The organism is Duganella sp. AC237, from assembly GCF_979254035.1.
On sequence record NZ_CEEDEW010000003.1, the window covers coordinates 5,951,964 to 6,066,485 of the forward strand.

The following is a 114,522-nucleotide window of genomic DNA, read 5'->3' on the forward strand; positions in this document are numbered from 1 at the left end:
GCGAACTGCTGTCGCCGGCGGCGCTGTACGCGCGCGAGCCGCAGCTGCGCGCCGGGCTGGCGGGCGGCCTGCTGGTCAAGGGCGACGGCCTGGTTTATCCGCCCAAAAGCGCGCGCATCCTGCTCGACCGCGCGATGCGGCGCGGCGCCACCACCAAGCGCGCCGCCGTCAGCGCCATCGAGGACCACGGCGTGGTGCTTGCCGACGGCACGCGCCACCAGGCGCAGCACATCGTGCTGGCCGCCGGCTCGCGCTCGTCGGTGCTGCTGCCCGAGCTGCCGGTGCAGCCGAAAAAAGGACACATCGCCATCACCGACCGCTATCCCGGCTTTGTCCGGCATCAGCTGGTGGAGCTGGGTTATATCAAGAGCGCCCATGCCGCCAGCGGCGATTCGGTCGCGTTCAATTTGCAGCCCCGTCCCACCGGACAAGTCTTGATCGGCTCCTCCCGCCAGTTCGACACGATCGATACGGCGGTGGAGCCGGCCATGCTGCAACGGATGCTCAGGCACGCCACCACTTTCACACCGGCGCTGGCGCAGCTCAATGTATTGCGTTGCTGGACCGGCCTGCGCGCGGCTACCCCCGACGGCCTGCCGCTGATCGGGCCGCACCCGGCGCGGCGCGGCCTGTGGCTCGCCACCGGCCACGAAGGCCTTGGCATCACCACCTCGCTGGCGACGGCGCAGCTGCTGGCCGGCCAGATGCAGGGCGAGAGCACGCGCATTCCCATCAATCCCTACCTGCCCCGCCGCTTCCATGTTTGAATTCGCCGCCCACACCTTTGCCAACAACCGCGCCAACGGCGACAAGGGCGATAGCATCACCCTCAGCATCGACGCCCGCGCCCTCAGCGTGGCGCCCGGGGTCAGCGTGGCCGCCGCCATCGCGATGGCCGGCAGCATCGTCACGCGGCGCTCGGTCGGCGGCGCCGTGCGCGCGCCGTTATGCGGCATGGGCGTCTGCCAGGAATGCCGGGTGACCATCGACGGCCGGCCGCATCAGCTCTCGTGCCAGACCTTGTGCGCCGACGGCATGCATGTGCAGACCGGCGCGCTGGAGCGCGCGGCATGAACCACTACAACGTCCTGGTCATCGGCGCCGGCCCGGCCGGGCTGGCGGCCGCGCATGCCGCTGGCGCCAGCGGCTTAAAGGTCGGCATCGTCGACGACAATCCGCTGGCCGGTGGCCAGATCTGGCGTGGCGGCCCCGAACAGCAAGCCGACCGGCGCGCACAGTCCTTGTGGAACGCGTTGCGCGACGCCCCCAACGTCACCTTCCTGCAGCAAACGCGGGTACTGTATTCGCCGGAACCCGGACAGCTGCGGGTGCAGACGGCGGCGGCGGCCGACACGCTGCGCTTTGGCCACCTGATCCTGGCGACCGGCGCGCGCGAACGGCTGCTACCCTTCCCCGGCTGGACCCTGCCCGGCGTGACCGGCGCCGGCGGCCTGCAGGCGCTGGCCAAGGGCGGCTATCCGCTGCAAGGCAAGCGGGTGGTGGTGGCCGGCAGCGGCCCGCTGCTACTGGCGGTGGCCGCCACGCTCAAACTCAAGGGCGCGCATATCGTCGCCATCATCGAACAGGCGCCGACGGCGGCGATGGCGCGCTTCGCCCTCGGCCTGTTGGCGACGCCTTCCAAGATCGCGCAGGCGCTGCGGCTGGCCGCGCAGCTCAAGGACGTGCCGTATCTGCACGACAGCTATGTGCGCTCGGCGCATGGCGACAGTACGCTGCAATCGGTGATGGTCCAGCGCGGCAAAGGCCGCGAGCTGGAAACGCTGCAATGCGACTACCTGGCCTGCGGCTACGGTCTGATACCTAACGTGGAACTGGCGCAGGCGCTCGGCTGCGCCACCGCCAGCGACGGCGCGCAGACGGTGGTCGAAGCTGACCACTGGCAGCAAACCTCGGTGCCGGGCATCTACTGCGCGGGCGAAGGCACGGGCGTGGGCGGGGTGGACCTGGCGCTGGTGGAAGGCCGCATCGCCGGGCTGTCGGCCACCGGCCAGATCGTGCCGGCGCAGGCCGAGTTCGGCCAACGCACGCGCTGGAAGAAATTTGCGGACAAGCTGGCGCGCACCTTCGCGCTGCGGCCGGAGCTAGCCACCCTGGCCGGCGACGACACCATCGTCTGCCGCTGCGAGGACGTCTGCCACGGCGAACTGCGCACGCACACCACCTGGCGCTGCGCCAAGCTGCAAACGCGCTGCGGCATGGGACCGTGCCAGGGCCGCATCTGCGGCGGCGCCACCGAAGTGCTGTACGGCTGGCGTCCCGACGCGGTACGCATGCCGATCTCGCCGGCGCGCATCGACACCATCATCGCCTGAAGCAATTCCGGCAACTCCGGGGTCAGGTCCACCATTTCTACACGAGTTCAACCGTAAACACGCCTAAACCGCCTGTAGCGCTGAGGCCGTGTAGCATTGGTGGACCTGACCCTAATGCCGCGGCGCTCGGTCGGCGGCGCCGCGCGCGCGCCATTGTGCGGCATGGGCGTCTGCCAGGAATGCCGGGTGACCATCGACGGCCGGCCGCATCAGCTCTCGTGCCAGACCTTGTGCGCCGACGGCATGCATGTGCAGACCGGCGCGCTGGAGCGCGCGGCATGAACCACTACAACGTCCTGGTCATCGGCGCCGGCCCGGCCGGGCTGGCGGCCGCGCATGCCGCGGGCGCCAGCGGCTTAAAGGTCGGCATCGTCGACGACAATCCGCTAGCCGGTGGCCAGATCTGGCGTGGCGGCCCCGAACAGCAAGCCGACCGGCGCGCACAGTCCTTGTGGAACGCGTTGCGCGACGCCCCCAACGTCACCTTCCTGCAGCAAACGCGGGTACTGTATTCGCCCGAACCCGGACAGCTGCGGGTGCAGACGGCGGCGACGGCCGACACGTTGCGCTTTGGCCACCTGATCCTGGCGACCGGCGCGCGCGAACGGCTGCTGCCCTTCCCCGGCTGGACCCTGCCCGGCGTGACCGGCGCCGGCGGCCTGCAGGCGCTGGCCAAGGGCGGCTATCCGCTGCAAGGCAAGCGGGTGGTGGTGGCCGGCAGCGGCCCGCTGCTGCTGGCGGTGGCCGCCACGCTCAAACTCAAGGGCGCGCATATCGTCGCCATCATCGAACAGGCGCCGACGGCGGCGATGGCGCGCTTCGCCCTCGGCCTGTTGGCGACGCCGTCCAAGATCGCGCAAGCGCTGCGGCTGGCCGCGCAGCTCAAGGACGTGCCGTATCTGCACGACAGCTATGTGCGCTCGGCGCATGGCGACGGTACGCTGCAATCGGTGATGGTCCAGCGCGGCAAAGGCCGCGAGCTGGAAACGCTGCAATGCGACTATCTGGCCTGCGGCTACGGTCTGATACCGAACGTGGAACTGGCGCAGGCGCTCGGCTGCGCCACCGCCAGCGACGGCGCGCAGACGGTGGTCGAAGCTGACCACTGGCAGCAAACCTCGGTGCCGGGCATCTACTGCGCGGGCGAAGGCACGGGCGTGGGCGGGGTGGACCTGGCGCTGGTGGAAGGCAGCATCGCCGGGCTGTCGGCCACCGGCCAGATCGTGCCGGCGCAGGCCGAGTTCGGCCAACGCACGCGCTGGAAGAAATTTGCGGACAAGCTGGCGAGCACCTTCGCGCTGCGGCCGGAGCTGGCCACCCTGGCCGGCGACGACACCATCGTCTGCCGCTGCGAGGACGTCTGCCACGGCGAACTGCGCACGCACACCACCTGGCGCTGCGCCAAGCTGCAAACGCGCTGCGGCATGGGACCGTGCCAGGGCCGCATCTGCGGCGGCGCCACCGAAGTGCTGTACGGCTGGCGTCCCGACGCGGTACGCATGCCGATCTCGCCGGCGCGCATCGACACCATCATCGCCTGAAGCAATTCCGGCAACTCCGGGGTCAGGTCCACCATTTCTACACGAGTTCAACCGTAGGCACGCCAAAACCGCCTGTAGCGCTGAGGCCGTGTAGCATTGGTGGACCTGACCCCGGAGTTTATGGAAATTAATTGCGCCGGGCGATCGAGGTGCGCAGCACCAGTTGCGGTTCGATCATCGCGGTGTCCGACAGCGGCTTGCCGTCGATGGCGGCGATCAGCTTTTCCATCGCGGCGACGCCCATGCGCTCGCTCTGCAGGTCGACCGTCGTCAGCGCCGGCGACGTGTACTGGCCGTACTGGATGTTGTCGAAGCCGGCCACCGAGATGTCGGCCGGCAGGCTGAAACCGAGGGTTTGCGCCGCCTTCATGAAGCCGAGCGCGATCAGGTCGTTGTAGCAGATCAAGGCGTCCGGGTGCGCTTCGCCCAGCATGATGGCCGAGCACAGGCGCTCGCCTTCGGCCGATGTCGGCGCGCTGCCTTCGTAGACCGTCAATGCCTGCCCGTAGCCCTTCAGGCACTCGCGGATCGCGCCCAGCCGGTCCTCGTCGCGGCGCGAGCGCGGAAAACTCAGGTAGGCGATGCGCTTGTGCCCCTGCGAGACCAGGTGCCGCACCAGCATGCCGGCGCCGCGCTGGTCGTCGCTGCCGACCCACGGCAGGTTCAGCCGCGCCGGCCGGCCGAAATACACCAGCGGCTTGCCCAGGTCCATGACCCAGTCCATTTCCGATTCGAGCATGCGGGAGAAGATGATCAAGCCGTCGACCCGCCGGCTCAGCGCCTCGAGCAGCGGCCGCTCGCGGTCGGGATTTTCCTCGGTGTCGACCAGCAGCAAGGTGTAGCCGTGCGCCAGCGCGACCCGGTTGGCGCCCTTGACGATGCTGGTGAAATGGGGATTGCCGACGTCGAGCACCGACAGGCCGATGCTCTTGGTGCGGCCGGTGATCATCGACTGCGCCAGCGGATTGGAGCGGTAGCCCAGCCGCGCGATGACTTCCTTGATGGTCGCCTCCACCGCCGGCGAGAAGCGCTGCGCGCCGTTGACGAACTTGGAGACGGTGGCGGTCGAGACACCGGCCGCCGCCGCGACGTCGCGTATGGTTGCTACATTTTTTTTCATGATCGGGCTGTGGGGTTGGCGCGCCGCCAAAGCGGGGATATTAGCACGCGCCCCCGACGCCCAACCCCGCCCGCTTACAGGTCGGTGATTTCCTTGTGGCGCGGCACCAGCGCCTTCATCACGCACCACGCCACCAGGTAGGCCAGCGCGCAGATGCCGAACATGATCATGTAGCCGGTGCGGATGTCGTTGACCGATTTGTAGTAATCGAACACCCAGCCGCCCAGCTTGGTCAGCGCGACGCCGCCGATGCCGCCGGCCATGCCGCCGATGCCGATCACCGAGGCCACCGATTTTTGCGGGAACATGTCCGACACGGTGGTGAAGATGTTGGCCGACCAGGCCTGGTGCGCCGACGCGCCCACGCCGATCAGCAGCACCGGCACCCAGAAGCTGATCGCGCCCAGCGGTTGCGCCAGCAGCACCACCAGCGGGAAGAAGGCGATCACCAGCATGGCTTTCATGCGGCCGTCGTACGGCGCGTAGCCGCGCGACATGAAGTAGCTGGGGAACCAGCCGCCGCCGATCGAGCCGATCATCGTCATGCTGTACAACACGGCCAGCGGCACGATGATGGCGTCGCCCTTCATGCCGTATTGCGCCGACAAATAGGTCGGCAGCCAGAACAGGAAGAACCACCAGACGCCGTCGGTCATGAATTTGCCGAAGGCGAAGGCCCAGGTCTGGCGGTATTTGAGCAGCTGGAACCACGATACTTTCCTGGCGGCGGCGGCCGACGCTTCTTCCGTTTTCTCGACCGGCTGCACCGAGTCGCTGCGGATATAGGCCAGCTCGGCCTTGGACAGGCGCTTTTGCTGTTCCGGCTTTTCGTACAGCCACAGCCACAGTGCCATCCACAGGAAGCCGATCAGGCCGATGATGACGAAGGCCGATTGCCAGCCCCACGTGGCGGCGATGAGCGGCACCGTGATCGGCGCCAGGATGGCGCCGACATTGGCGCCGGAGTTGAAGATGCCGGTGGCGAAGGAGCGTTCCTTCTTCGGGAAATATTCCGCGGTGGCCTTGATCGCGGCCGGGAAGTTGCCGGCCTCGCCGACCGCCAGCACCGCGCGCGAAATCATGAAGCCGACGATCGACGGCACCAGCACCACGCCAAAGGCAGCGCCGATGACGGCCACGCCCTCGCCCATCGGCACCGAGAACGCGTGCAGGATGGCCCCCAGCGACCAGATGACGATGGCCACCACGTAGGCGGCCTTGGTGCCGATCTTGTCGACCACGCGGCCGGCGAACAGCATCGACACCGCATACACGAACTGGAAGGCGGCGGCGATGTTGGCGTAGTCGGTGTTGGTCCAGCCGAATTCCTTGGACAGGTCCGGCGCCAGCAGGCTCAATACCTGGCGGTCCAGGTAGTTGACGGTGGTGGCAAAAAACAACAGTGCACAGATGGTCCATCGGTATTTACCGACGGCTTGGCCCACCACGTGCGGAGTTACTGGCTCGCTCAGGTTCATGGCATCACTTATGTTTTGGTTTTGGTGATGATCTCTCGGTCTCCACGAGATCACTTTAGTCGTATGTCATCGTACAACTATAAAACTTGATAAGCAAGCACAAAAACCGGAAACGCGCACACCATGGACCGGGGTCGTACCCCGAACGGGGTTCGACCCCATGGGGCCGCTTTGCGGGTTGGCGGTCGCGCCCCGCAAAGTTGTAGGATGACTTTAGGCCGGCCGCGCCGTGCGCGCGTCGCCGCTCTTGACCAGCAACAGCGCGACCAGGCTGATGACCGCCGCGCCCGACAAGTAGTAGCCGACGTACTGCAGGCCGTAGTTGGTCGCCAGCCAGGTGGCGATGTACGGCGCCAGCGAGGCGCCGAGGATGCCGGCCAGGTTGAACGTCAGCGAGGCGCCGGTGTAGCGCACCTCCGGCGGGAACAGTTCCGACAGGATGGTGCCCAGCGGGCCGTAGGTCATGCCCATCAGCCCCAGCCCGACCGACAGGAACACGGTGACCTGGACCAGGCTGCCGGAGCCGAACAGCGGCGCCAGCGCCAGCCCGAACACGGCGATCGCCGCCGAGACCCAGATCAGGGTGGTGCGGCGGCCGAAGCGGTCGGCCCACAGCGCGGCGACCGGAATCGTCAGGCCAAAGAACAGCACGGCGATCAATTGCTGGATCAGGAAGTCCTTGCGGGTGAACTTGAGCGCCGTGGTGCCCCAGCTGAGCGCGAACACCGTCATCAGGTAGAACAGCACGAAGGTGGCCAGCGCGATCAAGGTGCCCAGCACCAGCACGCGGCCATGGTCGCGGAACACGGTGACGACCGGCACCTTGACGCGCTCGTTCTTGTCGAGCACCTTCTGGAAGTCCGGCGTCTCGTGGATTTTGAGGCGGATGTACAGGCCGACGATCACCAGCAGCGAGCTGGCCAGGAACGGGATGCGCCAACCGTAGCTGAAGAACTCGGCGTCGGTCAGCACTTCGCTCAGCAGCAGGAAGATGCCGCCCGACAGGAAGAAGCCGATCGGCGCGCCCAGCTGCGGGAACATGCCGTACCAGGCGCGTTTGCCCGGCGGCGCGTTCTCGGTTGCCAGCAGCACCGCGCCGCCCCACTCGCCGCCCAGGCCGAGGCCCTGGCCGAAGCGGCACAGCGCCAGCAGCGCCGGCGCCAGCGTGCCGATCTGTGCGTAGGTCGGCAGCATGCCGATCACCACGGTCGAGATACCCATCATCAACAACGCCGCCACCAGGGTGGCCTTGCGGCCGACGCGGTCGCCGAAGTGGCCGAACACGGCCGAGCCGACCGGGCGCGCGAAGAAGGCGATGGCGAACGTGGCCAGCGACTGCAAGGTGGCGGCGGCCGGATCGCTGGCGGGGAAGAACAGTTTGGGGAACACCAGCACGGCGGCGGTGGCGTAGATATAGAAATCGAAGAATTCGATGGTGGTGCCGATCAAGCTGGCAAACAGCACCGTGGACGGTTTGTTGGTCTTGGACGATCCCGGTTGAGACTTGCTCATGCGTGAAGCTCCTGCGGATGGGTGGTGCGCCTCATCATACACACCCGGTCCGCAGCTTGCCAAGCAGATATGATTGCTCCCGATAACAGCTTAGTGATCGATTTGCGACAGTCCGGCGGCGATCTCGTCGGCCTTGAGCGGACGCACCACGCGCGCCACTTCCCGGCCGTCGCGCAGGAAGACCAGGGTCGGCCACAGCTTGACCTTGTACGAGCGGCCCAGCGGACGGCCCGGCCCGTCCTCGACCTTGTAGTGGCTGACGGCGTCGTGGCCGGCCATCGCCTGTTGCAGCGGCGGCTGGGCGGCCATGCAGTGGCCGCACCAGTTGGCGCCGAACTCCAGCAGCGTGGCGCCCGGCATGGCGTCGATCTCGGCGCGCTGGGGCGCCTCGGCTATATAGACAGTTTTCATTTGGTTTTGAACTTGGCACATGGATCGGCGCGCTTCTCGGGTGTGAGCTTGTGCACCACGTCGTACAGGCCGCCATCCTTGTCGCCGCCCTCGACGAAGCCCTCGCTGCGCACGGTCAGTATAGGCTCAATCCGATTGAGCCAGCGCGCGACTCCGATGTCCTTGCGCACGTGGCCATTGCCGGCGATCAGCACGACATCGCGCGGCCGCTGGTCGCGCACGATCTTGGCCATCCAGATGTCGCGCGCAACCTGCGCGTTGACCATGCCCTCGAGCATCATCTCCGGCGTCATACCGCAGTGGCCGACGGCGATTTCCTGTTGCTGGGTGGCGCGCACGTCGGCCGGCAGCGGCTGGTCCAGCCGGTAGTCCTTGATGCTTTGCGGGTCGAACGTGGCGGTCACGCCGTCGCGCACCACGCGTGAGGCGTCGGCGCGCGACAAATTGCCGGCCACCAGCGGCAGGTGGTAGGTCAGCGCCAGCTGGATCACCGGGTAGTACAGTTGCCAGTCCCAACGGGCGCCATTGACGACGCGGATCACACATTGCGCGTCGAGACAGCCTTTTTGCGCCTTGTCCAGCAAATCCTGGTCTTCGCGGTCGAACTGTTCCATGACGATGGCCGGCCGCCAGCCACCCTCGACCCGTTGGCGCAGCAATTCGTAGCGTAGCCGGTGTCCCCGTGCGTTGTCGTGCACCTCGCCCAGCAGCAACACCTGCGGGTTGGGGCCGAGCGGCGCGACGGCGGCCTCCCCGGCATCCGCCGCCGGCCCTGTTCGGGCGCCGCCGGCGCAACCGGTGAGCGCCAGCGCCCCGGTCAACATTGCTGTAAATCCAATTGTCCGCCAGCTTTTTTTATAAATGGATATCATCCTGCACCTCACGTCTGGGTTCGCAAAAAAACCTGCGGCGCAAGCCCAGGGAACCAGTCTGTTGTTGCATCGCAATAATAAATTTCTCTGAAATAAACACAGATAGCAATATGTTATGAATTGTGGTTTAATAGTCTTTGTGCAATAAACGTCAAATGCATTGCGGCCGCAAGTCTAAGGTGTCTGCATTAAATTGCAGTTAACGCCCGGACCCGCAGTATTGCCATAGGAGAAAATTATGAAAAAAACACCACTTTTAACCTGCCTGCTGTTCTCGCTGAGCCTGACCGGCGCGGCGCAAGCGAAGGTCGATGCCACCCCGGCGGCGCCTATCGCACCTGCAACAATTGAAGTTGAAAAATGCGTGCCGAACGCCGCCTCGCCATGCCTGACCGCCGACGACTCGGCCGCCAGGGACGACGACAGTATCGATCTCGCCACACTGCCGACAGCCAACCCGGCGCAGCAGGTCGACGCCGCCGCCTCGCCGGTGCCGGAACCGCAAACCTTTGCCATGATGGCGTTCGGTCTGGCGCTGCTGGGTTTCTCCTCGCGCCGCCGCCAGCCGTCGGACAAGTTCGAGAACTAGGCGTTGCCCGGTAAGCGGCACGACAGAAATCCCGCCTGGTGCGGGATTTTTTTTGGTCTGCGGCGTTTAATAGCAGAGCGACCGTATGTTGCTGATGGCGACGCCCTGGGCGACGGCGCGGAACGCGCAGCCCAGCTTGCGCCAGCCGTCGTCGGTCAACATCACCGCGCCCAGCCCCAGCGCCACGGCGATGGCCAGCACGATCAGCAAACCTTTGATGGCGTCTTTATTCATGCTGGCGGACCCGGTCGGCGTGGCGTGAACGGCGGTAGCGGTATTGGGCGGTATTGGGCGGTATTAGGCGTTGCTAGGCGCTGTGAGGCGTTATGCGGCGTTATGCGGCGTCCGCCAGCATGTAGTCGAAATCGTAGTAGTGCTTGCCGCCTTCGATGCGGATGTTCAGGGTGCCGCTGAGCCCCTCAAGTTCTTCCCGGCCCGAATCGGGCACCACCGCCACAGCCAGGCTGGGCGCGCCGCGCTCCATGATGCCGCGGTGGTGCAGCAGAAAGTTGCCGCGTTTGCCGTCGAGCGTGCCCTCGACCCGCTCGATCGCCACATACACGCCCGAGCCCAGCGCGCTGTCCATATAGGCCAGCATCTCGCCCTTGCCGGTGGCGGCCAGCGCGCCGTGGTATTGCTTGTCGAGCGACATGCGGCCGACGCCGGTGTCGGCCGCCACCGCCGAGGTTGATTCCGGCTGCATCTTGACGCTGAATTCCCCTGTGATCCTGTTCATCGCTGCTCCTCGTTCTACGCGGGCAGGCGGATGTCCGTCTGCCCGCTGGTGTCGTCGACCGGCGTCACGCACGGCATGCGCAGCGTGAACGTGGCGCCATGGCCCAGCACGCTGGCGACCGTGACCGTGCCGCCGAACTGTTTGGCCATCAGGTTGAACACGATGTTCAGCCCGAGCCCGGTGCCGCCCTGGCCGCGCCGCGTGGTCACGAACGGGTCGAACACCTTGTCCAGCATTTCCGGCGCGATGCCCTTGCCGTTGTCGCTCACCCGCATCTCGATCCAGTCGCCCTGGCGCGCCACGTCGATGGTGATCCGGCCCTCGTCGTCCGGCTCGAACGCGTGGTCGACGCAGTTGAGCGTCAAATTGGTGATCACCTGCGCCAGCGCGCCCGGGTAACTGTCGAGCATGATATCGGGCGGGCAATCGATGCCGACCGCGATGTGCGTCTTCTTCAGCTTGGGCTGCAGGCTGGATACCACTTCGTTTATATAATCGCGCAATTCGAAGCGGCGGCGCGCCTCGCTGACCTGGTCGACGGCGATCTGCTTGAAGCTGTGGATCAGGTGGGCGGCGCGGTAGGCGTTGTTCATGATCAGGCGCGTGCTCTCGGCCGCCGTGTCCAGGTAGCGCATGATGTCGGACTTCTTGATGTTGCCGCCTTCGACGGCCAGCTGCACCTTTTCGGTCGCCTCCATCAGCACCGACGCGCTGGTCAGGGCGATGCCGACCGGCGTGTTGATTTCGTGGGCGACGCCGGCCACCAGGCCGCCCAGCGAGGCCAGCCGTTCGGCCTGCAACAGCGATTCCTGCGTGCGGCGCAGGTCGGCCATGGCGCGGGCGGTGGCCTGGGCCGATTTGCGGGCCTCGTCCTCGGCCTCGCGGATGCGCTGGATGTTCGATTTGACCTTGCGCTGGATGGCGTTGAAGCCGCGGATCACCTCGCCGAGCTCGTCGCGGCGGCTGTCGGGCAATTCCTCGACCTCGTCGCTGCCGCGCGTGGCCAGGTCGAACAGGCCGTCGCGCAGGCGCTTGAGCGGGTCGAACACGATGCGCAGCGACAACGCCAGCGCCGCCACCAGGATGAGGTCCAGCAGCAACACTTCGATCACCTTGCGGCGCACCTCGGCGGCCAGCGTGGCGTCGATCTGGGCGCGGCTGAAGTTGACCACCACGCGGCCGACGATGACCGGCTTGAGCGCGGCCCCGGCGGCGCCGGAGTCGCGGTAGGCCAGGTCGGCCACCACCGGCGTGCCGGCCACGGCCGCGTCGTTTTCGATGGTGCTGATTTTGCCGTCCTCGTGGCGCAGGCGGCCGGAAAACAGGCCGACCGAGGTGTCGTAGACGCGGATCGACACCAGTTCGGGCGGCATCATCTCGGCGGCGACGATGTTGTCGACCTTGGCCTTGTCGAGGTCCCACAACGCCGACGGCAGGCTGGTTTGCAGCCGGGTCAGCACGCCCTGGCGCAGGCGCTGGCTGCTCACTTCGAGTTCGTGCCCGAGGCTGTATTGCGCGTAGGTGCCGGAAATGCCCAGCACCAGGGTCACGATGACCACGAAGAGCAGCGTCAAACGGCCTTGAATACCAGACATCGAACAACCTCCCCCGAGCACGTATTTGACGGCAACATCCCAATGTACGGTATGGGCTGCATCTTGGCAAGAATAAGGACTATCAAGGGGCCATCGCCGGCCAACGGCGCCTTCCGCAGGCAGACTTCGATCGCGCGCAATGGTAATATCGTGCAACATGTGGGCTGGCTAATCCGCCAGCGGACAACCCGACATCACCGGAGGCACCATGACGGGCAATTATCATCAACTGGCGACGGCCGAGGTGCGGCCGGGCATGGTCCTGTCGGACGTGCTGCTCGACGTCCAGGGCCACGTGCTGCTGCCGCAGGGCACCGTGCTGACCGAGGCCATGCTGGCGCTGATGCCGCGCCACGGCATCGCCGTGCTGCCCATCGTGCGCGAGGAAGTGGCGCCGGAGGTGGCGCAGGCCGCGCTGACCCACCATCAGGCGCGCATCGATCATCTGTTCCGCAAAAACGACGCCGACAGCGACAAGGACTGGGCCACGGCGCTGCTGCGTCGCTTCGTCACCGATTTCCGGCTGGGCAAGCCGGAGCAGGAACACACCACGGAGCATCCCGGCCATGAGTAACACCCTCAGCTACGACGACGTGGTGCGCAACCTCGACGACCTGCCGTCGCTGCCGGCGGTGGTGATGGAATTGCTCAACAGCATAGACCAGGACGATGTCGATATCTCGGTACTCGCCAAGAAGGTGTCATACGACCAGGCGCTGACCGCCAAGACGCTGCGCCTGGCCAACTCCTCGCTGTACGGGCTGCAAGTCAAGGTCACCACCATCCAGCAGGCGATCACCTACCTGGGTTTCCAGACCACGCGCAACCTGATCACGGCGGCGGCCGTCACCGGCTGCTTCGCCGAGGGCCACTGCCCCGGCTTCGACCACAAGGCGTTCTGGCGCCACTCGATCGCCACCGCCGCCTGCGCCAAGGTGCTGGCGCGGCAGATGCGCTTCAATCAGGATTACGCCTTCACGGCCGGCTTGCTGCACGATATCGGCAGGCTGGTGCTGGTGTCGTGCTTCCCCAACCAGTATTCGATCACCTTGGCCTACCGCGAGGAGCACGACTGTTATCTGCTGGAGGCCGAACGCAAGGTGCTGGGCGTCGATCACGTCGACGCCGGCATGGCGCTGGCGGAACACTGGAATTTTTCAGACACGATGCGGCTCGCCATCGGCGGCCACCACGATCCGGAAGCGCAGGGCGCGGGCTTCCTGGCGGCCATCATTCATGTGGCCGACGCCATCGTGCACGCGCTCGATCTGGCGCAGGTACGGGACGATCTGGTGCCGCCGGTGTCCACGGTGGCGTGGACAGCGCTGGGCCTCGATGAGGAAATCTATCTGCAACTGTTCCGGGAAACCGAGCTGCAGTATGAAGAAATTTCGATGGTGCTGCTGAGCTAACAGACTACCTTGACGGACTGCCTACCTGCATAAGACGCACGAAAAACAAGGAAGCGTCACCTGCCGGCCGGGTTGGACGAGACATCGACTGGACGTCACGTCAGCCACGGCGCGGCAGGTGCGGAAGCTGCGGGCGCATTAATGACGCGCGTAGTTTCCGGCCTCGGCCTTTTCTGGACGCTCTTCAGGCTTTGGACGGCCCTGGGCGTCGGACAGGCGGTATTTGGTGCGGCGGTCGCCCATCAAATCGCGCAGGTCGCGGATGCTCATGCCGGTCACTTCGTGCATGCGGATCAGCAGCGAAGCGCCGACCGGCAGACGGTGGTGACGGATCTTGCTGATCACCGGCGGTGCCACTTCCAGCAGGCGCGACAGCGCGGCGTCGTTTTTCAATTGCATCTTGCCGAGCAGGATGTCGAGCAGATGGTTGGGGTTGTAGCTTTCTTGGGAAGCAAGAGCGTGGTGTGCCATGATTTTCCTCGTTGGTTGGGTGAAGAGATAGTGCTGGTCGGAACTTAAGGACAACTTAGAATTTATCAATTAACTGCCCCGTTGGATAAGCAGCTAACAGAGCGGTTAAATCCATCCATAAATTCATCCGTAAATTCATCCATAAGCCGACTTGCCTCAATTGCCTTTCGTGCAAGAGAATTCTATGCTTAAAGGGACTGCTCCAGTCGGCGCACGATGCGTGAAGATTGTTTGACATCAACCGCCGGCTAGAAAACTTAACAACTAAGCTATTTCATCACATGGGGCTGGAGGGTGTCGCACGCAAGAACCTGTAGGAAATTGTTACATGAAGCAAGCTCATGTAGAGTGGCAGCGGGTTTGCTACCCCTCAGCAACTGTGTCGTGGCCAGGGCAACATTCGTTGGATCCGGGACGCCGCCGGCCGGGTCCGACAGGGTCGCGGCACCTCGCTTCAAAATGCGGCGCCCGCGCGGTTTGCATCGGCAAATTACGCTAAACTAACGCCTGTGCGCAGCAGTGCGCCCCATCCCGCCTCATCTCTTAAAAGCATTCCATTGAAAACCAAAACACCCGTTCAACCGCATTACTTTGTTCCAGAGCCGCTCGATAACTCGCGCCTGGCCCATTTGTGCGGTCCCCTCGACGAAAACCTGCGGCAGATTTCCGCCGCGCTGGACGTCACCATTTTTCGTCGCGGCGAGAAATTCATCGTCAGCGGCCACAATGCCGAACGCGCGGTGCAGATCCTGGAACAGTTCTACGCCGTCGCCAACAAGGTGGTGCCTATTGAAGAAGTGCAACTTGCACTGGTAGAGCAACGCGCCGGCCTGGCCGCCGCGGCCACCGCCGCCGGCACCACCTCCGGCGCGGGCGCCGAAGGCAAGCCGCACGCGGTGGCCGAGGCGCCGTTTGTCGAACCGGACATCAACAGCCCGGTGCTGAAGACGCGCCGGACCGACCTGCGCGGCCGTACGCCGCACCAGATCCGTTACCTGCGCAACATTCTCGAACACGACATCAGCTTTGGCGTCGGCCCGGCCGGCACCGGCAAGACCTACCTGGCCGTGGCCTGCGCGGTCGACGCGCTCGAGCGCGACGCCGTCAAGCGCATCATCCTGACCCGTCCGGCCGTCGAGGCCGGCGAGCGGCTCGGCTTCCTGCCGGGCGACCTGGCGCAAAAGGTCGATCCGTATCTGCGTCCGCTGTACGACGCGCTGTACGACCTGCTGGGCTTCGACCGCACGCAGAAAATGTTCGAGAAGCAAGTCATCGAAATCGCGCCGCTGGCTTACATGCGCGGACGCACCCTGAACCACGCGTTCGTGATCCTCGACGAGGCGCAGAACACCACCGTCGAGCAGATGAAAATGTTCCTGACGCGCATAGGTTTCGGCAGCAAGGCCGTCATCACCGGCGACGTCACCCAGGTGGACTTGCACAAGAGCCAGAAAAGCGGCCTGGTCGACGCCGTCCAAGTGTTGAAGGATGTGCGCGGCATCGCCTTCAGCCACTTCAACAGCGAGGACGTGGTGCGCCATCCGCTGGTGGCGCGCATCGTCGACGCCTACGAGACGGCCCACAACCATGAAGCCGAGATCGCTCCCCTCCTCAAAGCCACCGCTCTGAAAAATGTCCGTAAAAAATAAATTGACGTTGTCGGTGCAATATCCCGACGCCCGCCTGAAAGAAGTGATCACCCGCGCGGCCATCCGCAAGTGGATACAGGCGGCGCTGTTCGCGCCGGCCGAGCTGACCATCCGCTTTGTCGATGCCGAGGAAGGCCGCGAGCTCAACAAGCAATACCGGGGCAAGGACTACGCCACCAATGTGTTGACGTTCGCCTACAACGAGGGCGAGCAGCTGGACGAGGACGCGCCGACGCAAGCCGACATCATCCTGTGCACCGACGTGCTGGAGAAGGAAGCGGCCGAGCAAAAGAAATCGGTGGAGGAGCACACCGCCCACCTGATCGTGCACGGCGTGCTGCACGCGCAAGGCTACGACCACGAGGACGACGAGGAAGCGGCCGAGATGGAAGGCATCGAAACGGAGTTGCTGGCCGAACTCGGTTACGCCGACCCGTACGCCGCCGAGAAAGCCGCCTAAGCGCCGATCGTCGGTTAAAACGCATGGTTTTTTTGACAAAAGCGGCCCTGTTCGACCTTTTGGTGTATCCTATACCCCTTCAAAACAATGGCTCACGCCTACTATGCAAGAGCACTCTAGTGGCGTCAAGACTGACGCCAAACCCCATCGGTCACTGTTTGAACGCCTGACCGCACTGATTTCCCCCGAGCCAGAGAATCGCGCGGAACTGCTCGAAGTTCTGCACGACGCCCACGAACGCAACCTGATCGACGCCGACGCCTTGTCGATGATCGAAGGCGTGTTCCAGGTCTCCGACTTGTCCGCCCGCGACATCATGATTCCCCGTTCGCAGATGGATGTCATCGACATCTCCAAGCCGATCGAGGAATGGATGCCGCAGGTGCTGGCGACCGCCCACTCGCGCTTCCCCGCCATTGAGGGCGAGCGCGACAAGGTGATCGGCATCCTGCTGGCCAAGGACCTGCTGCGCTACTACGCCGAAGAATCCTTCGACGTGCGCGACATGCTGCGCCCGGCCATCTTCATCCCCGAGTCCAAACGCCTCAACGTGCTGCTGCGGGATTTCCGCGCCAATCACAATCACATGGCGATCGTGGTCGACGAGTACAGCGGCGTGGCCGGTCTGATCACCATCGAGGACGTGCTCGAACAGATCGTCGGCGACATCGAGGACGAATACGACTTCGACGAGGAAGAGGACAACATCCTCTCGATCAAGGAAGGCGTGCACGGACCGCGCTGGCGCATCAAGGCGCTGACCGAGATCGAACAGTTCAACGAAGAGTTGGACACCTCGCTGCCGGACGACGATGTCGACACCATCGGTGGCCTGGTCGCCAAGCACCTGGCGCGCATGCCGCACAAGGGCGACATCTTCGACTACCAGGGCATGCGCTTTGAAGTGCTGCGCGCCGACGCCCGCCAGATCCACGTGCTGCTGGTGGAGAAACTGCCGCCAGCCCCCGACGCCGGCGCGGGCGCCTCGCAATAATGCGCTTTCGCCGCGCCAATCCGAACGATCCGCCCAAGCCGCAGCGCAGCACCAAAGGACGGATGATCATCACCCTGCTGGCCGGCGCGATGTGCGTATTTGCCTTCGCGCCGTTCGGCTGGTGGCCGCTCGAGATCCTCGGCCTGGCGACCCTCTTCTACCAAGTGCTGCGCAGCGCCGACGTCAAAAGCGCGGGCCTGATCGGCTGGGCCTTCGGCTTCGGCTGGACCGCCGCCGGCACCCACTGGCTGTACGTGTCGCTGCACGACTACGGCGCCATGGCCGCGCCGATCGCGGTGGCCGCCGTGCTGCTGCTGGCCTGGGGCATGGGCTTTTACACGGCGCTAGCGATGGGCGGCGCGGCCTGGCTGCGCAAGCGCTGGTCGCTGCCGCTGCCGGCCGCCAACCTGCTAGTGCTGCCGGCGATGTGGGCGTTGTTCGAATGGGTACGCGCCTGGCTGTTCACCGGTTTCCCGTGGATGTCGTCCGGCTACGCCCATAATCACAGTCCGCTGGCCGGCTACGCGCCGGTCATTGGCGTCTACGGCCTTGGATGGCTGGCCGCGGTCATCGCCGGCGCCCTGCTGCTGCTGCTGCACCGCACCCGCATCAAGGCGGCGGTGCTGGTCGTGGCCATCTGCGCCGCCGGCGTCGGCCTGACCTACCTGCAATGGACCTACCCGGAAGGCAAACCGATCTCGGTGCGCCTGCTGCAAGGGAACATCCCGCAAAGCGAAAAATTCGACGGCGCCCGCGTCATCGAGACGATGAAGCTGTACCACGACGCCATCACCGCCGCGCCGGCCGATTTGATCGCCACGCCGGAGACGGCCATCGTCATGCTGCCGCAGCAGCTGCCGCCGGACTACCTGCCCGGCATCGCCCAGTTCCTGACCAAGACCGGCAGCAATCTGATACTCGGCATCCCGATGGCCGACAGCCAGACCGCCTATTTCAACAGCGTGATCGGCCTGACGCCACGCCAGGGCAGCGCCTACTACCGCTACGACAAGCACCACCTGGTGCCGTTCGGCGAGTTCATTCCGCTCGGCTTCCGCTGGTTCGTCAACCTGATGTCGATCCCGCTCGGCGACCAGACCAGCGGCGCCGATATCCAGCCGGCCTTCCCGATCAAGGACCAGCGCGTGCTGCCCAACATCTGCTACGAGGACTTGTTCGGCGAGGAGATCGCCGCGCAGCTGAACCACCCGGCGCAGGGCCAGAAGCCGGCCACGATGCTGCTCAACGTCTCGAATCTGGCCTGGTTCGGCGACACGATCGCCATTCCGCAGCATTTGCAGATCTCGCAAATGCGCACCCTGGAGACGGGACGTCCGATGCTGAGGGCGACCAACACCGGCGCCACCGCCATCATCGACGGTCATGGCGTGATCCGGCATCAGTTGAAGGTCAACACCTTCGGCACCCTGGCCGCCGACGTCCAGGGCATGGCGGGCAGCACGCCCTTCATCATCTGGGGCAACAAGCTGTTTCTGCTGCTGGCGGCGCTGGCATTGGGCGGCGCCTGGTTTTGGGCGCGGCGCGCAAAAAACCAGGCCAAAGCCGCTTAATCTCCACAGTCTGCCGGCAAAACCCGCTAAAATTGCCCCTTTAGCATAACCGCAACCGCACGTCCCTCGCCCCGCGAGGCGTGCCATCGACCACACAAGATGCTGACATTTCAACAAATCATTCTGACCTTGCAAACCTACTGGGACAAGCAAGGCTGCGCCCTGCTCCAGCCCTACGACATGGAAGTCGGCGCCGGCACCTTCCACACCGGGACCTTCCTGCGCGCCATCGGCCCGGAGCCTTGGCGCGCTGCCTACGTGCAGCCGTCGCGCCGCCCGAAGGACGGCCGCTACGGCGAGAACCCGAACCGCGGCCAGCACTACTACCAGTACCAGGTGGTGATGAAGCCGGCGCCGGAAAACATCCTCGACCTGTATCTCGGTTCGCTGGAGGCGCTGGGCCTGGACCTGAAACAGAATGATGTGCGCTTCGTCGAAGACGACTGGGAATCGCCGACCCTGGGCGCCTGGGGCCTCGGCTGGGAAGTGTGGCTGAACGGGATGGAAGTGACGCAGTTCACCTACTTCCAGCAGGTCGGCGGCCTCGATTGCAAGCCGGTGCTGGGCGAGATCACCTATGGTATCGAGCGTCTGGCGATGTACCTGCAGGGCGTGGAAAACATGTACGACCTGGTTTGGACCACGTGGGAAGAGAACGGCGAGACCAAGACGCTCAAATACGGCGACGTCTTCCACCAGAACGAGGTCGAACAATCGGCCTACAACTTCGAACATTCGAACGCCGAACTGCTGTTCGCCCAATTCAACAACCACGAATCGGAAGCCAAGCGCCTGATCGAGGCGCAACTGACGTTGCCGGCCTATGAGCAAATCATGAAGGCGTCGCACAGCTTCAACCTGCTGGACGCGCGCGGCGCCATCTCGGTGACCGAACGCGCCGCCTACATCGGCCGCGTGCGCGCCCTGTCGCGCCTTGTGGCGCAGGCCTACTACGAGTCGCGCGAGCGCCTGGGCTTCCCGATGGCCATCGCCTTGGCGACGACCGCCGCTGCTGCTGAACAAACTGTATAAATAATATGACCCAGACCCTCCTCATCGAACTGCTGACCGAAGAACTGCCGCCGAAGGCGCTTGCCAAGCTGGGCGCGGCCTTCGCCGCCGGCATCGTCAACGGCCTGAAAGCGCGCGACTTCCTCGAAGCCGACAGCGTCGCCACCTCGTTCGCCTCGCCGCGCCGCCTGGCCGTCTCCATCACCAAGGTGCGCGCCACGTCGCCCGACAAATCGATTCGCGAAAAAGTGCTGCCGGTGTCGGTCGCGCTGGACGCCGCCGGCAACGGCACGCCACCGCTGGCCAAGAAACTGGCCGCGCTGGGCTTCCCGAACCTGACCGTGGCCGACCTGGAACGCGCGCAGGACGGCAAGGCCGAAAGCTTCTTCTACACCTACACGGCGGCCGGCAGCGCGCTGCAATCGGGCCTGCAGGCCGCGCTGGAGGAATCGGTCGCCAAGCTGCCGATCCCTAAAGTGATGAGCTACCAGCGTCCGGACGGCGCCACCGTGCAATTCGTGCGTCCGGCCCACAGCCTGATCGCGCTGCACGGCGCCACCGTGCTGCCACTGACCCTGTTGGGACTGACCGCGTCGAACGTGACCGAAGGCCACCGCTTCCTGACCGCGCCGGGCCAACGCGCCGTGACCATCGCCGATGCGGACAGCTACGCCGAGACCCTGAAATCACAGGGCAAAGTACTGGCCAGCGTCGAACAGCGCAAGGAACAGATCCGCGCCGATCTGCTGGCCAAGGCCGGCGCCGACCAGGTGCTGATGCCTGAATCGCTGCTCGACGAAGTGACTGCGCTGGTCGAATGGCCAGTGGTCTACGAATGCAAGTTCGAGGAAGAGTTCCTGGCCGTGCCGCAGGAATGCCTGATCCTGACCATGCAGACCAACCAGAAATACTTCGCGCTGACGGACGCCGACGGCAAGCTGCGTTCGCGCTTCCTGATCGTCTCCAACATCGCCACCGACACGCCGGCCGCCATCATCGGCGGCAACGAGCGCGTGGTGCGTCCGCGCCTGTCCGACGCCAAGTTCTTCTTCGAGCAGGATAAGAAGAAAACGCTGGAGTCGCGCCTGCCGCTGCTCAAGAACGTGGTCTATCACAACAAGCTGGGCACCCAGGCCGAACGCAGCGAGCGTGTCAGCGCGCTGGCCGGCTTCATCGCCACCCAGGTCGGCGGCGATTCCGCGCTGGCCACCCGCGCCGCCAAGCTCTCCAAGGCCGACCTGTTGACCGACATGGTCGGCGAGTTCCCCGAGCTGCAAGGCATCATGGGCACCTACTACGCCCGCAACGACGGCGAGCCGGAAGACGTGGCGCTGGCCGCCTCCGAGCACTACCAGCCGCGCTTCGCCGGCGACGCGCTGCCATCGACCGTCACCGGCACCGCCGTGGCGCTGGCCGACAAACTTGAAACCCTGGTCGGCATCTGGTCGATCGGCCTGCAGCCGACCGGCGACAAGGATCCGTTCGCGCTGCGCCGCCACGCCCTGGGCGTGCTGCGCATGCTGATCGAAAAACGCCTGATGCTGTCGATCCGCGGCCTGCTCGATTCGGCCGCGCAGCAGTTCACCGGCATCGCCGGCTTCAAGGACCCGGTCCTCGAAGTCACCGCCTTCATGCTGGACCGCCTGCGCGGCATCCTGCGCGAGCGCGGCTTCTCGCCGAACGAGATCGAAGCGGTGGTGGCCCAGAATCCGGACCGCCTGGACGACATCGTGCAGCGCCTGGAGGCCGTCAAGGCCTTCGCCGCGCTGCCGGAAGCGGCCTCGCTGGCCGCCGCCAACAAGCGCATCACCAACATCCTGAAGAAGAACGAAGAGGCGCTGAGCGCCGCCGGCACCAGCGCCGTCGATCCGGGGCTGCTGCAGGACGAAGCCGAGAAGAACCTGGCCGCCGCCGTCACGCGCGTGCAGCCGGACATCGACGCCGCCTTCATCCGGGGCGATTTCGCCGACGCGCTCAAGACGCTGGCGCAGCTGCGCGACGAAGTCGACGCCTTCTTCAACGACGTCATGGTCATGGCCGAAGATCTCGCCCTGCGCAACAACCGTCTGGCTTTGCTGTCATCGCTGCATGGCATGATGAATCGCGTGGCCGACATTTCGAAACTGGCGGCCTAAATGGGTACGCCGTCCTTGAAACTGATCATCCTCGATCGCGACGGCGTCATCAACCATGATTCGCCCGATTTCATCAAGTCGCCGGCCGAGTGGATTCCCATCCCCGGCTCGCTCGAAGCGATCGCCCGCCTGAACCAGGCCGGCTATCGCGTGGTGATCGCGTCGAACCAGTCGGGCATCGCGCGCGAGTTCTTCGACATGACGATCCTCAACGCCATCCACGCCAAGATGCACCATCTGGCGCAGCAGGTCGGCGCCGACATCGACGCCGTGTTCTTCTGCCCCCACGCGGCGGCCGACAACTGCGACTGCCGCAAGCCGAAACCGGGCATGTTCAACGAGATTTCGCAGCGCTACAAGGTCAGCCTCAAAGGCGTGCCGGTGGTGGGCGACTCGCTGCGCGACCTGCAGGCCGGCTACGTGACCGGCTGCGTGCCCTACCTGGTCCTGACCGGCAAGGGCGAGAAAACCCAGCAAACCGGCGGCCTGCCGCCCGGCACCCTGGTGTTCCCGGACTTGGCGGCGATGGTGGTCCACCTGCTTAAAACCAGCGTGCCGCCGGCGCTGCACGTCGTTAGCTAACAAAGTATTCGGAGTCTGCATTGGGTCATCCCGTATTGTTTTTGCGTTCCCTGATTTTCACCATCGTCATGGTGATATCGACCGTGGTCTGGGCGCTGGTGTGCTTCCTGGCCGCGCCGCTGCCGTACAACAAGCGCTTCTGGGTCACCGCGCGCTGGAATGTGTTCATCGTCTGGTGCGCCAAGGTTATCTGCGGCATCCGCTACGAAATCAAGGGCGCCGAGAATTTCCCGGACGCGCCGGCGGTGGTGCTGTCGAAGCACCAGTCGGCGTGGGAAACCATCTTCCTGCTGCCTAACCTGCCGCGCCCATTGGTGTTCGTCTTCAAGAAGGAAATCCTCTATATTCCGTTCTTCGGCTGGGCGATGGCGCTGCTGCGCATGATCCCGATCGACCGCAAGCAAGGCAAGAACGCGTTCAAGCACGTGGTCCGCCACGGCAAGCGACGGCTCGCCGACGGCCAATGGATTATCATGTTCCCCGAGGGGACGCGGATTCCCGTCGGCCAGGCCGGCAAGTACAAAAGCGGCGGTACGCGCCTCGCCATCGCGACCGGCGCCGTGGTGGTGCCGATCGCGCACAACTCCGGCGAGTGCTGGCCAAAAAACTCTTTCATCAAACGGCCCGGCCTTGTTACAGTATCGATAGGTAAGCCAATTTCGCCAGAAGGTCAAACTCCGGACGGCATGATGCAACAGGTGGAAACTTGGATAGAATCAGAAATGCGCGTCATTTCGCCCCACGCCTACAACGCTGGCTAGACGATCTCGCCACGTTGGTAAAGCCGGCGTCGCCGAAAGACGACGCCAGCCAGCTTGACCTGTTCGCACGGGAGGCGCAGGCGCAGGGTCAAGGCCAGCTATCCTCTACCAAACCTGTCTACACGTCGCCGGTGTGGTCGGTCCCTCCTTCTTCCAGCAATCCTCCTCCGATATCCCCGTACATAGCGCCGCCGGTGGCGCCGGTTGTTGTGCCCCCGACCACGGCGGTCCCGGTCAAGCCGCGTGTGGCGCCTCCGACGTCCGAGCAGCCGACGACGGCCAAGCGCCAGTTGATGGTCGGTGAATTCATCCTCGAATATGAACTGCGCCGCTCGACGCGCCGCTCGATCGGCTTCATGATCGACGACGACGGCCTGCGCGTGACCGCGCCCAAGCGCATCAGCATCGCCGAAATCGACAACGCCATCCGCACCAAGCAGCATTGGATACTGAGCAAACTCAAAGAACGGCGCGAACGGCGCGCCGCGCGGCTGCAAAAGCCGCCGGTGGAATGGATCGACGGCGCGCAGCTTCCGTATCTGGGCGCCGACATCACCCTGCGGCTGCTGGTGGGCGGGCGCAATCGCACCAGCTACAACCCGGCCACACGCGAGCTGTCGATGGTGCTGGTGCCCGGCGCCACCGAGACGCTGCTCAAGGAGCGGGTCAAGTCCTGGTACCAGCAGGAGGCCAAGGTGTTGTTCGAGCAGCGCCTGGACCTGTATGCGGGTCGCCTGGGCGTCAGCTACCACTCGTTCGGGCTGTCGTCGGCCGGCACGCGCTGGGGCTCGTGCACGGTCGACCGCAAGATCCGCCTGAACTGGAAACTGATCCACTTCTCGCTGCCGCTGATCGACTATGTGGTCGCCCACGAACTGGCGCACACGCTGGAAATGAACCACAGCGCCGACTTCTGGAACACCGTCGGCCGCATCTACCCCGAATACGACGAAGCGAAGAACCTGCTGCGCAAACGGGCACAGGAGTTGCCTGTGCTGTTTGCCTGAAATAACTCTATTTCACGCTCTTTCGACGCCATCTTCCTGCTTACTGCTGAGTTCGCCCCAGCCCGTCACTTTCATATTGCACTGCACAATTTTATTGCCCTACGGAATTACCTGTGGTATTTTGTCTCATGTTCAGGTTGATCTGAATTAAATAAACAGCAAATTGTGTCACTAAACGGGGGTTATATGGGTCAGGCAAGTGCAACCAAAAAGATGGGTTTGGTACTGGGCGGCGGTGCGCCAAATTCGCCATTGATAGCGGGTGCGCTGGCTGCCTTCCTCGACCAGGAAGTTGAGTTCGACGTGATTTCCGCCTCGGGCGCGGGCGTGCTGATGGGCCTGCTCTACACGGCGCCGCTGGAAGGTTCGCCGCGCGAGGCGCTCAAGCGCTGGGCCGACACCGGCGTGGCCGACACCATCTACAAAATGATGCCGGTCAATTACAAGCTTTTCCATAAGCCGGGCAAGGAAGCGGACGCCTTCCGTGGCGTGTTCTCGCCGCAGGTCGGCAATTCGGTGTTCCCGGGCCTGCAAAGCGCGCTGGGTGGTTCGGTGCCTTGGGCCGACTGGACCCAGCTGATGATGTCGACGATGTCGCCGTCGAACCTGTCGTCGAAAAGCCTCGGTTTGTGCGCCCACGCGCCGTTCCTGGAAGGCACGATCGACTTCTCGGCCATCTCGACGATGAAGCCGGAGTTCTACATCAACGCCTACAACCTGAACCAGCACAGCATGAAGATCTGGGACAAGCGCGAGATCCAGGTCGAACACGTGCGCGCCGCACTGTCGTTCCCGTTCCTGTACGCGCCGACCACGATCGACGGCGAGGACTATATCGAGGGCGCGGCGCTCGAAACGCTGAATTTCGACCCGTTCATCGAAGGCAAGGGCGAGCACGCGGATACGGACGTGCTGGTAGTGCTCGACATCCTGGGCGACGAACGCCTGCTGCGCAAGCCGCGCGACCTGTACGACTCGTGGGTCGGTTCGATGATCACGCCTCTGGTCAACATTTCGAAGCAGCAACTGCGTTTGTTCGAGCTGGAGCACAACACCGACCACAAAACCGGAGAGCCGAAGCGTCAGATGCTCAAGCTGGAACTGATGGCCGCCGTGCCGGATCAGCACATCCCGTACACGATGGACTGGTCGACGTCGAATATGCAGTTGCTGTTCGATGTCGGCTACAAGGCCGCGACCCGCTTCTGCCGCCAGAACGCCGACGTGCTGCGCTTCGCCGACGAAAACGTCTTGGCCGCTTAAATATTTTCATATGTAAATATTTTTAGATGTAAATATTTGTAAATAGATTGCATAGGTTATAATTGGCAGATAATAAACTTCAATTATCCTACTGCAATGACTATTAAACACCTGACCCTCGCTTGCGTGCTAACCTCTTCCCTGGCCGCATGCGGTGGCGGTGGCGGCGCCGGTGGCGCCAACAATGCCAACAATTCCACAGCGCAGGGCGCTCCGGCCCGCACCGTCAGCGGCATTGCCTCCAAAGGCACGATCAAGAACGGCATCGTCAGCGTCTACGCGTACGACGCGGCCGGCAAGCGCGACGCACGGCCGGTGGCCACCGGCCGCACGTCGGCCAGCGATGGCAGCTATAGCATCGACCTGGGCAACCGCGGCGGCTGGTTCCTGATCGAGATCGGCGCCGACGCCGGCACCACGATGGATGACGAATACGACGGCCGCATCGCCATGCCGTCGACCATGACCTTGCGCAGCCTGGTCCAACTCGACAACGGCAGCAGCCAGGTCAGCGCCGTCCACGTCACCCCGTTCACCGACATGCTGGTCACCGCCGCGCTGAGCGCCGATCCAAACGGCAACCTGACGCCCGACAACGTCGCCGCCGCCCAGTCGGAAATCGTCGAAATGCTCGGTTTCGATCCGCTCTCCACCAAACCGCTGAACGCCGCCAGCGACGCCGCCGCCACCAGCGACGCTGCCGAAAAAATGCAGGCCGTGGCGCTGGCGGCGATCTCGCAGATCGCCCACGACAACGCCATGGGCTGCAACGGCAGCGCCGGCGACAAGGTGCGTTGCGCGGTCAAGGCCACCACCGGCTCGGCCGTGATGAAAAATGGCATGGTGAGCATCAGCGCCGACGCCAAGCAAAGCCTGCTGGCGACGCTCGAGAGCACGGCGCAAAACGCCAGCGTCAACAAAACTTCGCTGACCTCGCTGGCCGGCCAAAAACTGTTCGCCGACGCCGCCACCCCGGCCACGCCTGCGCGCGCCCCGGCGCGCGCGCCGCAAGCGGCGGTCGAATCGACCAAAGCCACCTTTGCCAGCCTGCGCACCAACCTGCAGGCCTGGTCGGATGAAACCAAGGACGGCAGCGGCCTGCGCACCAGCCTCGACACGATGCAGACCGAGTTCGAAACGGCGGTCGCGCCGCTGGACCAGAGCCTGGCCGACTGGGTCGTGCTGTCGGGCCAAGGCATCAAACTGTTCAACAACTTCGTGCAGAAAAAATCCACGCTGGTCAAACTGGTCGAAGGGCCGGACGACGAGGCGCCCGGCATTTGCACGCTGTACAAGGACAAGAACGCCACCGTGGCGATGACGGCGGCCGACGTGGCACGCGTAACGCCGCAAAGCGTGGCCTGCGCGCTGACCGGCATGACGGTGGCGGCGTCAGAAAAACCGGCGGCGCAAGCGAACCTGTTCGTGCGCGACCAGATCGTCAAGTCGATCGTGCTGACGCCTGGCGCTACCGGCAACTTCAGCTACAGGGCGCTGACCCAGCGCGTCAACCAGCAATACCGCAAGACCGCGCAAGGCGAGGCCTTCGCGGTGCAAGCGCTGGCGCCGGCGGCCACCGTCGGCCTCGCCGCCACCGGCAACCTTTCCTATACGATGCAGGGCGACGACCTCTACACCGCCAGCATCGACGGTTACATGCCGGCGCGCACCGACGACAACGGCATCGCCATCACCGACCGCGAAGCATGGCGCCTGGCCTTTGCGACCACGCGCGAATCGGCGCTGGTGACGAAGTACGCGTTCAACGGCCACATCGACGCCTTGCGCGGCGGCGCCTCGCTCGGCGCGGTCGACCTGGGCAACACCTCGTTCGTGCGCGTATCGACCGCCGGCGGCAAGGAGCAGGTCATCGAAGGCAAACTGGCGCTGGGCGCAACCGCCGGCAGCACCACCGTCAACGGCACGCTGTCGCTGAGCAAATTTAGCACCGACAAGAAAAACGCCCGCTATGTGCCGACGCTTGCGCAATTCACCGGCGGCTTCACCAGCACCCGTGGCGAAAGCTTCACCGGCACCGTGACCTTGAACCTGCTGAACTACAAGGCCTACGACAACGCGCTGCCCGTGTCGGCGACCAACTTCCCGACCAGTAACGCGGCCTTCAGCGGCAGCCTGAAAATCAGCAGCCGTCCGGCCCTGGCGGTGACGTTCGCCGCCCGCGCCGTGGCTTACCAGCGCACCGAGTTCAACGCCACCTACAACGATGGCAAGAACTTCATTACCTTCACTGGCGACAACTCGTTGCCGCGCGCGATCAACATCGCCAGCGCCAGCGGCGTGCGGGTCAAGCTGGTCGATAACGTCAAGACCGTCGACGTGTTCAAAAACAACAGCAAGGTGGCGCAGATGAACCTCAACAATATGTTGATCACCTACATCGACGGCAGCTTCGAAACGCTGAAGTAAGCCCCAGGGCCCGGCGGCGCGGCAAGCGCCGCCCTTCTCCACCATTCCAGGCCCGACGGCCAGCCGTCGGGCTTGTTTCATTACCCGCTCCTTCCCCATGCGCTTCCCATTGCTCGTTACCTTGCTGTCGCTGTCCACCGGCGCCAGCGCCCAACTGTCGGTCGCCGACACCGACATCGCGCTGCGCGCGCCCGACACCGCCTGGCGCGTCTACGGCAAGGCGCAGGCGTGGGCCGCCTATGACACCATTCCGATCGGTGAATTGACCGGCGACTGGGACCACGGCTACACGCCGCGCGACGGCCGCAACGTCTTTTTGCAGCGCAACCGGGTCGAAGCTGGCGTGGAAAAGGATGGCTGGCGCATCGGCGCCGAGTACCGGGCGGAGGCGTCGTTGCGCGCCAGCCGCGACAGCGTCGAGCTGTACCGGATGTACCGGTCGAAGCAGCGCCCGGTGCAGGCGCGCGTGTTCGATATCGATCTGCGCTTGAAGGGCTGGGCCGCCGGCGGCCTGCGCGTGGGCCGCACGTTCGCGCTGGCGGCCGGCGCCGACGCGCCGCTGCTGATGGTGTCGGCCGCCTTGTACGGCCGCGCCCGCAATCTGGAGCACACCGCCGCCGGCCAGGTCGGCTACGCGCAGGACGGCGCCTACCGCTTCGACGCCAGCTACGCCGCCTCGCGCAACAACTACGACTACCTGTTCAAACCGGAGGCCGAACAGACCTCGTCCGGCGCCACCACGTCGGTCGCCGCGCAGTGGCCGCTGACGAAGGGGCTGACCGTCAACGTCGCCGTCAACGATCTGTGGAGCCGCCTGCGCTGGCGCAACCTGCCGTCGACGACTGCCACCATCGCCTCCGACGTGCGCGAGGTCGACGGCGACGGCTACATCAACTACAAGCCGCAGATCGCCGGGCGCAACAGTCTGATCACCCGGATCGACCGCATCGGCGCCAGCACCGCGCTCAACCTGAGCTACCGGCTCGACAGCTGGGTGCTGCGCGCCGGCGCCGAGCGCATCGCCGGCACCACGATACCGCTGTTGACGGCCGCCTACGCCACCCGCTGGGGCACTTTCAGCGGCAGCTATGACACGCGGTTCAACACCTTCGGCGCCGGCTACGACCATGGCCCGCTGCGGCTGCGGATACGCGCCGACCGCCTGCCGGTGACCGACGCCAGCGTGTTCGGGCTGGAGCTGGGCGCGCACCACGTGTTTTAAGCCGGAAATGCGCGGAGGCAATGGCGCGCGCCCTTGCCGGACGACCGTCTAGAATTGTCGTTCCACCATTGTCAACGAGGTCATCATGAGCGACAACGCGAACGGCAACAGCAATCCAGGCGACGAGGCCGCCCCCGGCACGCCTGGCACCGGCGAGGACGTCTGCCCGATCTGCCACGGCACCGGCCGCATCTTGGACGAGGACGACACGATTGCGTGCGGCAACTGCGGCGGCACCGGCGTCATCACGGAGGGGATTGGGGGCGGCTAAGGCCGCCGGCCGCGCGCCGGGTCGGCGTGGGTTGGGGCTTGATCAGCGCTGGATCAGCGCCCGAGCAACGGCGCCAGCAGCGCCAGGGTGCGGCGGGTCGCGCCACGGTACTGGTTGGCGAACGCCAGCGCGCCTTCGCCCATCGCTGCGCGCGCCGCGTCGTCGCGCAGCAAGCGCGCGGCGGCGGTGACCAGCGCGGCCGCGTCGGCCACTCGCTGCGCGCCGCCGGCCGCCAGCGCATCCTCGGTCGACTCGGCGAAATTGAAGGTGTGCGGGCCGATCAGCACCGGCTTGCCCAAGGCCGCCGGTTCGATCAAATTCTGCCCGCCGAGCGGCAGCAGGCTGCCGCCGACGAAAGTGCAATCGCACGCCGCATAGTAGGCGAACATCTCGCCCATCGAATCGCCCAGCAGCACATCGATATAAGCTGGAATGGAACCCTCGGCCGCGCCGTCCAGCGCCAGCTGGCTGCGTCGCTGCACATTGAGTCCCGCCTCGCCGACTATCTTCGCCACTTCGTCGAAACGCTGCGGATGGCGCGGCACGATCAGCAACAGCACGTTTGCCGGCAGCTCGGAGCGGCCCTCGCGTACCGCCCGCAGTATCAACGCCTCCTCGCCTTCGCGCGTGCTGGCGAACAGCAGCACCGGACGCGCGCCGATGGCTTTGCGCAGCGCCGCGCCGGTGGCCAGCGCCGCATCCGGCACCATCACGTCGAACTTGATGCTGCCGGTGACTTCCACCTGCTTGACGCCGAGCGAGCGCACGCGCTGCGCATCGGCCTCGGTTTGCGCGGCGACCAGCGAGATGCCGCGCGCCGCGTCCAGGATCAGCGAACCGAGACGCCCCGCCTTGCGCAGCGAACGCTCGGACAATCGCGCGTTGGCCAACACCACCGGCACGCCGCGCGCGCCGCAGGTGGCGATCAGGTTAGGCCAGACCTCCGTCTCCATCAGAATGCAGACCGCCGGTTTGAAATGCTGGATGAAGCGACCGACCATGGTGCCGGTGTCGTACGGCAGATACGATTGCGCCAGCCGCGCGCCATGCTTGGAGAACAGCGACTGGCCGGTGGCGCGCCCGGTCGGCGTCATGTGGGTCAGGATGATGCGGCCGTTCGGGTACTCGGCCAGCAGCGCGTCGATCAACGGCTCGGCCGCGCGGGTTTCGCCGACGGACACCGCGTGCACCCACAGCACCGGCGCGGCGCTGGAGGAAGCCGAAGCGGCGCCGTAAAAACCCAGCCGCTCGCCCCAGTGCCCGCGATAGCCGGGCTCCTTGCGGCCGCGCAGCCACAGACGCGCCAGCACCAGCGGCATGGCCAGCCACCACATCATCGAATAGAAAATACGCATGAAACTCAGCCCAGCAAACGCCTGGCCGCAGCCAGTACTTCGGACACGGACGGCGGCGCGCCGCGATCGCCCAGATTAATGATGCGCGGCGACCAGTTGCCCTCGGTCTTCCAGCGCGGCGAATCGGCGTAGATTTCCACCGTCGGCCGCACGAAGGCGGCGGCGATGTGCGTCAAGCCGGTGTCGACGCCGACCACCAGGCCGGCGTGGCGCGCCAGCAGCATGGCGTCGGCCATCGACAGCTTGGGCAGCACGCGCGCGTTGGGCAGATGGGCCGCCAGATGCTCGGCCTCGGCCAGCTCCTTGGGCGAGCCCCAGGGCAGCAGGATGGGCATCGGCGCCAGTTCCCGTCCCAGCGCGATCCAGTTCTCCGGCGCCCACTTCTTCGGATCGCGCGCGGTGCCGTGGAAGTACACCACGTAAGGTTCGGCCGGCATCCAGGCCGGACGCGGCTCGTCGGCCGACACCTCCGGCAGGCCGAAATCGGCCGGCGTGTCGACCTGGTAGCCCAGCGCAACGGCGGCCACCAGGCGGCCGCGCGCCACCGCGTGCGTGCGCGGATCGGTCGGAATGCTCAGGTGATGGAAAATACGTGAGACGCCCTCGTAGCCCGAGCCCTCGCTGCCGTTGGCCAGGCCGACCTTGCGGCCGCCCTCGGCCACCCGCGCGGCGCCCATGATGATGCCGGTCTTGAGCAGCCCCTGGGTGTCGAACACGTAGTCGTAGCGCTGCTGGCGCAAGGTGCGGAAGAAGGCCTTGATCTCGGCCCGCGTCTCCGGCTTGCCCAGCGATTTGCGCCAGCGCCGCAGCGCGAACGGAATGATGGCCCGCACGCGGGCGTTGAGCCGCACCAGGCTGACGTAGCCCTCCTCCACCACCCAATCGATGTTCGCGTCGGGGAAGCGGCGGGCGATATCGGCCACCATCGGCAGGTTGTGCAGCACGTCCCCCAGCGAGGAGACGCGCACCAGCAGGATGTTGAGCGGCTTCGGGTTGCTATTGCCCGCTTGCGGCGACATCGCTTAGAAAGGCAGTTCCGCGTCCGGCTTGGCGGCCAGGATCACGCTCTTGAACTGGCCCTGGATGCGCGCCAGCGCTTCCGGCGTTTCGGCTTCGAAGCGCATCACGATCACCGGCGTGGTGTTGGACGAACGCGCCAGGCCGAAGCCGTCCTCGTATTCCACGCGCAGGCCGTCGATGGTGATGATCTGCACATTGCCCGGGAATTCCGCATCCGCGCGCAGCTTGTCCATGACGATGACGTTCTCGCCTTCGCTCAGGTGCAGGTGCAGCTCGGGGGTGCTGTCCGACTGCGGCAGGGAATTGAGCAGCGCCGACGGATCGGCTTCGCGGGTCAGGATCTCCAGCAGGCGCGCGCCCGAGTACAGGCCGTCGTCGAAACCGTACCAGCGGTCCTTGAAGAAGATATGGCCGCTCATTTCGCCGCCCAGCGGGGCGCCGGTTTCGCGCAGCTTGGCCTTGACCAGCGAGTGGCCGGTCTTGTACATCAGCGGCACGCCGCCGCTTTTGGTGATGTATGGCGCCAGGTGGCGGGTGCATTTGACGTCGTACAGAATCTGCGCGCCCGGATGGCGGGTCAGCACGTCGGCCGCGAACAGCATCATCTGGCGGTCCGGATAGATGATCTGGCCGTCCTTGGTCACCACGCCCAGGCGGTCGCCGTCGCCGTCGAAGGCGATGCCGATTTCAGCGTCGGTCTCCTGCAACGCGCGGATCAGGTCCTGCAGGTTCTCCGGGTGGGCCGGATCGGGGTGGTGGTTGGGGAAGTTGCCGTCCACTTCACAGAACAGCTCGACCACTTCGCAGCCCATGCCGCGATACAGGTCGCCGGCGAAGGCGCCGGCCACGCCGTTGCCGCAATCGACGGCGATCTTGATCGGACGCGCCAGTTTGACGTCGCCGATGATGCGCTCGAGGTATTGGGCGCGGATGTCGTGGGTGCCGTACGCGCCCTTTTTCGCCGCCGACGAGCCGTCATGGTCGACGATGCGCTGGTACAGCGAGGTGATGGCCTCGCCGTGGATCGCTTCGCCGGCCAGCACCATCTTGAAGCCGTTGTAGTCCGGCGGATTGTGGCTGCCGGTGACCATGATGCCCGACGCCGCGCCCAGCACATTGGTGCCGAAATAGACCATCGGCGTGGCCACCACACCCAGATCGATCACGTCGACGCCGGCCAGTTGCAGGCCCTCGGCCAGCGCCGCCGTCAGCGACGGGCCGGACAAGCGGCCGTCGCGGCCGATCACCACCTTGGTCTCGCCCTTGGCCAGCGCGGCCTGGCCGAACGCCTGCCCGATCGAACGCGCGACGCCCGCATCCAGGGTTTTATCGATGATGCCGCGAATGTCGTAAGCTTTGAAGATCGTTTTGGATAAGGAGACCATATTGGATTTTTGGATGTGCGTGCCAGGGCGATGCGGGGGCGCAGCTGGGCGGACTGCCTCGCCATGGACGCGGATTAGAGGGAAAATAGGTGCCGCCTGCGTTGTAGCAGACACAACATCATAGTGTAAGTGCGATAACGGCCGCAGGCAAGCCCCGCCGGCCCGCAGGGGGGCCGAAAACGCTTAAACCTTCAGGCCGGCGATGTCTTTGCCGGCGTCCAGCCATTCCTTGACCCATTTCGGCTGGCGGCCGCGGCCGGTCCAATGCTGGGATTGGTCGGCCGGATTGCGGTAGCGCGGCGCCACCGTGCCGGTTTTTTTGCCGCTTCGCACGGTGGCGGCGGCGCCGCCGACCAGGTCCTTGAGCGGCACGCCAACGCTTTGGGCGATGGCCAGTATTTGTTCGCGGGCTTTGGCCCGATCCTGGCCCTCGCGCTGTTTTAATTCGCGTTTCACTTGTTCTTGCAGATTACGCAAATCCGCGGAAGACATATTCGACAGGTCCATTGGGCTTTCCTTTAGGTGATGACGATATAAAGCGCTGCGCGAATATATTACATCAAGCCCGGAAAATCACATTTTCTTATGGCGGATCATCCAGCGCGGCGCTTTAAAGCGGACGATGCGCACGTAAATCCAGATGTAACTGCTGATAAACAAAATACAGAACACCATTAATACCCAGGTGTGGCGCCAGAATACCGTGGCCGGCAGCACCGCCATCAGCGAGAACATCCACAAATACGGCGAGGTGAGCGAATTGCGGCGTATCAGCGCGCGCGCTTCCTTGCGGCCCACCGCCCATTGCACGATGCGGCGGAAGATCAGGCTATGCAGGTGAATACCGTCGGGCATGGCCGGAGATTTGCCGCGCACGAACATGCGGCGATAAACCGAAAACAGGGTTTCAAAGGTCGGATATATTAATAACAACGCGGCGTACCAAGTGGAAACTTGCGGATTGCGCATTACCAGCAGCAACGCCAACTCGCCCAGCATAAAGCCGATGAAGTAAGCGCCGCCGTCGCCCAGGAATATCATGCCGACCGGGTAATTCCAGATCAGGAAGCCGGCGGTGGCGCCCGCCACCATCAGCGCGGCGATGAGCACGAACATATCGTTGACCTGCAACGCGACATACCCGAGCGAGAGCAGCATGCAAATACACACCACGCTGGCCAGGCCGTTGAAACCGTCGATAATATTGACCGCGTTGGCCACGCCGGCCACCGCCAGCACCGTCAGCGGCAGCGTGATCCAGACATACTGGATCGGCCAGGCGGCGAATGGAAAATCGATGCGGTCGATGCGGGCGTCAAGCAGGAAGTAGCCCAGCGCGGCGGCGGCCATGGTCAGCAGCAAGCGGCGCGCGGCGCTGACGCGGCCCGTGTAATCCTCGACGATGCCGCCGACAAAGGCGACCGCCGAACAGGCCAGCAGCGAAAACAGCCAGTTACCCAGCGACGGCACGCGCCAGACGGAAATGGCGGAACTGAGCGCGACCGACAAAAATATCGACAAGCCGCCTATCCGGGCGACCCGGTGCGCGTGCACTTTCTGGACCCCGAGGAAATCCGAATCCAGCGCCGGCCCGTGCAATCGCGATTCTTTTATAACCAGCAGCGTCAGGAGCGCGGAAGCGATAAAGCTCAGTAAAAAGGAAAACATATTTTATCTATACAAAATTACCGGATACGCCCGCCCGCACAGAGGCAAGTCCTCGTCCGCCGGGTTATCAGTACGCTAACCCGCGATTGTACCGGATTGGACCCGGCAATCCCGAATTGAAGGCGGCCCATCCGCGTCAAACATCGTTCGCGTTTGCAACGGCGGCAGCAATAAGGAGGAGCGCCGGCCCGTTTTGGCGGTGCGCCGGCATCATAACAGCAGAAAATTGGTCGGACGCTATTGCTTACCAATCGATACAAATGCCGGCGGCATTTATGCCATGCACAGGCGCAGCGCCTCTTTCCACTCCGGCAAATGGCAAAACCGCGTCATCAGCCGCTGCGACGACAGCACCGAGTATTGCGGCCGCCTGGCCGGGGTCGGATATTCGGCGCTGGTGATCGGCAGCACGCGGCAGTCCAGCCCGGCCGCCTCGACGATCGCCCGGGTGAACTCGCACCAGGTGGTGCTGCCCTGCGCGCTCAAATGATAGACGCCGCTGTGTTGAGTCCACCAGTCGGCGCCGCCGGCGCGCGCCTGCGCCAGCACCAGCGCCGAGGTGTCGGCGATGGTGCGGCTCCAGGTCGGCGCGCCGTGCTGGTCGGCCACCACCCGCAACTCGTCGCGCTCCCTGGCCAGGCGCAGCATGGTCAGCAGGAAATTCTTGCCGCGCATGCCGTACACCCAGCTGGTGCGGAAAATCAGGTGCGGAATGCCGGCCTCGGCGATGGCTTGTTCGCCGGCCAGCTTGCTGGCGCCGTAGACGTTGAGCGGCCCGGTCGGGTCGTCCTCCCCCGCGCCGCCGGCTCGGCGCCGTCGAACACGTAGTCGGTCGAATAATGCACCATGGCCGCTCCCAGCAGTTTGGCTTCGCGCGCCATCAGCCCGGGGGCCTCGGCGTTGATGCGGTAGGCCAGCGCCGGCTCCCCCTCGGCCTTGTCGACCGCCGTGTAGGCGGCCGGATTGACGATCAGCCCCGGCCTGACTTGGCGGATCACGTCGCGCACCTGGTCGAGGTCGGACAGATCCATGGCCTGGCGGTCCACCGCCACCACCTCGCCCACGCCCTGCAGGCTGCGTGCCAGTTCGTAACCGACCTGGCCGGTGCTGCCCGTGAGCAAAATCTTCACGGGAACACCTCGGCGCCGGCCAGCGGCACCGCCGCCAGGTCCTTGTGCGATAGGGTCGGGGTCGGGGTCAGCGCCAGCGGCCAGTCGATGCCGATGGCCGGATCGTTCCACAAGATGGCGCGCTCATGCTCGGGCGCCCAGTAATCGGTGGTTTTATAGAGGAACTCGGCGTTCTCCGTGGTGACCACGAAGCCGTGCGCGAAACCGGGCGGGATCCACATCTGGCGCATGTTTTCGGCGCTGAGCTCGGTGCCGTACCATTGGCCGAACGTCGGCGACCCCTTGCGGATGTCGACCGCGACGTCGTACACGGCCCCTGCGGTCACGCGCACCAGCTTGCCCTGCGGCTGCTGGATCTGGTAATGCAGGCCGCGCAGCACGCCGCGGCGCGAGCGCGAATGATTGTCCTGCACGAAATTTGCCGTCACCCCGGTGGCCTCGGCGAACTGGCGCGCGTTGTAGCTTTCGTAGAAAAAGCCGCGTTCGTCGCCGAACACACGCGGCTCGAGCACCAGCACCCCCTCCAGCGGCGTAGTGATGACCTTCATCGTTGCACGACCTTGTCTTCCAGTATGCGCAGCAGGTACTGCCCGTAATTATTCTTCTTCAGCGGCTCGGCCAGTGCGCGCAGCTGCGCCGCGTCGATATAGCCCTTGCGGTACGCAATTTCCTCAGGGCACGCCACCTTTAAACCCTGGCGCTTTTCGATGGTGGAGATGAACTGGCCCGCCTCCAGCAGCGACTCATGGGTGCCGGTGTCGAGCCAGGCCATGCCGCGCCCCATCACCTCGACATTGAGCTGCTGCTTCTCGAGGTAGACGCGGTTGACGTCGGTGATCTCGAGCTCGCCACGGGCCGACGGCTGGATGCCGGCGGCGATCTCGCACACCTGGTTGTCGTAGAAATACAGGCCGGTGACGGCGTAATTGGACTTCGGCTGCAGGGGTTTTTCCTCGATCGACACGGCCTGGCGGTCGCCGTCGAACTCGACCACCCCGTAGCGCTCCGGATCCTGCACGTGGTAGGCGAACACCGTGGCGCCGCTGGTTTGTTCGCTGGCATGGTTGAGCAGCGCGTCGAGGTCGTTGCCGTAGTAAATATTGTCACCAAGGATGAGCGCGGACGGCGAGTCGCCGACGAAGTCCTTGCCGATGATGAACGCTTGCGCCAGGCCGTCCGGCGACGTTTGCACCGCGTAGCTGATGCTGATGCCCCACTGGCGGCCGTCGCCCAGCAGGTCGCGGAAGCGCGGCGTGTCCTGCGGCGTCGAGATCAGCAGGATCTCGGTCATGCCGGCCAACATCAGCACCGTCAGCGGATGGTAGATCATCGGCTTGTCGTAGATCGGCAGCAATTGCTTCGACACGCTCATCGTCACCGGATACAGCCGGGTACCGGAACCGCCGGCCAGGATGATGCCCTTGCGGCCTTTGCCCGGCGTGCCCACGGGAGTGCTCGAAGCTTGGTTCATTGTGCGCCTTCGCGGTTAAAGTAGTTCGTTTCCATCCATTTGGCGTAGCCGCCCGACTGCACGTCGTCGACCCAGGCCTGGTTGTCGAGGTACCACTGCACGGTCTTGGCGATGCCGGTCTGGAAGGTCTCGGCAGGTTTCCAGCCCAGTTCGCGCTCTAGCTTGCGCGCGTCGATGGCGTAGCGGCGGTCGTGGCCGGGACGGTCCTTGACGTAGGTGATCTGGTCGCGGTAGCTGGCGCCGTCCGCCTTCGGCCGCAGCCGGTCGAGCATGTCGCACAGGGTGTGCACCACGTCCAGGTTGGCCATCTCGTTCCAGCCGCCGACGTTGTAGGTCTCGCCCAGGCGGCCGTCCGCCAGCACGCGGCGGATGGCGGCGCAATGGTCGCTCACGTACAGCCAGTCGCGCACCTGCTGGCCGTCGCCGTAGATCGGCAGCGGCTTGCCCGCCTGCGCATTGGCGATGATCAGCGGGATCAGCTTTTCCGGGAAGTGATACGGACCGTAGTTGTTCGAGCAGTTGGTCGTCACCGTCGGCAGGCCGTAGGTGTGATGGTAGGAGCGCACCAGATGGTCGGACGCGGCCTTCGACGCCGAGTACGGGCTGTTGGGCGCGAACGCGGTGGTCTCGCTGAAGGGCGCGTCGTCCGGGCCGAGCGTGCCGTAGACCTCGTCGGTGGACACGTGCAGGAAGCGGAACGCCGCTTTCTCCTGCTCCGGCAGCGCCGACCAGTAGGCGCGCGTCGCTTCAAGCAGGCTGAAGGTGCCGTTGATGTTGGTGTTGATGAATTCGCCGGGACCGAGGATGGAGCGGTCGACGTGGCTTTCGGCGGCGAAGTGGACCACGGCGCGCGGCTTGTGCTGTTCGAACAGCGCCAGCACCCGGGCCTGGTCGCAGATATCGCCGCGCACGAAGATGTGGCGCGCATCGCTCTTCAGCGACGCCAGGTTGTTCACATTGCCAGCATAGGTCAACTTATCATAATTAACAACAGGCTCGTCGGACTGGGCCAGCCAGTCGAGGACAAAGTTTGAACCGATAAAACCGGCACCACCCGTAACAAAAATCATTTAGTATCCCGCAGCAAGAAGTCAAAACAGTTGTAATCGTGATTTTATGTGAAACTGCGCTGCCCACGGGCAAAAATCAACACTCGCACTCTGATTTCAGGGTAATTCAGATTCCAAAGCAACGAACCAGAGAGCTTCCATATGAAAACCTATGTAATCGGGGATTTGCAAGGCTGTCACGAGCAGGCCTTGTCCATGCTCGACCGCATACGCGCGCACGCGGCCGAGGTCGGCGTGGCCGAGCCCGCCATCCTGTTCGCCGGCGACCTGATTAACCGTGGCCCCGACTCGCTGGCCACCCTGCGCCACGTGCGCAAGCTGTGCATGGCCAGCGGCGGCCTCATCGACAGCGTGCTGGGCAACCACGACCTGCACCTGCTGGCGGTCGCCTACGGCATCCGGCCGGAGCACAAGTCCGACACCCTGGCCGGCATCCTGCACGCGCCCGACCGTGACGAGCTGATCGACTGGGTGCGGCGGCGTCCGCTGGCGATCCAGGTCCAGGGCCATGTGCTGGTGCACGCCGGCCTGCTGCCGCAATGGAGCGCCGACCAGGCCATCGCGCTGGCCGGCGAGGTGCAGGACATGCTGCGCGGCCCGGACGACAGTTTCGCCGACTTCCTGGCCGACATGTACGGCAACCTGCCCGACCAATGGTCCGACGACCTGCGCGGCGCCGACCGGCTGCGCTGCATCATCAACGCCATGACGCGGCTGCGCTTTTGCAGCGCCGACGGCGTGATGGATTTCAAGATGAAGGAAAGCGGCACGGCCGACCCGGCGTCGGGCCTGATGCCGTGGTTCGAGGTGCCGGGCCGGCGCACGGCGCGCGACACGGTGGTGTTCGGCCACTGGTCGGCGCTGGGGCTGACCTTGAAGCCCAACCTGATCGGCCTCGATAGCGGCTGCGTGTGGGGCGGTCAGTTGTCGGCCGTTTGCCTGGAGGACCGCAGCGTGCTGCAGGTGCAGTGCCCGGAATTCCAGGAGCCGAGCAGCAAGAAAAAATAAACGGCCCGTCAACGCGGCTTGCGCAACCGTGCCAAACCTTTGCTCGCGTACTCGTTTTTTGGATCAAGTTCCAGCGAGCGCTCGAAGTGTTTGATCGCGCCGGCCGTGTCGCCCCGCTCGGCGGCGATGTCCGCCAAGCCATCATGGCTGTACGCGGACCCCGGATACAGGCCCAGCGTGAAATTGAACATGGCGGCGGCGTCACCCGCCTTCCCCGCCTCGATCAAATCGTAAGCCAGATAAACCAGCGCCTCGTCGCCGCCGGCCGGCGCCGGTTGCAGGCCGCGATAATGCCGCATCCCCGCTTCCACGCCGTCGCGCGCGACCACATCCCACAACACGTCACGCAACTGCGCGGTCGGCTGCTTGTAGGAGGCGCCGAACAGGATCGCCGCCAGCGCGCCGCCGACGCCGCCCGCCGAGGCCCGATCGCTATTGCTCAGCACGATAACAGTCACGCGCTCGGCGGGAAAGCGCAACAGATACGTTGAAAAGCCGTTCTCGCTGCCCGAGTGCTCGATGCTGCGGTGCCCCAGTTTTTCACCGATTTGCCAGCCATAGCCGTAGCCTTTCTTCACCGGCGTGAACATCTCGTCGAGCGACTCGCGCGACAACAGCCGCTCCGAATACAGCGCCTGGTCCCACAGCAGCATGTCGCCCACGGTCGACTGAATCCCGCCGGCCGCATAGCTCACCGTCGGGCTCATGTACGGAGCGTTGATAAACCGCGTCCCCAGCGAGTAATAACCGCTGGCGCGGTGCGGCAGCAGCGCGCGGCCCTCGTCGTACACCGACTGCGACATGCCCAGCGGCGCGAAGATCTTTTCCCGCAGATAGTCACCGTACGATTTGCCGGAGGCGCGCTCGATGACCATGCCGAGCAGCACATAGCCGGAATTGCTGTACTTGAATTGCTCGCCGGGCGTGAACCGCAGCGGCAGGTCGCGGAACAACGCGACCAGTTCGGCACGCTTATAGCTGCGCAAGGCCAGCACCTCGTCCCACTCGGACAGGCTGGAGTAATTTTCGATGCCGGAGGTGTGCGTCAGCAAATGGCGCAAGGTGATCGGCTTCCAAGCGGCGGGACACGGGTCGATATATTGGCAGATGGGATCGCCGACCTTGAGCTTGCCCTGCTCCTGCAGCTGCAGCACCGCCAGCGCGGTGAACTGCTTGGTCAGCGAGGCGATGCGGTAGAGCGTTCGCGCCGTGTTCGGCACGTCGAGCTCATAGTTGGCCATGCCGTAGGAGCGGCCGAACACGGGCACGCCGTCGCGTGCCACCAGCACCGTGCCGCTGAAGTGCTCGTGGCGGGTAGAGGCCTGCAGATACGCATCGAACTTGGCGTCGAGCGGCAGGTCGGGCTCAGCGGCCTCGGCGGCGGCGGCCGGCAGGCCAAACAGGCTAGCCGCCAGCACCGATGCCATCCACATGACGTTCATTGCATTGCGCCGCATACATCCTCCGTAATCAAGATAACCCCTATCACCTTGAACTGGACCCCGGCGCCGGCACTTAGGGGTCTGACCCGATCGGGTCAGACCCCGCCCGGCAGTGCGGGTTAGCTCGCCGAAACGCCCAAGGCGGCAGCGACGGCCTGGTGCGTCACCTCGGCCAGCTGGCGCCGGTGCGCGCCGATTGTGTCGATCGGCGGCAGCACCATCAACTTTGCCATCACCGGCGGGCCGTCGAGGATGGCGATGATGCTCTCGGCAAAGGTCATGTCGCCGATGAAATCCACCGACGGATGCCGCGCGCCCTGCGGATCGACGTACGATAAGGCAACCGGCTGCACCGGCACCTTGGCGTCGATCGCGGCTTCGAACAGATTGGCGTGGAACGGCAGCAAATTGCCTTGCGCCGAGGTCGTGCCTTCCGGGAAGAATGCCACGCGCTCGCCGCGCTCCAAGGTCGTCACCAGGCCCTTGAAGATGTGCCGCAGGTCGCGCCGGTTGCCGCGCGAAATGAACACGGTGCCGGCCTTTTCCGCCAGCCAGCCGGCCAGCGGCCACGAGCGGATCTCGGCCTTGGCGACGAAATGGCTCGGATGCAGGCTGTGAACCACGAAGATGTCCAGCCACGAGACGTGGTTGGCCACCACCACCGCCCGCTCCAGCATCGGCGATGCGGCCTGCTGCTCGACACTGACGTTGCACATCTTCAGCAACCGGGTAGACCAGCGGCGGATGTGGCCGTTACGCTTGTCCTGGCTTATCCACGGAAACACCGTGGCGCAGATGCCCATCCCCAGCAGCACGTGCAACATCACCCGCGCCAGGCGGAAGATCATCGAAATTTTCATTCAGAAAATCAGCCGCGCTGGTAGGCGACGTGGCCGGCCACGATGGTGGTTTGCACCTGCCCCGTCAGGTTGTAGCCGACGAAAGGCGTGTGCTTGCCCTGGCTGGCCAGCGCCGACGCTTCGACGGTCCATGTTGCCTGCGGATCGAAGACGCAGACATCGGCCACAGCGCCGACCGACAAGGTGCCGGCGGCCAAGCCTGCCACGCGGGCGGCGTCGGCCGTGATGCGCGAGATCGCCCGCGCCAGCGGACGCATGGCGGCCTTGTCCGCGCCGTTGTGCTGGCCGGCGGCGTAGTCGTCGGCCCATTTCAGGGTCAGCGATAGCAGCAGCTCCAGACCGGTGGCGCCGGCCGAGGCTTCGCCGAACGGCAGCAGTTTCTCGTCGTCGTCGACCGGCGTGTGGTCCGAGCACAGCGCATCGATGGTGCCGTCGAGCAGGCCGAGGCGGATGGCGTCGCGGTCGCGCTGGCTGCGCAGCGGCGGCGTCAGGCGCGCGTTGGAGTCGAAGAAGCCGATGTCGGCGTCGGTCATGTGGACGTGGTGGGCGCCGACGTCGCAGGTGACCGGCAAGCCTTCCTTCTTGGCCTGGCGCACCAGCTCGATGCCGGCGGCCGACGACAGGCGGCACAGGTGCACGCGGGCGCCGCTCGAACGCATCAGCTCGAAAATGGTGTGCAACGCGATCGTTTCCGACATCACCGGCACGCCGGACAGACCCAGGCGCGAGGCCAGCGGACCGCTGGCGGCGATGCCGCCGCGGCCGATGTGCGCGTCCTGCGGCCGCAGCCAGACGGTGTAGTTGAAGGTCTTGGCGTACTGCATCGCGCGCAGCAGCACGTTGGTGTCCTCGATCGGCTCTTCCGCTTGCGCGAAGCCGATGCAACCGGCCTCGGTCAGCTCGGCCATCTCGGTCAGCGCCTTGCCTTTGAGGCCGACGGTCAGCGCGCCCAGCGGATGCACGTGGGCCTGGTTCAGGGTCTTGGCGCGGTATTTGAGCATTTCCACCAGGCCCGGCTCGTCGAGCACGGGGTCGGTGTCCGGCGGACAGATCAGGCTGGTCACGCCGCCCTGCATCGCCGCCTGCATTTCCGATTCCAGGGTGGCCTTGTATTCGTAGCCCGGCTCGCGCAGGCGCGCCGACAGGTCGACGAAGCCGGGCGAGACGATCATGCCGCTGGCGTCGATGGTCTGGTCGGCCGTGAAGCCGGCGGCGAATTCAGCCGATACCTCGCCGATCGCCAGCACCTTGCCGTCGGCGATGTACAGGTCGTGCTTGGCGTCGATGCCGTTGGCCGGGTCGACCAGGTGGCCGTTCTTGATATGGAGATTTTTATTCGAGTTCATTCCTGCTTTCATCCTTGCGTTCCCGCCACAATGCTCATCACCGCCATCCGTACCGCAATGCCGAACGTCACCTGCGGCAGGATCACCGCCTGCGGACCGTCCGCCACCGCCGAATCGATTTCCACGCCACGGTTCATCGGCCCCGGGTGCATGACGATCGCGTCCGGCTTGGCCAGCGCCAGGCGCTCCGGCGTCAGGCCGTAGCTTTTGAAGTATTCCTGCGCCGACGGCAGCAGCGCGCCGCTCATGCGCTCGTTTTGCAGGCGCAGCATGATGATCACGTCGACGCCCTTCAAGCCCTCTTCCATGTTGGTGAAGGTGCGCACGCCCATTTGCTCCAGGCCGCCCGGCAGCAGGGTGTGCGGGCCGATGGCGCGCACTTCCGGCACGCCCAGCGTGGTCAGCGCGTGGATGTCCGAACGGGCCACGCGGCTGTGCAGGATGTCGCCGACGATGGCCACCGTCAGGTTGGTGAAGTCCTTCTTGTAGTGGCGGATCGTGTACATGTCCAGCAGACCCTGGGTCGGGTGCGCGTGGCGGCCGTCGCCGGCGTTGACCACGTGCACGTGCGACTGTTTGGTGTCGTGCAGGTGCTTGGCGATCAGGTAGGGCGCGCCCGACTGCGCGTGGCGCACGACGAACATGTCCGCGTGCATGGCCGACAGGTTGTCGATGGTGTCGAGCAGCGATTCGCCCTTGCTGGCCGAGGACGCCTGGATGTTGAGGTTGATGACGTCGGCCGACAGGCGCTTGGAGGCGATCTCGAAGGTGGTGCGGGTGCGGGTCGAGTTCTCGAAGAACAGGTTGAACACCGACTTGCCGCGCATTAGCGGCACTTTCTTGACGTCGCGGTCAGAGATGCCGACGAACGACGAGGCGGTGTCCAGGATGTGATTGAGGATGGATTTGGGCAGTCCCTCGATCGACAGCAGGTGCTGGAGTTCGCCGTTTTTATTCAGTTGCGGATTGAGCATGGTGTGGAGGTCGCGATTAAATTAAGCGTGGTCTATGGTGAGCGTGAATTTTCCATCGTCGGCGCGCTTGAGCACCAGCGCCTGCCCTTGCGGCACGGCCACATGCGCGGCGACGAAATCGGCGGCCACCGGCAACTGGCGCTCGCCGCGGTCGACCAGCGCCGCAAGCATGATGCGCGCCGGGCGGCCGTAGTCGAACAGCTCGTTGATCGCGGCGCGCGTGGTGCGCCCCGTGTAGAGCACGTCGTCGACCAGCAGGATGTTGGCGGCGGCGACGTCAAAAGTGATGTTGGTCGGCTTGACCTCGGCCGGCAAACCCTTCTTGGCGTAATCGTCGCGGTAGAAGGAGACGTCGAGCACGCCGCAGCGGGCCGACAGGCCGAGGTCGGCCGCGAGGCGCTCGGCGATCCAGGCGCCGCCGGAGTGGATGCCGACGATGGCGACGTCGGACACGCCTTCCAGGCCGGCCTTGACGTCGGCCAGCAGGGCCGCGTACAGCGCCTCGGCATCGAGTTGGTGGGGGTTCAGTGTGGACATGGTGGTTCGCTAGGTTGCGTCGAAATATTGTTGCAGGATGATGGCGGCGGCGCGGTCGTCGATGACCTCGCCGCGCTTGGCGGAGATGACCGCCGACGAATAGCGCTCGTCGACCAGCTCGACCGGCAGGTTGAAGCGGCCGTGCAGCTGGTTGGCGAACTTGCGCGCGCGCGCCGTCATGTCGTGCTCGGCGCCATCGGGATGCATGGGCAGGCCGACCACCAGGCGGGCGGGTTTCCATTCGTCGAGCAGGGCGGCGATGTCGGCAAAGCGCGTGGCGTTGTCGATGGCGGAGATGACTTTGACTGGCTGGGCCTGGCGAATCATGGTGTTACCCATGGCCACGCCGATACGTTTGACGCCGAAATCGAAAGCGAAGATGGTGTCGACGCTCACGGTTGACCAAACTCAAACATGTCACGCATGGCCGGCCTCGGACGTGAGCATCAGCGGATCGATGCCCAGCAGGCGCATGGCGGCCGTGTAGCGTTCCTCGATGGGCAGGTTGAACAGGATCTCGGGATCGGCGCCGACCGTGAGCCAGCCGTTGCGGCCGATTTCCTCCTCCAGCTGGCCCGGACTCCAGCCCGAGTAGCCGATCGACACCAGCATTTGCGGTGGGCCCTCGCCGGCGGCGACGGCCTCGAGCACGTCGATCGACGTCGTGAAGGCGATATCCTTGGTGACCGTCAGCGACGACGAGTAGCGGTGGCCCGGCGTGTGCAGCACGAAGCCGCGGTCGTCCTGCACCGGGCCGCCGAACATGATGGGCTCGTCCACGTGGGATTCGACTCCCGTGCCCTCCTCCAGCTTCAAGTCTATGCGTTCGAACAACACTTGCATGGTCATATCGGTGGGTTTGTTGATCACCACGCCCAATACGCCGTTCTCGTTATGCTCGCAGACATACACGACCGTGCCGCCAAAGACCGGATCTTGCATTGAAGGCATTGCAATGAGGAAATGATTCGCCAGGTTCAGGGAAGGTTCCGCGCTGCCGCCGATGGGACCCAATTCGTCCATCTCATCCTGTGGCTCGTCCTGGGGTTCACCCTTGCGCGGGGCGGATACAGGTAGAGTTTTGCCGATTTTGCTCTTCTTCATACGCGTTGCTCTCTCTGTGCTGGATGCGTGATCTTACCGTGCCGCCGCTGGGTCTTGCCTATGTCTTGCACTCTGTCCTGGACAAATGCTGTAACATCGCGCCGCTAGCAGCTGTCTCTCTCACCGATAGTTTACACTGAATTGAGGGTGCGGCCATGATTGCGTTCCCCCACGAGATTGACACAGACCGAATGAAACTGAAATCGTCCCTGGTATGGTTGCGCCGCGATTTGCGGGTTTTCGACCATGTCGCCCTGAATCAGGCGCTGCAGGACAGCGCCACCGTGTATTGTGTTTTTGTCTACGATAAGACCATCCTCGACGCCCTGCCGCGCCGCGACCGCCGTGTCGACTTCATCCACGCCAGCCTGGCCGAGGTGGCCGGCGAGCTGTGCCAGCTCGGCGGCCACCTGATCGTGCGCCATGCCGATCCGGCGACCGACATCCCGGCGCTGGCCGCCGAACTGGGTGTCGATGCCGTGTTCTGCAACCACGATTATGAACCGCAAGCGATCGCACGCGACGCCGCCGTGGCCGAGGCGTTGCAGGAGGCGGGCCGCCAGTTCTTCAGCTACAAGGACCAGGTGATCTTTGAAAAGAGCGAAGTGCTGTCGCAAACCGGCGGCGTGTTCTCGGTGTTTACGCCCTACAAGAACGCGTGGCTGAAAAAGCTGACGGCCGATCCGTCGGTGCTGGCGCCTTTCCACATCGAACCGCACGCGGCGCGGCTGGCGCCGCCGCCCAAGCGCGCACCGGCCCTGCCGACCCTGGCCGAACTGGGCTTCGAGCCGAGCAACCTGGCCGAGCTGAAAATTCCCACCGGCATGTCCGGCGCGGCGGCGCTGTTCGACGATTTCCTGCCGCGCATCGCCGACTATAAGACGGCGCGCGACTATCCGGCGATCAAGGGGCCATCGTACCTGTCGCTGCATTTCCGTTTCGGCACGCTGTCGGTGCGCCACCTGGTGCGCACCGTGGTGGACCTGATGGCGCGCGGCGCCGGCGGCGAAGGCGCGCCGGTCTGGCTGGCCGAGCTGATCTGGCGCGAGTTCTACGCGATGATCCTGTTCCACAATCCGCATGTGGTGGGCGGCGCCTACAAGCCGGCCTACGACGCCATCCAGTGGGAGACGGGCCCCGAGGCGGACGAATTGTTCGCCGCGTGGTGCGAAGGCCGCACCGGCTATCCGCTGGTGGACGCGGCGATGGCGCAGCTGAACCAGACCGGCTATATGCACAACCGCCTGCGCATGGTGACGGCGTGCTTCCTGATCAAGGACCTGGGTATCGACTGGCGGCGCGGCGAGGCGTATTTCGCGCTGCAGCTGAACGACTTCGATCTGGCGTCGAACAACGGCGGCTGGCAATGGGCGTCGTCGTCGGGCTGCGACGCCCAGCCGTATTTCCGCATTTTCAATCCGATCACGCAGTCGGAGAAATTCGACGGCGGCGGTAAATTCATCCGGCGCTATCTGCCGCAATTGAAAGACCTCGGCGACAAGGAAATCCACGCGCCATGGCAAACGCCGCGCATGCTGCCGCTCGATTACCCGGCGCCGGTCGTCATGCACGACGAGGCGCGCAAACGCACCCTGGAGCGCTACGAGGTGGTGAAAAAACCCGCCCAACCGGAATAAGCCGGGTTATTTCAACAAGCCGGTGATCGCCTCCAGCAGCACCGGCTCCTGGAACGGTTTGCCGAAATACGCGTTCACGCCCAGCTGCAAGGCGTAGTTGCGGTGCTTGTCGGCGCTGCGCGAGGTGATCATGATGATCGGAATCTCCCTGGTCCGCTCATCGCCGCGCACATTGCGGGTCAAGTCGAAACCGTCCATGCGCGGCATCTCTATATCGACCAGCATCAAATCCGGCGTCGTGTCCTGCAGCTGCTCCAGCGCGTCCACGCCATCCTTGGCCAACAGGACATGGTAGCCTTCGCGCTCCAGCAAACGCTGGGTCACGCGCCGCACCGTCATCGAATCGTCGACCACCATGATGGAACGCGCGTTCGGACGCGCCTGCGCCGGACTGGCCGCCTGCGCATACTGCCGCCGGGCCTCCGGCTGGTGCGCCAGATGCTGCACCAGCGCCACCGGATTCAGTATCAGCACGATATCGCCCGTCCCCAGCACCGTCGCCCCGGCGATGCCCGGCATGCGCGACAACTGCGGACCGATATTCTTGATAACCACCTCGCGGTTGCCCAGCACCTCGTCGACCCGCACCGCCAGCCGCTCGTTGCCGTTCTTGAGCATCATCACGGGCGCCGACCGCTGCGCCGGCGGCGTGTCCGCCGCGCCCAGCAAGGCAGGCAAATAATGCAGCGCCGCCTGATGCCCGTGGATCGGCACGACGCCGCTTCGATGCGCCTCGGCCAATACCGAGTCCTTCATCTGCAGCACCTGTTCGACCAGGATCGACGGGAAGGCATAGGTCTTGCCGCCAGCATCCAGCAGCACGACCTGCGTCACGGCCAAGGTCAATGGCAGGCGGATCGTGAAGCGGGTGCCTTTGCCAGGTTCGGAGAACATGTCGACGCGCCCGCCCAGCGATTGCGCCTCCGACTGCACGACGTCCATGCCGACGCCGCGCCCGGACAGCTCGGTCAGCGATTCGGCGGTGGAGAAGCCCGGCTCGAAAATCAGATCGGCGATCTGCGCCTCGGTGGCCTCTTCCCCTTCCAGCAGCAGGCCGCAGCTGATCGCTTTGGCGCGGATGCGTTCCAGATCGAGTCCGGCGCCGTCGTCGCTGAATTCGATGACCACCTCGTTGCCCTGCTGCGTGACCTGCACCAGCAGTTCGCCGGTCTCGCTCTTGCCAGCCTCGCCACGGGCAGCGCGCGACTCCACGCCGTGGGCGATGGCGTTGCGCAGAAGGTGCTCGAACGGCGCGGCCATGCGTTCCAACACGCTGCGGTCGATCTCCACCGCGCTGCCCCGGATGTCCAGGTTGACGCGCTTGTCCACTTCCTTGGCGCTTTGACGGGCCACGCGGAACAGCCGCTCCGAGATGCTGGCGAACGGCACCATGCGCACCCGCATCAGGTCGCGCTGGAGATCGCGCGTGAGGCGCGCTTGCAGCACCAGATCGTTGCTGGCGGTATCGACGCCACGGGTCAGATTTTCGTGGAACGAGGCGACGTCGTTGACGCTTTCCGCCATCATCCGGGTCAACTCCTGCAGCCGGGTGAAGCGGTCGAATTCGAGCGGATCGAATTCACGCTCGCTCGACACCGACATGCGCGAGGCGATCTGCGATTCGGCCTGCATTTCCACCTCGCGCAACTGGCGGCGCAGGCGGGCAAGGTTCTCGGAGAAGTCCAGCAGCGACGCGCGCAGGGTGGCGACTTCGTTCTCCAGCCTGGAGCGCGAGATCGACACCTCGCCGGCCTGGTTGACCAGCCGGTCCAGGATGTCGGCGCGCACGCGCACCAGCGGCGACTTGGCGCCGGCCGGGGGTTCCTCTCCCGGCTGCGCCACGGACGGACCGCCGCCGGCGTCGTCGGTGGCCGCGATGCCGGCGGCCGGCGCCGCATCCCCGCCCATCGTCGCCGGCGCGCCGGCTTCGATGCTGTCCACGTCGGCCGCGAGGCCTGCGGCGCCCTTCTCGGCGGAGACGGATTTGAGCGCGTCGGGATGCTGCAATTGTTCGAACAGCAGCAAGGCGTGGTCGTAGTGCGCGAGCAGTTCGTCGAACGCCTGCGGCGTGGCGAAGCCGGCGTGCACCATGTTTTCGATATGGGTTTCGATTTCATGCGCATGCTGGCCCAGGCGCATCGCACCCGCCATGCGCGCGCTGCCCTTGACCGTGTGCAGCAGGCGTAGCAAACCTTGCGCGTGGGACGTGTCGGCGGGATTGTGCTGCCAGGCGCGCAGCGCCTCGCCCACTTGCGGCAGCAGGTCGGCGCCCTCCTCAAGGAAGACCGGCAGCAGATCGGCGTCCAGCTCGTCGTTGAAGAGCGCCGGCGCGGCGGCCAGGATCTCCGGCTCGGCGGGGGCCAGTTCGATGATCTCGGCGTCCGGCGTTGGAGCGGGCTCTGGTTCCGGTTCCGGTTCCGCTTCCGGTAACGGTTCCGGTTCCGGTTCCGACGGTGCGGCGATATTCAGCGGCGGCTCGGCGAAGGCGTCGTCAAAGGCCGCGTTGAACAAATCATCGATGCTGTCATCGGCGCGCGCTTCGACTTTTTTTGGCTCCGGCGCGGCCACGGGGGTGTCCGATTCCGGCACGCTCCCGCTAAGCACGTCGTAGGCATCCCTGAACAAACGGTCCAGCGGCGTTTCCTCCGCCTCCGGCGGCTGCGGCGGCGACGCGATGTTTTCCATCGTCTCCGCCACCAGATCATCCAGACGCGCCTCGATATCCTGGCCGGCGCCGGGCGGCGCGGCGGCCAGTTCCCCGCTCAGCTGCCGCAAGGCGGCGATCAGTTCCGGCTGCGCGGCGGGCATTTCGCCCTGCGCAAAGCTTTGCAGCATCTGGCGGATGCGCTCTATCGCGAAGTCCAGCAGATCGTGCTGCGCCTGATCCAGATGCGGGGCGGGCGGCAGCAACGCTTGCAGCGTCGTCTCCAGCGACAGCGCCACTTCGCGCAAGACCTTGAAGCCGACCGTGCCCGACGTGCCGGCCAGCGTATGGGCCGCCTGCAGCGCCTCGGGATTGACCGGTCGGCGCGGCTCGTGGCGCCACTCGCCGAAATCCTGCTGCAGCAGGCGAACCAGTTCGTCCGTCTCGTGCAGATAGATGTTGTACAGCGGCAGAGGGATATCCAGCTCGCCGATATGCTTGACGTTGTCGTCGCGCGGCGCCAGCGGCGGCGCCGCGGTGGGGAATTCGATGACGTTGCCGGTGGAGGAAGGCGCCGGCGGCGGGGCCGGTACCGCCTCCTCGATGAAGAATTCGCCGCCCTCCCGAACACGCAGGGCGGCGGCCACCAACGCGTTCGCATTGCGGGCCGAGACGCCGGCGGACGCCAACTCCGCCACCCAGGCACGCAACTCGCGCGCGACGGCCGCCAGCAGCGAGAACAACGCGTCGGACGAAGGTCGCTCCTCGGCCAGCCAGGTGTTCATCACCCGCTCGACCGCATGCGCGGCGTCGGCGAACTGGTTCATCCCGACCATCCGTCCGCTGCCCTTGAGCGTATGGAAAGAGCGGCGCAACATGATCAGGGACTGCTCGCCGCCGGATTCCGAACGGGGCTTGGCCAGCGTGTCATCGACAAAGTCCAGCACCTCGCGCGCCTCGGCGATGAAGATTTCCAGCAGCTCGGCCTCCACCGCAGCGTCGCTGGCGGCGGGCGGCGGCGCTTCGGCCGGCATCGACGCCGGCGCGGGCGCCATCACTTCCTGATCCAGCACCGGGATCGATTCGGACTCCGCCATTTTCTTGAACGGCACCGAACGGAAGGTCCCCTGCTGCGCATCGAAAGTAAAACGCTCGCGCGCGCCGGCCGCGTTCTGCGCCAGCATGTCGACAAAGAAGCCCAGCGCGCCGACATTCTGCGCGATGTCGTCGAGCGTCTTCGACTCCTGCGTGGAATCGCCGCCGCCGGTGGCCAGCGACAGCACCGCCGCCTTCACATGCTGCGCCGCTTTCATCGCATCTTCCTGGTCGAGCATCGCCAGCGCGCCCTGCAACTGGTGCAGCACCGGATCGAGTTCCCCCAGCGACGGGCGCCTGGCCGGATCGATGTAGTACTCGTCGAGCACCTTCTCCACCTGGCGCAGGCCGGTCTTCATTTCCAGCGCCAGCGCGATCGCCGTATCGTCCTGCCGCATCTGCCGCGCCAAACCGCTCTGCCACTGCGCCGGCTCCGGCGGCGTATCGCCGGACACCAGCGCCAGCAAGCGCGCGCCTATCGTATCGGCGTTCGCCGCGAAGTCGGTCGGCAGGTGGCGGATCTGTTCCAGGCCATGCTCGGCGAACAGCAGCGCGGTCGCCATTTCCAGCGCCAGCTCCTCGCTGCGGCCGGCCGAGACGGCGGTGCGCGCCACCTCGGCCAACTGGCGCATCAGCGCGCTGAGGGCCGGAATATTCAGCTTGTCGCATGCGTCCGCGACATCGGCCAGCGCGGTGTCGAACGCGGCGTCCAGGCCGGAATCGATCTCGGCGTCGGCCAGCCTGTCCCAACTGGCCTTGGCCTGCGCCATGCCGGTCTTGGCGCGCTCCAGCGCTTCGTCGTCGATCTGGCCGTAGCGGCGGGTCTCATAGTCGGCCGGCGCCAGACCGTCGAGCGCGAAGACGGCGCGCATCGTCCTCGCCGTCGGCGATTCGGTGTCCGCGCCGGCCGCCGCGATAAAGAACAGCGCGTCGCGCAGCATCGTGTCCGGCTGCGCGACGGTGCCCTGGCTCAAACGGCGGATTTGCAGATTGATCAATCCGAACAGCTGCTTCACATACAGGCCGCCGGCCAGTTCGCCGCCGGCCACCAGCTCGGCGAAGCCCTGCATCGCCAGCCAGAAGGTGCCGGCCTTTTCGTCCCGCTGCGCGTCGGCGACCAGTTTCACGGCGTCGAGCAGTGCGGCGGCGTGTTCCCGCTGCCGCGCAGGTTCGGTGCTTTTCATATACGGCAGCAGCGCGCGTTCGAACCGTTGGCGGTAGGCCGAATAGTCAACAACTTCGTCGACGCCGGCATCGATAACATCCAGGTCCGGCGTCCGCGATAAATCCGGGAAAAACAGGTCCGCGGGGTGTATCCGGTCGGCGCCTATCATCTCCTGTACCGCGCGGTAGTACGGGAACAGCCTGGCCGGCTGCGATGGCGCGCCATCCAGCAGCTCCTCCAGATACTCGACCAGCGCCTGATACAGCTGCGACACCGCCTCCACATGGTCGGTGCTGCACTTGACCGTGCCTGCCTTGAAGCGGTCCAGCGCCGCCTCGGCCAGCTGCGTCATCTGGCTCACGCCGTCGATGTCGACCATCTGCAACGCGCCGTGGGCTTGGTGCAAATGCGATTTCGCGTGCTGCAGCTGCGTCGCCTGATCTTCCGCCGCCCTGCCGCCCGCCTCGACCAGCGCGGTCCTGGAGCGCGCCAGCGACTCCCGGATTTCCACCATCACCCACGACAGGGGCCCGGTATCCAATGGCGGTTGCTGCGGTGTCGAAAAATCAGTTGTGGTCATGCTTGCCTAGGCCTTTCAATGAGGTGCGCAGCGTGCGTTCAGGACGCGATGCGGAATCGCGCCACCGAGTTTTTCAATTCCTGCGCCAGCACCGACAGTTTATGGATCGATTGCGCGGTTTGCTGCGTGCCGTCCTGCGTCTGCTCGGTCACCGTCAAGATGTGCTGGATATTGTTCGCGACGCCGTTGGCCGATGTCGCCTGCTGGCCGGTGGCGAGCGAAATGCCGGAAATCAGCTCGGCCAGGCGGTTCGACACTTGGGAAATGTCGTTCAGCGCCGCGCCGGCCGCGTCGGAAAGCCGCGCGCCTTCCACCACGCCCTGGGTCGATTTTTCCATCGCCGCCACCGCGTCGTGGGTATCGGTTTGGATCGTGCGCACCAGCGCGCCGATCTGCTTGGCCGCTTCGGCCGAGCGCTCCGCCAGCCGCTGCACCTCCTCCGCCACCACCGAGAAGCCGCGTCCCGCCTCGCCAGCCGACGCGGCCTGGATCGCCGCGTTCAGCGCCAGCACGTTGGTCTGTTCGGTGATGTCGGAAATGAGCTCGGTGATCTCGCCGATCTCCTGCGACGATTCGCCCAGCCGCTTGATGCGCTTGGAGGTGTCCTGGATCTGGTCGCGGATCTCGTGCATGCCCTTGATGGCGTTTTCCACCGCCGTCGACCCTTGCTGCGCCGCCGCCACCGACTGGCGCGCGACGTCGGCCGATTCGCTGGCCGAACGCGACACGTCGGTGATCTCGTTGGCCATCTTGGCCACGGTGGCGCTGGCGTCCTGGATCTCGCGCGACTGCCGCTGCGACGCCTGCAGCAAGTTGGCGGCGATGCTTTGCGCGTGGGTGGAAGCCTTGGTCACCTGTTCGGCGGTGGCGGTCACGCGTCCCACCAGCCCGCGCAGCTCTTCGACCGTGTAGTTGACCGAATCGGCGATCGCGCCGGTGATGTCCTCGGACACGGTGGCCTGCACCGTCAGGTCGCCGTCGGCCACTTCCTGCAACTCATTCATCAGGCGCAGGATCGCGGCCTGGTTCTGGTCGTTCATGGCCTTGGCTTCCTCCTCCTTGCGCTGCGATTGCTGGCGCATCGCCTCCGCCTCCTGGCGGCGGCGGTCGGCGCCGCGCGTGCGGTTGTGGGAATCCATCAGCAGCACCCGGCCGATGGCCGCCGCCATGATCAGCGTGAGCAAGCCGCCGGCCACCATCAGCCAGAACGTCGGGCCGAGCGAATCCTGGTCTTCGCGGTAGGCCTGCTGCAGCACCGACAGGCGTTGGCGCAGCGCTTCGTTGTCGTTGAAGATCAGCTGCTCGGCGGTTTTCGCGGCGCTGAATTTATCCAGCTTGTTGAGGATTGCCGTCACCAGCTTTTGATATTCCTCGAAGTCGCCTTTGAGCGCGGTGAACTTCTCGCGCAGGTCCGGATCGCGCACGGCGGCGACGCCCAGCGGCGCGCTGCCGTTGAGGAAACCGTCGACCGTGTTGCGGAACACGGTGGTGTCGCGTCCCAGCTGGAACGCCGTTTCGGAGCTGATGCCGCCGGCGGTCAGGAATTCGCTGGCGCCGCGGCTCATGCGCTGGGTCAGCATCGACAGCCCGCCCAGCGCCGCCAGCTCGCGCCCCGTGCCCCCGCGCTGCAGCTTGATGGCGGTGATTTCCTCGGTGCGCGCCAGCAGGTCGGGCGACATCGTGTTGAGTTTTTGTAGCGTCTTATCGACGCCGCTCAGGTCTCCCTTGAGGGTCAGGATGGTGTCGGCGGCGATGTCGGTCGCGCTCCACTGCTTGCTCGCGGCGGCCACCACCGGCGCCAGGTCGGCGCGCGGCTCGCCGATTTCGCGCCCCTGGTAGGTACCGCCGCGCGTCATCAGCTTGATGTCGTTATTGAGCTCCTTGCGGCTTTCCTCGAGCTGGCGAAAGCCTTCGGCGCTGCCCTGCACGGCGTTCGGCGCGGCCTTGCCGATGCGCTGCGAGTGCATCAACGCGTCGCTGGCGACCTGGGTTTGGGCCGAGCGGTTGGCGCTGTGGATGGTGTTGAGTGCGACGAACACCGCGCTCGCGCCAAGGCTCACGGCCAGCGCGGTCGACAAGATGCTCAATTGGCGCTGCGCCGGCAGATGGCCGATCAACGGCAGTTTGAAGCCGGCGGCGGTTTCGGCGGGCGCCACGCGGGTGCCGAGGCGGCCCAGCGCATCGCGCAGGCGCAGCGGGGCGCCGCCGTCGGCGGCGGCGTTGGGGGTGTTTCCGGTCCCGGCGGCGGCATCCATGAACTGCGAATCGCCGGCCTCGCCGAATTCCGCGTTCGCTGTCGGGTCCTGGTCGGCATTCCGGTTGCCATTCGAGAAACTACCCATCTTGAAAGCCATTCCACCCTCTCCGGATTAATTTATGCGACCCGCGATTCTCCATCATCCGCAGTGTACGTGCATCAGAAGCCAACTTGCAGAAACGCAGGGTCGCGCACCAGCTGCGCCAGGTCGATCCGGGTCCAGCTTTGACCCTCGGCGTCGTCGAAGCGCTGTCCGCACCACGCCGGCGCGCCTTCCGCAGGCGCCGCCGCCTGCATGTCGGCCAGCTTGCGCAGGCCCAGTACGCGCCCGGCCAGCAATGCGCAGTTAAAGCCCAGCCCCGGCGCAAAGGTGATGAAGCGGCGCTCCGACAGCGTGGTGCCGTCGGCGCCGGCGCCCTGCCACTGGAAGCGCGCCAGGTCGACCACGCCGGTCAGGTTGCCGCGTATATTGGCCAGGCCCTGGTACCAGTCCCGCGTCAGCGGCACCGGCGTCACCGGTTGCGGCGGCACGATCTCGCCGATCTGGGTCAGGTCCAGCAGGCACCGACGGCCCCCGATCAGCACACCCAGTTCGCGACCGCCGACGTTGGCCCCGGTCTTGGCGGCTTGCATGCGCTCGAGCAGCTGCACCTGGTACTGGCGCAGGCGGCTGCGGCGTTCCGTGCCGGCCGGCGAGCCGCTGTTATCGGCGGTATCGTCGGCGGTGCTGTCGGGCGCGTGGCTGTCCATCGCTTAGTCTTGGCCCGCCTGCACATCCAGGGCGGCGATCCTGGCCAGCAGATCGGCCGCGTCGACCGGTTTGACCAGGTAGTCGCGCGCGCCCTGGCGCAGGCCCCAGATACGGTCGGTCTCCTGGTTTTTGCTTGAGCAGATAATCACCGGCACGTCCTGCAGCGCCGGATCGCGGGCGATCGAGCGGGTGACCTGGAAGCCGTTCGCGCCGGGCATGACCACGTCCATCAGGATCAGCTGCGGCTTGTCGGCCTTGATCTTGACCAGCGCCTCCTCGCCGTTTTCGGCCACCGACACCGAAAAGCCGTTGCGCACCAGGATATCGGTCAGGTAGTAACGTTCGGTGGGCGAATCGTCGACGATCAAAATGCGGTGTATGGCCATAATTCCCTCTGCGGCTTTCTTATTCTGGTGACGGCACGGACGCGCCGCCGGTGTGCTCGCGCACGGCGGCCAGCAGGCTGTCCTTGGTAAAAGGTTTGGTCAGGTAGGCGGCCGAGCCGACCATCGCGCCGCGCGCGCGGTCGAACAGGCCGTCCTTGGAGGACAGCATCAGCACCGGCGTGGCATGGAATTTCGCGCTTTTTTTAATCAGGGCGCAGGTTTGGTAACCGTCCAGGCGCGGCATCAGGATGTCGCAAAACACCAGCGCCGGGTGGTGGTCGTTGATCTTGGCCAGGGCGTCGAAGCCGTCTTCGGCCAGCACCACCCGGTAGCCGGCCTGGCTCAGAAAAATCTCGGCCGATCGACGTATCGTGCTGCTATCGTCGATCACCATGATTTTCAGTGCCGAATCGGTCACATTGGCTTGCGGCGTGGTCGTCATAATCGAATCGCTGGGATGATGCTACACGATAGCATAGGCGGCGCGCCCGGCGCGCCTTGCTGGCGCCGGGCGCTCCCGGCCGGATAAAATCACCGTGCGCCGGCTTGTGTCAGATGGCGACCATCTCGAAATCGTCCTTGCGGGCGCCGCATTCCGGGCAGCTCCAGTTCATCGGCACGTCGGCCCAGCGGGTGCCGGGGGCGATGCCTTCGTCCGGGAGTCCGGCCTGCTCGTCGTAGATCCAGCCACAGATCAGGCACATCCAGGTCTGGAACTCCTGCGTTGTTTCATTGCTACTCACGTTCTGCCACCCTTCAATCAAGTAAAATGCTGAATTAGGTATCTTAATCTACCAGCCGTGCAAAACCAAACTTCTCCTCTCATATTAAGCTTCGGCGCTGCCGATCCGGCCGGCGCGATGGGCGTCCAGGCCGACCTGGCGGCTTTTTCGGCCCTCTCCTGCACCGGATTGGCGGTCACCACCGCGTTGTTGATCGGCGACAGCGCGCGCGTCGAGGACGTGCAGGAAATCGATCCGGACTGGGTTTCCGACCAGGCGCGCGTGGTCCTGGAGGACATGACCATGGCCGCCTTCAAGGTCGGCGCGCTGACCAACATCGAACAGGTGGCGGCGATCGCCGAGATCCTGTCCGACTATCCGGACGCGCCGCTGATCCTCGATCCGTTCAGTTCCCGCCTGCCCGACCTGCCTGACGACGACGCCGAGGAACTGCTCACCGCCGTGCGCCAGCTGCTGGTGCCGCAGGCGACCCTGCTGATGCTGTCGCTGGTGGAACTGGGCCGGCTGGCCGAGACCTGGCGCGAAGGCGCCGAGGACACGCTCGAATCGGACGTCGAGCACCTGCTGGCCCTGGGCTGCGAATTCGTGCTCGTCACCGGCACCGCCGCCGGCACGCCGCAGGGCGACCCGACCTCGCCCAACATCCTGGCCAACACGCTGTTCGGCGCCGAGGGCATGGTCAGCCACGACGCCTGGCAACACCTGCCTGGTCCCTTCCTCGGCGCCGGCGGCACCTTGTCGGCGGCGATCACCGCCTTCATGGCGCGTGGCGCCGACGTGCCCGAGGCGGTGGCGGCGGCGCAGGAATACACCGTCGGCGCGCTGGCGCACGCGCAGCGCTACGGCATGGGCAAGTTCGTGCCCAACCGCTTTTTCCATTTGCTGACCACGGCCGCCGACATGCAGTAATCGCCGACGCCGGCCGTCCCCACACCTGATATTGAAGATGCCAACATGACTACGAATACGCTCAACACCTCGAAAAACGACATCCTGTTCGAACGCGCCCAGAAAACCACGCCGGGCGGCGTCAACTCGCCGGTGCGCGCCTTCCGTTCTGTCGGCGGCACGCCGCGCTTCATCACCCGCGCCGAGGGCCCGTACTTCTGGGACGCCGACGACAAACGCTATATCGACTACATCGGCTCCTGGGGCCCGGCCATCGTCGGCCACGCGCATCCGGAAGTGGTCAAGGCGGTGCAGGAGGCGGCCGCGCGCGGCCTGTCGTTCGGCGCGCCGACCGAGGGCGAAGTGCTGATGGCCGAGGAAATCTGCCGCCTGGTGCCGTCGATCGAGCAGGTGCGCCTGGTCTCGTCGGGCACCGAGGCGACCATGAGCGCGCTGCGCCTGGCGCGCGGCGCCACGGGCCGCGACAAGATCGTCAAGTTCGAAGGCTGCTACCACGGCCACGCCGATTCGCTGCTGGTCAAGGCGGGCAGCGGCCTGCTCACCTTCGGCAATCCGACGTCGGCCGGCGTGCCGGAGGACTTCGTCAAGCACACGCTGGTGCTGGACTATAACAACGTCGAGCAGCTGGAAGAGGCGTTCGCCTCGTTCGGCGACGACATCGCCTGCGTCATCGTCGAACCGGTGGCCGGCAATATGAACCTGATCAAGGCCAGCGAGGCCTTCCTGCAGGCGATGCGCGCGCTGTGCACCAAATACGGCTCCATTCTGATCTTCGACGAAGTGATGTGCGGCTTCCGCGTGGCGCTGGGCGGCGCGCAGGAACTGTACGGCATCAAGCCCGATCTGACGGCGCTGGGCAAGGTGATCGGCGGCGGCTTGCCGGTGGCGGCCTTCGGCGGCAGCGCCGAGTTGATGGGCAACATGGCGCCGCTGGGCGCCGTGTACCAGGCGGGCACGTTGTCGGGCAATCCGGTGGCGGTGGCGGCCGGGATGACGACGTTGAAGATCATCCAGGAGCCGGGCTTTTACGAGAAATTAAGCGCCACGGCGGCGCGTCTGGCGGCGGGATTGACCGAGGCGGCCAAGACGGCCGGCGTGGTGTTCTGCGCCGATTCGGTGGGTGGAATGTTCGGTTTGTATTTCAGCGAGACGCCGCCGAACAACTACGCCGAGATGATGGCCGGCGACCGCGCGCGCTTCAACACCTTCTTCCACGCGATGCTGGACGAGGGCGTGTATTTCGCGCCGGCCGCCTTCGAGGCGGGGTTCGTCTCGGCGCAGCACAGCGATGAAGTGATCGACGAGACCATCGCGGCGGCAAGCCGGGTGTTCAAGCGCCTGGCCGCATAAGGGCCGCTGGCGGCGCGCACATGGCGGATTACGCTGCGCTAATCCGCCCTACGTGTTTGCGCGAATTGCCGACGTCCGCCTAAGGACGCATCGATTGCACACCACGGAGACACGTAGGGCGGATTAGCGCGCAGCGCGTAATCCGCCATCGCCGAGCCGCCACCGGCGCATCAGGTTTCGATCACACCTGTATTGAAGTTGTACTCGAACAGATCCCCGTACCGCCCCCACTCGATGGCCACGCGCAGCGCGCGCTCGGCCTCTTCGTCGCTGAGCGTAAAGCGCAGCAGCTTGAGGAACAGCTCCTCCGGCAAATCCCCCGACTTGTCCTGCTTGAGCCCATGGCAGATGTACGCCACCAGCGGCACATGCTCCAATAACTGCGCCCCGAACATCGCCTGCCGCTCGGCGTTGGCAGCCACCGCGTAGCGCCCGCCCAGCTCCGTCAGCAGAATATCGCCGTTGGTCAGATAGGCGAATCCCAGCAAAATCAGCGCGTTGAGCACCTCCAGCAGCTCGGCGTCGGTCAATTCCGTCTCCTCGGCCAGCTGCGGCAAATCGGCCCGCCCCGAGAACGGCTCCTCGGCCAGCAACTCCAGTATCCCCTCCATGTGCGCGATGTTCGCCTGCGGCAGGCGGTCGCCCAGCTGCAGCTTGACCTCCTTCTCGCTGATCAAGCCGCGCCGACCCGCTCCCGCCGTCATCAACTCGTACACCTGGTCGATCAGGTGACGCACCTCGGGCCCCTCCGCCTTGCGCGGCTGCGGCAGCGAAATCGGCAGCTCGGCCCGCACCCGTCCCGGATCGCTGGCAAAGATCAGCACCCGGTCCGCCATCATCACCGCCTCCTCGATGTTGTGCGAAACGACAAGGATCGCCTTGGTCGGAATCCGCCCCGACTGCCACAGTTCCAGGATCTCCTCGCGCAGGCGCTCGCCGGTCAGCACGTCCAGCGCGGAAAACGCCTCGTCCATCAGCAGCACTTCCGGCTCCATCACCAGCGCGCGGGCGATGCCGACGCGCTGGCGCATGCCGCCGGACAGCTCGCGCGGCAGCGCGCCCTCGAAGCCCGACAGGCCGATCAAATCGATCACCTTCTCGGCGCGCTGCGCGCGCTCCGCCGCCGGCATGCCCTGGGCCTCCAGTCCCAGCTCGATATTCTTCTGCACCGTCAGCCACGGGAACAGCGCGAACGACTGGAACACCATGCGGATGCCGCGCGCCGTGCCGTACAGCGGCATGCCGCGATACAGCACCTGGCCGTCGTCGGCCGGAATCAGTCCCGCCATGATGCGCAGCATGGTCGATTTGCCCGAGCCGGACTGCCCCAGCAGCGCCACGATCTCGCCCTCGTGCAGGGTGAAGTCGACGCCCTGCAGCACCGCGCGCGCGGAGCCGTCGGCGGCGCGGAAGTGTTTGCCGACCGATTTCAATTCGACGATAGGTGTGCTCATGATGGTCCCAATACAGAAAATGCGACTAGAAATGCAGCCGGCTCTCGGCCAGCGTGTACAAACGGCGCCAGACGAAATGGTTGAAGCCCATGACGAAGATGCACATCACGCCGATGCCCAGCGCGATGCGCGGAAAGTCGCCGGTGGCGGTCATCTCGGCGATGTAGCTGCCCAGTCCATGCGCCTTGACGGTGGTGCTGCCCCAGCTGACGTATTCGGCCACGATGCTGGCGTTCCACGAGCCGCCCGACGCCGTGATGGCGCCGGTGACGAAGCTGGGGAAGATGGCCGGCAGCAGATAGCGCCGCCATTTGAGCCAGCCGGTCAGGCCGAAGTTCTGCGCCGCGTGACGCAGCTCGGTCGGTATCGTCGAGGCGCCGGCGATCACGTTAAACAGCAGGTACCACTGGGTGCCGAGGATCATCAGCGGCGACAGCCAGATGTCCGGATTCAGGTTGAAGCGCATGATGAGGATCACCGCCACCGGGAACACCAGGTTGGCCGGGAACGCGGCCAGGAACTGCGCCACCGCCTGCGTGCGCGAGGCCCAGCGCGGGTTCATGCCGATCCAGACGCCGACCGGCACCCAGATCACCGCCGCCAGCGCCAGCAGCAACACCACGCGCAGCAAGGTGTAAAGCCCCAGCACGAACACGTGTCCGACCTCGCTCCAGCCAACCTCCGTGCTGATGAAATGCCCCAGGGTCCACAAGGCGTAGAACACCACGGCGGCGATGATCGCGTCCCACACCCGCTGGGCGCCGCGCGCCTGCGTGTGGCGGCGGGCGCGGATCGAGGTGCCGTCGTGCCCGAGGCGGAACAGCGCGATGGAGCGCGACAGCAGGTCGCCGCACCACGCCACCAGCGCCTGCGTGCGCTCGGTGCGGCGCAGCCACGTGAGCAGCCACGATTGCTGCGCCGTGTCGCCGCCGGTTTCCTCGAAGCGGAACTTGTCGGCCCACGCCAGCAAGGGCCGGAAGAACAGCTGGTCGTACATCAGCACCGCGATCAGCATGGCGAACACCGCCCAACCCATCGCGCCAAGGTCGCTGCGCTCGATCGCCAGCGCGATGTACGAGCCGATGCCGGGCAGCTTGATGTTCTGGTTGGAGACCGAGATGGCCTCCGACGCCACCACGAAGAACCAGCCGCCGGACATCGACATCATCATGTTCCACAACAGGCCGGGCATGGCGAACGGCAGCTCCAGGCGCCAGAAGCGCTGCCAGCCCGACAGCTGGAACACGCTGGCCGCCTCCGACAACTCGGCCGGCACATTGCGGAAGCCCTGGTAGGCGGAGAAGGCCATGTTCCACGCCTGCGACGTGAAGATGGCAAAGATCGCCGCGCATTCCACGCCCAGCAGGTTGCCGGGGAACAGCGCGATGAAGGCCGTCACCGTGATCGACAGGAAGCCGAGGATGGGGATCGACTGCAGGATGTCGAGCAGCGGCACCAGCACCTTCTCGGCCAGCTTGTATTTGGTGGTCAGCGCGGCGAACACGCAGGCGAAGACGACGGACGCGCCCAACGCGATAAACATGCGCAAGGTGGTGCGCAGCAGATAGTAAGGCAGGTTGACCGGATCGAGCGACAGCGGCAGCGCCTGGCCAAGCTCGTAGGGCCGCGCCATCTGCTGGCCGCCGTAGGCCAGCAGCACGAACACGGCCAGCACGATGGGCAGCAGCGCCCAGTCCCAGCGGTTGCCGCCGGCCTCGACCACCTGGCGGGGGAAAAATTGGCGTTTCTTGTTCATGACTTATGGCCGGTAGAGTGTGACTGGCGGCCATTTTAAAGGAAACAGGTGTCAGCTCTATTACGGTTATGAAAGTTCATGAAGCGCTGGGCCATTTTTCAGACCACGGAAATTTCATAAATGACGAATCTGAGTCCACCGAGATGCACCCGACCGTGGATCGTCATAATCAGGCAATATTTCGTTGCACAACGACAACTCAATCATCATTTTCATCATTTTCTTGTGTTTCCACATGGAAATTATGTACAATCCCATCCAAGATGTGTTGAACCACCCAAACAAGAAAGTGAACCATGCCCCATAGCAAAGACTCCGTCCTGACCACGCGCGCCACCGCCGAGTTGCTCGGCGTCGCCGTCAGCACGGCCCAGCTATGGATAGAAAACGGCGCGATTCCATCGTGGAAGACGCCCGGCGGCCACCGCCGTGTGCGCCTGAGCGCGGTCCGGCGCCTGATGGAGCAGCGCAACGACGATATCGCGCCGGCCGGGGCCGCCAAGCCCAAGGCCGCCAGCGGAGTCGAATTCCTGCCGGCCGCCGCGCCGCTGTACCCGGTCGCGCACGACGAAGCCGAGCGCCTGCTGGCGCTCGACGCCGCGCGGCTGATCGACACGCCACCGGAGTCGGTGTTCGACCGCCTGACGTGGCTGGCGAGCCAGGTCACCGACTCGCCGATGGCGCTGATCAGTTTGCTGACCTCGCGGCGCCAATGGTTCAAATCGCGCATCGGCATCGACGCGAGCGAGACGCCGCGCGACTGGGCGTTCTGCAGCCACGCGATCCTGCAAAACGGCCTGTTCACTGTGGAGGACGCAACCCGCGACCCACGTTTCCAGGACAATCCGCTGGTCATCGGCGAACCCCATATTCGTTTTTACGCCGCGTTTCCCCTGCTCGACAGCGGCAACCATCCACTGGGCACCTTGTGCATCCTGGATCGGGAGCCGCGCAAACTCAGGGACCGCGAAGTGCGCTCGCTGCGCGAACTGGCGGCGTTGGCATCGGAAGAAATTCAGCGCCGCGTTCCGCGCTAAGGATCGCAGTACGACCCGCCGCCCCCACCCCCGCCGGCGCGTTCAAAAATTAATTGTAAATACGGCCTCGCCCAGCTCTTGCGACAGCCAATCACACACCATTGTCGCCGCTTAGCGGTTCCGTTTCCCTCGCCAGGCCTACGCCGGATTTTGTGGAAACCATCAAACATGTCCGGAAAATATTATGAACGCATTTAAAAAACTCAAGATCGGTACCCAACTAAGCTTGGGCTTTGGCCTGCTGACCGCCTTTATGCTGATCCTTGCCGCCGTATCGATCCTCGGTGTTTCGTCGATCGGCGCCGCTTTCAAACAACAGGAACGTATCAACGACGACCGCCTGGCACCGCTGTACGTGGCCCGCGAAGCGCTGGCACAAACCGGCCTGGCCGCGCGCAACGCCTTTATCTTCAACGACGACGCCGAGGCCGCCAAGGAACTGTCCATCGTCGACGAGCAAAAAGCAATCTACCTGGCGGCCGTCGAAAAGATGGGCCCGGCCTTCGGCGGTGACGCCCAGTTCAACAAGGTGAAAGCCGGCCTGCTGACGATGGCCGACGCCTTGAAGCAGCCGCGCAAACTGCGCGAGGGGAAACAAATGGAGGCATTCGGCACCTTCCTGGTCAAGGAATGCAGCCCGCTGCGCCGTCAGATCGTTGCCGACATCGCCCTGCTGATGACCCAGGAACAAAAGGAAGCGGCCGCCGCCAGCGACGAGTCCGAAGCCAGCGCCGCCACCGCCCGCAGCTGGACTATCACCCTGACCATCGCCGCCTTCATCCTGAGCGTGCTGATCGCCGGCCTGATCAAACGCCTGTTGCTCAAGCAGCTCGGCGGCGAGCCGGCCTACGCCGCCGAGATCGCGATCCAGATCGCCGAGGGCGACCTGGCCGTCAACGTCGACGTCAAGGACGGCGACCACCACAGCCTGATTTACGCCATCAAGACCATGCGTGACAGCCTGGCGTCCATCGTCGGCCAGGTGCGCCAGGGTACGGACGCGATCGCCAGCGCCTCGTCCGAGATCGCCCACGGCAATGAAGACCTGTCGTCCCGCACCGCCACGCAAGCGTCGTCGCTGGAAAAAGTCGCCACCGCGATGGAAGAACTGACCTCGACCGTGAAACAGAACGCCAGCAACGCCCAGCAAGCCAACACGCTGGCCCAGACCGCCTCGTCGGTCTCCGAGCAAGGCGGCGAAGTCATGCAGCAAGTGACCGACACGATGGGCTCGATCAACGAATCGTCGAAGAAGATCGTCGACATCATTTCCGTCATCGACGGCATCGCCTTCCAGACCAACATCCTGGCTCTGAACGCGGCGGTCGAAGCGGCCCGCGCCGGTGAACAGGGCCGCGGCTTTGCGGTGGTGGCCACCGAGGTGCGCAACCTGGCCCAGCGCTCGGCCGCCGCCGCCAAGGAAATCAAGGCGCTGATCGATGACTCCGTCACCAAGGTCGGCACCGGGTCGGAACTGGTGCTCAAGGCCGGCACGACGATGCACGCGGTGGTCGACAGCGTCAAGCGCGTAACGGAGATCATGGGCGAAATCAGCGTCGCCAGCGCCGAGCAAAGCCACGGCATCGCTGAAGTGAGCAGCGCGATTGGCGAGATGGACGGCATGACGCAGCAAAACACCGCGCTGGTCGAAGAAGCGTCCGCCGCCGCCCAGGAATTGCAAGAGCAGGCGGCGAGCCTGCACGGCCTGGTCGGCCAGTTCAAGCTCGAAGGCGATCGCGGCCACGTCGCCGTGGCCCAGCCGCGCGCCCAAACCAGCAAGGCAAGCGCCCGTCCAAGCCTGCGCCTGGCGCGCGGCTAACCTGGGGTCAAGTCTGTCATTCGGACACGAGGTGAGCGGTAGCGCCGTCAACGTGACGGCGCGCGCCTCGGGAAGTTACTTCAACCAGCCGCGCCGGCGGAAGTACCAGAACGGCGCGATGGCGCTGGTGACCATCAGCACGATGGCGAACGGATAGCCGAACGACCATTCCAGTTCCGGCAGCCATTTGAAGTTCATGCCGTAGATCGACGCGATCAGGGTGGGCGGCAGGAAGGCCACGCTGGCCACCGAGAAGATCTTGATGATCTTGTTCTGGTTAATGTTGATGAAGCCGACCGTGGCGTCCATCAGGAAGTTGATCTTGTCGAACAGGAAGGACGTGTGGCCGTCCAGCGATTCGATGTCGCGCAGAATCTGGCGCGCCTCTTCGAACTGCTCGGAATTGAGCAAGCGTCCGCGCATCAAAAAACTGACGGCGCGCCGCGTATCCATCATGTTGCGGCGGATGCGGCCGTTCAAGTCTTCCTCGTGGGCGATGGAATTCAGCGCGGCGGCCGCGTCCTGGTCGGTGAACTGTTCCTGCAGCACGCGGCCGCTGACCTCTTCCAGATTCTGATAGATGCCTTCGAGCGCGTCGGCCGAATATTCGGCGTCGGTCGCGTACAGGTCGAGCAGCACGTCCATGTAGTCGGCGATGGAACCGGGCCGCGAGCGGGCGCGCATGCGCACCAGGCGGAACACCGGCAAGTCGTCGGTATGGACCGAGAACAGCATCTTGCGCGCCAGGATGAAGGCGACGGTGACGATGCGCGACGGGCCGTCCTCCTCTTCCAGCAGGAAGTCGGTGCGCAGGTGCAAGTCGCCGTTTTCCGCTTCGTAATAGCGGGCCGACGCCTCGATGTCCTTGACTTCGTCCTCGCCCGGCAGGGTCACGCCGTAGATGGCCTTGACCCATGCGCGTTCGTCGTCCGTCGGGTCGGTCAGGTCGACCCATACCGGCTCAACCTGTTCCAGGTCCGAGCGGCTGTCGATGGGCACCTGGTTGAGTCGGCCATTCTGGAGAACGAAAACATTGATCATGGGTACGCGAGCCTTCTGGAAACAGCGCAAGTGTACCCGCAAAGCCCCCGCCGAGGCCAGCCTGCGACGCGGTTTTTCGCCCTAGCGGGTCGCTTTTTCGATCATTTTATCGGTTGCCGACTGCGGGGCGGCCTCGGTCGGGTCCGGCTTGGGCGGTTTCGGCGCCTCGATGCCGCGCGTGTCGATGGATTTGACCACTTTGCCGTCCTTGCAGTCGACATCGGACAGCACGGTTTTGCCGTCGATGACGCATTTGCGCAGCACGCCGGCCGGCGCGGAGGGGGCGGCGTCGGCGTTGGCCGCTCCCGGCGGCGCCGGCGGTTTGCCGGTCAGCCGGGCCAGACCCTCGGTGAAAAAATTACGCTCGTGCCGCGCCGACATCAAGAAAGCCATCGCCACCGCCGCCAGCGCGGCCATGATGATGGCCACCTGGATCAACCCAAAACCGCTTTGCCGTTTTTGCATACGATACCTCCAGATGGGGCCAACGCTCCCTACGGCAGCTCCGCCGATCCCATGCGGCGCAGGATGACGCCGGTGCGCCGCGCCAGATAGCCGGAGTCGCGGTGCGTGTCGTAGAAGCGCGGATTCGGCAGCATCACCGCCAGCTTGGCCGCTTGCGACGCGCCCAGGTTGGCCGCGCTCACGCGGTAATAATGCTGCGCAGCCGCCTCGGCGCCGAAGATCCCCCTGCCGAACTCCACCACGTTCAGGTAGATCTCGAAGATGCGCTCTTTTTCCATCAACGTTTCCAGCATATAGGTGATGATCAGCTCCTGGCCCTTGCGCAGGTAACTGCGCGAGCCGGACAGGAACAGGTTCTTCGCCAGCTGCTGCGTGATGGTCGAACCGCCCGCCACCACCTTGCTCTTCTTGGTGTTTTTCTCGTAGGCTTTTTGCAGCGCCTCCCAGTCCACGCCCTGGTGCTCGGAGAAGTTGGCGTCTTCCGAGGCGATGATGGCGCGTTTCAGATTCTTGGAGATGCGGTTGTACGGCACCCAGACCTGCTTGATCTCGGCGTTGGGATTCTTTTCCCTCAACGCCGACTCCTGCTGGCGCATGAAGCTGGTGCGCGACGGATTATGGTCGACCCACCACCAGATCTGCAGGAAAAAATACAGCTGCACCGCCACGAACAGCAGCACCGGCAGGATGAAGATCCACTTCACCCAGGCGAACTTGCGACCACCCTTGGCGGCGCTCATAGCTGTTCGCGCAGACGTTGCAGCACGTCGCCGGTGGCCGGATGCACGCCGCGCCAGACGCTGAACGCCTCGGCCGCCTGCTCCACCAGCATGCCCAGGCCGTCACGCAGCCGTGCGCCGTGTTGGGCGGCAAACTGCAAAAATACGGTGGGGGACTTTGAATACATCATGTCGAAAGCCAGCGAACCCGGCGCGAACACCGAAGGCGGTATCGGCGGCACTTCGGCGCTCAGGCTGGCGGCGGTGGCGTTGATAACGATGTCGAAGCGGCCGTCGATGTCGGCGAAACCGCAGCCCGACACCACGCCCTCGCCGCCCAGCGCGGCAAACTGTTCCGCCAGCGCCACGGCCGTGGCCACGGTGCGGTTGGCGATGACCAGCTGGGCCGGACAATACTCCAGGATCGGCAGCACGACGCCGCGCGCCGCGCCGCCCGCGCCCAGCAACAGCACGCGCTTGCCGGTGATCGCCACCCCGGCGTTGCCGACGATGTCCGCCACCAGGCCGGCGCCGTCGGTGTTGTCGCCGATGATGCCGTCCTCGGTGAAGTGCAAGGTGTTGACGGCGCCGGCCGCCTGCGCGCGTATCGTCAGCGCGTTGGCGACCTTGACCGCCTCCAGCTTGAACGGCACGGTAACGTTGGCGCCTTTGCCGCCTTCGGCGATGAAGGCGTGCACCGCGGCGGCAAAGCCGTCCAGCGGCGCCAGCCGTTTTTCGTAGTGCAGGTCTTGACCGGTCTGCGCCGCGTAGGCGGCATGTATCTCGGGCGATTTGCTGTGGGCAATCGGGTTGCCGAACACGCAATAGCGATCCATCGTCATCGTCCTCCGCCGCTCATGTCGGCTTGTAGTTTGTCGTCGCGGGTAAATTTGAATGTCGTGACGATCACCCACAGATCGTCTTTGTCGGCCGACAGCATGTTCGGCGGGAATTTGCCGAACGGCGCCGCGCGGCGCACGATGTTGATGGCGGCGTCGTCCAGCGCGGCGTTGCCGGAACTGCGGTCGACCTTGATGCCGCCTTCCTTCTCGTAAATCGTGCCGTCCTGGAAAACCGGGATCGACAACACCAGCTGGCCATACAGCTTGCGGCCGTTTTTCTGGGGGAAGTTCAGCGTACCGATATCTTCGATCCGCTTTTGCAGCGATTTGTAGTACATCGCGTAGCCAACCCCGCGCGTGCTCGGCGTGATGAAGGTTTTCTTCGGCCGCTTGTTCTGGTCTTCGATGGTTTCGCTGATCTCGGCGGCGCGGCGGGCGATCGCCTTGCTCGAGTCGAGCAGGTCCGCGCCGCTCGGCAGCGGATCGGGCGCGGTCTTTTCGGTCACCGGCGGCGCGTTGAACGGATCTGGCTTGGCGACGCGGGTCAGCAGGTTGCGCTGTCGTTCTTCGAGCTCGGCGATGCGGCGCTTGGAGGCTTTGATGCTTTCGCCGTCTTCGGTCTTGCGCATGTCCGGCAGCGGCGATTTCGAACGGCCTTTGTCGACGTTGCCGCCACCGTCCAGGTTGGCCTGGGCGAGCGCCTCGGCCTTCAGCGGAGCTTTGCTGTGCTTGGCGTTGACCAGGATGACTTCCAGGCCGGGATCGGTGGGTTTGACCGGCGCCGGCGCCGGGGCGACAAAGCGCACAGCGAGCATGGCGGCGTGCGCAACCACCGAGATGCCGATGGCGATGTACAGGAAGCGGTTTTCTTTGAAGGATTTCACGCGGCGGGCTTCAGTTTCGTCGGTTCAAGGCGGTGCGCCAGGGCGGTGGCTGATTTTAACCGATTTACCACCCTCATCAGGCGGCGTTGCGGCGCAAGTTGAAGAAGGCGTTGACGGTCAGCCGCCCCGTATGCACGTCGTCGCGCAGCAGCGCGGGACTGTGGATGTCGGCGCTGTGCAGCACCGTGCCGTGGTAGAAGATGGCGCGGTTGAAAGCCGGCTGCGCGGTGTAGACCTTCTCAAAGTAACGGTCCGAGTCCACCGCGTAGCCGTCGCCGGCGCCGGTCAGCGCGGTAAATGCCTGGCGATCCAGCACGTCCGCTTGCAACACCATGTGCTCGAACTCGGCACCCGAACAGGTTTGCCGGAAGAAGCCGGTGCCGCCCAGGCGCGGGTCCTCGAACAGATACAGCACCATGGCGCCGGTGCCCGCCCGGTTGGGCTGGGGCACGGTGTCGAAGTGGCAGACGCGCTGCAAATTGCGCAGCTGCGGCGGCTGCAGCGTGGCCAATGCCAGCCGCGTTGCCAGCATCGTGGTGCGGCGCGCGCCGAGCAGCTTGCGCACATGCTGGACCACGAACTGGTCGAAGGCCTGGGTCAGCTCCGGCGTCAGGTTCAGTTCGGGGCCGGGAAAGTAGTTGTGGTCGGCATCGCTGAATTCCGCGCGCGAGCGGCTGGCGAGGTCGATCATCTTGCGCGGTTCCAGCAGCAAATCGTCGACGATGACCAGGTTTTCGTCGCCGTACAAGGGTACGACGCTGATCTTGGCGCGCGGATTGAACATCATGCGGCCGGCGGCTCGCTCGCTGTCGCCTCTTCCGCTGCCGCGCTCACTTCGGCCGTGTTTTCCTCGGCGGCCTCGGGATCGTTGGCGTCGGCGGCAGGAATCGCCTCCTCCTCTTCGTAGTCCAGCTCGGCGTCGGCCGCGACCGTTTCCGTGGTCGGGATTTCCAGGATGCGCGCTTCGATCGACAGGTCGACCTCGTCCCAGCGCAGGATGTCGATCTTGACCTGCGCGCCGCGCGCCACCGACGGCATGCCCGGCAGACGGATGATCAGTGGAATATCGACCAGGCGCAACACCTCGTCCTTGAGCACGACCGCTTCGACCTGGCGGGCGTTTTCCTGGCCCAGCCAGCGCAGGCACCAGTAGCGTTCCATGTTCGACTGGTGGTCGCCATAGGCCGCGTAGGCCGCGTCGAACTGCGACACGATGGCGAACAGCGCCGAATCCTTCGGCTTGAACGGCGCCACCAGCGGCGCCGTCACGCCGTGCTCGGCGCACGCGAGGATTTGCCACTGATTGACCAGATCGGTATAGCGACGCAATGGCGACGTGCTCCATGCGTACTGGTCGACACCGAGGCCCTGGTGCGGCGCGGCATGGGTCACCATGCGCACCTGCATCTTGGCGGCCCAGCCGCCGACGCCTTGGCCCTGGCTGCGGTAGATGCCCGGCACGCCGTGGTCGTGCATCAGCTTGCCCCAGGTGCTGTTGGCGAAGATCATCAGCTCGGCGACGATCTTGTCCAGCGGCGCGCCGCGCTTGCGGCGGCTGACGGTGACGATATCGTTTTCCACGTAGAAGTTGAAATCGACGCGGTTGTTCTGTTCCGGCTTGAGGCCGAAGCCTTCGCGCTTGACCATGCGCGCCGCCTCCAGCACCTGCGCCCACTGCCAGATCAGGCCCAGTTCTTCCTTGTGGGGGTACTCGCCCTCGCCGCTGGCCAGGGTTTCCTCGTTGACCAGATCGTCCAGGTCGTTGTGGCGCAGATTGCTTTGGATCGGCACCATCTCGGCGCGCGTCTCGGTGGCGATCACCGACCAGTCGGCCGGGTTCAGGGTGGCGTACAGCGACAGCGCCGGGCAGGTTTTGCCTTCGGCCAGGGTGAACGCTTCGACGATGCTGTCAGGCAGCATGGTGATCTTATCGCCCGGCATGTACACGGTGGACATGCGCGCGCGCGCCATCTTGTCGACCGCGTCGTCCGGCTTGATGCCCAGGCCCGGCGCGGCGATGTGGATGCCGATCTTGACGTTGCCGTCGGCCAGCTTGGTGACCGAAAACGCGTCGTCGATCTCGGTGGTGGTGACGTCGTCGATCGAGAACGCCTTGACGTCGGCCAGCGGCAGCTTGGTCGGCACCGCCGGCACCGGCACATCCGGGAAACCGGCGCCGCGCGGGAAGCTCTCGAACAGGAATTTGGCCATGTGCAGCGCCTTCGGCGACTCCACGCCGCCGACGGCCAGCATCAAACGCTGCGGATTGGTGTGCAATTCATTGCAAGCCGCTTCCATCGCCTTGTATTCGATCGCATTCTTGTCCGGCTTGAACAGCAGTTGCATGACGATGTTTTTCATCGTTTCCGGCAACTTGTTGGCTTTCAGCTCTTCGACATACTGGGCCTGGACCAGCGCCTGCTGTTTCTTTTTCTCGATACCGGCCTGCGCCGCGCGCAAGGATTGCTCAGGCGCGGCCTTGTAGCGGCCACGGCCCTTCTTGTAGAAATAGATCGGCGCGGAGTGCAGGCTCAGGATCAGACCGGCGGCTTCGGCCGGCAGCGGCGCGTGGCCGAAGTACTCGGCGCCCAGCTCGGCAAAGCCGAACTCCTCCTCGCCCGCCACTTCCCACAGGAAGTCGAGGTCGATCTCGGCGGCAACGGCCTTGGCCTGTTCCATCAAATCCGTCGGCGACGGCTTCTCGTACTGCAGCAGCACGTCCTTGATCTTGACCTTGCTGCGCTTGCCGCTGGCCATCTCCACCTGATAGGCCTCGCCTGCTTGCGACATCATGGTCCCGACCTTGAAATCGCCGGATTCTTCGAAAAATAGATTCATTGCTCGCTTCTGTTCGTTGTTTATTCGTTATGACTGCGCAGGGCCAGCACGGAAGGCAGAAACACTTCCGTGACCAGCAGAGTACCCTGACGGCGCCGATATAAACAGCGCCGTGCATATAATATGCGCTCTTGCGGAGGCGCCTCGTTTTGAAGGAAAAGGGCCGCCGCCGCACGCTGCGCCAACGGATGCCCTTCCCGCAATCTTGCAAATTCCAAAACGCCGCGCCGCACTTGCGGGTCGCCAAACAAGGTCGTCCCCAGCGAGCGCTCGCCCAGCGCGCTAAATAAAGGCCAATCGGCCGCCGTGGCCGACATCGGCACCACCGTGTGCGCGAAGACCACGGGCGTATTATCACACCGCAGCAGCACTTCCCTCTCCCACACGCGGCCGGGGCGGTGCAGGCCGATCACGGCGGCCTCGTCGGACAGGCAGCGGGCGACGCGCTGATGCAAGCACTGCACGCGGAAAGTCTGGCTGTGATCCTTCAGTCTGGCGGTCAAGGAGCCGCCTTCCGTCAGCCACGGACGCAACGACGGCGGCGCGTTCAAGCCCAGCACATGCGGCTGCCATCGGGTCTGTCGCAGGGAAGCGCCACGGGTGGGCGACGACAACCGCCTCAACGGCCGGCCTCGACGCCGCAAAACGCCAGCACCGCATCCACATACTCGGGAAATTCGGAAATGCCATGGTCGCTGCCGTCGATCACGTGCTGGCGCGCGCCCGCATAATGCTTGACCATGTCGCGATAGTCCAGCACTTCGTCGCCGGTGGCGGCGATCAAAAAGTAGCGCTCGGGGCGGGTGATCGGATCGACCGCCAGCGCGCGCAGCTCGTCGATATATTCGCGCTTGAACTCGAACGGCTCGTCGGAATGGAATTGCGTTGTCACGCCGACATGCTTGTCCAGATCCTGCAACGGCACGATGGCCGGATTGAGCAACACGGCGCGGCAGCCGATGCGCTCGGCCAGCCAGGTGGCGTAGTAGCCGCCCAGCGAGGAGCCGATAATGCTCAACTCCTCCGCCGGCACGCCCGCGATTAAAGAGAGCGCCAATTCCATCGCCAGCTTCGGCGACGCCGGCAGTTGCGGGCAGACCAGCTGGTCCGACAGACCCAGTTCGGCCATGCGCTCGCTGATCACGCGCCCCTTCATCGACTGCGGCGACGAGCGGAATCCGTGCAGATAAAGAATCATCGCGCCAGCGCTTCCAGGATTTTGTTGTGCACGCCGCCGAAGCCGCCGTTGCTCATCACAATGATCTGGTCGCCCGGCCGGGCGGCCTTGACGATGGCTTCGACCAGCGCGTCGATGTCCTCGTAAGCGCTGGCGATATTGCCCAGCGGCGCCAGCGCGTCGCCCAGGCTCCAGCCCAGCGCCTGCTGGCTGCCGAAGCCGAACACCAGATCGGCATCGCCCAGGCTGCCCGGCAGCGCATCCTTCATCGCGCCCAGCTTCATCGTGTTCGAGCGCGGTTCGAGCACGGCCAGGATGCGGGTATCTTTGCCCACCTTCTGGCGCAGGCCGCCGACGGTGGTGGCGATCGCGGTCGGATGGTGGGCGAAGTCGTCGAACACGGTGATGTCGTTGACGGTGCCGCGCACTTCCATGCGGCGCTTGACGTTCTCGAACGTCGCCAGCGACTTGGCCGCCTGCGCGACCGGCACGCCGACGTGGCGGGCGGCGGCGATCGCGGCCAGCGCGTTGGCGCGGTTGTGCTTGCCAGTCAGGTTCCACTCGACCTTGCCGACCGTTTCACCTCCGAAAATGACGTCGAAGCTGCCGTCATCGTATTCGTTCATCGCCCATTCGGCGCCGTCGGTTTCACCCTTGCCGGCGAAGCTTTCCTTCTCGCTCCAGCAACCGCGCTTGAGCACGCGCTGCAGCGACGCCTCGTCGCCGTTGTAGATGACGCGGCCGATGCCGGGCACCGTGCGCACCAGATGATGGAATTGCGTCTCGATGGCGCCCAGGTCGGGGAAGATGTCGGCGTGATCGTATTCCAGATTGTTCAGGATCGCGGTCTTGGCGTGGTAGTGGACGAACTTGCTGCGCTTGTCGAAGAAGGCGGTGTCGTACTCGTCGGCCTCGATGACGAAGAAGATCGAGTCTTTGTCGCCTTGCATGCGGGCCGAGACGCCAAAGTTCAGCGGCACGCCGCCGATCAGGAAACCGGGCGCGTAGCCGGCGTCTTCCAGTATCCAGGTCAGCATGGCCGAGGTGGTGGTCTTGCCGTGCGTGCCGGCCACGGCCAGCACCCAGCGGTCCCTTAATATATGTTCGCCCATCCACTGCGGGCCGGAAACGTATGGCAGGCCGCGATTCAGAATCTCTTCGATCAGCGGATTGCCGCGCGAGACCACGTTGCCGATCACGTACAGGTCGGGATTGAGCGCGGTTTGTTCCGGGCCGAAGCCCTGTATCAGTTCTATGCCCTGGGATTCCAGCTGGGTGCTCATCGGCGGATAAACGTTGGCGTCGCAGCCGGTCACGCGGTGGCCCGCCTCTTTCGCCAGGACCGCCAGGCCGCCCATGAAGGTGCCGCAAATACCGAGAATATGAATATGCATAGTGTGTAACAGGATCGATCCGCGCAAGTGAATACGCGATTTTACCTGAGCCGACGCCGAATTCCCGGTTCAGAGTATTATCTCGTCCATGACGCCGAATGTTATCGAAGAAGTCCTGCTGCTCCGCGCCGAGATCGCCGCCGCCGCCGCGCGCCTGATCGCGCAGGACGGCGCCGACTACAACGCCGCCAAGCGCAAGGCCGCCAAACAAATCCTCGGCGACACGCAACCGCCGCCGAACCTGCTGCCGGACAACGCGCAGATCGAAGAGGAAGTGCGCATCTACCAATCGCTATTCCATGCGGACACGCAGCCGGCGCGCCTGTTCCGGCTGCGCACCCTGGCGGTGGACATCATGGAAGGCCTGGCAGCGTTCCACCCGTTCCTGACCGGCGCCGTCCTCAACGGCACCGCCGGTGCGCACGACGACATCCATCTGCAACTGTTCGCCGACAGCGCCAAAGAAGTGGAAATGTTTCTGCTGAACCGTAATTTACAAATCGACATCTCCGAAACGCCGCACTTCAAAGGCCCGCGCTACGATCCGGTCGAGACGGTCAGCTTCATGTGGCACAAGGAAGGCGTCCACGCCGCTTTATATGAGCTCGACGATTTGCGCGGCGCGGTCAAAACCCGTGGCGACAAGCTGGTGCGCGCCGATATCGCCGCCGTGCGCGCGCTATTAGTTAGTAGTACCCACGACGAAAACCCCAACCCGAACCCCGATCATGAATAAAAAACATCTGGCCGCCTATGTCGGCGTCGCCCTCCTGTTCGCCGCATCCGGCGCCTGGGTCGGCTTTAATAAACAAAACGCCGCACCGATCACCACCACCGCGCCAGCCGGCGTGACCGGGCCGGTGGGCGCGCTATACGCGCAAACGCTGCCGGACGCCAAAGGCGCGCCGACCGCGCTGGCCCAATATAAAGGCAAGGCGATGCTGGTCAATTTCTGGGCGCCATGGTGCGCGCCGTGCGTGCAGGAGATGCCGGAACTGTCCGAGCTGGCCTCCGGAGAAGCGGGTAAGAAGCTGCAAGTTATCGGCATCGGTATTGATTCGCCGTCGAATATCGCCGCTTTTAGCGACAAATACAAAATCACCTACCCGGTGCTGGTGGCCGGCATGAGCGGCACCGACCTGTCGCGGCAGTTCGGCAACACCGGCGGCGGCCTGCCGTACACGGTGCTGATCGGCGCCGACGGCCAAGTCAAGAAGACCTATCTGGGCCGCCTGAAATTCGACGAGCTGCGTAAGGACCTTGCAACACTTTAACCAGATTCAGGAGTTTTTTTCTCTTGCCAATGCCAGCAGTTGGCGGCAAAATGCGGAACTTTCGCGGAAAACGGTCTAGAACCATGGCAAAAAAGCTTCTACTTCTCAACGGTCCCAACCTTAATTTACTGGGCACCCGCGAGCCGGAGGTGTACGGCGCCGGTACGCTGGCCGATGTGGAGCAAGCCGCCGTGGCGCAGGCCGAGGCCGCCGGTGCGACGCTGTCCTGCTTCCAGAGCAACCACGAAGGCGCGCTGATCGACCGCATCCACGCAGCCAGGACGGAAGGCGTGGACGCCATCGTCATCAACCCGGGTGGGTTGACCCATACCAGCGTTGCCCTGCGCGATGCCTTGGCGGGCGTGTCCATTCCGTTTGTGGAAGTGCATATTTCCAATATTTACCAGCGCGAGTCGTTTCGCCACCATTCTTTCCTGAGCGCGATCGCACTAGGCACGATCTGCGGACTGGGTATCGAAGGATATCGGTTTGCCATCGACTTCGCCATTAAAAGGCGTTAATCTACGCGATCTGCGCGCAAACTTAGGCAACTAAGCGCGGTTTCGCCCACGAGGCGCGGCCGTTCACACTTTACATAACAAGATATTCCGGGGGTTACATGGATCTACGCAAGCTGAAGACCTTGATTGATTTGGTCGCGGAGTCGGACATCGCCGAGCTCGAAGTGACCGAAGGCGAGAGCAAAGTCCGCATCGTCAAATCGTCGGCCCTGCCGCAAAACCAGATGGTGATGATGCAGCCGCAAGGCATGCAGCCGCAGTACCATTCCGCTCCCGCGCCAGCCGCCGCGCCGGCCGCGGCAGCGGCTCCGGCCGTCGCCGCCGAGCCAACCGGCCACATCGTCAAATCGCCGATGGTCGGCACCTTCTACCGTTCGTCGGCGCCAGGTTCGGCCGCGTACGTCGAAGTGGGCGCCGTCGTCAAGGAAGGCGACACCCTGTGCATTATCGAAGCAATGAAACTCTTGAATGAAATCGATGCCGACAAATCCGGCACGATCACCCAGATTCTGGTCGAGAACGGCCAACCGGTCGAATTCGGCCAACCGCTGTTTGTGATAGGCTAAGTCCGGTTCGCGCCTCCCCTTCGGTGACGGGCGCGCCGGCTTTGTTCCGCATTCCCTCCTCTACCTGACGTTGCCGGATTTTCGGCGCTCACAGACATACGCGAACCTATCATGTTTGAAAAAATCCTCATTGCCAACCGTGGCGAAATCGCCCTCCGCATCCAGCGCGCCTGCCGCGAAATGGGCATCAAGACGGTTGTGGTCCACTCGGAAGCGGACAAAGACGCCAAATACGTGAAGCTGGCGGATGAGTCGGTGTGTATCGGCCCGGCGCCTTCGTCGCTGAGCTATCTGAACATGCCGGCCATCATCAGCGCCGCCGAAGTGACCGACGCCGAAGCGATCCACCCGGGCTACGGCTTCCTGTCGGAGAACGCCGACTTCGCCGAGCGCGTGGAAAAATCGGGCTTCGTGTTCATCGGCCCGCGCTCCGAATCGATCCGCATGATGGGCGACAAGGTCTCGGCCAAGCAAACCATGATCAAGGCCGGCGTGCCTTGCGTGCCAGGTTCCGACGGCGCGCTGCCGGACGATCCGAAAGCCATCGTCCAGATCGCCCGCAAGGTCGGCTATCCGGTCATCATCAAGGCGGCCGGCGGCGGCGGCGGTCGCGGCATGCGCGTGGTGCACACCGAAGCGGCGCTGATCAACGCCGTGGCCATGACCAAGACCGAAGCGGGCACCGCCTTCGGCAATCCGGAAGTGTATATGGAGAAGTATCTGGAAAATCCGCGCCACGTGGAAATCCAGATCCTGGCCGACGAACACAAAAACGCCGTCTGGCTGGGCGAGCGCGACTGCTCGATGCAGCGCCGCCACCAGAAGGTCATCGAGGAAGCGCCGGCGCCGGGCATCCCGCGCAAGCTGATCGAAAAGATCGGCGACCGCTGCGCCGAAGCCTGCCGCAAGATCGGCTACCGTGGCGCCGGCACCTTCGAGTTCCTGTATGAAAACGGCGAGTTCTACTTCATCGAGATGAACACCCGCGTGCAGGTCGAGCATCCTGTGACCGAAATGATCACCGGCATCGACATCGTGCAGGAGCAGATCCGCATCGCCGCCGGCGAAAAGCTGCGCTTCCGCCAGCGCGACGTGATGCTGTCGGGTCACGCCATCGAGTGCCGCATCAACGCCGAGGACGCGTTCAAGTTCACGCCGTCGCCGGGTCGCATCACCTCGTGGCACGTGCCGGGCGGTCCGGGCGTGCGCGTCGATTCGCACGCCTACGCCGGCTACTACGTGCCGCCGCACTACGATTCGATGATCGGCAAGGTCATCTCGTACGGTGCCACCCGCGAGCAGGCGATCCGCCGCATGCAGATCGCGCTGTCGGAAATGGTCGTCGAAGGTATTTCGACCAACATTCCGCTGCACCGCGAACTGATGATCGACGCCCGTTTCATCGAAGGCGGCACCAACATCCATTACCTGGAACAGAAGCTGGCCGACATGCCGGACCTGCATAAACTGAGTTTGAAGGCGCAATAATGAGCTGGACTGAAATCGTCATCGAAATCGCGCGCGACCACGCCGAAGCCCTGTCGGACGCGTTGATGGAAGTCGGCGCGCTGTCGGTGTCCGTGGAAGACGCCGACGAAGGCACCGACCAGGAGCGCCCGCTGTTCGGCGAGCCGGGCATGGAACCGACCGAAGCGGCATGGGATCACAGCCGCGTCGTCGCCCTGACCAACGAGGATGACGACCAGGCCGCCATCGTGGCCGCCGCCGCCGAACAGATCAAGCTGGCGACCCTGCCGAAGTTCACCACGCGCAAGGTCGAGGAGCAGGACTGGGTGCGCCTGACGCAATCGCAGTTCGCGCCGATTCACATCGGCAAGAACATCTGGGTCGTGCCGAGCTGGCACGAGGCGCCGGACCCTGACGGCCTGATCCTGGAGCTGGACCCGGGCCTGGCCTTCGGCACCGGCAGCCATCCGACGACGCGTTTGTGCATGGAATGGCTGGAAGCGAACCCGGCGCCCGATAAAACCGTGCTCGACTACGGCTGCGGTTCCGGCATCCTGGCGATGGTCGCCAAGAAAGTCGGCGCCGGCGAAGTGGTGGGCGTCGACATCGATCCGCAGGCGATCGAATCGGCGGCCGACAACGCCGAACGCAACAAATGCGACATCGAATACTTCCTGCCGGACACCTTCGCGCAATCGCAGCACGCCGAGCAGAAGTTCGACATCGTGGTCGCCAATATCCTGTCGAGCCCGCTCAAACTGATGGCGCCGATGCTGTCGGGCCGCGTCGCCCCCGGTGGCGCGCTGATCCTGTCGGGCGTGCTGGCGCGCCAGGCCGAGGAAGTGGCTGCCGCCTACGCCCCGTTCATCAAGCTCGGCGTCTGGGCGGAACAAGACGGCTGGGTCGCCCTGCATGGCCGGCTCGGCAGTGATGCGGTACCCGCCCCGCGCTAACGGCAGCGATGGCGCTCGCCACTAAATGCCCCCACTGCAGCACGACGTTTCGGGTCGCTCATGACCAGTTGAAATTACGTGGGGGCATAGTGCGCTGTGGCTCCTGCAATGAAGTTTTCGACGGCAACGCCGCGCTGCTCGAGCCGCTCGCCATCCCGCAGCCGGTCTTTGCGCCGCTTGTGTCCGAAGCACCCTATTCCCCGCCTCCGTTATACCCAACACCCGCACCCTTCGATGAAGCTGGGGCCGAGCAGGACACCCGCGCGTTCGAACCGGCAAGCGACGAACCGATCTATACCCTGGAGCTCGACAGCGCGGTGGACGAGGCTGGTCATGAACGGCAGCCTGATCGGGAGCCAACGATCGAATCTGACGCTGAGGTCGAGCAGGAAGTAGAGTCCGAACCCGCGGCCGAACCCGAGCCCATTCCTCAGCCTATCCTGGAGCCTGTCCCCGCGCAGGAACCCGAGCCGCAACCCGAGCCCGACGAGCAGGAGCAATCCTCCTCCGTCGAACCGGCGCCGGAAGACCCGCTCGCCATCAAACCGATGACGCACGAGGAGCTGGAAGCGGCGTTGGCGGCCGAACTGGCGCTGATGGAGCAAAGCATCGCCGCCGAGGCCGCCGAACAGGAAGCCAAGGCCGCGCCATCGACGGCCGCCGCCGACCGCCAGGAACCGACCATCGACCCCGACTCCCGCTACGACCTCGACGAGGCCGACGAGGAAGCGCTGGTCCAGCTCGCCGCCGCCAGGGAGCGCGACGCCGCGCCCCAGCTGCACACCTTGCTGCGCGCCGCCTCGGCGCCGTCGCAAGACCACTTCGCGCCCCAGGCCGAAGTCCACAGCGTCGAGCCGCCGGAACCCGAAGTGGAAGAAAAGGAAGTCGACGACCCGAACGAACCGGGCTTCCTCAAGCGCGACCGCCGCCGCGAGCGCTACGGCAAGACCATCAACATCGCCATGGGCGTCGGCTCGCTGGTGCTGGTGGGCGCGCTGGCCGCGCAAGGCTTGACCACCTTCCGCAACCAGCTGGCGGCCAGCTACCCCGGACTCAAGCCGACGTTGCAGGACATCTGCGCCACACTGGGTTGCAAGATCGAACTGCCGACCCAGATCGACGAGCTCGTCATTGAGCAGGGCGAACTGCAAACCCTGAGCGAGACCACCTTCTCGTTCACCACCCTGCTGCGCAACCAAAGCACCACCGCGCAGCAGTGGCCGCACATCGAACTGGTGCTCGACGACGCCAACGACAAGGCCATTTTGCGCCGCGTGTTCACGCCGCGCGACTATTTGGGCGCCGACGCCGCGCTGGACAAAGGATTCGCCCCGCGCAGCGAGCAATCTGTCAAACTCTACTTTGAATTGAAACAGCTGAAAGCATCCGGCTATCACATCGCAGTCTTCTATCCATAAAGAACTATCATGACTCAGACCTCCATCATCTGCGGCTCGCTCGCGATCGACACCATCCTGCAATTCCCGGGCCGCTTCGACAGCATCCTGCTGGCCGACCAGCTGCACAAAGTGAACGTGTCGTTCCTGGCGCCGACGATGCGCACGGAATACGGCGGCTGCGCCGGCAACGTCGCCTACAACCTCAAGATGCTGGGCGGCGAGCCGCGCATCGTCGGCGTCATGGGCCAGGACAACGCCGCCTACATCGAGCGCCTGCACAAGCTCGACATCTCGACCGATAACATCCTGATCAAGCAGGACGCCTACAACGCCCAATGCTTCGTCACGGCGGACGAGGACAACAACCAGATCAACGCCTTCCACCCGGGCGCCATGTCGTACGCGCACGAGAACGACGTCGCCAAGGCGGGCGCGGCGGCGGTCGCCATCATCTCGCCGGACGGCCACCTGGGCATGCAAAAGCACGCCGCCGACCTGGCCAAGCTGCAGATCCCGTTCATCTTCGACCCGGGCCAGCAGCTGCCGATGTTCAACGGCGCCGAGCTGATCGCCTTCATCGACAAGGCCACCTACGTCACCGCCAACGACTACGAGATCGAACTGCTGATGGAGCGCACCGGCCTGACGATCCCGGACATCGCCAGCCGCCTGGAAGCGCTGATCGTCACGCGCGGCGAGCAGGGCTCGGAGATCTACACCAAGGGCGAGCGGATCGAGATTCCGGCCGTCAAGGTCGCAGACGTGCTGGACCCGACCGGCTGCGGCGACGCCTACCGCGCCGGCCTGCTGTTCGGCATCACGCAAGGCTGGAAATGGGAAACGACGGGCCGCCTGGCCAGTCTGATGGGTGCGATCAAGATCGCCAGCAAGGGCGGCCAGAACCACAAGCTCACGGCGGCCGAGATCGCCGACCGCTTCGAAGCGGCCTTCGGCTACCGCTTCTAAAAAGCAAATCCGGGGTCAGGTCCACCATTTCTACACGAACCCGTGTGTGGTGGACGATGGGCCTGCCGCACAAAGCAAATCCGGGGTCGGGTTCACCATCTACACATCAGCCCGTGTAGAAATGGTGGACCTGACCCCGGATTTTTTAACGGCCGTTGAAAGCCATGCCCAGCAGAATCTGGGCGATCTGCAGCGCGATCAGCGCCACCAGCAGCGATAAATCAAGATTACCCACCAGCGGCACCACGCGGCGGATCGGCTTGAGCAGCGGTTCGTTGAGCGCGCGCACGAACGGCGCCAGCGGCGCGTTCGGATTGACCCAGCTGAAGATCGCTTCGACCACCAGCAGCGCCATGAAGCCGTACAGTATCCATTTGAGGAAGCGCTCGAACGCGGCCAGCAGCACCGCCTGCGCCGGCCAGCCGGCAAAGAACAGCACCGATGTCGCCAGCAGCACGATCAGGAAGGCGCCGATCAGGCTGGCCCAGTCGTAACCGCCCATGCCCGGCACGATGCGCCGCAACGGCCGCACCAGCCAGTCCGAGAGCTGGAACGTAAATTGGGCCACCGATTGCGGCGGACGAACGCGGATCGCCTGCATCCAGAAGCGCAACAGCAAGGCCCCGCCCAACAACGTGGCGATGGCGTCGACAATCAACATAACAATACTAAGCACGGTCCCTCCAAAAAAAAGCCGCTGTGTGATTGTCTCACACAGCGGCCGGTTGCCTCAGCAGGCACCTAAGTATTTAGCTTAGGAAGGACGCGTGCTGGTTGGGAACGGCCATGCGGCCGCCGGCGCCAACACGGTTTTTGCTGCTGGCGCAGCTGCAGGAGCGGCTGGCTTGGCGACAGCTTCCTTCTTCGGTGCGGCCGCTTTAGGGGCGGCTTTTTTCACGGCTGGCTTGGCTGCAGGAGCAGCTGCTGCCGCGGCAACTGGCGCAGCTGCCGGTGCTGGAGCGGCTGCCGGTTTGGCGGCTGCCGGCTTGGCTGCCGGTTTAGCGGCTGGCTTGGCAGCAGCTGGTTTAGCGGCAGCTTTGACGGCTGGCTTCGTGGCAGCTGCCGGCTTGGCTGCTGCCTTAACCGGCTTTTTTGCTGCTGGCTTAGCCGCTGCCTTTGCAGCTGGCTTGGCTGCTGTTTTTGCCTTGGCGGCTGGTTTAGCGGCGACAGCTTTTTTGGCTGCTGGCTTGGCGGCTGGTTTAGCCGCTGGCTTGGCTGCTGCTTTCGCGGCAGGTTTAGCGGCTGGCTTGGCGGCCGCTTTTTTCGCTGCCGGTTTGGCGGCTACTTTTTTTGCCGCTGGCTTGGCTGCTGCTTTCGCTGCTGGCTTTGCCGCTGGCTTGGCAGCTGCTTTTTTAGCGGCTGGCTTTGCTGCTGGCTTGGCTGCTGCTTTGGCTGCTGGCTTGGCCGCTGCTTTTTTCACTGCTGGCTTGGCTGCTGGCTTGGCTGCTGCTTTCGCGGCTGGCTTTGCTGCTGGCTTTGCCGCGGCTTTTTTAGCGACTGGCTTGGCAGCTGCTTTTTTCACTGCTGGCTTAGCTGCTGGCTTGGCTGCTGCTTTCGCGGCTGGCTTCGCTGCTGGTTTGGCGGCGGCTTTTTTCACGGCTGGTTTTGCAGCTGGTTTTGCAGCGGCTTTGGCAGCTGGTTTAGCGGCTGGTTTGGCGGCGGCTTTCGCTGCTGGCTTGGCGGCTGCTTTCGCTGCGACAGGCTTTTTCGCTGGGGCGGCGGCTTTAGTAGCGGCCGGCTTTTTTGCTGCTGGTTTCTTTGCGGCAGTTGCCATTTTTAGTTCTCCTTCATCGGGGATGGGAAAATTCACATACAAGATTTAAACCCGTCCGGCCCCGGATTGGGCCAGGCGAATTATTCATCGGCACAAACAGGACACTGTTTGCGCTAATGAATTCGGCACCAGCTGAACTGCTGCAACTCCTCACGAGTGCAGCGCTTCAGCCATCTATCTGTCCGCCGTCCGTGGCCGGCGCGGCGTGCAGATACAAATCTTGTTGCGACGTTTTGCGGGTGGTCGGGCGTGTGCTCAGCTCCAGGGACCTACGTCGCAGCCATCGACCGTTTTTGTTTTCAAACAAAAAACCGCCCAACCTGAACCGAATCAGGAAAGACGGTTGAACAAAAACGGTTTGGTCTTGTGCATATCTTTGTGAATCTGTATCCCGTGATCGCGATCATTTCTGCGGTGTGCGCACTTCAAAAAAAGCGCACCTTTATAAACACACATTTTCAATCTCGTAAAGTACACGAAAACCTTGTCGGTACGCAACCGGCACGAGAAGTATTCGTCCGCTTTTTTTCGTCTTATGCTCGCCATTTCACATACGCGTGGCGCTTCGCGCTTGCTCGCTTGCGACATCGTGGTGCGATGTACGCGCTCAATCGAGTTCGAAAATGCGCTCGCCGCGCCGCGCCAAAAAATCGCGCTTCAAAGCGAGTCAATTGCTGCTTGGGTGTCTGCGATGTCGCCGGCATCTCCGCGCGTCCCTCGCCACCATCTTCCGAATTCGAGAGCGCTGGCGCATCGCATGCGCGCTGTCGCTGCTCACTGTTTTTAAATTCGTCGCGATTATGAGACAGAGTGCGGCGAATGGCAAGCGGAATACTGCGATGCGCGGCCGCGCGTCTGCGCTCGGCGCGCGCGGCGGCGTGCCGCGATGTGTGTCGCGATGTGTGTCGTGAAGTGTTCGACGCGTGTTCGGCAAGGTGCGCGCGAAGCGTCGGCGAGTCGTCTGCAATTGTGGGTCGGGTAGTCGACGCATATCGACGATGTGAGGGGGCGACGTCGGCGAGGTGCCCAACGACGGCGTCGAGGTGCGCGCGCCGAGTGTTCGACGCAGCGCTCGCCGGCAGTGTGTCCGACTATTCGGTTTCGTCATCGGGTCGGGCGTCCTACGCGAAAGAATCGCCGAACTCGGACGCGCGCCGCGTCGACATCGCGCGGCACGCGGTGCATAAGCGCTCGATGTACGAGATGAGTTTCCGGCTCGCCGACCGCTACCCGGCGGGGACGCTGGCCTGACGGAGTACATCGAACGGTTCGTATAAAAGAAAAAGCCCGGCGCGAAGCCGGGCTTTTTCCATGCAACTCAAACCGCCATCAATCCCAGTTCAGCGCGCCGCCGGTCTGGTACTCGATGACGCGGGTCTCGAAGAAGTTACGCTCTTTCTTCAAGTCGATCATCTCGCTCATCCACGGGAATGGATTCTCTTCCTGGTCGAACAAGGTCTCCAAACCGATCTGCGTGGCGCGGCGGTTGGCGATGAAGCGCAGGTAACCCTTGAACATGGTCGCGTTCAGACCGAGCACGCCGCGCGGCATGGTGTCTTCGGCGTACGCGTACTCCAGGTCCACGGCCTTCAGGAACAGCTGCTTGATCTCTTCCTTGAACGCCGGGGTCCACAGCAGCGGATTTTCCATCTTGATCGTGTTGATCAAATCGATACCGAAATTGCAATGCATCGATTCGTCGCGCAGGATGTACTGGTACTGCTCCGCCGCGCCCATCATCTTGTTCTGGCGGCCCAGCGCCAGGATCTGGGTGAAGCCGACGTAGAAGAACAGGCCTTCCATCAAGCAAGCGAAGACGATCAAGGACTTGAGCAGCTTCTGGTCGTTTTCCACGGTGCCGGTGGTGAAGGCCGGATCGGTCAGGGTGTCGATGAACGGGATCAGGAACTCGTCCTTGTCGCGGATCGATTTGACTTCGTTATAGGCGTTGAAGATCTCCGACTCGTCCAGGCCCAGCGACTCGACGATGTACTGGTAGGCGTGGGTGTGGATCGCTTCCTCGAACGCCTGGCGCAGCAGGTACTGGCGGCATTCCGGCGCGGTGATGTGGCGATAGGTGCCCAGCACGATGTTGTTGGCGGCCAGCGAGTCGGCGGTGACGAAGAAGCCGAGGTTGCGCTTGACCAGGCGACGTTCGTCGTCGGTCAGGCCGTTCGGGTTCTTCCACAGCTCGATATCGCGCTGCATGTTCACTTCCTGCGGCATCCAGTGGTTGGCGCAGCCGGCCAGGTATTTGTCCCATGCCCACTTGTACTTGAACGGCACCAGCTGATTGACGTCGGTTTTGCCGTTGATGATGCGCTTGTCGTCGGCGTTGACGCGCAGCGCGACTTGCTCGGCGTTGGCTTCGCCGGAGGCCAGTGCGGCCTCGTTGATGGCTTGTGGTACCGCTGGTGCGGCTTCTTCGTCCCAGGACAGCGACATAGTGTATTTCCTTCTGAATTCGTGTATTCGGTCTAAAAAGAACCGCCCGGACGGGCCGGGACGGTTCTCTCTCTATATATATTAGTCAGCGCCGGCTTATTGGCAAGCTTCGCATTCCTCGAAACCGTCGTCGCCGGGACGCAGGTAGCAGGCTTCGCCATCCGCTTCGGCGGTGACCGCCGGAGCCGCCGCAGCGACCGGTGCAGCGGCAGCCGCCGAGGCCATTGCGCTGGCCGACATGCCGCCGTCCACCGACACCGCGTTCAGCGCGCCGGTCTTCGAGGTCGACTTCTCGGTGTGGGTGGCCGAGGTGGTACGCAGGTAGTAGGTGGTCTTCAGGCCGCGCAGCCAGGCCAGCTTGTAGGTCTCGTCCAGCTTCTTGCCCGAGGCGCCGGCCATGTAGATGTTCAGCGATTGGGCCTGGTCGATCCATTTCTGGCGGCGCGACGCCGCTTCCACCAGCCAGGTCGGCGACACTTCGAACGCGGTTGCATAAATATCACGCAGGTCGTTCGGAATGCGGTCGATCTTGGCCAGCGAGCCGTCGAAGTACTTCAAGTCGGCGATCATGACCTCGTCCCACAGGTCGCGCGCCTTCAGGTCGCGCACCAGGTAGGAGTTGATCTCGGTGAACTCGCCCGACAGGTTGGACTTCACGTACAGGTTCTGGAAGGTCGGTTCGATGCAAGCCGACACGCCGATGATGTTCGAAATCGTCGCGGTCGGAGCGATCGCCACGCAGTTCGAGTTACGCATGCCGAACTTCTTGATGCGATCGCGCACCGGGGTCCAGTCCATCGCCGACGACAGGTCCTGCTCCAGGTAGCCGCCGCGCTCTTCGGCCAGCAGCTTGACGGAATCCTGTGGCAGGATGCCGCGGTCCCACAGCGAACCTTTGTACGACTGATAGTGGCCGCGCTCTTCCGCCAGCTCGGTCGAGGCCAGGTAGGCGTAGTAGCACACCGCTTCCATCGAGGTGTCGGCGAAGGCCACGCACTCCGGCGACGAGAACGGCACGCGCATCATGTGCAGGCAGTCCTGGAAGCCCATCACGCCCAGGCCCACCGGACGGTGGCGCATGTTGGCGTTGCGGGCCTTGTCGACGGCGTAGTAGTTGATGTCGATGACGTTGTCGAGCATGCGCATCGCGGTGCGGATGGTCTTTTGCAGCTTGACGTGATCGAGCTTGCCCTCTTTCATATGGGCCGGCATGTTGACCGAGCCGAGGTTGCAGACGGCGATTTCGTCAGGGCCGGTGTTCAGGGTGATCTCGGTGCACAGGTTCGAGCTGTGGACCATGCCCACGTGCGACTGCGGCGAACGGATGTTGCATGGGTCTTTGAACGTGATCCATGGGTGGCCGGTTTCGAACAGCATCGACAGCATCTTGCGCCACAGGTCCAGCGCGGCGATCTTCTTGAACACGCGGATTTCGCCGGCGGCGGCCTTGGCTTCGTAGCCCAGGTAGGCTTTTTCGAAGGCCTTGCCGACCAAGTCGTGCAGGTCCGGGCAATCCGATGGCGAGAACAGGGTCCAGTCGCCCTTTTCCATCACGCGCTTCATGAACATGTCCGGAATCCAGTTGGCGGTGTTCATGTCGTGGGTGCGGCGGCGGTCGTCGCCGGTGTTCTTGCGCAGGTCCAGGAACTCTTCGATGTCCATGTGCCAGGTTTCCAGGTAAGCGCACACCGCGCCTTTGCGCTTGCCGCCCTGGTTGACCGCGACGGCGGTGTCGTTGACCACTTTCAGGAACGGCACCACGCCTTGCGATTTGCCGTTGGTGCCCTTGATGTGGGCGCCCAGCGCGCGCACCGGGGTCCAGTCGTTACCCAGGCCGCCGGCGAACTTGGCCAGCAGCGCGTTTTCCTTGATGGCGTCGTAGATGCCTTCCAGGTCGTCCGAGACGGTGGTCAGGTAGCACGACGACAGCTGCGAACGCAGGGTGCCGGAGTTGAACAGGGTCGGGGTCGACGACATGAAGTCGAACGACGACAGCAGGTTGTAGAACTCGATGGCGCGCGCTTCGCGGTCGCTTTCGTTCAGGGCCAGGCCCATCGCCACGCGCATGTAGAACGCCTGCGGCATTTCGATGCGGACGTCGCGCACGTGCAGGAAGTAGCGGTCGTACAGGGTTTGCAGGCCGATGTAGCCGAACTGCAGATCGCGGTCGGCGACCAGCGCCTTGGCCAGGCGGGTCAGGTCGAATTCGGCCAGCTTGGTGTCCAGCAGCTCGTTTTCGATACCCTTGGCGATGTATTGCGGGAAGTAGGTGATGTATTCGGCGGCCGCCGCGCCCTGCGCGACTTCCTTGCCGAAGACTTCCTTACGAATCGTGTGCAGCAGGATGCGGGCCGTCACTTGCGAGTAGGCCGGGTCTTTTTCCATCAGCGCGCGGGCGGCCAGGATGGCGGACTTGTGCAGCTCTTCGACCGGCACGCCGTCGTACAGGTTTTTCAGCGTCTCGGCGACGATGGCGTCGGCGTCGACGTGCTTTTCCAGGCCGATGCAGGCGGCGTTAATCAGGCCGGTGACGCGGTCCATTTCCAGCGGCTTGCGCTCGCCGTTTTCCAGCACGTGGATTTGCGGCGCGGCGATCTTGGCGCTGGCGCCCTGCGCTTCCTTGAGCGCGCGGCGCTCTTCCATGTGCTTGGCGCGGTACAGGACATAGGCGCGGGCGACATCGTGCTCGCCGGAGCGCATCAGCGCCAGCTCGACCTGGTCTTGCACGTCTTCGATGTGGAAGGTGCCGCCCGATGGCTGGCGGCGCACCAGCGCCGTCACGACGCTGGCGGTCAGCTGTTCTACGAGTTCGCGGATGCGCGCGGAGGCGGCGCCCTGGCCGCCGTTCACGGCCAGGAAGGCCTTGGTGACGGCGATCGCGATTTTCGACGGTTCAAACGCGACGACCGCGCCGTTACGGCGGATGATGCGGTAGTCACCGAGGTCGCCGGCTGCCGTGGACGGGCTGCTGGCGGTGCTCGCAGCGGCTGCTGGTACCAGCGCTGGATTGATGGTGATGTCTTGTGTAGATTGCATTTAAGCTCCCCGATAACGGCGTGCAGTCAGTGCTGCGCGGCTATGTTTGAAAATAAAAAGGCCAAATTGAAGCGATCAGCCACACCTGCCTGGCTGGTTAAACTACTTTAATAAGGGTGGTGAGTTAGTCCAGGAACTTGCTGTGATTTGATTAACCAGTGCCATGTGAACTACTATATCTAGTGATTGCGAAGAACCGATCCACTGATTGTAGTGTTCCGATGGGGCTAATACAAGGGGAAATTTTTGCGTTTCCGCCATTTTTTCGGTTGACTTTACAGAACGCCTTTTACAAAGCGCAATACAGCGCTAGCGCCCACTAACCCGGCTTTCGATATCCGGATTTCTTCACAGAATTTCCGATAACTTTTAACATAAAAGTTCCAATCGAACAACGGTCCGGGGTCGGTTTTGCGGCCGGGCGCGATGTCCTCGTGGCCTTGGACGTCGGTCAGCGGATAGCGCTCGGCCAGCGCCGCCGTCAGCGCCGCCAGCGCCCCGTACTGCGCCGCTTCGAACGGCGTGTCGTCGGTGCCTTCCAGCTCGATGCCGATCGAGTAGTCGTTACATTTTTCGCGTCCGCGAAACGACGACCTGCCGGCGTGCCAGGCGCGGTCGTTGGCCGAGACGTACTGGATCACCCGGCCGTCGCGGCGCACAAAAAAATGGCTCGACACTTTCAGCCCGCGCAGGTCCGCGAACGAAGGGTCAGCATTATAGTCCACCCGGCCGGTAAACAGGTCGGACACGTGGGGACCGCCGAAACAGCCGCCCGGCAGGCTGATATTGTGGATCACCAGCAGCGTGATGTCGGCCGGGTCGGGACGGCAGTCGAAGTTGGGGCTGTCGTAGCGGCTCGCCGCCGGCCACCAGCCGTCCGCGCCTATGCGGTTGTTCATGCCTCGGGCTCCTGGATGTTCAGCTTCTGCATTTGATAGCGCAGCTGGCGGAAGCTGATGCCCAGCAGCTGCGCGGCCTGCGTGCGGTTGAACTGCGTCTGCGTCAGCGCGCGCAGGATGATGTCGCGCTCGACCTGGTTCAGGTAGTCGGGCAGGCTGGCAGGCAGCGGCTCCGTCGCCGCCGACGACGGGAGTGGGGGCGCTGGAACCTGCGCCACCTCCGACGTCTCGACCACCTCGGGCATGCGCGCGCCCTTGAGCGCCAGGTCGGCCACCTCGATCACGCCGTCGTTGGCGAAGGCCAGCGCCCGCTCCAGGATATTTTCCAGCTCGCGCACATTGCCGGGGAAGGGATAGCCGCGCAGCGCATCGAGCACGCCCTCCCCCAGCGCCGCCTGGTGCTCGAAGGTGCCCAACCGCTCCAGGATCGCGCCGGTCAGCACAGGCAGATCGTCGAGCCGCTCGCGCAGCGGCGGCAGACCCAGTTCGATGACATTCAGGCGGTAGAACAGATCCTGGCGAAAGCTGCCCTGCTCCACGCATTGCGCCAGGTTTTTATGGGTCGCACTAATAATACGCACGTCGACCGGCTCCTCGGCGGTGGCGCCGATCTTGCGCACGCGCCGCTCCTGGATCGCCCGCAGCAGCTTGACCTGCATCGCCAGCGGCAGGTCGGCCACCTCGTCGAGCATCAGGGTGCCGCCGTCGGCCGCCTGGAAAAAGCCGTCCCGGTCGTCGGCGGCGCCGGTGAAGGCGCCCTTGCGGTAGCCGAAAAACTCGGCCTCCATCAGCGCCTCCGGAATCGCGCCGCAGTTGACGGCGATGAAGGGTTTGCTGGCGCGCGAGCTTTGCGCGTGGATTTCGCGCGCCGCCAGCTCCTTGCCGCTGCCCGATTCGCCGTGGATGGCGATCGGCGCCATCGAGCGCGCCAGCCGGGCGATCTGCGCGCGCAGCGACTGGATCACCGCCGAATCGCCCTTCAGGCGGCTGGCCGGCGGCGCCGCGCTGGCCGCCTGCCCGGCCGGCGGCGGCACGTTCAGGCGCAGGGCCGAGCGCACCATCAGGCGCAATTGGTCCAGCGCCACCGGCTTGGAGATGTAATCGAAGGCGCCGGCCTTGAGCGCGACGACGGCGTTGTCGGCGCTGCCGAAGGCCGTCACCACCGCGATCGGCGTGTTCTTGTGGGCGGCGCTCACTTCGCGCACCAGCTCCAGACCCAGGCCGTCGGGCAGGCGCATGTCGGTCAGCACCAGTTGATAGTCACGATGCTCACGCTCGGCGCCGGCCAGCAGCGCGCGCGCCTCCGCCAGGGTGGCGGCGCTGTCGACGTCCAGCCCCATTTTCACCAAGGTCAGTTCCAGCAGTTCGCGCAGGTCGGCTTCATCGTCGACCACCAGCACGCGGGGAGAACGCTCGCTCATGGCACTGCCTCTTCTTATTTTTGCGCCGGTTGGGCGAAGGTGATCACAAAGCGTCCGCTGGAGCGGCGGCCGCCATCGGGGCTGTCGCGGCTATCGAAACGGTATTCGTAATCGAGCCGGGCCTCGTTATTCAAACACAATTCGCGCGCCAGATACAGCCCCAGGCCGGTGCCTTTGCTCGATGTGGTGTAAAACGGCTCGAACAGGTGGGCCCGCACCTCCGGCGAGATGCCCGGACCGTCGTCCTGCACATGCAGCTCCATGCGCTGCGCGTGGTGCGGATGGGTGAGCAGGTCGACCCGGATCGATTGCGGGCCGCCGCTGGCATAGCGCACCGCGTTGTTTAACAGATTAAACACCACCTCGCGCAGGTGCAGCGGATCGAAGCGCACCATCGTGCCCGGCGCCACCGACAGGCCGACGATGTCCGACGGCAGGCCGTGGTTGTTGATGAATTCCGACCGCAAGTCGGCCAGGAAGCCGTCCAGCGCCAGCGGCTCGTTATTCGGCTGCACCTTGCGCGACAGCTGCAGGATATCCTCGACCATGCGGTTGACCCGCGCCACGTTGTCGCCGACGATCTTGAGCAGGCGCAGGTGCCCGGTGCTGTCCAGGTCCTCCCCCAGCAGCGCGGTGGCGTGGCCGATGGCCGACAGCGGATTGCGCACTTCGTGGGCGATGCTGGCGGTCAGGCGCCCCATCGACGCCAGCTTCAGTTGCTGCGCCTGATTTTCGATGCCCGTCACGTCCTGCAGAAAAATCACGCTGCGCTCGAAGCCGACGCCGGAGGACGACGTGTCGACCGCCGCGAAGCGCACCTTCAAATGCGCGGACAAGTCGCGGCGCGCGCTCCAGGCGGCGGTCAGCCCTTGCAGCGCCGCGTCGCTGAACGGCTTGATGGTGACGAAGACGGTACTGCGCGCCGGATCGTCGCGCCATTCGGCGTACGCCTGCGCCAACGGCGCCAGCGGCGCGGCCGCCGACAGCTTGAAGTTCAGGTCCGGGCCGACCAATCCAAGCATCTGGCGCGCCGCCGGATTGCCGGCCGAGACCCGCCCGTCCGGATCGACCACCAGGATGCCGTCGCCGATATTGGCCATCACGAGCCGGTTGACCGCCTGCTGCACATTGATTTCCATGCCGCGCTGGATCGCCAACTCCTCCTGGCCGATCAATTTGCCGGCCATCCGGTTGACCACCAGCACGGCGGCGAAAAAGGCGGCGCCGTACAACCCCGATTGCAGCAGGCCATGCTGGCTCTCCATCGCCAGCAGCTGCCACAGGCTCTCGCCGAGTATGAACAGCGCCACCAGCGCGGTGCAGAACAGCGCCAGCACCAGCGGCGCCAGGATGGCCGAACCGGCCAGCGGGAACAGATACAGGATGGCCAGGCCGCTGCGCACCCCGCCGCCGGCGAGGTACAGCAGCGAGATGACGGCCAGGTCGCAGGCGATCTGCGACAGCAGTTGCAGCAGGAAGCGGCGGCGCCAGTAGAAGGCCGTCAGCGCGAAGGCGACCGCCAGGCCCAGATAGGCCAGGCAAACCGGCAGGTAGGGATAGTCGCCGGCGGCGCGCAGGCCCCGGCTGTCGAAACTCAGATAGACCAGCAGCACCAGCGCGATGACCACGCGCGTGGCGTTGAGGGTTTGCAGCGACCGCCAGAAGGTGGCGCGCGATTCAGCCGACAGGGCTTGGAGGCGCGCGACCACCGGTCGGCCCGGGCTTTACGCCGCCGGCGCGGCGGCGTGCGCCGCGCAGCAGTAATCGCGGCCGTTGGCGTGGACCGCCTCCGAGGCGGGGAAGAAAATGCCGCACCTGGCGCATTCGAGCATCGTCTCGGCGTCGGCCAGCGCTTTCTCGGTGCGCGCCTTGTAGACGGTCTGCCCCGCGCCCGGGGCGCCCGGCGGCACCTCCTGGTTCGGCGGCGGTTGGCGGAACTGCTGCTGGTTGCGCTTTTGCGCGCTGCGGATTTTGCTGCGGATCGCGAAGATCACCAGGAAAATCAGTCCCAGCCAAAACAAAATACGGCTCATGCCCATCCTTTATGCAAAACCACTTCAAACACAAAACGGCTGCCGACATACGCCAGCAACAACGTCGCAAATCCGGCCAGGGTGAAGCTCAGCGCCGTCTTGCCGCGCCAGCCGCGGAAGCGCCGGCCGGCCAGCAGCGCGGCGAACAACATCCAGGACAGTAGCGTAAACGCCGACTTGTGGTCCCATTTGAGGGCCTGGCCGAACAGCTGTTCCGAAAACACGATGCCCGACAACACCGTCAAACTCAATAACGCGAAGCCGAAGCCTATCATGCGGAACAACAGCTTCTCCATCGTCAGCAGCGCGGGCAGCTGGTCCAGCGCGCCGGACAGGAAGCTTTTGCGGTCGGTGGCCGCGTGCAGCCGCGCCTCCTGCAGCGCCATCAGCACGGCATGGAAGGCGGCGATGGTCAGGGTGCTGTAGGCCATCGTGGCGATGGCAATGTGCCAGCCGAACAGCGAGGTTTTGCCCTCCAGCGGAATCAGGTTACCGGGGAAAATGGCCTGCAGCGCGGCGGCGACGGCGGCGCTGGGCATGACCAGGCGGCGCATGCCGTCCAGGCTGAAATTGCGGTTCTCAAGCCAGTAGGCCGCCACCGAGACCCATAAGGCCGACGACAGCATGGCCGCGAAACCGATCCGCAGCGAGCCGGCCGCCGCCACCTCCAGCCACAGGCCGGCGCCGTGCAAGGTCCAGGCGGCCACCGTCACGGCCGAAATCAGGCCGGCGCGGCGCGATGGCAGGGCGGCGCACAGGATGTACAGCGCGATGGCTGCGATGAACAAGTAGGTCTGCATGTCCGGCAGTTTACACCATCGCTCAGTCGACGGCTGCCATCCTCAGTTCGTCGTTGTGGTGGCGCTGCTGTTCCTCCATGACCAGCTGTCCCAGTTCGCGCTTCAGGGCGTTGAATTCGGCGGCGGCCGGATCGCGCATGCGCGGCAGATCGACGATCAGGTCGCGCTTGACGGTGCCCGGCCGGTAGGTCATGACGACGATGCGGTCGGCCAGGTAAATCGCCTCTTCGATGCTGTGGGTGACGAAGATGATGGTCTTTTTCAGCTCTGACCAGATGCGCAGCAGTTCGTCCTGCAGGTTGCGGCGCGTGAGCGCGTCGAGCGCGCCGAACGGCTCGTCCATCAGCATGATCGGCGAGTCCAGCGCCAGCACCCGGGCGATGGCGACGCGCTGGCGCATGCCGCCCGACAGATCCTTCGGAAAGCGGCTGCGGAAGTCCTGCAGGGACAGCATGCCGAGCAGCTTGTCGACGATGGCGTTGATCTCGCCCTTGGCCATGCCCTTGATCTCCAGGCCGAAGGCGACGTTGTCGGCCACCGTCATCCACGGGAACAGCGCGTACTCCTGGAACACCATGCCGCGCTCCGGTCCCGGTCCGGTCACCAGCTTGCCGTCGGCGGTGATGCTGCCCGACGTCGGCGGCGCGAAGCCGGCCACCGCGTTGAGCAGGGTGGATTTGCCGCAGCCGGAAGGCCCCAGCAGGCAGACGAACTGCCCCTGCGGGATCTCCAGGTTGATGTCCTTGAGCGCCACCAGTTCGCGGTCGGCGGTCTGGAACACCTTGCTGACATTCGATACGACGATATGGGTAGCGCTCATTAATTCTCCAATCCGCGGTGCCAGCGCAGCAGGTGGTTATTCAGCTTGTTCATGCCGACGTCGATGGCCAGGCCGATCAAGCCGATGCTGATCATGCCGGCGATGATTTTGTCGGACCAGAAGTACTCGCGCGCCTCCAGGATGCGGAAACCGAGGCCGTTGTTCACGGCGATCATCTCGGAGACGATCACCACGATGAAGGCGGTGCCGATGCCGATCCGTACGCCGGACAAGATATAGGGCACGGCGGCCGGCAGGATCACGCGCAGGAACATGGTGCCGCCGCTGGCGCCCAGGTTGCGCGCCGCGCGCAGGTAGATGCCGTCGACCTGGCGCACGCCGGCGATGGTATTCATCAGCACCGGGAAGAAGGCGCCCAGCGCGATCAGGAACACGGCCGGCGGATTACCGAGCCCGAACCACAGGATCGACAACGGAATGTAGGCGATCGGCGGGATGGGCCGCAGCAGCTGCACCAGGGGATTGAGCCAGTCGTAGACCCTCGGCTTGGCGCCCATGGCCAGGCCGATCGGCAACGCCAGCCCGGCGCCGATGACGAAACCGACCACCACCCGATACAGGCTGCCGATCGAATCGGTGATCAACTCGCCGGAGACGGCCCACGCCAGCCAGCTCCCGGCGGCCGGATCATACGGCTGCAGCGGCAGCAGGTAGGCGATCCACTTTTCCACCACCGCCAGCGGCGACGGCAGCACCTGCGGATTGACCCAGCCGAGCATCGCCACCGCCTGCCACAGCGCGATGACCAGGGCCGGCACCACCATGCCGACGGCGGCCTGGCGCCAGGAGGAGTTGGAGCGGGCGGCCATTTACTTCACGCCCAGGTTCTTCTTGGCCGCGTCGAGCAGGTCGGTCTTGACCCAGTCCCTGGCCAGCGGCGGCTTGCTCATGCGGCCGACGCCGGTCTTGACCATGACGTCGGTGGTGGTCTGGATATGCTCGGGCGTGATGTCGTAGCTGTAGGGCGAATTGCCGATGGCGTCGTCGAAATCGTCCTTGGTGATCTGGCCCTTGAACACCACCTCGCGCACATACTTCTCGGCCAGCGCCTTGTTTTCGATGAAGCTCTTGGTCGCCTGCACGAAGCAGTTCATGAACTTCTCGGCCACCGGCCGCCGCTCCTTGTAGAACTTCTCGGTCATGACCATGGTGCGCACCGGTTCGCCGATCGGGGTGTCGTAGGGCTTGAGCATCTCGCTGCCGAAACCCTTGTTGATGGCCTGCGAGGACTGCGGCTCGGACTGCATCATGGCGTCGATGTTCTTGCCCAGCAGCGCCTGGTTGAGGTCGGCGTAGGCGAGGAACACCAGTTGCACGTCCTTGCCCGGCTGGTCGGCGAACGTCATGCCGTTCTTTTGCAGCTCGGCCAGCAGCAGCACCTCCTGGATGCCGCCGCGCGTGACGCCGACCCGCTTGCCCTTGAGGTCCTTGACGGTTTTCAGGTTCAGGTCGGTGCGCCCGACCAGCCGCGCCCCGCCCTTGGCGAAACCGGCCACCACATAGATCGGCGCGCCGCCGGCGCGCCCGGAAATGGCCGCCTCCGACGCCGTGGTGCCGATGTCGAGCTCGCCGGCGATGATGGCCTGCATCACGTCCAGCCCCTTGGCGAAGACGTGCTCCTCGACCTTGATGCCGCACTTGGGCGCGATCTCCTTTATATAGGAGACGGCGCCGTAGTGGGCGAACTTGAGGTTGCCGAGACGGACCACGTCCTGCGCGTGGGCGCCACTCGCGCCCATCAACAAACCCACCGCCACGCCCGCCGCCAACGTTCCGCTGATCGATTTCCGTTTCATCCGTGTCTCCTATATAGATAGTGTGCTGGCCGGCGGCCGCGTTATTGTGTTTCGATCATACCAAGCTACGGTTCGCTTGCCTATCGCCATGCGGCGACCTCGGCCGATGCCGACGACGTCTACGCCAACGATAATATATACCTTGGGGAAACTAGGCCGGCATTGCGGGAAATCATGCTTTACGGTGCGCCGGCCCGGGACGCGCGGATGCGCGCGATGCGTTCTGCGCTGGCGGGATGGCTGGACAGATAGGGGGAAGGCGTGGCGGCGGCGTCGCCGTCCTCCTTGTCCAGCTTGGCGAACGCCGCCGCCAGGTGCGACGGGTCGATGCGGTTATGGCGCAACATGGCCACCGCGTAATCGTCGGCCTCGTACTCGGCGTCGCGCGAGTACTTCATGTCCAGCACAAGCGTGGGCAGGGTCGTCATGATCGAGGAGAGGTCGCCGAACACCAGCCAAGTGGTGGCCGCGACGGCCGAGCTCTGGACGATACGCCGCGTCAGGTGGCGCCGGTGCAAATGACCCAGCTCGTGCGCCAGCACGCCCATCACCGCCTGGTCGTCGCCCAGCAGCGCGACCAGCTCGTCGGTCATGACGATCTCGCCGGACGGCAGCGCGAAGGCGTTCGGGCCGACGCGGCTGCTGCGAAACACCAGCCGCCACGACGGCGCCTCCGCCTCGGGCGCGGTCATCGCCGCGAACCGCCGCCGCAACTGCTCCTGGCGCGCCGCCGTCAGCCGCGTCGGCCCCAGCATCCGGCCATCGAGTATCTGCAACACGCCCTGCCCCAGCTGGCGCTCGACGCGCTGCGGCACCGCTTGCGCGATCCAGCCGGCCGCCGCCGGCAGCACGTACACATAGCCGGCCACCAGCACCACCACGGTGGTGGCCAGCGCCCCCAGCGCGGCGCGCCAGCTGTTTTGCCAGCGCACCACCGCGCCGTCGCGGTGGCCGGTCTGCGCCAGCAGCCGCGCGAACGCGTCCGCGTCGTCGACCTCCAGCCAGGCGCCGTCGGCGAACGTCACCTTGCGCGCGGCGTGGCCGCTGCGCTCCGACACCCGCAAGGTGGCTAGCGGGGCCTCGCGCTCGACGTCGCCGGCCAATCGCGCCACGCCGTCGCGCACCTCCAGCGTCACCCGGTGCAGGCGCGAGCTCTTGCCGTCGAAATAGCGGGCCGGCACCAGCCCGGGCGGCGGCGTTTCCATCCCGCCGCTCACAGCGAGAAATCGAAGTCCATGAATTCGGCCATGCCTTCGCCGGTGGCGCTGACGTCGCCGTCCGCGCCAGCCAGCACGTCGTCCAGGCTACCGCTTGGCACCAGCATCAGCGACTCGATCCGGTAGCGCATCGAGCGCACGCGCGCGAACGGCAGGAACAGTCCCAGCGTGCAGATCACGGCCAGGTAATTGGTCACGGTGATGAACAGCATGCGGCCCCATTTGACGTCGGACTGGAAGCGGTGCTGCTCGAGGCTGGTGTGGTTCCACACCATGTTCTGCAACATGTTGATGAACAGCGGCGCGAGCAGCAACAGCCAGGCGTAGATCGCCATGATCACAAAGCCGGTCTCCATCTGGCGGTTCGCGGCGTAACCGGGCGCCTCGGGCGACAACGGCGCGCCGGACAGGATCAGCCAGATCGTCAGGCCGATGCCGGCGCCGCCGGCCAGCACGAAGCAGCCATACAGTTTATAAAAATCGCCGACGCCGGCGTCGAACGAAAAGCGCGCTTGGCCGAAACGGCTTTCATCGACCTGCCAGGCCTTGGCGCGCTGGTGCACGAACGGCGCCGCCAGGCCGGCGCTCACGGCGTTGAGCCACGGGCGCACCAGGTAGTTGACGTAGGCGTCGCGCACGTCCGCGACAAAGCGGAAGCGGATGCCGCGATAGGCCGAGTTATACAGCCGGAACTGGAAGCTGCGCCAGATGAACCAGGGCGCCGCGCCGGCCATGACCACCAGCGCGATCAGCGACAGCACCGGCGACACCTGGGCGCCGAAAAAGTAGACCGCGAACACCACCGCCGCCACGATGCGGCCCTTGAGGATGGCGACCGGATTGCCGTGGTACTCGAAGCTGCTGCCGGCCAGTTGCGTGCTCGAATAAAAATACTGGTTGCGGCGCACCTTGGCCCAGGCGGAATAAACGCCCAGCGTGACGATGGTCAGCAACAGGTTGACGATCCAGATGCGGAAATACTCGCCGCCGGTGGCGTGAAAACGCAGGCGCTCCGGCTGCGCGTCGGGCTCCGTCTGAAACTGCTTCATGGGGGACATCCTCAAATTAGAATAAGCGCGCCAACGCTTGGGCACGCGCAAAGCAAGACGATGCCTTCAAGTCACGGTGTTGTCAATGAGAAATTATACTTTTTGATAACGGTCCATCATGCCTGCCGCCGCCGCGCGATGCGGTAAAATGGCGGCCATTGTCCGGCCTCCGCCGGCCCACCCTACCGTTTTGCAGGTCCCCACATGCTAGATAATCTTACCCAACGCCTTGCCAAGGTCGTCAAAACGATGCGCGGCGAGGCCCGCCTGACCGAAGCCAACACCGCCGAGATGCTGCGCGAGGTGCGCATGGCGCTGCTCGAGGCCGACGTCGCCCTGCCGGCCGTGCGCGAATTCATCGCCCGGGTCAAGGAAAAAGCCCTGGGCGAGGAAGTGATCTCGTCGCTCACGCCGGGCCAGGCGCTGGTCGGCGTGGTGCAGCGCGAGCTGGCCACCCTGATGGGCGCCGACCTCGGCCCGGAGGCCACGCAACTGAGCTTCGCCCAGCAGCCGCCGGCGATCATCCTGATGGCCGGTCTGCAGGGTGTCGGTAAAACCACCACCGTCGGCAAGCTGGCCAAATACCTGAAGGAAGAAAAGAAGAAAAAGGTGCTGACGGTGTCGGCCGACGTCTACCGTCCGGCCGCGATCGCCCAGCTGCAATCGGTCACCGCGCAGGTCGGCGCCGACTTCTTCCCGTCCACCGCGCAGGACAAGCCGGTCGACATCGCGCTCGCCGCGCTCGACTGGGCCAAGAAGCACTACCACGACGTGCTGATCATCGACACCGCCGGCCGCCTGGGCATCGACGAGGCGATGATGACCGAGATCGCCGCCGTGCACGCGGCCGTCAAGCCGATCGAAACCCTGTTCGTGGTTGACGCCATGCTCGGCCAGGACGCCATCAACACCGCCAAGGCCTTCAACGACGCGCTACCGCTGACCGGCATCGTGCTGACCAAACTGGACGGCGATTCGCGCGGCGGCGCGGCGCTGTCGGTGCGCCACATCACCGGCAAGCCGATCAAGTTTGCCGGCGTGTCCGAAAAACTCGACGGCCTCGAGCCGTTCGACCCGGCCCGCATGGCCAACCGCGTGCTGGGCATGGGCGACATCATGGCGCTGGTCGAAGAGGCGCGCAAAGGCGTCGACAGCAAGGCGGCGGCCGACCTGGCGCAGAAGATGAAGGTCGGCGGCAAGTTCGACATGAACGACTTCAAGGCGCAACTGGGCCAGATGAAGAAAATGGGCGGCATGGCCAGCCTGGTCGACAAGCTGCCGGCGCAGTTCCAGCAGGCCGCCGGCGGCGCCAACATGGACCAGGCCGACAAGCAGGTGCGGCGCATGGTCGGCATCATCGATTCGATGACGCCGCAGGAACGGGCCAAGCCGGAACTGATCAAGGCCACCCGCAAGCGCCGCATCGCCGCCGGCGCCGGCGTGCAAGTGCAGGAAGTGAACCGCATGCTGACCCAGTTCGAGCAGATGCAATCGATGATGAAAAAGCTCTCCGGCGGCGGCATGATGAAGATGATGCGCTCGATGAAGGGCATGATGCCGGGCATGCGCTAGGGCGGACCATGGGGGCATGCAAGCGTGCGCTGGCTGTGCCCCAACACGGCGCGGACACGGGGAAATATGCGGGTTTGCGCCCTTGGACGGTGCAGTGGCCCACGTAGGCAGGAATTTACGTGGTGTTTCCGGGCAAAAACGCGAAAAAGACTTGCATAAGGCTTAAAACCCCACCAATATTAGCCGGTGCGATCAATTGCGCAATTTTCCATGTGTTCGTTAAGGAGGCTCGAGAATGGCAACAGCCAAAAAAACCCCAGCAGCAGCACCAGCTAAGAAGGCCGCGGCCGCGAAACCGGCAGCCGCGAAAAAAGCAGCACCAGCAAAAGAAGCAGCAGCCAAACCAGCCGCCGTGAAAAAAGCCGCGGCCCCGGCCGCCGCGCGCAAACCGAACGCCGCTTTCATGAAAGCGATGACCCCATCGACCGTGCTCGCAGCCGTCGTGGGCGCCGAGCCGCTGCCACGCACCGAAGTGACCAAAAAAGTCTGGGATTACATCAAAAAGCTCGACCTGCAAGATCCGGCCAACCGCCGCATGATCAACGCCGACGACAAGCTGAAAGCTGTATTCGGCGGCAAAGCCCAAGTGTCCATGTTCGAAATGACCAAGCTCATTTCCGACCACCTGAAATAAGCGCAGCGGCCGCGGCGCCGCGCCGGAGATGCCTCCCTCGCCCAGCGACGGAGGCATTTTTTTTGCCCCAACTCCGGGGTCAGGTCCACTTTTTCTACACGGCCTGGTGCGTAAGCCCGCGCCACGGTCGGGCTTGTGTAGAAATGGTGGACCTGACCCCGGAGCTGATCAGGTGCCGGCCAGGGAGGCGTCGGACGATTCGCGCGTGATCAGCGTGAACGGCAGCAGCTTGTGCTGCACCGGGGCGGGGTCGCCGGCGCGGCGGCGGCGGATCTGGTCGATCAGCAGGTCGACGGCGGCGCGCGCCATGTCGCTGATCGGCTGGTGGATCGTGGTCAGCTCCGGCCACACCGTAGTGGCGACCGGCGTGTCGTCGAAGCCGCATACCACCAGGTCCTCCGGCACCTGCAGGTGCAAGCCGTGCGCCACCGCCACCACGGCGGCGGCCATGTCGTCGTTGGCGGCGAAGATCGCGCTCGGGCGGCTCTTGTGCGACAGCAGCTGGCGCGCGGCCGTCAGGCCCGAACGGTAAGTGAATAGGCCCGGCGCGACGCGCTCCGGCAGCACGGCCAGGCCGGCTTCGGCCATCGCGTCCTGGTAGGCCTTGTAGCGCAGCAGCGCCGGCGTGTGCAGCGGATCGCCCTGGATGAAGGCGATGTCCTTGTGGCCGCGCCCCAGCAGGTAACGCATCATCGCCATCGCGCCTTCGTAATCGTCGATGCGCACGGCCGACACGCCGGCCACGGGACGGCCGGTGGCGATCGCCACGGTCGGCATGCCGATCTGGTCGAGCTGCTTCAGCGCGGACTTGGAATCGCACAACGGCGGCGGCACCAGGATGCCGTCGGCGCCGTTGGCGATCAGGCGGGCGATGGCGCTGCGCTGGCTGCGCAGGTCGTCGCAACGCTCCAAAATCAACTGGCCGCCGCTCTGGCTGCACTGGTCCATCGCGCCGACCAGAAAGGCGCTCATGTAGGCCGAGCTGGGGTTGCTGTAGAGCAGGCCGACGCCCAGGGTGCCCACCCGGGCCGCGCGGGCGGCAAAGTTGACCTGGTAGTTCAGGGACGCGATCGCCGCCGTCACCTTGTCGCGCGTGGCGTCGGAGACGTGCGAGTTGCCATTCATAACCCGCGACACCGTCATGGCCGATACTCCGGCAACGCGCGCCACATCATAAATGGTTGCGCCGCTCTGGCTACGATCAGTTTGTTTTACAGGCACGTGGTTCCCTTGCTGGCTGGTCAGCGATTCCTTGGTTTAACAAGCTTTTGATTATATGCGATCGCGCCCGGCTTTCCGGCGCCGGCGCCCGCAGGCGCCATGCCGGAAAGCCGGGCGGCTGGCTTACTGCCGCACCGCCGCCGGCGCCACGGTGAAGCTGTAGCTGGCCGGCTGCAGCTTGACGCGGTACTTGGCGTGGGGCCGGCCGTCCAGACTCCAACCCGTATCGCCGCCGACACCGGCCTGCGCCATATCGATCAGCAGCGAGCCGTCGCCGTGCGGCGCGATCTCCGAGCTTTTCCACGTGCCGCGCGGACGCAGGTACAAGTCCTCGTACGGGAAGGCCAGCGCGTTGACCGACAACGGCGCCGCGCCCCTGACGGTGATCCCGGCGCCGCGCGCGTCGAACAGCGACAGCCAGCGCACGTCGGTCTTGTTGCCGCTTTCCTGCGGACGGCTGTAATCGTAATACTGGTCCGCCACCTTGCCGGTATAGCGGCCGATGGCGTAGCCGGTGCTGCGGTCGGCATACGATTCCTGCGGACCACGGCCATACCAGCGCACGCCGTCGAGCGAGTTGTCGTTATCGAAGCGCAGGCCGAGGCGCAGCGGATCGGGCAAGTCGTCGCGCAGCGGCGTGAAGGTCGAGGCCACGCCCAGCACGCCATCGGCGTTCAGGGTGTAGACGGTTTCCCAGTGCGCCGCGCCGGCGCCAAAGCTGTACAGCACCTTGACGCTGTTGGCGCCCGCCTCCACCGAGCGGACATTGCGCTGCTCGGTGAAGGTCTTCCAGACCTTGTGCGTCTTCTCGACGCCGGTGCCCTCGTCGTTGTCGTTCAGGCCGCGCCAGAAGTTCGGCGTGCCGCCCTTGAGCACGATCTTGCCGTCGACGATGTAGTTGATCAGGCCGGTCTTGGCGTCCATCCGCAGCGAGGCCTTGCCCGCCTCGATACGAACATCGTCGCCGTTGCGGGATGGCTTGACCATGCGCGCCGCCTTCGCCACCTTCGGCGCCGGCGCCAGCACGAACTGCGACCAGCCGACCACGCTGCCGGCGGCCACGCCCATGGTGGAAGCGTCCTTGGCCTTGGCGCGCACCGTCAGCACCTGCTCGCCGCCGCCGTTGCCGATCCGGGGCAGGCGCAGTGGAACATCGCGCTTGCCGGCGGCGGCCACGGCCGGCACCTTCAGCACGCCCTTGGCCGCCTCGACGCCGTCATTGGTCAGCACCCAGTCGAAATCGAGGCCGGAGGTGTCCTTGAAGTCGTAGCGGTTGACCACCGTGATGTTGCCGGAGGCAGGCTTGCCTTCGAACACCAGCGGCGAATACACCTTCTGCACCTCGTAGTATTCCGGATCGGGCGTGCGGTCGGCGCGCAAGACGCCGTCGCCGACCACGCTGTTGTCGCCGTTTTTCGGGTTGACGTCGAAGCCCGAAGCCCAGAAGCGGCGGCCCTTGTCGTCGTTCATGTAAACAGTTTGGTCGACCCAGTCCCAGATGAAGCCGCCCTGCAGCTTCTTGTTGGCGCGGATGACCTGCCAGTAATCCTCGAAGTTGCCCAACGAATTGCCCATCGCGTGCGCGTATTCGCACTGGATCATCGGCTGCTTGTAGCGCGGATCGGCCGCATAGTCGGCCATCTTCTCGATATCGTCGTACATCGGCGCGTAGATGTCCGTGTACGTATTCGGCAGGTGCTCCTCGCCGATGGTGCCGTGGCCCAGATAGCTGATCAGGCGGGTGGGGTCGTTGTCGCGTATCCACTGGGCGGCGTTGTCGAAGTTGGGACCGGTGCCGGCCTCGTTGCCCAGCGACCAGAAGATGATCGACGGATGGTTCCTGTCGCGCTGGACCATGCGCGAGACGCGGTCCAGGTGGGCCGCCTTCCAGTGCGGCTTGTAGCCGAGCTGGATCTTCTCGCGCTCGCCCACCAGGCCTTTTTCCATGGCTTGGTCGCCGGCCTGCATATAGCCGTGCGATTCGATGTTGGCCTCGTCCATCACGTACAGGCCGTATTCGTCGGTCAGGTCGTACCAGCGCGGATCGTTCGGATAATGCGAGGTGCGCACGGCGTTGACGTTGGCCTGCTTCATCATCTCGATGTCCTTGCGCATCAGGTCCATCGACATCACGCGGTAGGTCACCGGATCGTGCTCGTGGCGGTTGGTACCCTTGATCATCACGCGCTTGCCGTTCACGCGCACTTCGCCGCCGGCCACCTCCACCGTGCGGAAGCCGATCCGGCGCGACGTTGCCGACAGCAGTTTGCCGTCCGCATCCTTGTACTCGACGACCAGGCGGTACAGGTTGGGCGTCTCGGCCGACCACGGCTTGACGTTGCGGATCACGCCGTCCAGCGCCAGCTTGTCGCCCTGCACGCGGCCGGCGGTGTTGAGCACCGCCTTGTCGCCGTCGTACACGGTGACGGCGATCTCGCCGGCCGATGGCGCGCCGGCCAGCTCGGCGTTCAGCGCGAACAGGCCGTCCTTGTAGGTCTTCTTGTCCAGCAGCGCGGTGACCGTGTAGTCGCGCAGGCGCGACTTCGGCTCCGCGTACACATAGACGCTGCGCTCGATGCCGGACAGGCGCCAGAAGTCCTGGTCCTCCAGGTAGGAAGCGTCGGCCCAGCGGTAAACCTCGATCGCGATGCTGTTCTTGCCCGGCTTGACGTATTTGCTCAGATTAAATTCCGACGGCAGCTTGGAATCCTCCGAATAGCCGACTTTTTCGCCGTTGACCCAGATGTAGTAGGCCGCGCCGGCCGCGCCGATGTGCAGGAAGACATCGCGCCCGTCCCAGTCGGCCGGCACCACGAAATCGCGGCGGTAGGAGCCGACCTCGTTGAGCGCCGGCGGAATGAACGGCTCGGCCATCGGGAACGGATAATCGATATTGGTGAAGATCGGCTTGCCGAAGCCCTGCGCCTGGATCATGCCGGGCACCTGGATCGTCTTCCAGCCGGCAAGGTCGAAGCCGTCGCGGTAGAAGTCCTTGGGCCGCGTCTCGGGCCGCTCGGAGTAGGCGAACGACCAGGTGCCGTCGAGCGACAGATAGTATTTGGACGCGGCTGGATCGGCGGCGATCGCCTGTTCCCGGCTCTCGAAATTGAAGAAGGTCGCCTTCATCGGCTCGCGATTGACCGCGACCACTTCGGGCTGTTCCCACTCGGTGGGCGGCGCCGCGTGGGCCGCTCCCATGGACAAGCTGGCCAGCGCCAGCAGGCATGCGTGGACGGAAAGGCGGAGTGTCATTTGTGCTGCCATCGGTTTTGCCATGTGTCTGTATCTCCTTTATTGTTTTTGTTCCAAAAACGAAAAAAGACGGAAGTGTGACCTTCCGTCTTGTCCATGACAGCAGCGCCCCGGTTTATTGACCGAATTTGTAGCGCAATGCCAGGCTGAAGGTCCGTCCATTGCCGTAGTGCTGGCGTTCCAGGCTGGTTTGATACGTGCCCGGTTCGCCGACATCACGGTTGATTGCCTTGTCGAGTATATTCGACGCGTTCAACGACAAGGTAAACTCATCGGTGAGCTGGTAGTTTAACGAACCGTCGAGCACGCCGTTGGAATCCATGTATCGTGCGTCGATCGGATTGGCCGACACGCCGAACAGGATCGCCTCGCCACTCACATTTTTCGATTATTTTTCCAGAAATGGCTGGTGTGGCTACGCCGGCCAAGTATCGGCTGTCAGCGGCGCATAAACAGCCGCACGTCTGCTCACCCGCAAACCGTCCCCCCGCGCTGCTTCCTATACTGGTTTGATCCACGTCACCAGCCCAGGGAAAACCGATGAGTTTAGCCGTGTTGAAAAGCCGAGCCCTTGCCGGCATGGACGCGCAGGAAGTCAACGTCGAAGTGCACCTGGCCAACGGCTTGCCCGGCTTCACCATCGTCGGACTGGCCGACACCGAGGTCAAGGAAGCCAAGGACCGTGTGCGCGCCGCCATCCAGAACGGCGGCTTCGAGTTTCCCGCGAAACGCATCACCGTCAATCTGGCGCCGGCCGATCTGCCCAAGGAATCGGGCCGCTTCGACTTGCCCATCGCGCTTGGCATCCTCGCCGCCTCCAAGCAAATCCCCTCCTCGCGCCTGCATCAATATGAATTCGCCGGCGAACTGTCGCTGTCGGGAGAGCTGCGACCGATACGCGGCGCGCTGGCGATGTCGCTGGCCACCCGGCGCGACGGCGGCCGCCTGGCCTTCATCCTGCCGCAAGCCAACGCCGACGAGGCCGCGCTGGTGACCGATGCCGCCATCTATCCGGCGACGTCGCTGCTGCAGGTGTGCGCGCACTTTGCCGCCAAGTCGGCCGAGTCGATGCTGTCGCGCCATGAATCGTCGCCGCTGATCGTACCGGCCGAATATCCCGACTTCGCCGACGTCAAAGGCCAGATTTTCGTCAAGCGCGCATTGGAGGTGGCGGCGGCTGGCAACCACAGCATCTTGCTGGTCGGTCCGCCCGGCGCCGGAAAGACCATGTTGGCCGCGCGCTTCGCCGGGCTGCTGCCGGCGATGACCGACGAGGAAGCGCTGGAAGCGGCCGCCGTGCAATCGCTGACGGGCGGCTTTCGCATCGAGCACTGGAAGCGCAGGCCGTTCCGCTCGCCACACCATACGTCGTCGGGCGTGGCGCTGGTCGGCGGCGGCAGCGTGCCGCGCCCCGGCGAGATTTCGCTGGCGCATCGCGGTGTTCTCTTCCTCGACGAACTCGACGTTTTCCTATATTGATGAGCCTGTCAAAATCTTAAAACCCCAATGAATCAAAGACTTATCGCACGGTTCAATAAAAATCCCACTTGACAATTGTCAAAACTAGGCTCGGGCTAACAGCCAAGACATTCCGAGAGCTTTTGGTGAGCCATTCTCGGATCTCGCAAAAAGAGTTGCAAATAGGAAAAATTCACTTCGAACAAAACATCAACCGAATGGACAGCAAAACCAAAAAACAACACTCTTCGTAATTTAACATCGTTCTTCATTATCAAAAAGAAAATAATAAAAGTGTATGAAATATACACTAAAACATTAACTTAACATGCATTAATTTATATGGTTAAATTAGCATTATTTACCAAGAAAAAAATTTGCTAGTCGGCCACGTATTAAAGATAATTTAGGCATGACCCCTGCCGAATACAAAACTCTACGGATACAAACCGATATCATCATTCAATATGGGATATATAATCTCCCATCCAATATGGTGGACTCTATATATGCAATTGGCGATGTTCAATTTGCATACAGTCTAAAAGACCGAAAAATGCTGCGAAGGGCGATTCACCTTCTTGATGCATATTGTGGCATTGTCGGTATAAAACCTTCAATCTTGAATCTAAACAAAAAAACATTCCTAGCAAGATTTATTCGTGGTTATATAGGTTTCCTTTATAGCATTCATGATTTATCGATTAAAAATATCTATTCTATACTGCGAGTGTTTATCCCGATAATGGAAATATTCTGTCGGGATAAAAACATTGCTCACTGCCCGAATCCTGAGTATAGCCACAGTTGTGTTACAGCGTACTCCCTTGCATGCATACTTGAGTTTTCGGAGTGCCCGAAAGACGTTGCGGCTTTAGCTTTATACAATGGATGGGTGATATCTTCCAAAGAGGATATCAAAACGCCTCTTAATCTCGCGTTAATTTCAACGAAATTCGGTAGCCCCACTGCCGATAGAGTCGCTGCGCGCGTTGACGAGTATCTCTGCGCATATCCAGTGAACACGGTTCGTGCTTATCTTCCAATGCTAAGGAATATCCTCGATTTCGTGCATGAAGTCTACAATGGCCCAGACGATTTGGTTCAACTGGCCACACCATCGGGGGCTAAATTGTTCATTGATACGATGTATAAGACTCGAAAACTAGAGGCTCAGATATCGGGCTGGGATCTGAGCCGATTTCATAAGTGGTGGAAAAGAGTTATTGCAATTGCCAATGACGTATTCATGGGGATATTCTCTGATTTTCCGACCCCAATGCCGTTTACGACACTCCACGTGCCGAAATTCACAAACTCGACAAACATACGTACAGACAAAAAGGGGAACTCGCTGTGGTCGAAATTAATCGTTGGTATACCCTTATTCTACCGCACTGATGAAGCAATACTGGAAGTCTGTAAGTCAATCGTAGTAACCCAAGACTATGTATTAGCCATTTGCCAAGAAGTCGCTTCCGAAACCATTGCGAGTCATGAGAATCGCATCGAAGCAGCAAAGACAGGAACAGCTATCGTACATCGCGGCACCGTAGGACGGGGTAAGACATCCAAAACTTTCGCGAATCTGTGTACGACTTGGGAAGCGGCTCCCTTCACCGATGGCGGTTTTAAATCGATTACTAGTATTTGGGGTTCTGGCCGGCATCGTTATGCGCGTGAAATGGGCCTTTTAACAAATACGGCTTTGCTGCCGTTCCTATATTTAATTATTGAGGAGTATCCATTAATAACAGAGCAATGGCTCATTAATCTCGAACTTTTTGATGTGAATGGAAAGCTTTACGGCATCCGCGAAGCGGGAACGAGCATGATTGCTGTGTCCACCAAAATGCGAAAAAAAGCGCACGGCGCACAACAAGAAATTATCTTGTCGGATACTGCGGCGGATTATTTCAGATCGATAATCGAGCTGACTCGTCAGGCGCGTCAGTTTCTTAAAAACGAAGGCGATGACAATTGGCGCTTTCTACTTTTATCCGCCGGCAATGGTTTTAATCGCCCAAGGCGAATTAAAAAGCTGTATCCACTGGACGACCGCGCTCATCGTTCAGCACTCGGTGAAAGGCTATTAAGCAGCGCAGACAGATGTCAAATTGCCAACGTGCAAGACATATATTCTAGTCTTTCACTAACATCAATGCGCGCCACAACCGCAGTCAAGAGATTTTTTAAAAATAAAAGTGTGGAAATGATGGCCATGGATCTAGGCCATGACAAATATCACTCAGGGTTATTGCGACGATATTTGCCCGCATCAATTGAGCAATTCTTCCTTGAGCGATCCGTCAGAATAATGCAGACAGCTTTAATAATGGAATCATGCAAAAAAAGCCCAAAACTTGGAGAAATAGTCAATCTTCCAGAGTGTGATCTGCTGAAATTTTTGGATGCTCATCCGTTGCGACCGCTACCACCACATTTGGAGCTCGGCACAAGACCTGAAATGCCAACGTCAGATTCGGGTCAACTTTACTACGACGAAATATACATTTCGGTTACTGAAATTCATCTATTAATATTTCTGTCAATCGTCGAAGAGGTTGAGCGAAATAAATGCACGAATGATTTTTCAGTTCCGGAAATTTTTCGATGGTACCCAACGGCCAAATACGTGGTCGAGAGAATCAACAATGCAACACTGGCCAATGATGCAGATATCTCGAACCGAGTCATCTCAAATTTTCAAATAGCAAAAAGCCTTCCAAAATTTAATTTCCTGCAAAAAAATGCCTAAATTATCATCAACTCGAATTAATGGCGAATCCGCCGTAAATCACGTCGAGCATTTGAAGCGGATTCGCGACCAATTGAAAAATGCGTCACTTGCGGATAGGTCTTCTATTTTAAATTTCTTCTTGCCTGAGAAATCAGCGTGGGATCCTGTAGAAAATCCAGAATGGTTAGAAAAAAATTCATCTTTCAGTTCCTCTGTATGGCATTGCGTATTCCGCGATAACTTAAACAATGAGTATAGAAAGCAAGTTGACTTCGGCATAAAACTCGCCGATGGCGAGTTACTAACTGCGCCAAAGCACCAACACTTGTTAGCTACGTTTAAGCACTGGATATACTCACAGATTGGCTCACCATATTACGGTGGAGCAGAGCCAAAGCCACTGGTCGCCTATGCGAACGTATTGAAGTGTCTTCATTTCATCGACTTTTTCCTTCTTAATACTGTGGAGTATCAATTAGAACAGCACGGACTTCATCTCGTCAACAAATCAGATATTAATATCGCTCTCCGTTTAATGGGAGCGGCAGATATATGTGATTCAGTGTACAAAAGCACAAATACCTTGAAGTCTTGGTTGTATCAACCATTGGGGCTACTGTCAGGTACAGAAGCAGCACCCCCAACCGAGGCAGAAATTGTTACGATTGATCGGTCCATGGACTCTTTAGGTCTATCGGATTGCGAAATAATCTCTTGTCGTAGAGCACTTCTGAGTCGTGGATTTTACGATATGGAGGGGTCGCGATTTTGGAGAATACGCTTGAAAGCACTGACAGAGAAATTTTACCGCAATACGTTGAGTGGGCATTCAGTCCATCCAGACTGGAGAATTTTCAATATTGGAACTACCCCCCTTGAGACAGAATATCCCAGGGTAAAAGTACGGCGAGACCATGACCATGGCATTCAAGAGTCCGCCGTCTCTGCTTATTTGAGTGTTCTATTCAGAATGGGACGCGCGACCAGAGAACGCGGATATCTTAAATTGGATGAAGTGATCAGCTCGACAACCGTATCTGGGGTCTTGAACGGACATCAGCTAATCCAAGCCGGTCGCTATCGATCCATCCCAGCCCAAGTAGTATTCGACGCGATCAGTAGTAGTCTGGACTTCGCCGATAAATACGGTGAAGATATTCTGACAGCGGTGGCGCGAGTTTTCGCGTTAGCGCGAAAGCCAATCCGCTATGCTATTCTAAATTCCATAGTTGTTGAAAATATCTCGCCCAAGCTATATGAACTCGGCGTTAGGCAATGGTCGGCTAGCCACCCCAATAGCTGCCACAGTTCCGGTTTTGACGCTATCAGAGCGAATATTGGGCTTTACGACCTGTACAGAGTCCTAATGGGTTCTACACAAATTGTCGTTGGTGCTCTTATGGCTCGCCGCCAAGGTGAAATGACAGATCTACTGGCAGACAGCTGCTTGCTCCCGGAAGCGGATCCTTTTGAGAACCCTACTCAAAACTTTCAGCTTCAGTTTTTCAATCGCAAGTCCGGCACTGGGTCAGATAGGGAGGAAATAACGCGTCCTATTATCTTGGCTGGAGCGAGACTTATTTGGAGACTGAAGAAATTCCACGCCGCGATGCGTGATTATTTTGAAGGCTCTATGCCTTGCCAACTGTTTATTGCCCTGCACACACATGGCCTAAAACCATCAAAAATGAACCATAATTACTTCAACCAAAATTTTGATATCGCTTGCGATTACTTCGAGACAAAATCAGTAACTATTAACGGTAACGTCATAGCGCGGTTCTACATTAGACAACATCAGCTCAGACGCTTTTTTGCGATGGTTTTTTTCTACGGCCATTCCATTGAAAACCGACCGGCTGTTGCGTGGATGCTTGCGCATACTGATGAGGCCCATCTCTTCAATTATATTTCCGAGACTGTTGGCGGCGAGGTGCTGATTGGTGTAAAAGCAGAGCTAATAGCTAGCGAAATGTGGAACAAGTCGAAAAATATCGAAAATCTTGATTCCTTGATACCCATTATAAAATGTCAATGGAACGGAAATAAGATCAATCTCAAGACGGCGGAGGAGATAGAAAATGAAATCGGTTTTCTTTTTGAGGACGATAACTTCGAAATTAAGCCGCAGTTTTCTGAATTCGACGATCGCAAAGACTACTTGGAAGACGAGATTTATCGTTTAATAAAAGATGGAAAAATTGAGCTTTCCCGTGAAACCGCGAGAGTTATAGACAAGAATGGGAACACGTTAAAGTCGTGCAAGCTAGTGCTAAATGTGAAGGGGACTGCATATGGCTAAGCATGATCTGGAAGCGTCGGTATTGGGCAGCGAGAAGTTGCTCGTTTCGATAATGGAAAACCCGTCCTCCTATCTCGACAAGGCTAGCATTATCGCTGCGTTGTCCAGACAGAATAGATTTGCGGAGCTCGATCTATCTCAATTTAAAATAATTTCGCTCTCGTTGAACACACAAAAATCTGCCGCCGATAAATTTTTGGGCGGTGGATTTCATGCATTAAATTCTAAGCGGCTCGCCGCATCTAGCATGCTCGGCGAAAAAATTAAGCTCGCTTCATCACCAAAACCTGGGACGCGTCTCTCTCTGAAACTAGAAAATGAGGAATTGAATAAACGGCTGTATGGTCTTGAAAAACAAAATTTCGCCATGGTATATTTGATCGTACAGCTGCGAGAGAAACTAGAGGATTATGGACGCGACTTTGACAATACAGCACTTATGCGGCACACTCGGGATATGCGACAGCTTGACTCGAAAATTGCCTTCTCCTCAAATATAGCGCTAATGAAGGCACTTCAAGAAGGGAATAGCGATGACTAAACAATTGTTTAGGTTGACCGGCAAAGATTTTTACTTGCCTATCAATGTGGAGTTAGACGGTAAAGTTATGCCTCTCGAGTCCGCAAATATACCGTTCTTTATCGGCTACGGCGGCATTCCTTGCTTCGAGGCAAACGCATATATGTTGGATCTTTTTCGGCGTGGTTTAAATAGACGTCATCGCGGCGGTTCGCTCAGAGAGTATGCGCTCAACATCTCGCCTTTGATTCGGTTTTGTGCGCTGAATTCGATTGACTTCCAGGATCTTTCAGATTCTCACTTCTCACTATTCGTCCGCACTCTTACCGCCGAGAAAAAAAACGGCAGGCCAAAAAAGAAAGCGAACTCTGTACTAAGAGTTGGACGACGCTGCATTGATTTTTTGCTGTTCGTCTCGCGACTTTTTCACAAGCCAAACATGATCGGTGAGCATGGTAGAATACGAATCGTAAAGAAGCAAGTTAACATTGGGGACGGTAAGAGGAGGTATGTTTCCGTTTACTGGGATCACCAAAGCTTCCCTACACGAAGTGCGTTCGGGAAAAGACATCCGATTGGTTTCGGAACAGTGACTAAGCTGAAAGAAGCGGTACGCGCTAATCATAATGTTGGTATCCGACAGCGACAGCTATGTTGCATATCGGCCTTCGAGCAAACTGGAGGAAGACGTGGGGAAGTTGGAAATCTGAGTGTGTTGGACGTAGAAAATGCGCTGAAAACTTCAGATGAAGCACCAATGTTAAAGCTAACTACGCTTAAAAAAAAGCAAGATACAACCCGAATGATCCCTGTCGCAAGAATCGTCCTAGAACAACTGGCGAATTATGCCCGCACATTTCGGCGTCAGATAATCAGAAAAACAATTGGTGAGAAAAATGATCATGGCATTCTTTTCATTAGCCATAGTTCGGGCATGCCACTCACCTTAGATACTCTGACCAATGAGATCAACTTGATCTGCAAGAAAGCTGGCATCACGGAACCGGCGCATTGGCATCTTTTCCGCCATCGATACATCAGCGAGAGGCTGAAAGGAATGATCCTGCGGCATAAGATCAGGGACAAAGATGGATTCAAGAAGTCTTGGCTGGAACTGGCAGACTTCAAGCTAGAGCTGCAACAATGGACGGGCCATTCTGATTTGGCCACCCTTGATATCTATATTTCATTAGCATTCGACGAGATTTCCTCAATGAAGTCGCTGAAAGACTTCGTTCTTTGCGAAGCGGCAACAGATGCCGCGTTGGGACAACTAGATGATTTTCTTTCCGTTAATTCTCACGGTCACGCTGATTTAGACCGGAGAATTGAGGATTTGACGCGTATCGCGACCGCACTCAAATCAGATCTTCAGTTAGCCAATCGTCACAATGGATGATTCTTGTAGATTTAGATGGGGAGAGATCCCGCCGAGGTGAAGCCTGGCGACTACGCCTCGCCCCTTTTTGGCGAAGTCGTAGTCGAGCTGCTCCGCCGTTTTGATCGCTGGAATGCTGGCTAGGCGCGTCATCATGCTCTACTTGCGGGCAGTCCATCCCGCAATCTCTTCGGGCAGCAGCCGCTCCTGAAAGTCGCTGTAGGCAATCTCTGCATAGAAAGCCTGCTGGG

At 63.4% G+C, this 114,522-nt stretch carries 100 protein-coding genes and 3 pseudogenes (1 of these 103 cut by a window edge); 44 read left to right on the forward strand and 59 right to left on the reverse strand.

Annotated elements, in window-relative coordinates; translation table 11 throughout:
- The 5 genes and pseudogenes from AC0IYS_RS26350 to AC0IYS_RS26370 all read left to right on the forward strand — a co-directional run.
- Positions 1-767, forward strand: partial view of an NAD(P)/FAD-dependent oxidoreductase gene (locus AC0IYS_RS26350; protein ID WP_471707950.1) — the 3' portion only. The gene continues 340 nt to the left of window position 1, outside the view; the window shows 767 of its 1,107 coding nt (coding positions 341-1,107); the start codon falls outside the window, past its left edge; it ends in the stop codon at positions 765-767.
- On the forward strand, positions 760-1,074 hold the full coding sequence (locus AC0IYS_RS26355; RefSeq protein WP_471707951.1) for a (2Fe-2S)-binding protein: 315 nt from the start codon (positions 760-762) through the stop codon (positions 1,072-1,074). Before AC0IYS_RS26350 ends, AC0IYS_RS26355 begins: the two co-directional genes overlap by 8 nt.
- Positions 1,071-2,333 (forward strand): FAD-dependent oxidoreductase, encoded by a 1,263-nt coding sequence (locus tag AC0IYS_RS26360; RefSeq protein ID WP_471707952.1) that lies wholly within the window; start codon positions 1,071-1,073, stop codon positions 2,331-2,333. Before AC0IYS_RS26355 ends, AC0IYS_RS26360 begins: the two co-directional genes overlap by 4 nt.
- Before the next feature lie 120 nt (positions 2,334-2,453).
- A pseudogene (locus AC0IYS_RS26365) lies at positions 2,454-2,615 on the forward strand (2Fe-2S iron-sulfur cluster-binding protein); the annotation flags it as partial.
- Positions 2,612-3,874, forward strand: a complete 1,263-nt coding sequence (locus AC0IYS_RS26370; RefSeq protein ID WP_471707953.1) for an FAD-dependent oxidoreductase — start codon at positions 2,612-2,614, stop codon at positions 3,872-3,874. The pseudogene AC0IYS_RS26365 and the gene AC0IYS_RS26370, both read left to right, overlap by 4 nt.
- A gap of 127 nt (positions 3,875-4,001) precedes the next feature.
- On the opposite strand, the gene AC0IYS_RS26375 is transcribed toward AC0IYS_RS26370, so the two are convergent.
- From AC0IYS_RS26375 to AC0IYS_RS26395, 5 genes are all read right to left on the reverse strand, one after another.
- Positions 4,002-4,994: a LacI family DNA-binding transcriptional regulator gene (locus tag AC0IYS_RS26375; RefSeq protein ID WP_471707954.1), complete on the reverse strand. Its 993-nt coding sequence runs from the start codon at positions 4,992-4,994 to the stop codon at positions 4,002-4,004.
- A gap of 74 nt (positions 4,995-5,068) precedes the next feature.
- Positions 5,069-6,472, reverse strand: a complete 1,404-nt coding sequence (locus AC0IYS_RS26380; protein WP_471707955.1) for an MFS transporter — start codon at positions 6,470-6,472, stop codon at positions 5,069-5,071.
- A gap of 213 nt (positions 6,473-6,685) precedes the next feature.
- Positions 6,686-7,984: an MFS transporter gene (locus AC0IYS_RS26385; protein WP_471707957.1), complete on the reverse strand. Its 1,299-nt coding sequence runs from the start codon at positions 7,982-7,984 to the stop codon at positions 6,686-6,688.
- A gap of 90 nt (positions 7,985-8,074) precedes the next feature.
- Positions 8,075-8,395, reverse strand: coding sequence for a thioredoxin family protein (locus AC0IYS_RS26390; protein ID WP_471707958.1), 321 nt, complete (start codon positions 8,393-8,395; stop codon positions 8,075-8,077).
- The gene (locus tag AC0IYS_RS26395) at positions 8,392-9,219 is read right to left on the reverse strand and encodes a ChaN family lipoprotein (RefSeq protein ID WP_471707959.1); all 828 of its coding nucleotides are present in this window, start codon (positions 9,217-9,219) and stop codon (positions 8,392-8,394) included. Before AC0IYS_RS26395 ends, AC0IYS_RS26390 begins: the two co-directional genes overlap by 4 nt.
- Positions 9,220-9,505: 286 nt before the next feature.
- Between AC0IYS_RS26395 and AC0IYS_RS26400 the strand changes: the two genes are divergently transcribed.
- On the forward strand, positions 9,506-9,856 hold the full coding sequence (locus AC0IYS_RS26400) for a PEP-CTERM sorting domain-containing protein (protein WP_471707960.1): 351 nt from the start codon (positions 9,506-9,508) through the stop codon (positions 9,854-9,856).
- 66 nt (positions 9,857-9,922) lie between these two features.
- Here AC0IYS_RS26400 and AC0IYS_RS26405 read toward each other — a convergent pair whose 3' ends face one another.
- The 3 genes from AC0IYS_RS26405 to AC0IYS_RS26415 all read right to left on the reverse strand — a co-directional run bounded on the left by AC0IYS_RS26405 (position 9,923) and on the right by AC0IYS_RS26415 (position 12,187).
- On the reverse strand, positions 9,923-10,090 hold the full coding sequence (locus AC0IYS_RS26405) for a hypothetical protein (protein WP_471707961.1): 168 nt from the start codon (positions 10,088-10,090) through the stop codon (positions 9,923-9,925).
- A gap of 100 nt (positions 10,091-10,190) precedes the next feature.
- Positions 10,191-10,592, reverse strand: a complete 402-nt coding sequence (locus tag AC0IYS_RS26410; protein ID WP_471707962.1) for a DUF3224 domain-containing protein — start codon at positions 10,590-10,592, stop codon at positions 10,191-10,193.
- Between the two features lie 14 nt (positions 10,593-10,606).
- Positions 10,607-12,187 (reverse strand): sensor histidine kinase, encoded by a 1,581-nt coding sequence (locus AC0IYS_RS26415; RefSeq protein WP_471707963.1) that lies wholly within the window; start codon positions 12,185-12,187, stop codon positions 10,607-10,609.
- A 208-nt stretch (positions 12,188-12,395) separates the two neighbouring features.
- On the opposite strand from AC0IYS_RS26415, the gene AC0IYS_RS26420 reads away from it, so the two are divergent.
- A complete protein-coding gene (locus AC0IYS_RS26420; protein WP_471707964.1) occupies positions 12,396-12,761 on the forward strand; it encodes a hypothetical protein in 366 nt (121 codons plus the stop codon).
- Positions 12,754-13,599 (forward strand): HDOD domain-containing protein, encoded by an 846-nt coding sequence (locus tag AC0IYS_RS26425; protein ID WP_471707965.1) that lies wholly within the window; start codon positions 12,754-12,756, stop codon positions 13,597-13,599. Before AC0IYS_RS26420 ends, AC0IYS_RS26425 begins: the two co-directional genes overlap by 8 nt.
- A gap of 138 nt (positions 13,600-13,737) precedes the next feature.
- On the opposite strand, the gene AC0IYS_RS26430 is transcribed toward AC0IYS_RS26425, so the two are convergent.
- Complete coding sequence (locus AC0IYS_RS26430; RefSeq protein WP_090323567.1) at positions 13,738-14,070, reverse strand: hypothetical protein; 333 nt, start codon at positions 14,068-14,070, stop codon at positions 13,738-13,740.
- A gap of 557 nt (positions 14,071-14,627) precedes the next feature.
- Between AC0IYS_RS26430 and AC0IYS_RS26435 the strand changes: the two genes are divergently transcribed.
- From AC0IYS_RS26435 to AC0IYS_RS26495, 13 genes are all read left to right on the forward strand, one after another.
- Positions 14,628-15,719, forward strand: coding sequence for a PhoH family protein (locus tag AC0IYS_RS26435; RefSeq protein ID WP_471707966.1), 1,092 nt, complete (start codon positions 14,628-14,630; stop codon positions 15,717-15,719).
- Positions 15,703-16,179, forward strand: coding sequence for an rRNA maturation RNase YbeY (gene ybeY / locus AC0IYS_RS26440; protein WP_471707967.1), 477 nt, complete (start codon positions 15,703-15,705; stop codon positions 16,177-16,179). Before AC0IYS_RS26435 ends, ybeY begins: the two co-directional genes overlap by 17 nt.
- 103 nt (positions 16,180-16,282) lie before the next feature.
- A complete protein-coding gene (locus AC0IYS_RS26445; protein ID WP_471707968.1) occupies positions 16,283-17,173 on the forward strand; it encodes an HlyC/CorC family transporter in 891 nt (296 codons plus the stop codon).
- On the forward strand, positions 17,173-18,744 hold the full coding sequence (gene lnt, locus AC0IYS_RS26450; protein ID WP_471707969.1) for an apolipoprotein N-acyltransferase: 1,572 nt from the start codon (positions 17,173-17,175) through the stop codon (positions 18,742-18,744). Before AC0IYS_RS26445 ends, lnt begins: the two co-directional genes overlap by 1 nt.
- A 99-nt stretch (positions 18,745-18,843) precedes the next feature.
- The gene (glyQ, locus tag AC0IYS_RS26455) at positions 18,844-19,776 is read left to right on the forward strand and encodes a glycine--tRNA ligase subunit alpha (RefSeq protein WP_471707970.1); all 933 of its coding nucleotides are present in this window, start codon (positions 18,844-18,846) and stop codon (positions 19,774-19,776) included.
- 5 nt (positions 19,777-19,781) lie between these two features.
- Positions 19,782-21,890, forward strand: coding sequence for a glycine--tRNA ligase subunit beta (glyS, locus tag AC0IYS_RS26460; RefSeq protein ID WP_471707971.1), 2,109 nt, complete (start codon positions 19,782-19,784; stop codon positions 21,888-21,890).
- Positions 21,891-22,472: a D-glycero-beta-D-manno-heptose 1,7-bisphosphate 7-phosphatase gene (gene gmhB / locus AC0IYS_RS26465; protein WP_471707972.1), complete on the forward strand. Its 582-nt coding sequence runs from the start codon at positions 21,891-21,893 to the stop codon at positions 22,470-22,472. It abuts the gene before it with no gap.
- A 68-nt stretch (positions 22,473-22,540) separates the two neighbouring features.
- Positions 22,541-23,233 (forward strand): lysophospholipid acyltransferase family protein, encoded by a 693-nt coding sequence (locus AC0IYS_RS26470; RefSeq protein ID WP_373923992.1) that lies wholly within the window; start codon positions 22,541-22,543, stop codon positions 23,231-23,233.
- 209 nt (positions 23,234-23,442) lie between these two features.
- The gene (locus tag AC0IYS_RS26475; RefSeq protein ID WP_471707973.1) at positions 23,443-24,240 is read left to right on the forward strand and encodes a M48 family metallopeptidase; all 798 of its coding nucleotides are present in this window, start codon (positions 23,443-23,445) and stop codon (positions 24,238-24,240) included.
- Between the two features lie 213 nt (positions 24,241-24,453).
- On the forward strand, positions 24,454-25,503 hold the full coding sequence (locus tag AC0IYS_RS26480) for a patatin-like phospholipase family protein (RefSeq protein ID WP_471707974.1): 1,050 nt from the start codon (positions 24,454-24,456) through the stop codon (positions 25,501-25,503).
- Positions 25,504-25,599: 96 nt separating this feature from the next.
- Positions 25,600-27,930 carry a hypothetical protein gene (locus AC0IYS_RS26485; RefSeq protein ID WP_471707975.1) on the forward strand — a complete coding sequence of 777 codons (2,331 nt, stop codon included), beginning with the start codon at positions 25,600-25,602 and terminating at the stop codon, positions 27,928-27,930.
- 97 nt (positions 27,931-28,027) lie between these two features.
- Positions 28,028-29,152, forward strand: a complete 1,125-nt coding sequence (locus tag AC0IYS_RS26490) for a hypothetical protein (protein ID WP_471707976.1) — start codon at positions 28,028-28,030, stop codon at positions 29,150-29,152.
- A gap of 85 nt (positions 29,153-29,237) precedes the next feature.
- On the forward strand, positions 29,238-29,423 hold the full coding sequence (locus tag AC0IYS_RS26495) for a hypothetical protein (RefSeq protein WP_471707977.1): 186 nt from the start codon (positions 29,238-29,240) through the stop codon (positions 29,421-29,423).
- A 53-nt stretch (positions 29,424-29,476) separates the two neighbouring features.
- Here the strand turns inward: AC0IYS_RS26495 and waaA are convergent, their stop codons facing one another.
- From waaA to rfbB, 9 genes and pseudogenes are all read right to left on the reverse strand, one after another.
- The gene (gene waaA / locus AC0IYS_RS26500; RefSeq protein ID WP_471707978.1) at positions 29,477-30,778 is read right to left on the reverse strand and encodes a lipid IV(A) 3-deoxy-D-manno-octulosonic acid transferase; all 1,302 of its coding nucleotides are present in this window, start codon (positions 30,776-30,778) and stop codon (positions 29,477-29,479) included.
- 5 nt (positions 30,779-30,783) lie between these two features.
- Positions 30,784-31,797: a lipopolysaccharide heptosyltransferase I gene (gene waaC / locus AC0IYS_RS26505; protein ID WP_471707979.1), complete on the reverse strand. Its 1,014-nt coding sequence runs from the start codon at positions 31,795-31,797 to the stop codon at positions 30,784-30,786.
- Between the two features lie 3 nt (positions 31,798-31,800).
- Positions 31,801-33,183, reverse strand: coding sequence for a phosphomannomutase/phosphoglucomutase (locus AC0IYS_RS26510; RefSeq protein ID WP_471707980.1), 1,383 nt, complete (start codon positions 33,181-33,183; stop codon positions 31,801-31,803).
- A gap of 183 nt (positions 33,184-33,366) precedes the next feature.
- Positions 33,367-33,690: an H-NS histone family protein gene (locus tag AC0IYS_RS26515; protein ID WP_471707981.1), complete on the reverse strand. Its 324-nt coding sequence runs from the start codon at positions 33,688-33,690 to the stop codon at positions 33,367-33,369.
- A gap of 66 nt (positions 33,691-33,756) precedes the next feature.
- Positions 33,757-34,851: a glycosyltransferase family 4 protein gene (locus tag AC0IYS_RS26520; protein WP_471707982.1), complete on the reverse strand. Its 1,095-nt coding sequence runs from the start codon at positions 34,849-34,851 to the stop codon at positions 33,757-33,759.
- A gap of 273 nt (positions 34,852-35,124) precedes the next feature.
- A pseudogene (rfbD, locus tag AC0IYS_RS26525) lies at positions 35,125-35,981 on the reverse strand (dTDP-4-dehydrorhamnose reductase).
- The gene (gene rfbC / locus AC0IYS_RS26530; protein WP_471707983.1) at positions 35,978-36,529 is read right to left on the reverse strand and encodes a dTDP-4-dehydrorhamnose 3,5-epimerase; all 552 of its coding nucleotides are present in this window, start codon (positions 36,527-36,529) and stop codon (positions 35,978-35,980) included. The pseudogene rfbD and the gene rfbC overlap by 4 nt, the downstream one beginning before the upstream one ends.
- Entirely contained in the window at positions 36,526-37,452 is a 927-nt protein-coding gene (gene rfbA, locus AC0IYS_RS26535; protein ID WP_471707984.1) for a glucose-1-phosphate thymidylyltransferase RfbA, read from the reverse strand. The genes rfbC and rfbA overlap by 4 nt, the downstream gene beginning before the upstream one ends.
- Complete coding sequence (gene rfbB / locus AC0IYS_RS26540) at positions 37,449-38,522, reverse strand: dTDP-glucose 4,6-dehydratase (RefSeq protein ID WP_471707985.1); 1,074 nt, start codon at positions 38,520-38,522, stop codon at positions 37,449-37,451. The genes rfbA and rfbB overlap by 4 nt, the downstream gene beginning before the upstream one ends.
- Before the next feature lie 141 nt (positions 38,523-38,663).
- Here rfbB and AC0IYS_RS26545 point away from each other — a divergent pair, with 141 nt between their 5' ends.
- On the forward strand, positions 38,664-39,530 hold the full coding sequence (locus AC0IYS_RS26545) for a symmetrical bis(5'-nucleosyl)-tetraphosphatase (RefSeq protein ID WP_471707986.1): 867 nt from the start codon (positions 38,664-38,666) through the stop codon (positions 39,528-39,530).
- Between the two features lie 8 nt (positions 39,531-39,538).
- Here AC0IYS_RS26545 and AC0IYS_RS26550 read toward each other — a convergent pair whose 3' ends face one another.
- From AC0IYS_RS26550 to AC0IYS_RS26580, 7 genes are all read right to left on the reverse strand, one after another.
- Entirely contained in the window at positions 39,539-40,987 is a 1,449-nt protein-coding gene (locus AC0IYS_RS26550) for a serine hydrolase (protein WP_471707987.1), read from the reverse strand.
- Between the two features lie 104 nt (positions 40,988-41,091).
- The gene (locus AC0IYS_RS26555; protein ID WP_471707988.1) at positions 41,092-41,832 is read right to left on the reverse strand and encodes a lysophospholipid acyltransferase family protein; all 741 of its coding nucleotides are present in this window, start codon (positions 41,830-41,832) and stop codon (positions 41,092-41,094) included.
- An 8-nt stretch (positions 41,833-41,840) separates the two neighbouring features.
- Complete coding sequence (locus AC0IYS_RS26560; RefSeq protein WP_471707989.1) at positions 41,841-43,178, reverse strand: dihydroorotase; 1,338 nt, start codon at positions 43,176-43,178, stop codon at positions 41,841-41,843.
- A gap of 8 nt (positions 43,179-43,186) precedes the next feature.
- The gene (locus AC0IYS_RS26565; protein WP_209724073.1) at positions 43,187-44,152 is read right to left on the reverse strand and encodes an aspartate carbamoyltransferase catalytic subunit; all 966 of its coding nucleotides are present in this window, start codon (positions 44,150-44,152) and stop codon (positions 43,187-43,189) included.
- A gap of 21 nt (positions 44,153-44,173) precedes the next feature.
- Positions 44,174-44,689, reverse strand: a complete 516-nt coding sequence (gene pyrR, locus AC0IYS_RS26570) for a bifunctional pyr operon transcriptional regulator/uracil phosphoribosyltransferase PyrR (RefSeq protein ID WP_471707990.1) — start codon at positions 44,687-44,689, stop codon at positions 44,174-44,176.
- A 9-nt stretch (positions 44,690-44,698) separates the two neighbouring features.
- A complete protein-coding gene (ruvX, locus tag AC0IYS_RS26575) occupies positions 44,699-45,085 on the reverse strand; it encodes a Holliday junction resolvase RuvX (RefSeq protein ID WP_471707991.1) in 387 nt (128 codons plus the stop codon).
- A gap of 21 nt (positions 45,086-45,106) precedes the next feature.
- Positions 45,107-45,712, reverse strand: coding sequence for a YqgE/AlgH family protein (locus AC0IYS_RS26580; protein ID WP_471708941.1), 606 nt, complete (start codon positions 45,710-45,712; stop codon positions 45,107-45,109).
- Positions 45,713-45,984: 272 nt separating this feature from the next.
- On the opposite strand from AC0IYS_RS26580, the gene AC0IYS_RS26585 reads away from it, so the two are divergent.
- A complete protein-coding gene (locus AC0IYS_RS26585; RefSeq protein WP_471707992.1) occupies positions 45,985-47,430 on the forward strand; it encodes a cryptochrome/photolyase family protein in 1,446 nt (481 codons plus the stop codon).
- 6 nt (positions 47,431-47,436) lie between these two features.
- On the opposite strand, the gene AC0IYS_RS26590 is transcribed toward AC0IYS_RS26585, so the two are convergent.
- The 6 genes from AC0IYS_RS26590 to AC0IYS_RS26615 form a co-directional block, all read right to left on the reverse strand.
- The gene (locus tag AC0IYS_RS26590) at positions 47,437-52,914 is read right to left on the reverse strand and encodes a hybrid sensor histidine kinase/response regulator (protein WP_471707993.1); all 5,478 of its coding nucleotides are present in this window, start codon (positions 52,912-52,914) and stop codon (positions 47,437-47,439) included.
- A 38-nt stretch (positions 52,915-52,952) separates the two neighbouring features.
- Entirely contained in the window at positions 52,953-55,268 is a 2,316-nt protein-coding gene (locus tag AC0IYS_RS26595; RefSeq protein WP_471707994.1) for a methyl-accepting chemotaxis protein, read from the reverse strand.
- A gap of 62 nt (positions 55,269-55,330) precedes the next feature.
- Complete coding sequence (locus tag AC0IYS_RS26600; RefSeq protein WP_471707995.1) at positions 55,331-55,921, reverse strand: chemotaxis protein CheW; 591 nt, start codon at positions 55,919-55,921, stop codon at positions 55,331-55,333.
- 3 nt (positions 55,922-55,924) lie between these two features.
- The gene (locus AC0IYS_RS26605; RefSeq protein WP_471707996.1) at positions 55,925-56,308 is read right to left on the reverse strand and encodes a response regulator transcription factor; all 384 of its coding nucleotides are present in this window, start codon (positions 56,306-56,308) and stop codon (positions 55,925-55,927) included.
- A 19-nt stretch (positions 56,309-56,327) separates the two neighbouring features.
- Positions 56,328-56,750, reverse strand: a complete 423-nt coding sequence (locus AC0IYS_RS26610) for a response regulator (RefSeq protein ID WP_090323653.1) — start codon at positions 56,748-56,750, stop codon at positions 56,328-56,330.
- Between the two features lie 109 nt (positions 56,751-56,859).
- The gene (locus AC0IYS_RS26615; RefSeq protein WP_301547057.1) at positions 56,860-57,051 is read right to left on the reverse strand and encodes a rubredoxin; all 192 of its coding nucleotides are present in this window, start codon (positions 57,049-57,051) and stop codon (positions 56,860-56,862) included.
- 57 nt (positions 57,052-57,108) lie between these two features.
- Here AC0IYS_RS26615 and thiD point away from each other — a divergent pair, with 57 nt between their 5' ends.
- Both thiD and hemL read left to right on the forward strand, forming a co-directional pair.
- The gene (thiD, locus tag AC0IYS_RS26620) at positions 57,109-57,960 is read left to right on the forward strand and encodes a bifunctional hydroxymethylpyrimidine kinase/phosphomethylpyrimidine kinase (protein ID WP_471707997.1); all 852 of its coding nucleotides are present in this window, start codon (positions 57,109-57,111) and stop codon (positions 57,958-57,960) included.
- A 45-nt stretch (positions 57,961-58,005) separates the two neighbouring features.
- Positions 58,006-59,310, forward strand: a complete 1,305-nt coding sequence (gene hemL, locus AC0IYS_RS26625) for a glutamate-1-semialdehyde 2,1-aminomutase (protein WP_471707998.1) — start codon at positions 58,006-58,008, stop codon at positions 59,308-59,310.
- A 170-nt stretch (positions 59,311-59,480) separates the two neighbouring features.
- On the opposite strand, the gene AC0IYS_RS26630 is transcribed toward hemL, so the two are convergent.
- Positions 59,481-60,764, reverse strand: coding sequence for an ABC transporter ATP-binding protein (locus tag AC0IYS_RS26630; protein WP_471707999.1), 1,284 nt, complete (start codon positions 60,762-60,764; stop codon positions 59,481-59,483).
- Positions 60,765-60,789: 25 nt separating this feature from the next.
- A complete protein-coding gene (locus AC0IYS_RS26635; RefSeq protein WP_471708000.1) occupies positions 60,790-62,520 on the reverse strand; it encodes an ABC transporter permease in 1,731 nt (576 codons plus the stop codon).
- 296 nt (positions 62,521-62,816) lie between these two features.
- Here AC0IYS_RS26635 and AC0IYS_RS26640 point away from each other — a divergent pair, with 296 nt between their 5' ends.
- Positions 62,817-63,557, forward strand: a complete 741-nt coding sequence (locus AC0IYS_RS26640; protein ID WP_471708001.1) for a GAF domain-containing protein — start codon at positions 62,817-62,819, stop codon at positions 63,555-63,557.
- Positions 63,558-63,741: 184 nt separating this feature from the next.
- Entirely contained in the window at positions 63,742-65,376 is a 1,635-nt protein-coding gene (locus tag AC0IYS_RS26645) for a methyl-accepting chemotaxis protein (RefSeq protein ID WP_471708002.1), read from the forward strand.
- A 75-nt stretch (positions 65,377-65,451) separates the two neighbouring features.
- Here the strand turns inward: AC0IYS_RS26645 and corA are convergent, their stop codons facing one another.
- The 10 genes from corA to mpl form a co-directional block, all read right to left on the reverse strand.
- Entirely contained in the window at positions 65,452-66,417 is a 966-nt protein-coding gene (gene corA / locus AC0IYS_RS26650; RefSeq protein ID WP_363497984.1) for a magnesium/cobalt transporter CorA, read from the reverse strand.
- 81 nt (positions 66,418-66,498) lie between these two features.
- Positions 66,499-66,882, reverse strand: a complete 384-nt coding sequence (locus AC0IYS_RS26655) for a DUF4124 domain-containing protein (RefSeq protein WP_471708003.1) — start codon at positions 66,880-66,882, stop codon at positions 66,499-66,501.
- A 29-nt stretch (positions 66,883-66,911) separates the two neighbouring features.
- On the reverse strand, positions 66,912-67,622 hold the full coding sequence (gene mtgA, locus AC0IYS_RS26660; RefSeq protein ID WP_471708004.1) for a monofunctional biosynthetic peptidoglycan transglycosylase: 711 nt from the start codon (positions 67,620-67,622) through the stop codon (positions 66,912-66,914).
- Complete coding sequence (aroE, locus tag AC0IYS_RS26665) at positions 67,619-68,437, reverse strand: shikimate dehydrogenase (RefSeq protein ID WP_471708942.1); 819 nt, start codon at positions 68,435-68,437, stop codon at positions 67,619-67,621. The genes mtgA and aroE overlap by 4 nt, the downstream gene beginning before the upstream one ends.
- Before the next feature lie 2 nt (positions 68,438-68,439).
- Positions 68,440-69,327 carry a TonB family protein gene (locus tag AC0IYS_RS26670; protein ID WP_471708005.1) on the reverse strand — a complete coding sequence of 296 codons (888 nt, stop codon included), beginning with the start codon at positions 69,325-69,327 and terminating at the stop codon, positions 68,440-68,442.
- Positions 69,328-69,403: 76 nt separating this feature from the next.
- A complete protein-coding gene (locus tag AC0IYS_RS26675) occupies positions 69,404-70,114 on the reverse strand; it encodes a DUF6445 family protein (RefSeq protein ID WP_471708006.1) in 711 nt (236 codons plus the stop codon).
- The gene (locus tag AC0IYS_RS26680; RefSeq protein WP_471708007.1) at positions 70,111-72,165 is read right to left on the reverse strand and encodes a ribonuclease catalytic domain-containing protein; all 2,055 of its coding nucleotides are present in this window, start codon (positions 72,163-72,165) and stop codon (positions 70,111-70,113) included. The genes AC0IYS_RS26675 and AC0IYS_RS26680 overlap by 4 nt, the downstream gene beginning before the upstream one ends.
- A 20-nt stretch (positions 72,166-72,185) precedes the next feature.
- On the reverse strand, positions 72,186-72,779 hold the full coding sequence (locus AC0IYS_RS26685; protein ID WP_471708009.1) for a chorismate--pyruvate lyase family protein: 594 nt from the start codon (positions 72,777-72,779) through the stop codon (positions 72,186-72,188).
- Positions 72,780-72,784: 5 nt separating this feature from the next.
- Positions 72,785-73,363: a YqiA/YcfP family alpha/beta fold hydrolase gene (locus AC0IYS_RS26690; protein WP_471708010.1), complete on the reverse strand. Its 579-nt coding sequence runs from the start codon at positions 73,361-73,363 to the stop codon at positions 72,785-72,787.
- Positions 73,360-74,736, reverse strand: a complete 1,377-nt coding sequence (mpl, locus tag AC0IYS_RS26695) for a UDP-N-acetylmuramate:L-alanyl-gamma-D-glutamyl-meso-diaminopimelate ligase (RefSeq protein WP_471708011.1) — start codon at positions 74,734-74,736, stop codon at positions 73,360-73,362. Before mpl ends, AC0IYS_RS26690 begins: the two co-directional genes overlap by 4 nt.
- Positions 74,737-74,824: 88 nt before the next feature.
- Between mpl and AC0IYS_RS26700 the strand changes: the two genes are divergently transcribed.
- The 8 genes from AC0IYS_RS26700 (at position 74,825) to AC0IYS_RS26735 (ending at position 81,883) form a co-directional block, all read left to right on the forward strand.
- Positions 74,825-75,472, forward strand: a complete 648-nt coding sequence (locus AC0IYS_RS26700; protein WP_471708012.1) for a hypothetical protein — start codon at positions 74,825-74,827, stop codon at positions 75,470-75,472.
- Complete coding sequence (locus tag AC0IYS_RS26705) at positions 75,465-76,010, forward strand: TlpA family protein disulfide reductase (protein ID WP_471708013.1); 546 nt, start codon at positions 75,465-75,467, stop codon at positions 76,008-76,010. The genes AC0IYS_RS26700 and AC0IYS_RS26705 overlap by 8 nt, the downstream gene beginning before the upstream one ends.
- A gap of 83 nt (positions 76,011-76,093) precedes the next feature.
- Complete coding sequence (aroQ, locus tag AC0IYS_RS26710) at positions 76,094-76,531, forward strand: type II 3-dehydroquinate dehydratase (RefSeq protein ID WP_471708014.1); 438 nt, start codon at positions 76,094-76,096, stop codon at positions 76,529-76,531.
- Between the two features lie 98 nt (positions 76,532-76,629).
- On the forward strand, positions 76,630-77,097 hold the full coding sequence (gene accB / locus AC0IYS_RS26715) for an acetyl-CoA carboxylase biotin carboxyl carrier protein (RefSeq protein ID WP_471708015.1): 468 nt from the start codon (positions 76,630-76,632) through the stop codon (positions 77,095-77,097).
- Positions 77,098-77,208: 111 nt separating this feature from the next.
- Positions 77,209-78,585 carry an acetyl-CoA carboxylase biotin carboxylase subunit gene (gene accC, locus AC0IYS_RS26720; RefSeq protein WP_090323699.1) on the forward strand — a complete coding sequence of 459 codons (1,377 nt, stop codon included), beginning with the start codon at positions 77,209-77,211 and terminating at the stop codon, positions 78,583-78,585.
- The gene (gene prmA, locus AC0IYS_RS26725; protein ID WP_471708016.1) at positions 78,585-79,517 is read left to right on the forward strand and encodes a 50S ribosomal protein L11 methyltransferase; all 933 of its coding nucleotides are present in this window, start codon (positions 78,585-78,587) and stop codon (positions 79,515-79,517) included. The genes accC and prmA overlap by 1 nt, the downstream gene beginning before the upstream one ends.
- Before the next feature lie 8 nt (positions 79,518-79,525).
- On the forward strand, positions 79,526-80,935 hold the full coding sequence (locus tag AC0IYS_RS26730) for a DUF3426 domain-containing protein (protein WP_471708017.1): 1,410 nt from the start codon (positions 79,526-79,528) through the stop codon (positions 80,933-80,935).
- 9 nt (positions 80,936-80,944) lie between these two features.
- Positions 80,945-81,883, forward strand: coding sequence for a carbohydrate kinase family protein (locus AC0IYS_RS26735; RefSeq protein WP_471708018.1), 939 nt, complete (start codon positions 80,945-80,947; stop codon positions 81,881-81,883).
- A gap of 145 nt (positions 81,884-82,028) precedes the next feature.
- Here the strand turns inward: AC0IYS_RS26735 and AC0IYS_RS26740 are convergent, their stop codons facing one another.
- Entirely contained in the window at positions 82,029-82,544 is a 516-nt protein-coding gene (locus tag AC0IYS_RS26740) for a YggT family protein (RefSeq protein WP_471708943.1), read from the reverse strand.
- Positions 82,545-82,728: 184 nt separating this feature from the next.
- Here AC0IYS_RS26740 and AC0IYS_RS26745 point away from each other — a divergent pair, with 184 nt between their 5' ends.
- Both AC0IYS_RS26745 and AC0IYS_RS26750 read left to right on the forward strand, forming a co-directional pair.
- On the forward strand, positions 82,729-83,706 hold the full coding sequence (locus AC0IYS_RS26745) for a hypothetical protein (protein ID WP_471708019.1): 978 nt from the start codon (positions 82,729-82,731) through the stop codon (positions 83,704-83,706).
- Positions 83,707-84,713: 1,007 nt separating this feature from the next.
- The gene (locus AC0IYS_RS26750; protein WP_471708020.1) at positions 84,714-84,908 is read left to right on the forward strand and encodes a hypothetical protein; all 195 of its coding nucleotides are present in this window, start codon (positions 84,714-84,716) and stop codon (positions 84,906-84,908) included.
- Between the two features lie 78 nt (positions 84,909-84,986).
- Here AC0IYS_RS26750 and AC0IYS_RS26755 read toward each other — a convergent pair whose 3' ends face one another.
- From AC0IYS_RS26755 to AC0IYS_RS26810, 12 genes are all read right to left on the reverse strand, one after another.
- Positions 84,987-86,102 (reverse strand): ribonucleotide-diphosphate reductase subunit beta, encoded by a 1,116-nt coding sequence (locus AC0IYS_RS26755; RefSeq protein ID WP_471708021.1) that lies wholly within the window; start codon positions 86,100-86,102, stop codon positions 84,987-84,989.
- Between the two features lie 96 nt (positions 86,103-86,198).
- Positions 86,199-89,138, reverse strand: a complete 2,940-nt coding sequence (locus AC0IYS_RS26760; RefSeq protein ID WP_471708022.1) for a ribonucleoside-diphosphate reductase subunit alpha — start codon at positions 89,136-89,138, stop codon at positions 86,199-86,201.
- A 275-nt stretch (positions 89,139-89,413) separates the two neighbouring features.
- Positions 89,414-90,037 (reverse strand): 1,6-anhydro-N-acetylmuramyl-L-alanine amidase AmpD, encoded by a 624-nt coding sequence (gene ampD, locus AC0IYS_RS26765; protein WP_471708023.1) that lies wholly within the window; start codon positions 90,035-90,037, stop codon positions 89,414-89,416.
- Entirely contained in the window at positions 90,034-91,458 is a 1,425-nt protein-coding gene (locus tag AC0IYS_RS26770) for a sigma-54-dependent transcriptional regulator (RefSeq protein WP_471708024.1), read from the reverse strand. Before AC0IYS_RS26770 ends, ampD begins: the two co-directional genes overlap by 4 nt.
- A gap of 14 nt (positions 91,459-91,472) precedes the next feature.
- Positions 91,473-93,167, reverse strand: a complete 1,695-nt coding sequence (locus tag AC0IYS_RS26775; protein WP_471708025.1) for a sensor histidine kinase — start codon at positions 93,165-93,167, stop codon at positions 91,473-91,475.
- Between the two features lie 15 nt (positions 93,168-93,182).
- Entirely contained in the window at positions 93,183-93,491 is a 309-nt protein-coding gene (locus tag AC0IYS_RS26780; RefSeq protein ID WP_471708027.1) for a PP0621 family protein, read from the reverse strand.
- Positions 93,488-94,291, reverse strand: a complete 804-nt coding sequence (locus AC0IYS_RS26785; protein WP_471708028.1) for a cytochrome C assembly family protein — start codon at positions 94,289-94,291, stop codon at positions 93,488-93,490. Before AC0IYS_RS26785 ends, AC0IYS_RS26780 begins: the two co-directional genes overlap by 4 nt.
- A gap of 22 nt (positions 94,292-94,313) precedes the next feature.
- Entirely contained in the window at positions 94,314-95,111 is a 798-nt protein-coding gene (locus AC0IYS_RS26790; protein ID WP_471708029.1) for an ABC transporter ATP-binding protein, read from the reverse strand.
- Positions 95,111-95,941 (reverse strand): ABC transporter permease, encoded by an 831-nt coding sequence (locus AC0IYS_RS26795; RefSeq protein ID WP_471708030.1) that lies wholly within the window; start codon positions 95,939-95,941, stop codon positions 95,111-95,113. Before AC0IYS_RS26795 ends, AC0IYS_RS26790 begins: the two co-directional genes overlap by 1 nt.
- Complete coding sequence (locus AC0IYS_RS26800; protein ID WP_471708944.1) at positions 95,942-96,871, reverse strand: ABC transporter substrate-binding protein; 930 nt, start codon at positions 96,869-96,871, stop codon at positions 95,942-95,944.
- A gap of 236 nt (positions 96,872-97,107) precedes the next feature.
- Positions 97,108-98,133 (reverse strand): M48 family metallopeptidase, encoded by a 1,026-nt coding sequence (locus AC0IYS_RS26805; RefSeq protein WP_471708031.1) that lies wholly within the window; start codon positions 98,131-98,133, stop codon positions 97,108-97,110.
- A gap of 8 nt (positions 98,134-98,141) precedes the next feature.
- A complete protein-coding gene (locus tag AC0IYS_RS26810; RefSeq protein WP_471708032.1) occupies positions 98,142-99,194 on the reverse strand; it encodes a YjgN family protein in 1,053 nt (350 codons plus the stop codon).
- A gap of 204 nt (positions 99,195-99,398) precedes the next feature.
- Between AC0IYS_RS26810 and ffh the strand changes: the two genes are divergently transcribed.
- Positions 99,399-100,766, forward strand: a complete 1,368-nt coding sequence (gene ffh, locus AC0IYS_RS26815) for a signal recognition particle protein (RefSeq protein WP_471708033.1) — start codon at positions 99,399-99,401, stop codon at positions 100,764-100,766.
- 235 nt (positions 100,767-101,001) lie between these two features.
- Positions 101,002-101,400, forward strand: a complete 399-nt coding sequence (locus AC0IYS_RS26820) for an SWIB/MDM2 domain-containing protein (protein ID WP_471708034.1) — start codon at positions 101,002-101,004, stop codon at positions 101,398-101,400.
- A gap of 168 nt (positions 101,401-101,568) precedes the next feature.
- Here the strand turns inward: AC0IYS_RS26820 and AC0IYS_RS26825 are convergent, their stop codons facing one another.
- The 3 genes from AC0IYS_RS26825 to AC0IYS_RS26835 form a co-directional block, all read right to left on the reverse strand.
- The gene (locus tag AC0IYS_RS26825; protein ID WP_471708035.1) at positions 101,569-102,621 is read right to left on the reverse strand and encodes a LacI family DNA-binding transcriptional regulator; all 1,053 of its coding nucleotides are present in this window, start codon (positions 102,619-102,621) and stop codon (positions 101,569-101,571) included.
- A gap of 123 nt (positions 102,622-102,744) precedes the next feature.
- The gene (locus AC0IYS_RS26830; RefSeq protein ID WP_471708036.1) at positions 102,745-105,873 is read right to left on the reverse strand and encodes a glycoside hydrolase family 2 TIM barrel-domain containing protein; all 3,129 of its coding nucleotides are present in this window, start codon (positions 105,871-105,873) and stop codon (positions 102,745-102,747) included.
- A gap of 115 nt (positions 105,874-105,988) precedes the next feature.
- Complete coding sequence (locus AC0IYS_RS26835) at positions 105,989-106,252, reverse strand: hypothetical protein (protein WP_471708037.1); 264 nt, start codon at positions 106,250-106,252, stop codon at positions 105,989-105,991.
- Positions 106,253-106,413: 161 nt separating this feature from the next.
- Here AC0IYS_RS26835 and AC0IYS_RS26840 point away from each other — a divergent pair.
- The 5 genes and pseudogenes from AC0IYS_RS26840 to AC0IYS_RS26860 all read left to right on the forward strand — a co-directional run.
- A pseudogene (locus AC0IYS_RS26840) lies at positions 106,414-107,343 on the forward strand (YifB family Mg chelatase-like AAA ATPase); the annotation flags it as partial.
- A 400-nt stretch (positions 107,344-107,743) separates the two neighbouring features.
- Entirely contained in the window at positions 107,744-110,089 is a 2,346-nt protein-coding gene (locus AC0IYS_RS26845; protein ID WP_471708038.1) for a hypothetical protein, read from the forward strand.
- A complete protein-coding gene (locus AC0IYS_RS26850; protein WP_471708039.1) occupies positions 110,082-112,373 on the forward strand; it encodes a hypothetical protein in 2,292 nt (763 codons plus the stop codon). Before AC0IYS_RS26845 ends, AC0IYS_RS26850 begins: the two co-directional genes overlap by 8 nt.
- A complete protein-coding gene (locus AC0IYS_RS26855) occupies positions 112,366-112,914 on the forward strand; it encodes a hypothetical protein (protein ID WP_471708040.1) in 549 nt (182 codons plus the stop codon). The genes AC0IYS_RS26850 and AC0IYS_RS26855 overlap by 8 nt, the downstream gene beginning before the upstream one ends.
- Entirely contained in the window at positions 112,907-114,292 is a 1,386-nt protein-coding gene (locus tag AC0IYS_RS26860; RefSeq protein WP_471708041.1) for a tyrosine-type recombinase/integrase, read from the forward strand. The genes AC0IYS_RS26855 and AC0IYS_RS26860 overlap by 8 nt, the downstream gene beginning before the upstream one ends.
- The last annotated feature ends 230 nt before the right edge of the window (positions 114,293-114,522 follow it).

Excerpts from the sequence above, each read along its gene's own strand:
- AC0IYS_RS26355 (WP_471707951.1), top strand. The coding sequence starts at position 760 with ATGTTTGAATTCGCCGCCCACACCTTTGCCAACAACCGCGCCAACGGC.
- AC0IYS_RS26360 (WP_471707952.1), top strand. The coding sequence starts at position 1,071 with ATGAACCACTACAACGTCCTGGTCATCGGCGCCGGCCCGGCCGGGCTG.
- AC0IYS_RS26370 (WP_471707953.1), top strand. The coding sequence starts at position 2,612 with ATGAACCACTACAACGTCCTGGTCATCGGCGCCGGCCCGGCCGGGCTG.
- AC0IYS_RS26375 (WP_471707954.1), bottom strand. The coding sequence starts at position 4,994 with ATGAAAAAAAATGTAGCAACCATACGCGACGTCGCGGCGGCGGCCGGT.
- AC0IYS_RS26380 (WP_471707955.1), bottom strand. The coding sequence starts at position 6,472 with ATGAACCTGAGCGAGCCAGTAACTCCGCACGTGGTGGGCCAAGCCGTC.
- AC0IYS_RS26385 (WP_471707957.1), bottom strand. The coding sequence starts at position 7,984 with ATGAGCAAGTCTCAACCGGGATCGTCCAAGACCAACAAACCGTCCACG.
- AC0IYS_RS26390 (WP_471707958.1), bottom strand. The coding sequence starts at position 8,395 with ATGAAAACTGTCTATATAGCCGAGGCGCCCCAGCGCGCCGAGATCGAC.
- AC0IYS_RS26395 (WP_471707959.1), bottom strand. The coding sequence starts at position 9,219 with ATGTTGACCGGGGCGCTGGCGCTCACCGGTTGCGCCGGCGGCGCCCGA.
- AC0IYS_RS26400 (WP_471707960.1), top strand. The coding sequence starts at position 9,506 with ATGAAAAAAACACCACTTTTAACCTGCCTGCTGTTCTCGCTGAGCCTG.
- AC0IYS_RS26405 (WP_471707961.1), bottom strand. The coding sequence starts at position 10,090 with ATGAATAAAGACGCCATCAAAGGTTTGCTGATCGTGCTGGCCATCGCC.
- AC0IYS_RS26410 (WP_471707962.1), bottom strand. The coding sequence starts at position 10,592 with ATGAACAGGATCACAGGGGAATTCAGCGTCAAGATGCAGCCGGAATCA.
- AC0IYS_RS26415 (WP_471707963.1), bottom strand. The coding sequence starts at position 12,187 with ATGTCTGGTATTCAAGGCCGTTTGACGCTGCTCTTCGTGGTCATCGTG.
- AC0IYS_RS26420 (WP_471707964.1), top strand. The coding sequence starts at position 12,396 with ATGACGGGCAATTATCATCAACTGGCGACGGCCGAGGTGCGGCCGGGC.
- AC0IYS_RS26425 (WP_471707965.1), top strand. The coding sequence starts at position 12,754 with ATGAGTAACACCCTCAGCTACGACGACGTGGTGCGCAACCTCGACGAC.
- AC0IYS_RS26430 (WP_090323567.1), bottom strand. The coding sequence starts at position 14,070 with ATGGCACACCACGCTCTTGCTTCCCAAGAAAGCTACAACCCCAACCAT.
- ybeY (WP_471707967.1), top strand. The coding sequence starts at position 15,703 with ATGTCCGTAAAAAATAAATTGACGTTGTCGGTGCAATATCCCGACGCC.
- AC0IYS_RS26445 (WP_471707968.1), top strand. The coding sequence starts at position 16,283 with ATGCAAGAGCACTCTAGTGGCGTCAAGACTGACGCCAAACCCCATCGG.
- lnt (WP_471707969.1), top strand. The coding sequence starts at position 17,173 with ATGCGCTTTCGCCGCGCCAATCCGAACGATCCGCCCAAGCCGCAGCGC.
- glyQ (WP_471707970.1), top strand. The coding sequence starts at position 18,844 with ATGCTGACATTTCAACAAATCATTCTGACCTTGCAAACCTACTGGGAC.
- glyS (WP_471707971.1), top strand. The coding sequence starts at position 19,782 with ATGACCCAGACCCTCCTCATCGAACTGCTGACCGAAGAACTGCCGCCG.
- gmhB (WP_471707972.1), top strand. The coding sequence starts at position 21,891 with ATGGGTACGCCGTCCTTGAAACTGATCATCCTCGATCGCGACGGCGTC.
- AC0IYS_RS26470 (WP_373923992.1), top strand. The coding sequence starts at position 22,541 with ATGGTGATATCGACCGTGGTCTGGGCGCTGGTGTGCTTCCTGGCCGCG.
- AC0IYS_RS26480 (WP_471707974.1), top strand. The coding sequence starts at position 24,454 with ATGGGTTTGGTACTGGGCGGCGGTGCGCCAAATTCGCCATTGATAGCG.
- AC0IYS_RS26485 (WP_471707975.1), top strand. The coding sequence starts at position 25,600 with ATGACTATTAAACACCTGACCCTCGCTTGCGTGCTAACCTCTTCCCTG.
- AC0IYS_RS26490 (WP_471707976.1), top strand. The coding sequence starts at position 28,028 with ATGCGCTTCCCATTGCTCGTTACCTTGCTGTCGCTGTCCACCGGCGCC.
- AC0IYS_RS26495 (WP_471707977.1), top strand. The coding sequence starts at position 29,238 with ATGAGCGACAACGCGAACGGCAACAGCAATCCAGGCGACGAGGCCGCC.
- waaA (WP_471707978.1), bottom strand. The coding sequence starts at position 30,778 with ATGCGTATTTTCTATTCGATGATGTGGTGGCTGGCCATGCCGCTGGTG.
- waaC (WP_471707979.1), bottom strand. The coding sequence starts at position 31,797 with ATGTCGCCGCAAGCGGGCAATAGCAACCCGAAGCCGCTCAACATCCTG.
- AC0IYS_RS26510 (WP_471707980.1), bottom strand. The coding sequence starts at position 33,183 with ATGGTCTCCTTATCCAAAACGATCTTCAAAGCTTACGACATTCGCGGC.
- AC0IYS_RS26515 (WP_471707981.1), bottom strand. The coding sequence starts at position 33,690 with ATGGACCTGTCGAATATGTCTTCCGCGGATTTGCGTAATCTGCAAGAA.
- AC0IYS_RS26520 (WP_471707982.1), bottom strand. The coding sequence starts at position 34,851 with ATGTTTTCCTTTTTACTGAGCTTTATCGCTTCCGCGCTCCTGACGCTG.
- rfbC (WP_471707983.1), bottom strand. The coding sequence starts at position 36,529 with ATGAAGGTCATCACTACGCCGCTGGAGGGGGTGCTGGTGCTCGAGCCG.
- rfbA (WP_471707984.1), bottom strand. The coding sequence starts at position 37,452 with ATGAACCAAGCTTCGAGCACTCCCGTGGGCACGCCGGGCAAAGGCCGC.
- rfbB (WP_471707985.1), bottom strand. The coding sequence starts at position 38,522 with ATGATTTTTGTTACGGGTGGTGCCGGTTTTATCGGTTCAAACTTTGTC.
- AC0IYS_RS26545 (WP_471707986.1), top strand. The coding sequence starts at position 38,664 with ATGAAAACCTATGTAATCGGGGATTTGCAAGGCTGTCACGAGCAGGCC.
- AC0IYS_RS26550 (WP_471707987.1), bottom strand. The coding sequence starts at position 40,987 with ATGCGGCGCAATGCAATGAACGTCATGTGGATGGCATCGGTGCTGGCG.
- AC0IYS_RS26555 (WP_471707988.1), bottom strand. The coding sequence starts at position 41,832 with ATGAAAATTTCGATGATCTTCCGCCTGGCGCGGGTGATGTTGCACGTG.
- AC0IYS_RS26560 (WP_471707989.1), bottom strand. The coding sequence starts at position 43,178 with ATGAACTCGAATAAAAATCTCCATATCAAGAACGGCCACCTGGTCGAC.
- AC0IYS_RS26565 (WP_209724073.1), bottom strand. The coding sequence starts at position 44,152 with ATGCTCAATCCGCAACTGAATAAAAACGGCGAACTCCAGCACCTGCTG.
- pyrR (WP_471707990.1), bottom strand. The coding sequence starts at position 44,689 with ATGTCCACACTGAACCCCCACCAACTCGATGCCGAGGCGCTGTACGCG.
- AC0IYS_RS26580 (WP_471708941.1), bottom strand. The coding sequence starts at position 45,712 with ATGGACGAATTGGGTCCCATCGGCGGCAGCGCGGAACCTTCCCTGAAC.
- AC0IYS_RS26585 (WP_471707992.1), top strand. The coding sequence starts at position 45,985 with ATGAAACTGAAATCGTCCCTGGTATGGTTGCGCCGCGATTTGCGGGTT.
- AC0IYS_RS26590 (WP_471707993.1), bottom strand. The coding sequence starts at position 52,914 with ATGACCACAACTGATTTTTCGACACCGCAGCAACCGCCATTGGATACC.
- AC0IYS_RS26595 (WP_471707994.1), bottom strand. The coding sequence starts at position 55,268 with ATGGCTTTCAAGATGGGTAGTTTCTCGAATGGCAACCGGAATGCCGAC.
- AC0IYS_RS26600 (WP_471707995.1), bottom strand. The coding sequence starts at position 55,921 with ATGGACAGCCACGCGCCCGACAGCACCGCCGACGATACCGCCGATAAC.
- AC0IYS_RS26605 (WP_471707996.1), bottom strand. The coding sequence starts at position 56,308 with ATGGCCATACACCGCATTTTGATCGTCGACGATTCGCCCACCGAACGT.
- AC0IYS_RS26610 (WP_090323653.1), bottom strand. The coding sequence starts at position 56,750 with ATGACGACCACGCCGCAAGCCAATGTGACCGATTCGGCACTGAAAATC.
- hemL (WP_471707998.1), top strand. The coding sequence starts at position 58,006 with ATGACTACGAATACGCTCAACACCTCGAAAAACGACATCCTGTTCGAA.
- AC0IYS_RS26630 (WP_471707999.1), bottom strand. The coding sequence starts at position 60,764 with ATGAGCACACCTATCGTCGAATTGAAATCGGTCGGCAAACACTTCCGC.
- AC0IYS_RS26635 (WP_471708000.1), bottom strand. The coding sequence starts at position 62,520 with ATGAACAAGAAACGCCAATTTTTCCCCCGCCAGGTGGTCGAGGCCGGC.
- AC0IYS_RS26640 (WP_471708001.1), top strand. The coding sequence starts at position 62,817 with ATGCCCCATAGCAAAGACTCCGTCCTGACCACGCGCGCCACCGCCGAG.
- AC0IYS_RS26645 (WP_471708002.1), top strand. The coding sequence starts at position 63,742 with ATGAACGCATTTAAAAAACTCAAGATCGGTACCCAACTAAGCTTGGGC.
- corA (WP_363497984.1), bottom strand. The coding sequence starts at position 66,417 with ATGATCAATGTTTTCGTTCTCCAGAATGGCCGACTCAACCAGGTGCCC.
- AC0IYS_RS26655 (WP_471708003.1), bottom strand. The coding sequence starts at position 66,882 with ATGCAAAAACGGCAAAGCGGTTTTGGGTTGATCCAGGTGGCCATCATC.
- mtgA (WP_471708004.1), bottom strand. The coding sequence starts at position 67,622 with ATGAGCGCCGCCAAGGGTGGTCGCAAGTTCGCCTGGGTGAAGTGGATC.
- aroE (WP_471708942.1), bottom strand. The coding sequence starts at position 68,437 with ATGGATCGCTATTGCGTGTTCGGCAACCCGATTGCCCACAGCAAATCG.
- AC0IYS_RS26675 (WP_471708006.1), bottom strand. The coding sequence starts at position 70,114 with ATGATGTTCAATCCGCGCGCCAAGATCAGCGTCGTACCCTTGTACGGC.
- AC0IYS_RS26680 (WP_471708007.1), bottom strand. The coding sequence starts at position 72,165 with ATGAATCTATTTTTCGAAGAATCCGGCGATTTCAAGGTCGGGACCATG.
- AC0IYS_RS26690 (WP_471708010.1), bottom strand. The coding sequence starts at position 73,363 with ATGATTCTTTATCTGCACGGATTCCGCTCGTCGCCGCAGTCGATGAAG.
- mpl (WP_471708011.1), bottom strand. The coding sequence starts at position 74,736 with ATGCATATTCATATTCTCGGTATTTGCGGCACCTTCATGGGCGGCCTG.
- AC0IYS_RS26700 (WP_471708012.1), top strand. The coding sequence starts at position 74,825 with ATGACGCCGAATGTTATCGAAGAAGTCCTGCTGCTCCGCGCCGAGATC.
- AC0IYS_RS26705 (WP_471708013.1), top strand. The coding sequence starts at position 75,465 with ATGAATAAAAAACATCTGGCCGCCTATGTCGGCGTCGCCCTCCTGTTC.
- aroQ (WP_471708014.1), top strand. The coding sequence starts at position 76,094 with ATGGCAAAAAAGCTTCTACTTCTCAACGGTCCCAACCTTAATTTACTG.
- accB (WP_471708015.1), top strand. The coding sequence starts at position 76,630 with ATGGATCTACGCAAGCTGAAGACCTTGATTGATTTGGTCGCGGAGTCG.
- accC (WP_090323699.1), top strand. The coding sequence starts at position 77,209 with ATGTTTGAAAAAATCCTCATTGCCAACCGTGGCGAAATCGCCCTCCGC.
- prmA (WP_471708016.1), top strand. The coding sequence starts at position 78,585 with ATGAGCTGGACTGAAATCGTCATCGAAATCGCGCGCGACCACGCCGAA.
- AC0IYS_RS26730 (WP_471708017.1), top strand. The coding sequence starts at position 79,526 with ATGGCGCTCGCCACTAAATGCCCCCACTGCAGCACGACGTTTCGGGTC.
- AC0IYS_RS26735 (WP_471708018.1), top strand. The coding sequence starts at position 80,945 with ATGACTCAGACCTCCATCATCTGCGGCTCGCTCGCGATCGACACCATC.
- AC0IYS_RS26740 (WP_471708943.1), bottom strand. The coding sequence starts at position 82,544 with ATGTTGATTGTCGACGCCATCGCCACGTTGTTGGGCGGGGCCTTGCTG.
- AC0IYS_RS26755 (WP_471708021.1), bottom strand. The coding sequence starts at position 86,102 with ATGTCGCTGTCCTGGGACGAAGAAGCCGCACCAGCGGTACCACAAGCC.
- AC0IYS_RS26760 (WP_471708022.1), bottom strand. The coding sequence starts at position 89,138 with ATGCAATCTACACAAGACATCACCATCAATCCAGCGCTGGTACCAGCA.
- ampD (WP_471708023.1), bottom strand. The coding sequence starts at position 90,037 with ATGAACAACCGCATAGGCGCGGACGGCTGGTGGCCGGCGGCGAGCCGC.
- AC0IYS_RS26770 (WP_471708024.1), bottom strand. The coding sequence starts at position 91,458 with ATGAGCGAGCGTTCTCCCCGCGTGCTGGTGGTCGACGATGAAGCCGAC.
- AC0IYS_RS26780 (WP_471708027.1), bottom strand. The coding sequence starts at position 93,491 with ATGAGCCGTATTTTGTTTTGGCTGGGACTGATTTTCCTGGTGATCTTC.
- AC0IYS_RS26785 (WP_471708028.1), bottom strand. The coding sequence starts at position 94,291 with ATGCAGACCTACTTGTTCATCGCAGCCATCGCGCTGTACATCCTGTGC.
- AC0IYS_RS26790 (WP_471708029.1), bottom strand. The coding sequence starts at position 95,111 with ATGAGCGCTACCCATATCGTCGTATCGAATGTCAGCAAGGTGTTCCAG.
- AC0IYS_RS26795 (WP_471708030.1), bottom strand. The coding sequence starts at position 95,941 with ATGGCCGCCCGCTCCAACTCCTCCTGGCGCCAGGCCGCCGTCGGCATG.
- AC0IYS_RS26800 (WP_471708944.1), bottom strand. The coding sequence starts at position 96,871 with ATGGGCGCGAGTGGCGCCCACGCGCAGGACGTGGTCCGTCTCGGCAAC.
- AC0IYS_RS26805 (WP_471708031.1), bottom strand. The coding sequence starts at position 98,133 with ATGGAAACGCCGCCGCCCGGGCTGGTGCCGGCCCGCTATTTCGACGGC.
- AC0IYS_RS26810 (WP_471708032.1), bottom strand. The coding sequence starts at position 99,194 with ATGAAGCAGTTTCAGACGGAGCCCGACGCGCAGCCGGAGCGCCTGCGT.
- ffh (WP_471708033.1), top strand. The coding sequence starts at position 99,399 with ATGCTAGATAATCTTACCCAACGCCTTGCCAAGGTCGTCAAAACGATG.
- AC0IYS_RS26820 (WP_471708034.1), top strand. The coding sequence starts at position 101,002 with ATGGCAACAGCCAAAAAAACCCCAGCAGCAGCACCAGCTAAGAAGGCC.
- AC0IYS_RS26830 (WP_471708036.1), bottom strand. The coding sequence starts at position 105,873 with ATGACACTCCGCCTTTCCGTCCACGCATGCCTGCTGGCGCTGGCCAGC.
- AC0IYS_RS26845 (WP_471708038.1), top strand. The coding sequence starts at position 107,744 with ATGACCCCTGCCGAATACAAAACTCTACGGATACAAACCGATATCATC.
- AC0IYS_RS26850 (WP_471708039.1), top strand. The coding sequence starts at position 110,082 with ATGCCTAAATTATCATCAACTCGAATTAATGGCGAATCCGCCGTAAAT.
- AC0IYS_RS26855 (WP_471708040.1), top strand. The coding sequence starts at position 112,366 with ATGGCTAAGCATGATCTGGAAGCGTCGGTATTGGGCAGCGAGAAGTTG.
- AC0IYS_RS26860 (WP_471708041.1), top strand. The coding sequence starts at position 112,907 with ATGACTAAACAATTGTTTAGGTTGACCGGCAAAGATTTTTACTTGCCT.